This is a genomic window from Paenibacillus taihuensis (assembly GCF_003386535.1).
Classification (GTDB): Bacteria; Bacillota; Bacilli; order Paenibacillales; family Paenibacillaceae; genus Paenibacillus_Z; species Paenibacillus_Z taihuensis.
This window is the reverse complement of sequence record NZ_QTTN01000032.1, coordinates 1-83,570: the sequence shown is the minus strand read 5'-3', so window position 1 is coordinate 83,570 and position 83,570 is coordinate 1. Positions and strand designations below refer to the sequence as shown.

Sequence of the window (83,570 nt, the reverse complement as noted above, 5' to 3'; positions counted from 1 at the left end):
GTTGCGTATCCGGTATTAGCATTCGTTTCCGAATGTTATCCCGGTCTTACAGGCAGGTTGCCTACGTGTTACTCACCCGTCCGCCGCTAACCTTACCCGAAGGTAAGATCCGCTCGACTTGCATGTATTAGGCACGCCGCCAGCGTTCGTCCTGAGCCAGGATCAAACTCTCCATAAAGGCGAAATGGCGGAGCCATTTGCGCCAAATGAATTCGCTTGTTAGCTCATTCAAAAAACTAGCTTAATTGTATGACCTTTTGACAGGTCGCTCATTGTTCAGTTTTCAAGGAACAAAATGTTTCTTTATTTCTCGTCCCAGTCTCGCGACCGGAATAAGAATATATCATATTTCGAAACTTAATTGCAAGCTTTATTTTTGGGCTTGTTTTCGTTTCGTCCACCGTGTTTCGTGTACGTCTCAGCGGCGGAATAACAGAATAGCACGGGCATCAACAGGAAGTCCAGCGTTAAAATATTCCAGCTGTTTCTCACCTATTATCAAACAGAAATAGCCTGTATATACACAGGCTACTCAGCTCACTACTATATCCTCAATGTATGCTGTTCTCCTTCACCAATTGGGAACTCCCTCTCTCCCAGCCTCACTCGCACAACTGGTCCTGACGAATTCCTCACTGATACCAAACCATCCTTAATCTCGATATCAATCAAATTGTTAAACACCGCAATACCAGAAGCCCTCACCCACTTTAGATCTTCTGGCAGCCCTGGAGCGAGTTCCACAACGCCCTGCTCAGCAAGTGGTCTAACGCCTAGCAAGCCTGTAACAACATTCCCAATAACAGAGTAGGACACTTCGGGATACTCCTTACGCTCCATCTGTTGATCAGATAGCTGCAACAGAACACGATAAGCTTCTTCCTTCTCACCTACCACATAGTACACATCTGGCAGATGCGACATTTCTTCTACATTCGAAACACCGTTCCGTATAATATCATCTACCGCCATGCGCCTTTTCGCTTCAGATGCAATAAGACCGAAGTACACAGGCATATATTGTGCCGATAAATAATAGTCCGTATGATAACTTCCATCCTGCAAAATCGCCGCGCTGAAGCGCCCCTTCTTCTCGCTCCACCACTCCTCGTCATACAACCGTTGCAATCTTGCCGCCAAGACCGCATACCGTTCAGTTTTATCACGCTCTCCTCGATGCCGAGCAATTTCACTATAAGCTGCATATGCCCCATATTGTGCAGCGACGAGATCGCCGCCCACCTTCGGCGTGAGCGAATCCTCTACGTACGAGGCAATCCCCCGTCTCCCCTCGCCTCTCACGTGATCGGGTATGCCATCCCCGTCACGGTCCCAGCGCAGGACATACTCATTTAAGCTCTTCTCATAGAAGTAAAGCAGCCTCTCATCGGTCAAATAATCCGAATCCCCGCTCCACAGATACATCCGATAGCAACAGGCGATGACATCGAAGTTCGCCGGCAGGTTGTACCAGAAGTCACCGTCACTCGTGTAATCATCCGGGCAAGGCAAGTTATCTTTGGTTATTTCCCAGTACGTGCACCAATCCTTCGACTCACTGATATTCTCTGCGAACTTCAGCAGCATGTTCTTCGTATGCGAGCCAAGACCAAGCGCAGCCGCGCCGGTGCTCATATGGGCAACATCTCGCATGCAGAACGCTTCGCGTCCCGGGAGCGCCGCTTCGTACCAAGGACCAACCGGATCACTGTCCGAGGCATAAGCGAGTGCTTGCTCTCGTGCCCAGACAACCGCTTCCTCCAGTCGCTTATCCGATGATTGCAACGTAAATGGACTCGTTATTTTCGACATGTATATGTCATGCCTCCCTATCGCGCACTAATTAATCAACCTTTCACAGACCCTAACGTAATACCGCCGATAAAATATTTTTGCAGGAACGGATACACGCACAGGATAGGCACTGTCACGACAATCGTCGTAGCTGCACGCAGCGTAAGCGGCGATAAGTCTTGGAATTTGCGCATCAAGAGCTGCTGATCCCGAATTTGCTGGGTCGCCTCCACTTCAAGCAGCAGTCGCCGCAAATACACCTGCAACGTATCGAACTTGCCGTTGAAATTGTACAGAATGACGTCAAACCAAGAATTCCAGTGACCAACTGCTGCATAGATGGATACCGCCGCGAAGACCGGCATGGCGACAGGGATAACGATACGCCAGTAAATGCGAAGCTCTCCAGCGCCGTCAATTCGAGCAGATTCGAACAACGCTTCTGGCAGGTCGGAAATATACGAAGCCATAAGCAGCATGAAATAGGCGTTGAAGAGACCCGGAATCCAGTACACTTGGAACGTATTCGTCAGATGCAGCTGGTTCATCAAGATGTACGTCGGAATAAGTCCGCCGCTGAAGTACATCGTCATGAAGAACAGAATCCGCATAAATTTGCGCCCAGAGAACGTACGAATACTGATGATGTAGGATAACAAGCCGGTCATGAACAAACAGGTGCATGTGCCGACGATAACGCGAAGCACGGACCAACTGAGCCCCTTAAGCAGCTTCTTGTTCTCAAACAGCATGCCGTATGCGGAAAACGAAAGCTTTCTCGGGAAGAAGTAGATGCCGCCGCGGGCTGCATCCTTGCCATCATTGAATGATAACGCGAGCAGGTTAATGAACGGATAGATGACGACGAAGCCAAGCAGAACTAACACGATAATAATCGCAATGTCAGCTAGCCGGCTTGCGAGCGAAGATTGCATCGATGAGCTAGTCTCCACCATGCCCACCTCCTTATTTTAGAAAATAGACGATTGCATATAGCGTTTGGACAACCGGTTTGCGAGAATGACGAGCACGAGTCCCATCACGCTTTTCATAAGGCCGACTGCTGTTCCGTAAGAGTAATTGCCTAATTGAACACCGAAGCGGTACACATACGTATCGATGACTTCATAGTGATCCTGCGTGAGCGGATTACCGATCAACAACTGCTGCTCGAAGCCAGCATTCAAGATGCCGCCGATCGCAAGGATAAGCAGAAGTACAGCCGTCGAACGGATACCTGGCAGCGTAATATGGCGGATCAGTCCGAACCGTCCCAGTCCGTCAACTTTTCCGGCCTCATACAGCTCCTTATCGATACCAGCAATAGCGGATAAATAGATGATGGCCGAGAAGCCCATGTCCTTCCAGACGTTGCTCGTAACGAGAATGCCCCAGAAGTAATTCCCGTTCATCAGAAATTCAATCGGCTCGTGAATCAGCCCTAACTTCATCAATATATCGTTTAGAACCCCGTCGCTTCCCAGCAGGGTGATGAGGATATTAGCTACGACTACCCAGGAAATAAAATAAGGAATGTACGACAGCGATTGAATGGTCCTCTTGAAAACACGCCCGCGAAGCTCATTAAGCAGCAGCGCCAGCACGATCGGAGCAGGAAATCCGATCACTAGATTCAAGCCGCTAATAACCAGCGTGTTGCGGATGATCTGCAAGCAGTCCGGTTCGTTGAAGAAACGAACGAAATTATCGAATCCGATCCAATGCGAGAACATGGAATGCCCGGGAACATAGTTCTGAAAAGAAATAAACAGACCGTACATCGGATAGTACGAGAAAGTGAGCACCCATGCGATCATCGGGATGCAGAGCAGCCAAATTTGCCGCTCGCGCCGCACTCTTCTCCATAGCTCAGCCATATGCCTTCCTCCAATTCCACTTCGTTCAGACAAGAGAAAGGGGGATTCGTTCATGTGAGGAACGTCCCCCATTTGCCGCTCGCCCTGCTTGTTTCTACTTCGCTAGATTGTTCTTGTATTCTTGCGTACGGAACGCTTCGATGTCTTTCAGACCCAATTTCTCCGCCTTGTCGCGCATATCATTGAAGGCATCAACTGCGCCTTGCTCTGTCTTACTCATTACGGCTTTCGCGAAGCCAGTCTTGATCAAATCTTCGATCTGTTGATTCACGATTGTCAGTGGATTGTCAGCCGAGAACACGATACGTCTCGCAGTATTGTCATAGATCGTATCTTTGAGATTCTTGTTCATAAGCGCTTTCCACTTGTCCTCGTCATTGAAGTTCTGATCGTACCAAGCGGTACTCTTATTGTCGTCACTCATAATACCTTGCGGGTGATCCAGCCAAATCTGATTGCCGCCTGTAATTTCATCAACTTTGTCGTATTCGAAAGTACCTGCGAACAACTTCTGCTTCTGCGCGTCATTGAAGGACCATTTGCCGCCGCCTTCATAATTCCACACGGATTCCGGCAGGTTCGGGATGCCCCAGCCAAGCAGGCGCGTACCGATCGGCGTCATCTCGAAATCCAGGAATTTGATTACATCCTCCGCATGCTTCTCTTTATCCGTAATGACCGTATAGTTCCAGCCAGTTGTGTCTTTAGGCGACAAGTAAGCCGCTTCAGCACCTGGTGCTTTCAGGCTGATTTGGACATAGCGATTATTGTCTGTCCATCCCTGCATTGTCGTCTTCCAGACTTCATGTCCAGCGTTCCAGGATTGCCACCATGGACCAATATGTCCGATGATTTGCTCGTTCGAGAACTTCAGCTTCCAATCGTCATACTTGTTCAAGAAGCTGTCCGGATCCATCAGCCCTTCGCGGTAAAAGCGATTATAGTACTTGACGGCTTCAAGTCCTTCCGAAGTATTCAGCCAATGTGTCAGATTATGGTCCGCATCTTCCTTGTAGCCATCCTTCAAGCCCCAGATGCCGAGCACATTGTTGATGCTGATCTGATCGTTCCAGGAAATCGCGTACGTCTTCTCGCCTGTTGAGCTCTTCGGATGCGCCGCCACCATCTGCTTCAGGACATTGTAGTAATCTTCCGGTGTCTCAATTGTCGGCGAGCCCATCTCCTGGTACCAGTCGTAGCGAATATGAGCGCTAAAATCCGGAATAGGCAGCAAGCCCCAACCGCGCGGCAGCCCCCACAGCTTCCCATCTTTATCTAAATATGAGTTGTACTTGTCACCAAGCTCTTTCTTAATATTGGGACCATACTTGTCAACAAGCGGCGCCAAATCAATCAGCTTCCCTTGCGACTTCCACTTGTCGAGCGTATCGCTGTCCATCGCCGAGATGACGCCTGGATAATCGCTGGATGCGAGCATCAGGTTCATTTTTTCTTTGCCGTCGACATCGTACTGGGTCTTCTTCACATCCACATTGAACTTGTCCAATATGTAATCATGAATGGCTTTGAGCTTGGTTGCGACTTTGTCCGGATTATCTTTGTCTGCGGAATAATAGTCGAGGGTGATCGTATTGTCAGGAATAGTCCACCCGAACTCGTTGACCTTCGGTGTGGAGGTCGAATCGGACGACTGCTGGTTGTTCGATGTGGATTGTGATTCCGAATTATTGCTGCTGCCACTATTGCCGCTATTCGCGCTGTTACCGCTGCTTCCGTTGTTGCCGTTCTCTCCTGAGCAGCCTGCGAGCAGACCGCCCGTTAGCAGCACCGAGCCTAGCACGAGTGCAGTACGTTTTTTTAGCTTCATCAAAAGACTCATCCCCTTTTTCGCTAAATGATGCGTTCATGATTGCGCTTACAAGATTTATTTTAGGGGACGATGGTCGGGATGAGGATGTAGAAATCTTCACGTTGTTGTGGTTTTCATCACTAAGCGCACTTAACTACACTTAGCCGCAACTTACACGAGCAGCTTCTTATATTCGCTTGGCGTGACCCCGACAGTCTTCTTGAACAGCTTCGTGAAATGCGGATAATCCGGGTAACCGACACGCTCTCCGATTTCGTATGTTTTCATCTCTCGATTCCGCTCAAGAAGCGCCTTTGCTTCATCCATTCGATACTCGATCAAGTAAGTAATGAACGACTTTCCGGTCTCCTGCTTGAACAGGTTATAGAAATGCGTCACAGACATGCCTAACTGGTTAAGCAATTCATCGAGCTTCAGATTCGGATCAGCATATCGCGATTCAATAACCTGTACCGCCTCGCGAATAGCAGGATGCTTGCCCCAATTGCGGCTGCTCCGCACCTGCTGAATCGCATGTAGAAGCATGGAACGGAACAGCTCACACAACTCCTCAAGGCGCTCACTCCATTGCAGTTCAAAAGCAACCGAGGCTCCCCGGAGCTCAGCTTGCCTCTGCAGCGCAGCTGCCAAATCCAGCAGAATGCTCCGCTTCTGTTCCTCCTGCAATTCGCTGCCCGTTATCTTGCGCTGGACACGCGCCGCCTCTGCCAATACGGATGCTTCGTCCGTCTTCCAGATCATCTCGAATAAGGCTTCAGCATCGTAGAAAAATTCGCAGCTGAGACTGCTTCGCGTCTGCATGCTTTCAATCCGCTCCAAATGCTTGGCGTAGAGCTTCAGCATGAGCTCCTTCACCGCGGACACTCGCATCGGCTTCAAGATATAATCGGCAACGCCGCATCTAATGGCTTCTTGAGCATAGTCAAACTCACCATAGCCGGATAAAATCACAATCTCCGTCGGCTCCCCGCTTTCATGGATATGTCGGATCAGCTCAAGCCCGCCCATCACCGGCATGCTGATGTCTGTAATAATGACATGCGGCCGTTCTCTGGCTGCAAGCCCCAGCGCTTCTTGCCCGTCTGAAGCATCGCCAACGATGACAAAATCCGGATGGGTCTCGCTAATGATTTTGCGCAAGCTCAGCTTAATCATCTGTTCATCATCAACCAGCAAGATTCGGTAACTCATGCGAAACATGCGCCTCCTTCGACGATAGAATGGGAAGTTTGATCAGGATGGATGTCCCCTGCTCGCTTGTTGCTGTAATTCGCAAGCCGTATGGAGCGCCGAACAGCATACGAAGCCTTGAATGAACGTTATAGAGTCCAATGGATTGCACGCCTTGCTCGACTTCGCTGCCGGCTTTCAGCTGATCTGTGCCCTCGCCTTCAAACAGGTGATTGTAGCGCTCCATCGTCTCCGGCGGCATTCCTTTGCCTGCATCTGTAATGATCAGCTCATAGCAGGATTCATCGTCAGCAGCGATCCGGCCTGCAATTCGGACGGCTTCCGGGCGCAATTTCTGCTTCTCATACCCGTGCTTGAAGCAGTTCTCTACAATCGGCTGCAGCGTGGAACGAACCGCCGGGACAGACGCAGCCAAACGGCGGTCGAGCTCGACCTCGTAATTGAAGCTCGGATAACGCTCCGCTTGTATGGACAGGTAAGCTTCAATATGCCGAATCTCATCGGCTAGGAAAACGGTGCCGTTCGGATTTTGAACATTGTAGCGGAACATATCGCCTAGCGAAACGATCATATTGCTAATCTTGTCGTTGCCTTCGAGTATCGCATTCGAGTTGATGAACTCGAGCGTATTGTATAAGAAATGCGGATTAATCTGCGCTTGCATCGCATGGAGCAGCGACTCCTTCTGCCTGACCTCGAGCTCCTTCTCCCGCAGCTCCGACACGTGTACGATTTCGATCAGACGCTTGATCTCTTCCACCATTTTGTTGAAGCCGCGGAACAGGCTGCCGATTTCTTGACTGCTCGCATGCGGAGCTTTGACGGAGAAATCGCCCATCTCGGCGCTCTTCATCAGCCGCAGCAATGTGAGAAGCGACTTGGTCATGGAGTAGACGACTCCGCTTGCGGCGAGCATCGATAAGAGGAACAGCAGAACGAGCACGACGATGGAGATTCGACTGATCGTGACAATCGACTTGTTCAGCTCCGAGAGCAGAACTTCTGAGATGAGCGTTAAGTCGGTCCGATCCGAGCGAATAAATACGATAAGCTTCTTGCCCTGTTCGGATTGTACGGTGAACGCTCCGCTCTGCTTCGTGCCCATCTGCTTCAAGTATTCAGCAGGTACTGTCGCCGGCTTAGAGCCACTGTCCGGGTGGTAGATGACCTGGTTCGCCGAATCCGCAACCCATACAAAGCCTGTCCGACCGAGCTGTACGCCATGAATAATGCTGACCATCTGATCGCGCTTCATATCGACGATAAGCATTCCCTGCTTCATGTGGCTTTGCGGAGGCGTAAACTTCATCGCCATGGAGACAACTTCGTTGCTGGGCGAAGCTTCGAGGCCCATAATGCGGAATTTACCGGTGCCCTTCAATCGGCTGAGATAAGACTTGTACCGCTCTTCAGCCATCATGAAGCTAGAGCTGGAAGTCGCTTTGTTCCGATCTGAAATCAGAGAGATCCCATAAATATCTTGCCGGTTCAGGACGATCTTCGCGAACAGCTCCTTCTCGATCCGATGGGACAGCTCGAATCGCTCAATTGGATCATCGCTCTGATTTTTGAGAAAAGCCGCCGTTAGATCACTGGCCAGCATCGGCAGCATGGTCCGCTGCACTTCCGTAAAGTATGTCTCCAAGTGCGTGTTCACTTGATTCACCATTTGGATGCTGGAGTCGATCGCATTGCGTTCGATGACATTATACGTTTTCTCATACCAGATCCACCCGATAACGGGAAGCGGAATATATAAGAAAATCATCATGATTAACAGTTTCTTCTGGAGTGAAATTTGCTGCAGCAGCCTCATGTCTCAGCCTCCGAACCGATAGGGATATAACGAAATGGATTCGTCTCGAATATACCCGATCACGAATGAAAGCGCTACACTTTTGTTGCAAATAGAAAGGCTGCCCGAGATAATCTCGGACAGCCTTCTGACGGTGATCGATCGATTAGAGTTGCTTCAAGTTCACAAAACACACCTTCGTGGAACACTTGCTTACTGCCTCGCTTCCGGTTTTTAATCGAGAAGCTACGCAGTACATGTGACCTGCTCTGCGACACGTCGCCTCGCTTCCAAAGTAGTTAGGTGATTAACTAAAACCCTCTTGTAGCTCTTGCACCATAAGGTTCAATGGAACCACACCTCTCTTTGCACCGTCGAATATATCATGTACAGAAAACGGACTTCTTATTCAAGGGTTTTAAGATTTCGTAAAGACGGGAACCAAATCATCCAAAGTCCCGCCACGATAATCGTGCCTACGCCGCCGATAAACGCCGCAGGAACAGGACCAACTAAACCTGCTAATGTCCCTGACTCAAACTCGCCAAGCTGATTAGACGTGCCGATAAAGAGCGAGTTCACTGCATTTACGCGCCCTCGCATCTCGTCTGGCGTCTGAAGCTGTACAAGCGAAGAGCGAATGACGACGCTGATGACATCCGATGCGCCGATCATGAGCAGTGCGAACAGCGATAAGACGATATTGGTTGACACGGCGAACAGCATGGTCGCAAGGCCGAATATCGCGAGCGCGCCGAACAGAATCGGACCGAGTGCTTTCCTCAGCGGATAATACACGAGAACAACGGACATGATGAGTGCTCCGACCGCAGGCGCCGTACGCATAAGCCCCAGCCCAACAGCGCCGGTACGCAAAATATCCTCGGCAAAGATCGGCAACAGCGCCGTAGCTCCGCCGAGCAGTACAGCAAACAAGTCAAGTGATATGGTGCCCAAAATAATCGGGTGACGTCTCACGAAGACAAGCCCTGAGAATAGCGACTGAAGTGAAACCGGCTCGGACGTTCTCACGACGCGTTCCATCTTAATGAGAACGGTCAGAATCGCGCCAATGAACAGTGCCGCTGCCGAAGTGGCATATACGTAGACAGGACCTATCGCGACGAGAACACCGCCAAGCGTAGGTCCTAAAATTTGCGACGTTTGACCGGCTGATGTCGTCCACGCAATCGCCTTCTGCATGAGCTCTTTCGGCACAAGCATCGGCAATAGCGCGGACGAAGCTGGTCCTTCGAAAGCTCGGCATGCGCCAAGTATCGTCGCCGCAGCGAGTATTTCCTCGCGCCCAAGCCAGCCTGCAATGTTGCCGACCAGCAGCAACGCCGCGATGGCGCTCTGGATCAGCTGGGAGAGGAAGACGATAATGCGGCGGTCAAACCGGTCCGCGACATGGCCGACGACAAGCGTCAGGAGCAGCATCGGCAAGAATTGCGCAAGACCGACAAGACCGAGGCTGTAGGCATCATGCGTCAGATCGTACATCTGCCAGCCGATCGCGACGGATAGCATTTGAAAAGAGGTGGATGAGAACGCGCGTCCAATCCAGAATTTTGTAAAAGAGCTTTGTTTCAATGAAGCTTCCAATGAAAGTCACTTCCTATCTTGTAAAAACAATTCCACCGCATGAATGAGCGGTTCGATGCTATCCCACCGATCCATGCAATGGTGCAAAATCATATCCAGGTCATTGGCTCGCTGCTCGGGACTCATCGATCGAACAAGCAGATTTTGCAGCCAATTCGTTAAGTTTCGAAGATGGTGGCGGTAGCAGTAAAACCGCAGCACATCCGTATTAATGTGTATCGCGTGCCTGAGCTCCTGCTCATAAGCGGACAAGTAGGTGCCAAACTCTTCACCGATGTATCCCATCAAATCAAACTCGATCGGTGCGATCAGGACCGATTCCCAATCGATAAGATTTAACTCCCCTGTTTCGCCAAGAATCAGGTTCCCGCCCCACATATCACCGTGGCAGAGCACCATCGCTCTGCTGTCTTGAAGCGCCTCTGCACGCAATTGCTGCATGAGATCGAGCATCTCGCGTAGCTGTTCGCGCCTCGGCAGCAATGCAGCTTGCAGCGATTGCACGATGGGGTCGTCACGGTGTCCCCGGCTTGCGAGCAGCTCGAGGCAAATCTCCAGTGTCGGAATAAATGAGATGTCAAAGGATTCCGTCGGCAGAGCTATGATATCGTCAAGCGATGGTGTCGGCGGCTTGATTCGATGCAGTCGTGCAGTCAGTCTTGCAATGCTGCTCACCGTTTCTAACGCGATTGGGTAGGCGTCAGCGAGTGTTGCACCGGCAATATAATGGAACAGCACTATCGTACAATTGCATAGTGTCACAGTGAAGTCACCGCTCGCTGTACGGATCGGCCAAGTAAGCTGCTGAAAAGCTCCGCTATGGTACAGCCGCGAAGTCAGCGGCAAATAATAGTCGAGCTTCTGAGCGCCCCGCCGCTGATGGTCATTATTAAGATCAAAAAGCTTGACATAATAGCGGTCCCCGCCATCACAGTGCAGCAAGTAGGAGTACGCGGAATCCCCGAGCGGGATAAACTGCAGTTCGATCGCCCTTATGCGAAACGCCTCATTGAGCTTATCCAGAACTGCTTTTTCATCCATATCGAACTTGCTTTTCATTCCGGCTCATATCCCCCCAACAAAAAATCCGCGTTAGCCGCGGATTTGTAAAAATCTAAGAAAGTATAAGTTTTTGATATACTTTGCTTAGATTTCTCCGTAAAACGTAAGCTTTTACCGGAAGAACGGCGACAGTCGTTTTCACTTGGAGCCGTTTACAACTGAACTTGCATCGTCCCTAACCCGCGGAATAGCATGTTCGGACGCCAGTTTGGCTTCGAGTCCAAGAAGCGCATCTCCGGGAACCGCGTCATCAAAACGGATAACGCGATCTCGCCTTCCATACGCGCGAGCGGCGCACCTAAGCAGAAATGGGCTCCTGTTGCAAAGGCAATATGGCGATTCGGCGTCCGGTCAATGAGAAACCGATCCGGATCCGCAAACTGAGCCGGGTCGCGATTGGCCGCGCCTAGCATAACGGTGACGAATTGCCCACGCTTGATCGTCTGACCACCAATCGTATAATCAGCGGATGCAAGACGCGAAGTCTGCTGAACGGGACCTTCATATCGCAGCCCTTCCTCAACCGCAGATGCTGTGAGTGACGGTTGGCTGAGCAGACGCGCATGCTGCTCCGGATGATCGAGCAGCGCCAACATCGTGTTGCTGATCAAGTTCACCGTCGTCTCATGACCGGCCACGAGAAGCAGCACGCATGTCGCGATGAGCTCCTGCTCCGTCAAGGCATCGGCTTGCTCCTTCGGGTGAAGCAGATCACTGATCATATCTTCTTTGGGCGCTTTCTTACGCTGAGCGATCAGCTCACGGAAGTAGACGGTTATTTCTTCAGCGGCACCAATCGCTTGACCAGCGAAATCCGGCGTCTGCTCGCCGCCTTCCAATATCCTTGCGAACGTGTGCGACCAGCCCTTGAACAGCTCGCGATCCTCCGGCGGTACGCCAAGCATCTCTGCGATAACGATGACCGGCAGCGGGAACGCGAATGCCGATATCAAATCGGCTTCTTTCCCTTCTGCCATCTGTTCGGCAAGATGCTCCGCGACGCTGCGGATATTGAGCCGGAGCCGTTCCATTGCACGAGGCGTAAAGGCTGGACTCACAAGACCTCTCAACCGAGTATGAACGGGCGCATCGCGGAACAGCATCCAATTGTCGAGCAGGTCGTTCACCGGCTTCCACTCGTTCACTACTTGCTGCGGCGGCTCGGCATACAGCTCCGGCATCGCATTCCGGTGTTCGCGGACAAAGACCGGATCTTTCAACAGCCGGTTCACATCTTCATATCTGGAAATGACCCAGAAGCCACTCTCTTCGACATAGCGCACTGGCTCATGCTCGAGCAAGTAGGAATAGAACGGATACGGATTGCTATGCACCGACTCCGAATAGCGACGGAACCAAGCCGGAATGTTAGTCTTCTCGGTTGATGACGATTGCGGATTTGAATGCGTGGACAAGGGGATCACACCTTTTCGTTTGATCGTTCCAACACTACTTCTTCGTCCAAACGCCATTTCCTTCCAATCAGACTTGTACTAGCTGCTGAGTACGTTCATCGTTAATCTTCGATAAGCTCAATATCCATACTGTACAGCAGTGAGATGGCTTCCGGCAGCGTGAACTTGGCTTTACGAATCCGATTATTACTCGGATCGATTGCATAATTCGTCGCATGCGACAGGTTTGCGCCCGTCAGGTTCGTCTCGCTAAATAAGCTCTCGGCGAAATTCGTGCGTGCTAAATTCGACTCCTGCAAATCCGCTTCACGGAAGTCCACGTCACGAGCCGTGCAAGCTGTGAGCTGACTCTTCGGCATTGAAAGTCCGATGAATGTAGAATGGTTCAGCACACATTCGTCGAAGCGCAGCGTGCCAGGCACGACAATACGCGACCACGATGCCTCGGTCCAATCGACGCCAACCAGCTTACAGTGCTTGAACGATGCTTGTGAGAACGAGCTGTCCAGCAGCTTGATCATGCTGAGATCACAGTGTTCAAACGTGCAATCCGAGAACTTGCACTCATCAAACGCCGTCTCGCTGAAATCGCACTTCGTAAAGGTACAATCGTAGAATTTCACGCTGACGAGCTCTTCCTTCGAGAACACCATATCCGCAAAATGATCACCGTAGTATTCTTGTTCCTTGAACATCTGAAATTTGCCTCCTCCTCTCGCGCAAACATGTATACATCAACCTTTTCACTATACCACTGATTCGCAGCTTCCTCACCTTTTCCCGCTCCAGAAAATAAAAGAACGACGACCCGTAGGCCGCCGTCTTCACCTTATTTGCGCTCGCGAAGCGCGCTGTTTCGATAACCGTAAATGAAGTAAATAACGAGACCAATCGTAAGCCAAATACCGAAGCTCGCCCATGTGAAAGCTTTCAGCTGCAGCATGAGGTACAGGCACGACGCCGCGCCGAGAATCGGTGTGAACGGAACGAACGGCACTTTGAAGCCGCGTTTCAAATCTGGCTGAGTCCGACGCAAGACGACGATGCCGATCGAAACGACGAAGAACGCGAACAGCGTTCCTATGTTCGTCAATTCCGCAAGCCTGTGCAGCGGCACGAGACCGGCGAATGTACCTGCAAGCAGTGCAGTCAACCAGCTGCCGATAACCGGCGTTTGGCGCTTCGGATTCACAACCGATAGCACTCGAGGCAGCAAGCCGTCACGGCTCATCGCATAGAACAGTCGCGTCTGTCCGAAGAGCAGCACGAGCAGCACCGTAGTGATGCCTGTTATCGCACCGACCGAGATAAATCCTGCGACCCAGTCCTGATGGATATATTCAAGCGCGAATGCAACAGGGTTGCTGACATTCAGCTGATCATACGGAACAATACCGGTTAGGATGAGCGATACGATGATATACAGTGACGTACAGATCGCGAGCGACCAGATAATCCCGATCGGCATCGCGCGCTGAGGATCCCGAACTTCTTCCGCAGCTGTTGATACCGCGTCGAAACCGATATAAGCGAAGAAGATCGTCGCTGCTCCAGCTGTTACGCCATGGAAGCCGTACGGCATGAACGGCGTCCAGTTCTCGGGCTTCACGTACCATACGCCAACGCCGATGAATAGAAGTACGCAGGTCACTTTAATAATCACCATCAGCATATTCATGCGTGCTGATTCTTTGACGCCGCGCGTCAGGACGAGCGTAATTAAGAAAATAATGACCATCGCCGGCAAGTCGATGATCGTCCCATTATCCATGTTCAGTGCGCTTGATAATGCTTTTGGGAGATGCACGCCGAAGCCGTCCAGCAGTCCTTGAAAATACCCTGACCATCCGCTGGCGACCGCCGAGCTCGCTAATCCATATTCGAGGATAAGCGCCCAGCCGAGCATCCATGCGATAAATTCGCCAAACGCCGCATAGCTGTACGTATACGCGCTGCCCGAGACAGGTACGCTCGAAGCGAACTCCGCATAGCACAGTGCCGTAAATACGCAAGCTAGTCCAGCGAGGACGAAGGAGATGACAAGCGCAGGTCCTGCATAGGTTGCGGCTGCCACCCCAGTGAGTACGAAAATTCCGGTTCCAATAATTGCGCCTACTCCAAGCATGGTGAGATCAAATGAGCCAAGCGCTTTTTTCAAGCCGCTGCCGCTCCCAGGCTCTGCTGCCAATAAGGAGGAAATGGATTTTTTCCGAAAAAGATTCATGATGCGTTCCACCTTTAATTCTGTTATAGCGATTCTGCAAAAAAACACAGAAATATTAGTTTACTATAAAGCTTTGCATTGGTAAAGAATTTTGCGGACTTTCAAGCTATTATGCAGCATCCATTCTGCCTTCATCCCACCCTGCAAAAAAAGAGCAAAGGCCGCGTCAGCCCTTGCTCTTCAGTACGTGAAACTATTCAGTTGCCTGGTCCAAATCGCATTCTTCGAGCTTCAACAGCTTCGATTTGTACTTCCACTTGTAGCCGAGCCAAATCACGAGGAACAGTGGAATCCCCACATAAGAAGCGAGCACGAACATCCAGTCAATCTGTCCGTCGGAGTACGCGCTAATGCTCTGCCCGATAATAACGACCATGCACATCACGCCTGCGAGAATCGGTCCGAACGGGAACCATAGCGAACGGTAAGGCAAGTCTTCGATGCTGCGGCCTTGCGCCACATAGGCTTTGCGGAACCGGTAATGGCTGATCGCAATACCAAGCCAAGCGATGAAGCCCGACATACCGGATGCGTTCAGCAGCCAAATGTACACTTGACCGTCGCCGAAGAAGGATGCCAGGAAAGCTAGCATGCCGATTGCGGCTGTTGCGAGCAGCGCATAGACGGGAATGCCGCGCTTATTCAGCTTCGCGAATACGCGAGGAGCTTTGCCTTCCTTCGCGAGCACCCACAGCATCCGTGTCGATGCATACATACCCGAGTTGCCTGCGGATAGAACCGAGCTTAAGATGACTGCATTCATTACGGAAGCTGCAACGCTAAGTCCCGCTTTCTCGAAAATAATCGTGAACGGACTTGCCGCGACACTACCGTCTGCGAGTGTGTCCGTCGTGAACGGAATGAGCAAGCCGACGACGAAGATTGCCAGGATGTAGAACAGCAGAATGCGCCAGAACACGCTGCGGATGGCGCGCGGAACGCTCTCGCGCGGATTCTCGGATTCCCCTGCCGCGATACCGACGAGCTCTGTTCCTTGGAACGAGAATCCGGCCGCCATACAGACGCCAAGCACCGCGAGCCAACCGCCGGATATTGGCGCATCGCCAGCCGTAAAGTTGCTGAAGCCGACCGCATCGCCCTTCCAAATGCCCACAATCATGAGCAAGCCGATAGCGATGAAGACAACGACTGTTACAATCTTGATCATTGCGAACCAGTACTCGGATTCTCCGTACCCTTTTACCGATAATAGATTTAGTCCGACCATTAAAGCCAGGAAGAGAGCACTCCATATGAATGACGGGCTGTCCGGCAGCCAGAATTTGATGATCAACGTTGCGGCAGACAGCTCTGCGGCGATCGTAATCGCCCAGTTATACCAATAGTTCCACCCGAGCGCGAAGCCGAAGGATGGATCTACGAATCTCGTTGCATACGTGCTGAATGTTCCGGATACCGGCATATAAGTAGCCATTTCGCCCAAGCTTGTGACGAGGAAATAGACCATGATGCCAATAACCAGATAAGCTAGCAAAGCTCCGCCCGGTCCAGCCGAGTGAATCGCTCCTCCGCTTGCCAGGAACAGCCCTGTCCCAATCGATCCGCCGAGGGAAATCATCGTCATATGGCGTGATTTCAAACCTCTGCGCAGTTTGTTCTCTTTTACTTTCTCTTTCACTTTCGGTACGCTCCCTATACTGATTTCCGAGAAAATAAACACAAAAAAGCCGCCTTCTTCAAACACAAGAAAGGCAGCTTTAACTCCCTCAATCATCCTGTTCCAAGATAGCTCAACATGCTCTCCCTGGGAAGGACAGCATGACAGTTCCGCTCCTTTCGGAAACGGCCCCAGCAAGCGCGGCCAGTATGGCGCGCAGCTTCGGCGACGTTGCCTTTTCACCCGGAATCAACAGTCTATACTGGACTTCCCCCGGACGTACTCTTCAACATCGCGACCTCTACCTCATTGCATGAATCATGAGGCATTTGTATTTAATTTTCATAACAGTTTTCAATAATAAAGAGGCTGTTCGAAAAAAGCAATGGTTATCAATTCCATATGAAACGCGAGAGTCTACTCTATATCTCCGCCACGGTATGCTTTCTCGTGGTACTTCGTGATGTATTTGAAGAGCGACTTGCCGTCGTCATCCGGCTTGAACGAAGGGTCTAATGGCAAGTACATCGCATAGTACGTCTCAGATACCCAGATGTACGGATGCACGTAGCCTGTCAGCTGAAACCCTACCTTTTGCCAAAATTTGATGCGCTCCGCATTCTCTTCCGTGTCATCCGCTTCAGTCTCGATAATGACTGCGCGGCAGGACTCCGAAGTCGCTGCCCACTCGCTGATTGCTTCGACACAATGCCGGCCAATGCCGCGTCCTCTCTGATTCGCACGAACTGCGATATAATCGAGCACGAGTACGTTTGATGGACGGTCCGTTGAGGTCAGCGCCATCGCGATCACATCGCCCGCTTCCGTCCACGTATGCAGCTCGCTAAGCTTACGCTGGAACATGCGCCTTAGGACGCCGTTACTCTTGCCTCGATGTTCGGGGAACGCTTCCCTGTACACCGGTTCCACCTTGCGCCACAAGCTCTCATCCCACTTCGATGTAACTTGATAGTCCATCGTCATGTTACAGATAGGCGCAGAGCTTCTGGACGAATTGCTCCAAATACTGCTGATCCAGCTCATCGAACCGATTCAGCTCAGGGCTGTCGATGTCCAGCACGCCGAGAAGCTCGCCGTCTTTGATAATTGGAATGACGATCTCCGATTGCGATGCAGCGTCACAAGCGATATGGCCGGGGAACTCATGAACGTTCTCTACGCGAACCGTCTCTCTCGTATTGGCTGCTTTGCCGCAAACGCCGCGCGCGAAAGGAATACGGACGCATGCCGGAAGTCCTTGGAATGGCCCGAGCACCAGCTCTTCGCTGCGGTTAATATAGAAGCCTACCCAGTTAATGCGATCTAGAAATTGATTCAGCAGTGCGGATGCGTTGGAGAGGTTCGCGATTTGATCCGCTTCGCCTTCCAGCAGCGCGCCGAGCTGGTTAATGAGTAACTCGTAGTTTTGTTCCCGTGTTCCTGAATACGCCTCGGTATGAAACATGATGTGTGCTCCTTTGCTTTTTGCTTTTTGCTTTTTGCTTTTTGCTTTTTGCTTTTTGCTTTTTGCTTTTTGCTTTAGCAATGCTTGAAATAATCAGACAGTCCCTATATTGTATATCAGCTGGAGGTGTCGTTCAATTCATCCTGCTGAAACGGATCCGCGACCTCATGTCCGTTCAGATCCAGAACGAGCTGGCCTTGTCCATCTCCGAATACCCAATAGAGCTTCTGATTGATTTCAAAAAGATGAAGATTCCAGCTGCTCCCAACGGTAGAGAGATCGAACCCGCGTTGTTCAACCAAGTCAACAATCTGCTCGTAAGTGACTGGCAGAGGAATGGCCTTCTTCGTTCCGTCTTCTCTGAAAATAATTGCGAATTGCTGCCCCGCTTCATCAGCCGCAACAACAATGAACGGACTGTGGAAGTACGGCATCGCCGCCACTTCTTTCAGCTTCATCGCTGCGAGCTTCTCTTTGTAGTGGTCAACGATATATAGCCGATCACCCGTAACTGACTCTTGCTCGGTAATGTTATGCGACTTCGCATTGCAGCCCAATAGCAGCCCTGCCATGAGGATGAAAATAAATACAGTAATTGGCTTTCTCACATCTACCGCCCCCGTGTGTCTAACAAATGATGAAGGTTCTTGAGTTCCTTGACGTTGGCAGGTGTGGAAAGGTTGCCGCTGCCTGATTTGAATACATATTCATCTATATATAATCCCATCCGATCGCAAGTTCAACCAACTCTTCCTCGCCGATACGAATATTTTGCTGGCGAGTGATGTGCCCGCCCTGTGCCAGATAGAATGTCAATGACGGGTTGTCCGCGAGTACCCACAGCATCATCGACGAGCAGCCGATTTGCCGTAAGAAATCGGTGACATTGCGAAATAGCTCTCGACCAACACCTCTACGTTGATAGTGCTGAAGTAAATAGATTGCGTACAGCTCTCCGTCGAAGTCATTGTCAGATTCGCGGCAGCGTCCGCCACTTGCCAAACCGACAATGCGTCCATCCTCCGCTTCTGCTATGAAGACGCAATCGGACTCTGTCATATGCTCGAACGTCCATTGCCAGTTTCGCAGCCGTTGTTCCACGGATAGACGATCCAGATAGTCATCGGCTATGATACCGCGATAAGTCGTCTGCCAGCTCTGAACGTGAACATCGGCAATTTGCTCTGCGTCAGCTGGTGTCGCTTTTCGAATCAGCATCCGTCCCCCCACCTTCCTTTTCAGGGATACTTCCACAAAGCATTTCCAAATCCCTCCAAACACCTCCATCCATCACTACCAGTTTCCACCGTAAAATAATGAAAGACTGCCAGTCTCAACGGACCAACAGCCTCTAGTGATGTTTCAGTTCTTTTTTCCCGTTAAGCTAAGCTCGAACATGTCGATAATCTCCAAGAAATGCTCAGCTTCGCGATAAACGTGGTCAGCCAGCAGCGGATGAATGATGCTCTTGATCCGGCATGCCTCGATGAGATCACGAGCGGTTTTCTTGAAATCACGGAGGGCGACGACGGACACGCGGTTCTGATCCAAAAACTGATCCAGCATCGGAAGCGTCTGCGATTGCGGCCGCATCGAGTCGAGATCGACGGCTTGATAGAGCAGTTGATCGAAGTCGTGGCTGAATTCATTCGCCTGGTCAACGAGCTTGCGTTCGGAAGGATCCAGCAGATGGCTAATAAACTTCGCATGATCGGCCATGATTCGGAGGAAGAACACATTTTCGTTAATGATCGCATCCGGCAGCGGATCGAGCCTTCCCGCATTCAGCTCCGCCAGACGGTTCCGAAAATAATTCGCCTCTCTGCTCGTATGATCGACTAGCAGCGGAAAGTTGTTTGCGCCGGGCAGCTGGCAGGTGAGAATGAGCTGAAGGATCATTCGCTTGAACACCCAGATGTGCGAGACGGCGTTGTGAACCTCCTCGTTGAACTTCCGGATGACATTCGGATCTGTGCCAGCTGTGAATTGATTCGCCCTATTCTCGATATTTTCGAAGATGGAGTAGAATTGATTCGCCTCGTTGATTAGAGTCGTATCCTCACAACGGAAGCCAAGTCTGAGAAACAAAGAATGCTCCTTCATGATCCGTGACCAGAACCGTATCTCCTCCAAAGAACGAGCGACAAATGCATCTGGCAACTCGAATTCCTCCCCCTACCGCGTACTAGTAACCCTATATCGTATGGGAGGACGGCTTGGATATATGACATGCAGAGGAAGTCTCCGCAAAGGGAGAATTTCAATTTATTTCCATAAACTCCGAAACTCTTCCTCATAAGCTGCGTAATAAAAGCAATGCTTGTGAGGTACCACACTAATGATGAACGGAGATACCAACGATGCCGAATGAATTAAGCACGCAGCTGCTCGAAGCCAAGGAGCGGATGCAACGGTTGAACAAAGCGGAACGCAGACGCGAAGAGCTTCTGCGACGCGTTAACAATCAGGAGCGAATTATTGTCCAGTTAGAGCTGCAGCTGGAGAAGGAACAGGCGGATGTCGATAAGCTGACCAAAATGTCCCTCGCGAACTTATTTCATACGATCCTTCGCAGCAAAGAGGAGCAGCTTGAGCTCGAACGCCAGCAAGCGCTGGCTGCAGCATTGAAGCTTCAGGAAGAGAAGCAGCGGCTTGTTAGCACACAAGAAAACCTGCGTCAGCTCGGAGATGAGCTTGCTCAATACACAGGTGCTGAGCGGGAATACCATCGGTTGATGGCAGTCAAGGAGTCAGCGCTTCGCGGCGCGACTGAACATGGGAGCAAGCTGATTGCGATGGATGATGAAATCGCAGACCAGACGCTGCAGCTTAAGGAGATTCAAGAAGCGCTGACTGCCGGGAACCGCGTCGTCTCCGCGCTAGAAGACGCATCTACAAGTCTGGAGAAAGCCGAAAATTGGGGCAACTGGGACACTTGGGGCGGCGGCGGTCTGATCAGTACATCCATCAAGCACGAGCACGTCGATCATGCGAAGAGTCATATCCAGAATGCGAATCATCTGCTGCACGCCTTCCGCGATGAGCTGGATGACCTGAATCAAACGATTAATATTCAAATTGATATCAGCGGCACGTTGAAGATGGCCGACTACTGGTTCGACGGTCTGATTACGGATTGGATCGTTCAAGGCCGGATCAAAAACTCCCAGCAGCAAACACTTGATGCACTGAATGATATCCGATCTGTCGTTCGAGACCTTCAGAGCAAGCAAGCTTCTGGTCAAGCCTCTCTCTCCGCTCTGCAAACGAAGCGGCAGGCTTGGATTGAGATGACGAACCTAGAATAGGTGAGTGAAATGAAGAGAAGAGAAGGCATATGCTACGGGCATATGCCTTCTTCAATCCGGCGTTCCATCCGTATGCCAACTACAATTTCACCGCTCGCACTCTGCTTACCGAACAGATCTACTGGAAGAAATCCGTGTTTGCGATAAAACAATAGTCCTCTCGTATTGCTACTTTCACAAATTAACTTCATTACTGTTACTCCATACTTCGCCCTAACCAACGAAATCATCGTTTCCAACAGAAAGGCTGCTGCTCCTCTTCCACGAAATGCTGGTGCGACAATGACATTGCCTAAGTAACAGCTGTCAGCCTCGATCTGGTAAAGGTTTGCGGAAGCAACAACTTCATTCTCATATATAATGCACGTTGGCTGGGCTCGCGTCGCCACCTTGTCTCGGAGTTGATCTGGCGTAAGCGGAAATGAAGCGGATGGAAAGAAATACCGTAGCTCCTCTGGATTTTGCGGAAACGTACAAATGGTGTCCAGATCCGATTCTTCAAGCGGACGGCTTGCGTACATGGCGATCTCTCCCCTTCAGTTTACTTCTTATTCCACGTATCCTTCAGCGGCACGATCCGATTGAACACAAGCCGCTCAGCATTGCTGTGCTTCGAGTCGCTACAGAAGTAGCCGTGACGGAACAGCTGGAACTTATGCTCCGAGCTCACCCGGAGAATGTAAGGCTCAATCATTGCGCCTTCAACAACCGTGAGCGACTCCGGATTCAGTCGATCAGTCCAATCTTCACCCTCTTCTGGCGGCGCATCGGAATGAAGCAGCTTCTCATACAAGCGGACATCGGCTTGAACCGCGTGCTCCGCGGACGCCCAATGAATCGTCCCCTTCACCTTCCGCTCATTGAACCCCGTTCCGCTCTTCGTACGAGGATCGTATGTGCAGTGAAGCTCCACGATTTCTCCAGTCTCCCCGTCTTTGATCACATCCTCGCATCGGATGAAATACGCTCCCTTTAGCCGCACTTCCTCACCAGGGCGAAGACGATGGAAGCCTGCTGGCGGCAGCTCCATGAAATCATCTTGCTCGATGTAGATCGTTCGCGAGAATGGCACTTCCCGATGGCCAAGCCCTGGATCCTCGCTATTGTTCTCGATCAGCAGCAGCTCCGTTTGGTTTTCAGGGTAGTTGGTGATGACCACCTTTAACGGGCGAAGCACGCCCATTACACTGACCGTCGTCCCTTTCAGCTCTTGGCGAAGACAATGATCGAGCAGCGAAATATCTACGGTGCTCTGCGATCGGATACTGCCTATCTCTGTAATGAAACGGCGTATACTCTCTGGCGTGAAGCCGCGGCGACGAAATCCGCGAAGCGTCGGGAGCCTTGGATCGTCCCACCCATCCACGTGACCGCCGAGGGCGAGCTGACGCAGGAATCTTTTGCTCGTAACAACGCCTGTCAAGCTCAACCGTCCGAACTCCCGTTGACGGGGAGGAGACACGATTGCAAGTTCTCGCAGCACCCAATCATACAGCGGGCGATGGTCCTTGAACTCAATCGAACAGAGTGAATACGTGATGCCTTCGATCGCATCTTGAATCGGATGGGCGTAATCATACATCGGATAGATGCACCACGCATCCCCCGTCCGGTAATGCTCCGCATGAATGATGCGGTACAGCACGGGATCGCGCATATTCATGTTAGGCGAGCTCATATCGATCTTCGCTCGGAGAACCTTCGTACCGGAACCATACTTGCCAGCTTTCATCTCGGCAAAAAGCTTCAGATTCTCCTCCACCGTCCGCCCCCGATATGGACTGTTTCGGCCAGGCTCCGTAAGTGTTCCACGGTACTCCGTCATCTCGCTGGGCGACAGGTCGCAAACGAAGGCATTTCCACCTTCAATCAGCTTCACGGCGTAACGGTAAATCTCCTCCGAATAATCCGAGCCATAGTATATATGCGGCCCTGGATCGTAACCAAGCCACTTGATGTCCTCGATGATCGCATTCACATAAGCAATATCTTCTTTGAGCGGATTCGTATCGTCGAACCGCAGATGGAACTTGCCGCCGAGGCTCGCAGCAACCGTGTAATTGGTATGAATCGCATATGCGCTGCCAATATGCAAATATCCGTTCGGTTCCGGCGGGAATCGCGTGCACATCTCCCGGCCAAACGGCTCCGATGCAATCTCATCCTCAATCAGCTTCAGCATAAAATTATCGTTATTCATATTCGGCTCCTCCTAATGAGCTTTATGGTGTGGCTTCAATTGACGAACGCGTACATAACCGCAATAAAAAAAAACTTCACCTCCAAGACTTGTTAGTCTTGGGGACGAAGTTATTCGCGGTGCCACCCCAGCTTCATTAATATGTCGCCATATTAATCTCTTCGAGTACGTCATTCCCTTCGCAGACAACGGTTATACTCTAGCTCTGTAACGGGAGCTCCCGTCATGACATCACCGAAAGCTCGGATCCGGCACGCTGCTCAGAGGCTTGGTTCGCGGAACATCTCCCCTGCTCCTTCTCAGCACCCGGAGCTCTCTGTATGGGGACCTACTCCCTACTCTTCTCATCATCGCGTTTTGCAAAATATTTCAAACATCATAACAGATCATTCCCCACATTGTAAATGGGCTATTCATACGGCTCGAGCTGATAGTCTTCCACAAGCTCGACTGAATCCCGTTTGCTCGCGTAGCGGATGATCTGTTTCTTCACATTCGGGAACAGCATAATCGATTCAAGCTCATCCAAACGAATCCATCGGACCCCTACCTGCATCGGGTCTGGTTGGTCCGGCAATCGCGGCTGTGATCCATCCTTCAACGTACAATCAAACACGATAATAAGCGCATGCGGCGTTGTCGCCGAGTCATACGTCCCCGATTGCTTGTGAGGCGCAAATTCATAGACAAAAGCTACACGGCCGACATTTACCTCAGCCGCAGCTTCCTCCATCATCTCTCGAGCGAGTGAATCCGTAATCGTCTCTCCAGGCTCAGCTCCACCGCCTGGTAAATTGTAATGAAACTCCCCATTCTCGCTGTACTCTATGAGAAGTACGCTATCGTTCTCTATAATGAGTGCTGTTGGTCTGACACGGATATGATAAGTCACCTGGTTCTCCCCTTTTTGTGAGACATATGGAAATATATCATATTCCTCTTCATTCCGCTCGATTATCTTGACTACATCAACGCAAACAACCGCCGGACTCCATCTGTCCGGCGGCTGAAACAATGACGACCTGCTAGCTTGTAAACAAGCGTGAGTTCGGTACGACTTGTTTGGTTTGCGATGCGCTCGACCATGACAGCTGCGCATGCGCATTGCCGCAAGGCTCGATGAATTCCATCTTGATGTCATATTTGACCCCAGCCGACAACGTAATGGTTGCCCTGAGCTCGCCGTTCATCGCAACTCAGTTGTTAACGAGCTATACACTAGTTGAATCTGTACACAGTTCCCGAAATTGAGGGTAATCGACATAAAAAAAGAGAGCACCAGGGCTCTCTTCGGATCATTTATCTATGGCAAGCGATACCATGCAAAAGGTTTACCGTAACGATATGTATCGCTGATCTCGTCCAGCTGCTTAATAACATCTCCCGTGATTTGCACGGAGACGCTGTTCAAATTATCCTCCAACTGGGTCGTGCTTGTCGCCCCGACGATGACAGTGGCTACAGTCTGGCGGCTCATGAGCCATGCCAGAGATAGTACACTTGCAGTACAACCGCACGATTCTGCGATGCTGCTCACTTCTTGCCCGAGCTTGATTCTGCCTTCGTCCAGGAATCGGGAGAAACTCGGATCCGTCACGACGCGTGAGCCTTGCGGTGCATTGACGTTCAAGCTGTACTTGCCGCTCAAGATGCCTCCCGCAAGCGGAAAATAGGGAATGATGCCAACCCCTTGATCGATACACAATGGTGCAAGCTCCTGCTCCGGCGTCCGATCCGCGAGCGAGTAGCTGACCTGCGTGGCCACGTACCGCGGGAAACCCTTCGCCTCACTAATCGCGAGTGATTTCATCAGCTCCCAAGCAAAATAGTTGGAAGCCCCAATGTAACGTATTTTGCCGCTACTAACCATATCATCGAGAAATCGAAGCGTTTCTTCCAGCGGCGTGCTTGGATCGAATGTGTGGATTTGATATAGGTCTACATAATCGGTTTGCAGCCTCTTCAGACTGTCTTCCAACTCCTGCTGAAGGTGATACCTCGAAGAACCGCTCTCGTTCGGCCCGCTTCCGCGAGGAAGACCGCCTTTCGTTGCGAGCACCACCTTGCTGCGCTTGCCTTGAAGCGCCTCACCGATAATGCGCTCCGACTCCGTACCTGCGTAAATATTGGCTGTATCAATAAAGTTAATTCCGTGATCGATTGCGAAGTCGATGATTCGGATGGACGTGTCACGGTCGGCCCTCTTGCCGAACGCGTTCGTGCCGAGACCAAGCTCGGATACGCGAAGTCCGCTGTTTCCTAGACGTCGATAGTTCATAGTTGGATTTTCCTCCTGCAAGCTGTAGTTATATGCATATTACCTTATTCCGGTAACGGAGCGCCACTGAAAAAAGCCATCGCATATGATGGCCAACTTCTGCTTCATTACTATCGTGATAGTAACAATTCATGGCTGTCTCCCTCTAACTTCTTAGCTTTGCAAGTGAGGCCAGTTCTGATTGACTTCGATTCCAATCCGCAAGCACTTTCCATTCCTCATTAACTTTGATCATCGTCAGTACACCGTTCACTTTTACTTCTTTCGAATCTCCCTCATCATTGGTTAAAACCAAAGTCGTATCATACTCTAGTAATTTATTTGATTTATCTTGAATTGCTTTCTTGGAATTCGGTAAAATATGAAGGTTTTCTGTGCTGATATTCGATTTCTCGGCTAGAGCAATTTGAAGCGGTAACTCCATGTTAGTTTGCACCGTCTCTTGAATTCGAGTGAAATCATCCATTATATATGGCTTCAGTTCAATCAACTTTACCATTGTACCTTCGGGTAACTTAATTTGATGGTAATCCGTCACGACATATTGGTGTTTCACATACTCGGCTGCAACATGAGACGCGTCTTTATAATCTGTTTTACATCCAACTAGTGCTCCGCATAGGGTCAACATGACGGTAATCGAGCTAAAATGTTTTAGAGTCATCGAACCACCTCCATTTACCTCTCAAAATTTACATATGATGCATATACATCGAAGAGGTGCTAAGTTGCGATTCCCCCAAACCCATTCGAAGGATTTACGCCGTCTGAGTAATAGTGAACTCCTTTTCCTCTTTCGTTAGCGTATTCAATCTCTCTTCTTGTGCTGCTGCCTATGTAACCATTCACATCTATCACGAATATTTCATCAGACAGATCTATTTTGCTAAAATGAAGTTTCCCAAGTAATTCAGCTTGTTCCGCAGTTATTTCAAATCCCTCACTCTGTTCGAAGAAAGCAAGGCTGATAACGATATTTCCTTGAAGCGTGAGAAATGCATTTGCCTGTTCAAACTGATCTTTAAACTTTGTAGAGCCGCACAGCGTTATAATTTTCATAATCATTTCCTTTCACAATTTCCTCGATAATGACGGATATCGCCATCGTGATGCCCTTGCATGCGATGTTCTACATTCCATTCCGTTTCACCATGCCGCACGAGATAGATATTCGTTACTACTGTCACAGATTTCCCCCCAGTTCTTCTTATCTTCGATGAAGAAGTGAACGATCCTGCCCACTTTAAGCAAAACCACCCAAAAATTAGAAAAGAGCAGCCGATCTCAAAGACCAGCTGCCAGTAAACTCAAAAAACAAACCGTAAAACCATAATCGAAATAATCCCAACCACGACAGTCCCTAATAAGCTGCGCGCGATGATCGCCGTCAGAAATGTTGGCAATGATGCAATCAACTCGAGGTTATTCCTTAGTGGCGAGATCGCACCGTCTTTCATGAACAGCTCCTGACCTACCAAAGCTGCCATGACCGCAATGGGCACATAATTCAACCAGCGCATGCCCCAATCAGGAAGCTGCAAGCGGCTTAGTACGATAAGAGGAAGCACCCGAGGGATGAATGTAACTATGCACGATCCGATTATGATGAGTAGAATATCCCATCTTACTTCCATTTTTCCACCACCATTCCGACTGTCGCGGCAAAGACTGTAGCTACAATGACACCTATACTTGCCGATGATACCAACGTAACTCCCACCACAATGGCAACCGCGCTAATCGCGACAATCATATCAATGACGATCTTCGATCTGCTCACCATCAATAGAACGAGAAGTCCGATGAACATCGCTGGCAATGCAAAATCGAGACCAAACTTCTCCGGATTCGTAATCCATTTTCCGAAGAATGCGCCAGCGATGTTGGCTGCAATCCAGTTCAGGTAAGCGGTCGTGTTGAGACCATGCATCCATTTCTCGCTAATAAATGGCCTCGTTGCTGTCTGATTAATCGCGACTCCGAAGGTTTCGTCGGTGAGCAAAGCGCCAACTAGCATGTTCTTAAGCGGTGTCAGATGGCGGAAATACGGGGACAGTGCCGCTCAGCAGGAGGTGGCGCAAGTTAACGAACAAGATCGTGAAAATAATAGCTGCTGCTGAACCCTGTGCTGCAACCATTCCAGCAATAATAAACTGAGCTGATCCCGCATAGATCAGTACACTCATGAGGATGATTTCGGTGATGCTTAGTCCGGAGGTCTTCTCTACCACGCCAGCAGCAAAACCAATACTCAAGTAGCCCAGCAAGGTAGGAATGCAATCTCGTATCCCTTGTATGAAATCCCCCGTGCTTACAGCCCTTTCTCTCTTTATATGAGCATTCTCTTGCATCGCGTAATCCCTCTCCATCGTTCGCTTGTTCTCTGAATTCAGGTTTTGTTTATTATAATACACGTTTGTATGATATACCACACGAAATTTGGCACAAAAAAACTGACGTCTGAATGACGTCAGTTCAAAATACTATGGACCATCTTCAAGAATTCTTCTTTTGAAATGCCGCTGTTAGCATCATCCCAAGTTGAGACCAAGATATCCGTATGGCTATCGTACCAGATTGCCTTATTTGAAAATTCCAGGTTAGGTCCAATATAGATAACCTCTTGCTTGTTCACGACTATTTTTTGAGATTCCGTATTCTTCGGAATGTTCATGTCCACCTTCTGACCATTCATCCTCGTGGCCAAAATGGTAATTAACTTCAGTTGTGTATCATCGATATAGCTGATCATCGCGGAATTTGCTTCATTCCAAGTGATCGGTTCCGTAAAAAGAACAGATCCATCGGCGCTCATTTTCGACTTCGCAGATAAGTGCTGTACCAGCTTCTGGTACTCTGTTTGATCAACAGCTATGCTCTTCGGGACTAATGACCCATTTAAGAATATATACCCGTTCGGAAGATATGCAGGTTTTATCTTTGGCACTGGTTTTAGATATTCGTTCATAACCTGAAAGAAGGCATCGCTCAGACTAGCATCGCTCGATTGAATACCATAATCATAACCATACTCGAATCCTAGCAATATTTGACCGCAAACCTTCTCAGAGCCTTTCACATAAAATGCAGCTCCTTGGTTCGCCCCCGCCCTTATCGACTTCCTTGCTTCCTTACGATACTTATCCAGCAGGTTCCCGCACTTGCTTATGGATGGCAACTGATTATTCGAGGTTTGGACGATGACACGCCCCTTCTGATCACTTAATTGCAAGTATTCATTCGCTGCAATGGACTAAGAATTTTGTTATCATACACCTGCTCCGCACTCGACTCGTAAACCTCACGATGAAATAACCAGCTGAACTTCATCTGCAGTTTTCTGCGACGCAGAAGATTCAAGCAGTGACGGTAGGCAATTGCAAAGAGCCATGCGCTGAAGCTCACATTTTGCTGATACTGCCCTATGGATTCGTAGGCTTTTATAAGAATGTCCTGGACTGCGTCCTCCGTCTCTTGCGCTTGGTTAATCATTCTTAAGCAATACCGATAGAGAGGCGGAGTAAAGTGCTCCACAATTGCTTCATAACTCGCTGTTTGCCCGGCTTGGACCTGTTTGATCCGCTCTTCAAGATCCGTGGTGACCGCCTCCTTTCTCTGTCTTATACTCTTATAACACATGAGGAAACCGATTCGGGACAATTCGCTGTAAAATAACGCCAAAATACAGAAAAAAGACAGCCAGTCACGTGACCGCTGCCTTTGGTGATACGATATATCACTCGAAATACAATTTGAATGTTACTTCATCAGACAATACAGCACGATTGCTAGTTGAACATACAGTAAATTCTTCTTAAACGAATACCCGACAAAATAGTCAGAAGAAATGGCGTCTCCACTTACTTCTTCCCCCCTGAAGAAAGGAGGACACGGATTGAGAATCGCATTGCTCTTCGTCATCTTCATTCTTTCTAACGTGATTTGATACTTACTGATGTACTCGTCAGATTGCAAGTCCATCGGCAAAGAGTCGGTTAATATCACATCACTGTGGACGAGTATATCCTCAAGTTCTGTATGAAACTTGTAATTAGCGGAACTAGCGCCGAGTTGATAGCCTTGTGCGCAGACATGATTAAATTGAAGATTCATAACAGACGCAACATTTGCCCACGATCGACAGATATTCCCTGGTGGACCGACGAACGTATACGCAAGCTCTCTGAAGTTCTCCCTTTGCCTGCTAATTGTATAGAGGTCAGACAAAATTTCACACGGATGATTCTCAGATGTCATCGCATTTATTACTGGCATTACGGATTGAGCTGCTAATTCTTGAATTATTGAATAAGATGAATGCCTTACAATAATCCCATCCACCCAGTTGTTCAGGTAATTCATCAAATCACGCAGCGCTTCTCTTTTATCCAACGTTTCAGGAGGAAACAATATGCATTCTCCGCCTAATTCCTTAATGCCCTTCTCGAACGTAACTCTTGTTCGAATGCTTGTCTCGGGAAAGAACAAGACGAAGGTCTTACCTGCCAAAAGAGTCGAGCTTCCCTCATTATTCAATCTCAGACTGTCAGCCAATACGAATATGTCGTTTATCTGTTTAGCGGATATTTGATCGACATCTAATAGATTCATCAGCATACTCCTATTCTAAAAGCTGAACTTGATTGTCATTTTGCACCTCTACTATTCTACTAACTGACTAACTATCAAAAAACGACTCGATACAAAACCGCTGCCTGTTTCAACTTGATGAGTCCGATCTCGACCGATGTTTCGATATACCCAATAATCTGATCAAAGGTGAACACGTTAAGCTTCTCGGAGAAAACTTCCGCAGCATTATACTCCATATCCGCCAACACTTGAGGAACCAACCCTTCGACATCACTTGCTTTTACCTCTTCCAGGTCCAGGATATCAGGTCGACAGAACAAAGAGCTTCTCAGATCATCCCGTTTTCCGTAATACTCCAACAGTTGTCCATTCAGTACCCGGAAGTCATTATGGGATATGTTGTAAAGCTCTTTGTCGGCCTCCATTCGATTGCGCATCCACGACAAATTGAACCCTTTTAACCAAATGTCATCAGCGACTAAATGGGTGAAATATCCCATTATGTAATGACTCGCAGCATACGCATTATATTTGTACAAGAAGCCTTGATAATCGACGCTCCGCGAGAAATCGTATACGTCACCTTTGAAGAAGTGGGACTCGTTCTTCGTGTACACGGCGTCTGGAGCAATACCTCCCAGGAGAAAAAGTGTCCGATCCTCTATCGAGAGCGCTTCAGCAATTCGACTCGCAATAATCGCGTGCATGATTCTTGAACCCACCGAGCATCACCTCGCTCTATTTTATAAAGGCCTATACTCCCCACTGAACTCATACTTGTATTGATTATCAATCCGAATATAGCCCAGAATACACGTTCCTCGATCTCTGTAGAACACGCAGGAGTAATTCTCGTTATCCCTGTTACCCTCTGCCACCAAAATCTCATTCTCGCTGACTTCCAGCACGATTCCAATATGGTCATGGGAGTGCTCGGACAGCAGTTTCTAATAGATGACGATGTCACCGCGCTCAGGTACGAATCCATTCTGTTGGTCATAGTGGAAGAAGCCCGTCTCCGCTAGCTGCGACCACTCTAGCCAAGCACCTACACCGGCCAGTCTATGACAGCCATTCGGATACCGGATCGGCAGAAGAAACCCAGCCTGCCTGCAGCAATGATACACAAACGCGGCACACCAGCTATTTTTCAGCACCTTATGGATATTGGCATCAGGCCAGTAGCGGCATATCTCTCGATAGCGTTCATCCCCAGGAGCTCCGATAATTTCTTGCCTCGCCAGACTCTCAGCGATATCTGCAAGTCTCAGGCGTTTATCCTCCAGAAGCGGAACTATTGGTTCCTGTTCATCAATAGCAAACTCCGACAAACTCGCATCGCAGGTATTCAGCTCGCTCAGAACATGGCTTAAACGACCAGCATCCATTCGAGCATGTCCGGGACCTAGAGGTCGAAGATACTTTTGCAGAAGAATGGCGTCCTTCACAATCTCCTCATACGGACCGTGTGTTCGACTCAAATCTTCTTGATAAAATATCGCGCGAAGAATCGTCGTTTGCTCCTCTTCAGAGAACAAACCCGCATCCCGAATGAGAACCCGAGCTGCCTCGGCACTATTCGGTCCTGGGAATTCATTGATGAAAGTTCGACATCGATAGCAATCGTGCAGCAGCCCCGCGATGGCGGCAAGCTCTCGATCATGACCTCTCTTCACAGCGAGCATAGATGCAAATGAAGATACTCCAAATAAGTAAACTGCAGCCTTTTGCCGCCCCGCCATGCTGTCGATGGACAATAGCATTTCGTCAACGAGTATGGTTATACTATCAAGTCGTTTATTCGGCTTCGTATCACGAACCCAAGAGATACCCTGTGTAGTCACTTGTAATTACCTCCTATGGAAGTCAAGGTCAACTTCTCAATAGATATTCGCTTCCGATCAGAGCTATCCTTCATTTTCCAACAGCAAATCGGATATCATAACTGTTTTTGACAAAAGAATGAGCTCGTTTAGACCAAGAATAACTCCCGGACCCTTACTATAATAGAGTTATTATCCAAACCATAAAGGAGTGGCAAACATTGATGAGAGCTGTTATTGACAATAAAAGGATACCTCCTCTTGCAGGCATCTGCACGTACGAAGAGGCATGCAAGCCCGGATTCACCGTCGATCAGAGCGTCGACCTGCTGAAACGGTTTAACTATATTTCCAAAGGACTCAACCAAATGCTGGCCGCGCATCTCGCCCGCGTGCCCGAGTGGGAGGTCAAATGCGCCTTCGGTTATCATCTATGGCTCGATGCCGAACATAGTGCCTCCATCCGCAAACGGGTGTCCGAGATGCGCGAACCGCCCCTCGGTCTCGACCAAGTGCCAGATGAGAAGCTCCGCATCTGGCTCGATGAAGCGATACGCGGCGACGATACGATCGAGCTGCTAGTCGGATTTTATCGCGTCATTCGCGCGGAGATCGTCAACGCGCTTAACCGTTATCTCGATGAGATGAATCGGATTGCCGAGCACCCTACTTACCGCCTGCTGCGCGGCATGCTGCAGGATCAAGAGGAAATGCTGGCATGGGGCGAGCAAGCGCTGGCCGCACTGGTCGATTCGCCTGAGAAGGAGCAGCATGCGGAGCAGTGGGCACAGCATCTGCAAGCCTATCTTCATGAAACCGGGGGCATCTTCGGAGATGACACGCCAGAGCCGAGCACGCCCACGCCGCGATCCGACGGGCAGAAGTACGAGATGGACGCTGCGCCGAGAAGAGATGAACGTTTTATTGACCCCTACAATACATCCGCGAGAATCGATACGTATTTCTGGGACGAGAACGCCTCCCCTGAAGAACGCGCGTATTCGCTCATCTATAAGCGGTTTCGGGAGATGGACGTGCCGGAATGGATGGGGCCTATTTTATACAAAATCGAAGGTAAGCCGTGGGAGTTCTACACCGATCTGAGCCGACAGCTGTGGGATGAAACGCGGCATGCGATGCTCGGGGAAATCGGCCTCTATTACGGAGGCGTTCCGTTCTATAAATATCCGATTCCGATGGGAGCTTCCATGATTCTGAATACGGATCTGAGCCCTACCGAGGCGCATCTGATTCTGTGGCGGATCGAGCAGAGCCTGATGCCGAAACAGACTGGCAAGCAGAAGGAATGGGAAATCGCCAAGGATACGGGCAATCCGATCGCCATGCTGATCCAGGATTATGATTGGGCGGATGAAGTACTGCATGCTCAGATCGGACGCAAGTGGCTCGTTCCGGATTACGGCAGCTTGACGGCGACGACGGAAGTCGCGGATCAAGCCATGAGAGTATGGTCGGAAGCGGCACATAAGACGGAGACTTGGTCGGAGCAGACCGAATGGTGGCCGCTGCTGATGGAGGAACTCCGGGAGAAAAATGGACGCACATAACAAAGCAAAAATAGACCAATGGATATTTCACTAAAATATCCGTTGGTCATTTTTCCTTCCCATCCGAAAGAGGGATGAACATGCGGATTGTCAAACTTAATAAGGAGCAGCTCGGTCTACGTTTCGACTGCTAGCCTACCGTGATGTCATTACTTACCCGGGAGTGAAATCGCATGATTAAGCTGCTGCTCGTTGAAGACGAGTCCGTAACTAGAAAAGGTCTGATGAAGCACATCAAATGGCATGAGCTCGGGGTCGATGTTGTTGAAGAAGCCAAGGACGGTGTTGATGGACTCGATGCAGCCCGTCGCATTCTTCCCGATATTGTCATATCAGATATCAGAATGCCGGGAATGAACGGTATCGAATTCACTTCCTGCATCAGAGAACAGTTTCCAGCCTGTCAAATCATTTATTTGAGCGGCCACTCCGACAAAGAATACCTGAAAGCCGCTATTCGCCTTAATGCCGTCAGCTATGTCGAAAAACCGATTAATATCGAGGAGCTGCAAGAGGTGATTGCGAAGGCCGTACAGCTTTGTTTAGAGAATCATAAATTCAATCATATCAACTTGGCGCTTTCGGAGAGCATTCCGTTCATTCGTCAGAATATCGTGAACGGGCTGATTCACAACCCGATCGATTGCGCCGAACTACACCGGAATTTACACCTTGCCGGCATCGCGTTTGACCAATGCGACTCCTACACGGTTTCGATCATCGTCCCTGCCTATGACGATGCCGTGACAAACGAAGACAAACAAAGCTGTTCCAACAGGATCATCGAGTTTCTTGATCAAGCTTCAAACGGCTTTACGCATTTGGCAGTCACGAAAGAATCCTTCCATATTCTAATCCTATCCGCACATAAACCGGCCTATAAACAAGATTTTGCTGCGATGTACCATCTTCTATCAGCGCATGTTAAAGAACATCAATTGAGATGCTCGGAAATATCCTGGGTCGTCGGCAGCACTTCGTCCGAATTGTCGGGAATACGCTCTTCTTATGAAATGGCAAATGGCTTTCTTAAACATCTCTTTTATTACGACTTCGGGAATATGTTCTACGCCAATAACAAGCCGGCTGCCGTTTACGCGCTCAATGAAGAAATCTTGACTTCCTATGCCAGGCTTCTGCAGGAGCTTCACAAAGACAGCATCATTCAATTCACGGAACATCTATATCATATGATAAAAACAAAGACCGGAACGCCGGTCGACGAAGTCAAAAACCTCTTCTATCGCATGATGCGCATGCTCATCCAGCAAGGCGAGAAGCACGGTCTCCAGCTAAGCTCGTCTAACCATCGTCAAGAGGAGTATGATTGGGCGATGATGTCGAAGATCGGCACGCTTAAGCAGCTCAAAGATTACTACTTGAAAAAGGTTTCCTATATCATTGACGGCATCGACAATATCCATTCCAACAGCAGAGCGGTTCTCGACGCAAAAAAGTATATACGAAGCCATTATCGCGACAAAGAGATTTCCGTGAATATGCTGGCCGATCACGTTCACCTGACACCTACCTACCTGTCATCTCTATTTAAGAAAGAAACGGGCAAAACGATTAGCGAATATATTACGGAGGTCAGAATAGAGCGATCCGCAGACTTATTGATGGAGCCGCAGGCCAAGCTTTACGAGGTCGCGGATCTGTCAGGCTATAACGATGCCAATTACTTCGCGAAGACGTTCAAGAAAATTACAGGCATGACACCTACTGAATTTAGGAGAAAACATAAATCGTGAGACAAACGCTGCGGACGATAACCGGGTTATTTTCGAACATGCATATTCGAGGAAAGCTCCTGATCTCCTATTTCATCCTCATCTTTCTGCCGCTTGCGCTCATGACTTCCATTACGTACACAAACGTATCGCGGGATTACGAGAAACAAATCCTTCACTCCGCCGATCAGTCATTCGACCAGGCCTACACATTCTTGACCTACAAGGTGAACACGCTGATCAAGGCGTCCGACGTCATCTATTTCAACGCCGATGTTCAAACGATGCTGACAAGGGACAAGCAAGTGTTCGCAGATGATTACGTGCAACAGAACATAGACAGACAAGAATTGGAATACTTCTTAAACAGCTTTCAGAACACGGAAGATGTCTATCGGGCAAGCTTGTATGTTCCCGGTTGGCTTATGTATGCCGGCCAAAACTTCAACTTTATGAATATGGACGCCTTTTCCAAAACGGAGAACTATCGAGCGCTGCTGGCTTCCAAGGATAAGGTCAGTTGGCTTACCGAGCATACCATCACGAACAACAATAGCAATCTCGATCCAGTACCGGTGATTTCGCTGCTTAGGAAAATCCGAAACAGCGAACAGACCTCGGAAATTATCGGGATCATCGAGCTGAACATTTTACAAGACGTTATCGACGGAATCATCCAGAAAGCAAATATAACGAATGACGGCGTCGTCTATATCCAAAATTCGAATGGCGCTATCGCAAGCTGCTCCAACCTGCAAAATTTCCATCGCATCAACCCGAATCTAGCGCTCATCAAGGACCAAGACGACGGACTGTCATGGAATAATGCGAAAATCGGCAGCAGCGATTATGTCATCAAAAAAAGAACGATCGAGAATACGGATTGGACGATGGTTACGGCGATTCCATTGACGGAGATTTTTACGCAAAGCACCCGAATCCGAGATCTCATGCTCGTATTGATGCTGGTTTGCGGCCTTCTATCTTATGGATTGGCCTATCTCATTACAGGCGCAACGGTCAAACGCATTTTACTGCTCAAGAAAAAAATGCGCTTGGTTCAGGAAGGCGTTCTCAACGTGGAGGTTCATTCAACCAGTCGCGACGAGATCGGCGAGTTGACCGACAGCTTTAACCATATGATCAAACGAATCGGAATTCTCGTCGATGAACAGTATCAGAACGGTAAGGAAATAAAAAATCTGGAGCTCAAGGCGCTTCAGGCACAGATCAACCCACACTTTCTGTATAACACGCTTGAATTGATCAACTGGAAAGCAATTGACAATGAGGTGCCCGAAATCGCTGTGATCTCGCAGTCGCTCGCCAAGTTCTACAAGCTGAGCCTGAACAAGGGCAAGGATATCGTGAGCATCATCGATGAAATCAATCATATTCGCGCCTATGTACAAATTCAGAATCTGCGCTTCGACAATAAGATCAAGCTGGAAGTTCGTATCGCCCCCGTGCTGCATAACTGCAATATCCTGAAGTTAATCCTCCAGCCCCTTGTTGAAAATTCGATTATCCACGGCATACTCGAAGCCAGGGACAGAGACGAAGGCATCATTACCATCACAGGATTTCAGGAAAAGAACGATATTATCTTGGCTGTCGAAGACGATGGCGTAGGCATGCTCCCCGAACAAGCCGAAGGGCTGCTCGCTAATGGGAACGCCAATGATGAAGTCCAAGGATATGGCGTCAGAAACATCAATCACCGGATCAAGCTCTGCTATGGTCAGGAATACGGCCTTACCTACCGTTCATCGCCGGGAAAAGGAACCATGGTCGAAATTCGAATACCAAATCGTTGAAAAAAAGAAGGTTCAGGCAGGATGATGCAATCCTACCTGAACCTTCTGTTTGTTTGAATTAACCCGACTTGTTGGCTGCGATGAACGCGTCTAGCTGCTTCTGCATTTCGGCCATGATCTTCTCCGAGCCTGCCGCTTTAATTTTGGAAACGAGCGTTTTCAGACCCTCTTCCGGATTCTTCACGTATCCGTAGTTGAGCGGGAATGAATATTGCTGCACCACATTGGTTACAGCTGCCATTTCGTTCTTTACAGGCTCGAAATCAGGCGTGAAGAGCGCATACGGGTTCTCTTTGGCCCGATCCGCCAGTGCTTTCCGCACGTCGCCAATGTTCGGCGGAGAATCGACAACCTCATATCGGAGCTCTGGCGCTTTAAAGCCCCAGGAGCAATAGCCATCCGGCGCGAAGCCATCCAAATCAAGCGCTCTCAACTTATTGTCTGCCGTAATTTCATAATGCTTGCCCTCGATACCGTAAGTAAGGAGATTGTTATAGCTTCTATCCGTGCGCAATAGTTCAAGGAACATCAATGCGCGTTCCGGATTTTTGGACGAAGCCGGTACTGCCATTCCATCCTGCATCGCTTGCGTCTTATACGTGTACTTGCTGTTCAGATAGAATTGGACATCCCAATCCGGATGTTCCATGTATGCGCCGCTCCAGGAATCTTGATTGTGCAGGATGGACGCGGACTTCTCTTCCTTGAACATTTTATCGTCTTTGTTGGAGAGGATCGATTTCGACCAGTAGCCCTTGTCCCCCCATTCTTTCATTTTCTTGAAGTAATCCAGGATGCCATCCGACTCATACAAGTTGAAGATTTTGGCAGATGGATCATCCATATTCACATAGAAAGGAGTAAACTGGCTCGACAGAATGTTGTAGTAACCTTTAGAGGAAGCATAATAGGTCTCGAGACCGCCGGATGAACTGATCTGGCCGCTTGGATCGAGCTGCGGATCGTTCTTCACGACCGCATCCATATATTTGCCGTAATCATCGATGTTGTTAATCGCTGTCAGTCCGTATTTCTTCATCAAGTCGCCTCTGACGATATATCCCATATCGCCATACTGATAGAACTCTGCAGGCATTGCGTAGAGGTGACCGTCCACTTCCGTCTGCGTGTAGAAATCCGGGGTGATCTGCGCAAGGCTCTTCGGCGCATATTTCTTGGCCAGGTCTTCAATCGCCATAAACGCGCCTTTACGAGCATTGGAATAGAAGTTCGTCCATGTCGAAGCGTAAATCAGATCAATCGGTTCTCCGGAAGCAAGAAGCAGTGGATATTGCGTGCCATAATCGGCCCATCCTACCCAGTTCACCGTTAAGGTAGCGTTCAGATCTTTCTCCAGCTTCTTGTTCACTTCGGCAAGCACCATATCGTAATCCTTGGCAGGTGAGCCGATCAGGTACATGTTCAGGTTAACATGCTTGGAAAGATCAATATCCGATTTCGCCGCAGTATTATCGGCAGCAGCATTATCTGTCGTACCCTTCGTATTGCCGCCGTTACTTGAATCCGCCTTTGAATTTCCGGAGTTATTGCCGCCGCAGCCTGTAAGCGCAATCGCCATACTGAGCACCACCGGCAAAAACAGCGTAAGCATGTTTGATCTTCTCATTCGCATCCCCCTTGAAATTGTCGTTTATTCGATAAACCGGATGATCCGATATTATCCTTTGATCGCTCCAACCGTCAGACCCTTGACGAAATATTTCTGTACAGACGGATAGACCAGAATGATCGGTCCCGTCGCAATAACCGCCATGGCCAGCTTCAACGACAAGGTAGGCACAGAAATTGCGACTACGCTAGCCATCTTGGATATTCTGGAGATGGCTTCGGCTGATTGCAGCGTTGAAAACAACAGATATTGCAGCGGGTACTTGTCCGGATCCGTAATATAGAGCATTGCATTGTACCAGTCATTCCAGTAATCCAAGGCATAGAACAGGCCTATGGTTGCAAGCCCTGGCTTCGTAAGCGGCAGTATCAGCTTCATGAAGATAGCGAAGTCTCCTGCTCCATCGATTTTGGCTGATTCGCTGATCGAATCAGGGATCGAACTAATGAAGGTTCGCATCACGATGAGATAGAACACGTTGATAAGAAGCGGTAGAATCAACGAAAGCATATCGTTCTTCAATTGCAGGTATTTGACGAAGAAGATATAGGTCGATAGAATACCTCCGTTGAACAACGTCGTAAAGTAGAAGAAGAATGCAAGCTTATTCCGATACTTGAAATCCTTGCGATTCATCACGTAGGCCGTCATTGAAGTAACGAATAACCCGATGGCCGTGCCGATTACCGTAATAAAGATGGATACTCCGTAGGCTCTTATGATCGATTCCGGGAACTTGAACAATATGCGATAAGCTTCAAATGAGAATTTGCTTGGTATGATGCCGTAACCATGCAGCGCTATTGCCTTCTCGTCAGTGAACGATCCGGATATGAGGATCTCAAACGGCAGCAGGCAAAGAATAGCCGCGACGGTAACGACGGTATAGCTGATCACGTTGAATAATAGATTCACGCCTTCCGTCTTCGGGAGCCTTCCTTTTCGTTCGATAGCAAGCTTGTTCTCCATATATCTCCTCTCCTGATGAAAACGTAATCGAGCCAGCTCTTAGAACAACGCGTTGTCCGGTCTGGTCTTTCGAATGGCGCCATTCACCACCATAATGATGACGAAGCAGAGTACGGATTGATAGAAGGTCGCCGCAGCCGGCATTGCGATATCGCCGCTCGTAAGAAGCGATCGGAAAACAAACGTATCGATGACATCGGTAGTGTCGAACAGCTGACCGTTGTTGCCGATAATCTGGTAGAACATCTGGAAGTCGCCTCGTAAAATCCGGCCTATGTTCAACAGGAACATAATGAATATCGTCGGGCTAATGGACGGAATCGTAATATAAAATACTTTCTGAAAAATATTCGCTCCATCAATCTCGGCGGCTTCAAAACATTCGGCGTCAATGCTGAGGATCGATGCGATATATATGACCGAGGTATAGCCGACCCACTTCCAGGAGTTAAAGAAACAGATGATGAATATCCATACTGTTGGTGTGCTGTACAGGTTCACGGGATCCATGTGCAAGGATTTCAGCATCGAGTTCAGTGTTCCAGTCTCATAGTTGAAGATGTTGTACACGAAGACGCCAACAATCGTCCATGAGATGAAGAAGGGAAGGAAAATGACGGATTGCGATACTTTCTTGAAATATTTGCCTCTCATCTCGTTAATGAAAATCGCGATCATGATGGCGAACAGCTGCGAGGTAGCCAGATTCAACAAGTTATACAGGATCGTATTGCGCGTTACCCGCAGCCCGGTCCCCGAATTAAAGAAGTATTTGAAGTTTTCGAATCCGTTCCAATGGCTGCCGAATACGCCGAGGTCGAATCTGTAATCCTTGAAAGCCAGGATTATTCCCGCCATCGGGATGTAGGAGATCAAGAGGATCAATAAAACTGCGGGTAAAGCCATTAAGAACAAGGTTCTATTCTTCCGAATTTCATAGAGAAAGCCGCGCTTGACCAACCGCTATCACTTCCTTCGTCTGCAAATCATTTCGTTAGAAGCAAACTCTGTCCATATACAGCTTGATAAAAGCATCCGCATTCACATGCTTGGCGGCCTTGATCACGGACTGGTCGGCGTTTCCGCGCCAGTAGAGGGCGCTTCGGTTATAGGTCTGCCCGCGGGTGAACTCGCCCTGCGTCTCCACAACGATTTCATCCTGTTGGAATTCCAGCATGCGATCGTCAAATACGGCGCAAACCGCCAGCGGATCATGCATCATGGGAAAATGTTTCGCCACCTTATACCATCGCTCGATCAATTCCGGAAAATAGGTACCCGATTGTTTATGGTTGGTTTTCAACCGGTTTACGTCTTCCTCGGTCAGCACGCATTGAACCGTAACGTCCAGCCCGACGGCCTTGATGGGGATGCCGGATTCAAACACGATTCTGGCGGCTTCCGGGTCGCATCGAATATTCCATTCGCTTAAATGGCTGTAGAAGCAGCCTCCCATCATGACGATTTCCTTCACTTTGCGTTTGAGCGCCGGCTCTTTGAGGATGGCGATCGCGATATTGGTCAAGGGGCCGATCGGCACCAAGGTAATATCCCCGTCCGATTTCATGACCGTGTCTATAATGAAATCGATGCCGTTTGTGCCGAAGCCATCCGCATTTCCATCCTTCTCTTCGGCGTATTGGCAAGGGATCTCATTCATGTCGACCTTATTAAGGATCGGACTGCCGATTCCGGCGTATACAGGGATATCTGTCCGTCCGGCCATGCTAAGCATGTTAACCGCTAATTTTGCCCGGGCTGATACATTTTTGAACACCGTCGTAATGCCAATCACATCGAGTTCCGGCGACTCCAGCGCAAAGGCGATCGCCAGCGCGTCATCGATATCGTCGCCAATATCCGTATCAATGATTACCTTCTTTCGCTCCATCTTAACCCTCCATATAAGTGGTCTTTAGTATCGCTTGGGTTTTAATCATGCCGCAATATTGAAAGGGCTTACAATTACTATTCTAGGGTTTATCCTGATCGCTTGATATATACAAAAATACGATTTCAAGTAAAAATATACGATCTTTTAAAGGTTCGGTCGTGAAGCTAAAAAAGGCCGCCAACTATTGGCAGCCGACTTATAGTATTTGATTTTTTATTGCGAATATTCGTCGTTTCTATACTCCAAAATATCGCTCGGCTGACAATCCAACGTTTTACATATCGCTTCCAACGTTGAGAAACGAACCGCTTTTGCCTTCCCATTCTTCAGAATGGAAAGATTCGCCATCGTAATAATGCTTTTATCGTTCGTTCCTTAAATCGAGGGGACAAGCTCGAGTCTGCGGGTCCCCGCCTGCAAGAATACGATGCGACTCGTTGTCGATTTTAGCTATGGAGCCGACAACGTCCGGCTTCTCGCTTAGCTTCTGAATGTCGTAAACGATCAGACTAGGATCGATCAACTTCTCGATTTCGGGCTTCGCTTCTGCCTCGCTCGAATCCGGCATCGAAAAGACGATTTTGTTATTAATCACGTCAATGCTCGTCGAATATAGATTAAGACTGCTTAACAGGCCTTGATTGAATAATTTATCCTGCGCTGCCTCCATCTCCTCGATCGAATGTGTAACGCGTACCGTCATCTATAGCTGTCCGCAAGCAGCCTCACGCCCCTTTCTGTCGGTTTGACGAGATTGATATACAGGAGCCCCTCTTTCAAATAAATGTCGCCGTTCGGAATCTGATTATCTTGAAGAAATCTGCGGACTTCGCCAGGTTCGCTCAGTGGATTCATGGTCCCGGAACCTTTCACTTCATTGACGGCTGCCCCAACCTTCTCAATCGGAAAATATAGCTCCGCGCTGCTGTTGGATGGAATGGCAACTTTGACGCCCCCTCCATTTTCTGTGCGTGACCAATGGATGGAATATTGCCTTTGAATCGTGTGAACCGAAGCCTTCGCATAGTCCAATTTATTGGAACAGAACTGCCTTAGCTCCGCTTTGTCAAAAGCGACAGCATCACGGTGCGGTGCGAGACCTGCAACAACTCTGTAGAACCAAGCGCTTACGCTGCCAAACATAGGAAGGTTGTGAGACTCCAGTTCATCCCAGCGCTCCCACAACGTAGTCGCTCCTTGTTCAATCATGAACCTATAGCTTGGATAATCTCTCTTGCTCAGAATAGTCAAGGCCGTATCCGTCTCCCCCCGATTGCTCAGGAGGTCAAACAAAAAGGCGGTACCGAATATCCCCGTATCCAAATGTCCAGCCAGGTCAACCTGATAATGCTGAAGCAGTCTTGCCCAAACACGTGCTTCTAACTCGACTGGAACACAGCCAAGCACGAATGGGAACACCTCTGCCCCCTGCCGGCCAATGGAATAGCATGCTTTATTGCGATCCAGAAACTCCTCATTGAAGGCGCTGATGGTCCCCTTCAGCATCTGCCGATAATGATCTCTATCTTCGGTTCTCCCCAGAACGTCAGCAATCTGGATCATCAGGCCGATCACAGCGGGTGAAAGCTGGGATACCAGGCGACCTGTCGGCTTACGCACAGGCTGGGCTTGCACCCACATCGAACTATAAAATCCAGGGAAATCCCATCCCACTTGCTCCAAACCAGCATCGTAGGTTTCACCGAGAAACATATTATTAGACGTTATCAGCCCCTGGCTGCAACTCCAACTATCGTCACTCACGATCCATTCTTGCGAACCGTCCTCGTTCTCGATTTTTAACTGAAAGAGAAAACGAGGTGAATCGTAGCGCATATGGCCTTCGATCGTCCGTTCAGTCTGGTTGTAAAATCCGTTCCCCAGCATGACTCCTATCGCATTCTCTCCGGATCGAAGGCAATCTATCATTTCGTAAGCGATGTAGTGAACCCGCTTCGAGGTTTCGTCAAAATCGGTCCAGTTGGGGGCGAGCACGTGATCTCCGACCTTGCGGCCATTACATGGCAGCTCGTCGTATCCAAGCCCGGTAATATAGGCAGTCGCTTGATGAACTGGCTTGTTCAGACTGAACTCTCTTCGGAAGAGTGGGGAAGATATCGCTTCATCTGCCAAGCTATATCCCAGCTCTCTATGATATGACGTATGACGCTTCCCATTTAATGATAGGTAGCAGAGGTCCTCCAGCTCAAGAGGGAAATCTTTTGATTTATATGGTGATTTTGTGTATTCAAAAAAACACGCAATGTGATCGCGTGCCTCTTCCGATAAAGATGATTCTGAACTTATAAACTTGGATAAGTAATTTTATATTTCTCGGAAACCTCGAAGAGCTTCTTGATTAATTCAGCAGAAGGAGGACCCTCTGGTTTTTCCATTCCTTTATGGTATGGAACACTCATTTCTTTTACGAAACGATCAAAGCCAGCCGGATAATTGGTGACTACGATTTGGGAGGTTTCAGAGATGGTTTTGGGTGCATGCGGAATCCCGCGCGGTGCAAAGACATAATCCCCTGCTTTGGCATGGATGATTTCGTCTCCGATTTGAATTTCGAGTTCGCCCTCTACTACCAGAAACGTTTCGTCTTCTGCCTCATGGATATGAAGCGGTGGTCCTGCGTCTTTTTTACCTGTAAAATGAATGATGCAAAATTCTCCGTTCGTGTCCTCGCCGCTTACTAGAATCGAAGCTAACCCATTAAGAAAGAAGTAGGTATTGTCATCATTTATGCTGCGGTGCATTGCACCTGCTATACTCTTATTGCCAACCGTCATATCAACAACTCCCTACTCATGAAAATAATAGATAATAAGATATAATATCATATTTCGCCTGCTGCAAAGCAAAAAGAGATGACACAAGTGCCATCTCTAATTGCTCTTGGATTTCTCATGAATCGAATTAATACAACCGCTGCAATGCGTCCACGGAAAATGGAAGTAGTTCATCGAAACGATTGCCTCGAACCTTCTCAGCCCAAGCAGGATCCACCAACAAGGCGCGTCCAATTGCAACGAGATCGAATTCGTTCGCCTCTAAACGGACAAGCAGCTCGTTGATATCTGACGTTCCCGCGCTCTTCCCTCTGAAAGAGCCCATGAATTCATCATCGAGACCGACGGATCCTACTGTAATCGTAGGTTTGCCTGTTAATTTCTTCACCCATCCCGCGAAATTCAAGGTAGATCCTTCGAACTCAGGTTCCCAGAACCTGCGAGTCGAGCAGTGGAATACATCTACACCCGCTTCCACGAGAGGAGCGAGTAATTGTCCGAGCAGTTCGGGGGTAGCAGCGAGTTTGGCCGTATATTCGGACGACTTCCACTGCGACAGTCGAATGATGATCGGGAAGTCAGGACCAACTGCGCGGCGGCATGCTTCGATGATTTCGACGGCAAATCGAGTACGTTCCTGCAAATCGCCACCGTATTTATCCGTGCGTTGATTCGTTTTCTCCCATAGGAATTGGTCGATCAGGTAACCATGAGCGCCGTGGAGTTCGATACCGTCGAAGCCAATCCGTTTCGCATCGGCAGCCGCTTGTGCGAAAGCTTGCACGACTTGATCAATTTCCGCCTGCGTCATCGGTTCATTGACTTGTTCACCCATGAGAGTAAGTCCTGAAGGTCCAATCGATGGCGCTTCCGGGTGAGGGAGCGAACCGTTCTTGCGAGTCATCCCAACATGCCACAGCTGCGGAACGATACGTCCTCCTGCTTCGTGTACTGCGTCAACAACGCGTTTCCAACCGGCAAGCGCTTCTTTTCCATGAAAGTTAGGTATATTGGGATTATCAGTAGCTGCTGGATGATTGATCAATGTCCCTTCCGTAATGATCAAGCCAACGCCATTCTCCGCGCGTCTACGGTAATAATCCGCTACATCCTGGCCAGGAACACCTGCCGGTGAGAATGCTCGCGTCATCGGAGCCATTACGATCCGGTTAGCCAAGCTTAGATTTCCTAATGAAAAAGGTCTGAACAACGCTTCCACGGAATGCGAGTTCGTCGCTTGATTAGTAGATTGATTGGTCATGATTGTTCCTCCACTCCATCTATTTTTTATGTAGATTTCTTATACAGCTTGCTGTTCCGACAATTGAGCGCGTCTTAATTCGATTGTTATCGAACAATAGAAATATAGCACGAGATGTGTTAATATGCAATCAATACGTTTCAACGAGGAGGAAGGATCCTGAAGGTACTCTATCACCCGGACAAAGCTGATATTCATCTCTCGTCCGTCCTCTACGCGCTCTGTGATCCCGTTCGGTTATCCATTGTTGCAGATATCAGCAGATTAGGGGAATGTAATTGTGGCGGCATCGATGCCAACGTCGTGAAATCGACATTGTCCCATCATGTTCGAACGATGCGCGAAGCAGGGGTTCTACAGGTTCGCGTGCAAGGTACCCAGCGTTTCTTGTCCATTCGATCGACTGATCTAGAAGAAAGATTCCCCGGCTTGCTCTGTTCTATACTAGATGCCTACACACGCTCAAACGAATAGGAAATTCAGGAGTTTGAGCAAAAGAAAAACCGCCAGGCAAAATGCCTTGGCGGATTGTTTATCGTTGATCTAATGCATATTCGTCGTCAGCACCTTCAAACGGTCCGACTTCCATAGTTTCGTCATGAATATCAGTTAAACACAATCGATAATGATTTCTATAGTTTAACCATTTTCAGAAATTTATATACATTCGATAATCAAGCTGGAAATACGGATGTGATGAAAATTAAGGACATCCATTAAATCTTGGCAGATCAGTTTTAACTCATTCGTGTCTTTCGCTTTTCTCACCATTTTTATATCAGCTTCGAGCTTAATACTACCTTCACGTGTATATTTCATTAGTTTGAACGGTCTAAGAGTCTTGCCCTGGGCCATGTACTCCCAACTATTAAAGAAGACATCCAAATCAAATGCACCAGATACAAGTTCCTGAAGATCACCATCAACGAACACTGTTAATCTGATCGTGTCCCCTTTCTTAATTTCAGGATATTGCTTAGGAAGAATCTTATTTAAGTTCTGGGATATTACCAATTTATTCTCCGCCCCGAATAATGAAATGTCTCCTCCTGTTATACTTCAAGACTTGTATTGTCTCTCGTTACCAATGCAAATCTACGATCTGTCAACCATAGTGGCTCTGAGAAAGAAATGACCTCATTCTCCCCACGAGGAGTGAATTCTATGGTAACCTCTACTTTTAAGTCGTGGAATTCTAAATCAGTCCCTTTAATCTGCATGAATCCAAAGTTGTTAATCTCCCAACTAAATCGGCTAACGATTTGCTGAAATGGATGATCAAAGTACAACCAACCATCTCCCGTTGGATGGAATGCAACCTCAATATCCTCCATCGCACCTGGCGCGTAAAGCTGGTCCGCCGACCATCGGCCAATTATGTTATCCACTAAAAGACCCGCCTTAATGACAGAGGGCTGATCCGTAACTTCTTCCTCTATAAAATCGTCCATTAGATCTGGATAAGCATCTGCCAACCATGCATCGGTATCTCTAGGTACTAATAATATTCCGCCTCTCGATCGGAAAGCAGCTTCACATCTCTTACATACTCGAACCCCTTCTCTTGGTTGAGTTTCATATCCAGAGAGGTATGAACCACAAAGAACTTGGTCCGTTTCAATGTCCATGTAATGAAGCTTCATGCGTTTTTCGCCTGCAAAAACTCCTGCTGTTATTAATCTATACTCTCTTGGCATTTACTCGCCTCTCAAAATCGATTTGTAAACAAAGTGAATCCACTCTTTATCACATATCATTTTACAATTAATATCACCGTGATAAACAAGCAAATTGTTCCAATAACTTGCCTGAAAGCTGAACTGGCCGCCAGAAGTAGGCAGCCTGTTATAGTTGCTTTATTGTACCTCTTGAATCTCTTTTTACTTGCCCACGCTAATGTCATGACGTGCACCTTTGCTTGCTAACCATTCGACTCACAACTCTTGAATTCTAAATCGTTCATCTAAAGGAATAATTTCGACTCTGTGCTCACTCAGATAAGCAGCCTGTACTTTGTTGTTATCATGCCCGTTAATAAAAACGGAGGTGTTTATCTGTTATGTTCGGCTGCCGCGTATCCTAGAGATGTTACGGTACTGTCAGTTTCACTGGTACTAGTAATGCTAACAGAAGCTGGTGACTTGCCCGCTTTGGCTGATACGGAAAAATAACTCATCTCAACAGGTGAGATGGGCCTTTTCTCTGACACGCCGTCTTGGTGTTCATCCGAGCAGTCTCGCCGGTATTCCCCCTCATCCAACTTCATGTCGATAAAATTGACTACTTGCTGCAGCGAGGCGATTTGTCTGACAATATTTTCCTGGTGACTCCTTAATTCCTCCACCAGCTCGGGGTATTCTGCGGGATCAGAGTCGGCGGAGACCACCAAGAACGGTATGATGATACTGTCAATTCCGTTCATTGTGCTATCGTACTCGTTTCACATGTTAAATATCTCTTCGAGATTATTCCATTCATCTCCAATCCAAATCATCTCATCTATAAACCGACTCATCGCTTTATCCTGTCGAAATTGCTCGTCAACCCACTTAAATTCTTTGTACCATGTCAACTTAATTGAGCGAACCAATTGCTCTAAACTAATTCGAGAAAAATTTCTATAACCTTCAATATAAGCTTTAGCTGTATCGATATTTAACTTATCATTGGAAAGTGCTCCTGAGAGAATGGCACGAGAGATATCAAAATCCTGATAAACAAAGTGAAGTCTATCGAAATCCAGTACATCTGCTAACTTATTTTCGTAGAACAACATATTATCTATATGCATATCCCAATGAGCCCAACCCTTGTTGCATCTATTGAATATTTCCATATCCAACTGCTCAAGAATTATCATTTGTTTCTCAATAGCTTCTAAGTACCTTTTATTCGCCACTTTTTTTGATTTAGCTAAGTTTATTGCCAACTTTTCAAACATTTTTTCCTTTGAAGGTAATTCCCATTGTAAAGTATTTAATTGTGGCATATGTTTCTTCATCCATAAATGCATTCGACCAGCAGCTTCACCAAGACTATACATCTGATTGCTGTTTAATTTCCCTGCCTCAGCAAGTCTCCCTGTGCTAACACCGGATATCATATATTCTTCTCCATAGGACGTTGAATGGATATATTCCCCTTTATAACTGTGCACGGGCTGACAAGCGATCCCATCGAGATGCATTAAATTTTGGTACTTTAGTGCTTCTCTTACCCCATCTAATCCACGCCTATATCTTATTTTGTTATATTGTTTTACAAAGAGTTCATCGTTTTCAGTTTCAAATATCCATTTTAGGTTTCCATAACCAAGATAGTTTGGCCTAACGTTACGAATCCTCCAAGAGAACTTATCCTCAATATCCTTGATTATCTCATTCTGTATTAGTTCATCGTTTCGTGCATTCAAAAATGTACACCTCACAAACAACAATTTTCTAGATGAATTCGGTCATTGAGCGAAGTTATCCTGCTCCGAATCAGAATAAAGGCAACCGACCTATCCTGGCCGGTTGCCTTCTTGTTGATAAGCACTATCGTTACCCGTTAGCTCGAGCGAGCTGGCGTACGTCGCCCATTCCCCTGTCCATCTTTGTTGTGTTATCTTTCTCCATTAGTTGAGAAAGCCGCCCTCTTCAAATCGTACGAGGTCGAGGTATAACCAATATCGGTTTCATAAATTCTTAAAAATACAAACCTTAACCAACCACCTTCGGGATTTTTATCATCAATGGTATCTGGAAATTCACTTGCATTTGTACAATCTCTCAACATTACTACTCGATAATTATTATGACGGGCTCCTACACACGTATGGAATAGACATGATTTTAAATGGAAACCAACAGTAATTAACGTATCAATGTTCCATGTTTTTAGATAATAATCGAGCATAGTTCCGTTGAATCCGTCTTTATGCGATTTTGGAATAACTGCCTCATTATCGAGTGGTCGTATAAGTGGATTAAACTGAGGGACCAAGGGTTTCCAACTATTTTCAAGATAGTCTAGTCCATGAATTTTGGTTGTTACATCATTTGGCCCTCCTACTCCATTAATAGCATTGTATAAATACACAATTCTCATGCCTGACTCCCTTGCTGTGCTTAATGCCGAGCATATCTCGCGCTCTACAACATGTTTCACAGCTGATGCTTCATCACAATCAACTAATAGAAACGCTGTTCTTTCGGGAACAATATTAATTTGCAAGTCAGGTTCAGCATTGTATTTTCTTACGAGTAACCTTAATTCCCTAGTATCTATTTCCATCTTCTAGCCACCTCTCTCATCCAAATTGCCCGCCCGTTGGTGCAGTGGAGAACTACTTGAACGGGTGAGTTAACTCGTCCCAACCTTCCTCAACACCTAGCGGTTTAAACGCACTTAATAGTTTCTGTGCCATTGAGATCGAGCCATCCCGATAAAAAACAAGTATATTGCCCATTCCATACGATCCTTCGGGAGGGATCGCCGAACATGTTGGACATGGGTCGCCTTGTACTGCCTTCCTATGTTCAACGTTCGAGAAAACGTATATCGTCATGTATCCAGGTTCAAGTTGATAAAGGTGTCGCTCAGCACCTTGCCTGCTCCAATCATACAGATTTTGGGATTCAGCCCTTTCGACATATTGAACCTCTGCTTTATTGAGAGCTGCTAATACATCGTTTAAAGTCAGCTTCTCTTTCTGCCTCTGAGGTGTCCCAATTTTAATTCCACAAGCAGATACAAAAATGACTAAAAATATGAGAACAAATAATTTCTTATTCAACATCTAACCCCCTTCCTTTTTTTAGTCATCGCGATACTATTGATTGATAAGTCATCTCCGAACCCGTTATATGGTAACCATCCTTATCATGCGTAATAACCTTAATGTAATTGCTGTTTGCATCAATAATCCATACCGTGTCTTTATCAATTTGAACAGTTGAAATTTCCTGGGGCATAGGTTGAATGGGTATACCTTGAACCATCACATCGTTATTGTTAAGAGGAACCACAACTTTATTTACAGCCCATATCGTTAGCACTGTAATCCAAATCATGATAATTAGTGCAAAATAATTTTTCGGCAACATCAAACGAACCCCTCCTCATTATCCCAAAAATTGGTATCCACCATTAGACGTTCCAAAGGTCATAAAGTTTCACTTCCTTAAAAAACAATTCCCACTCCCCCCCGTTACTTCAATAAAAAAAGCAGACCGCCGTTGCGATCTGCTGAGTCTACCTCTACCTACAATTACTATTTCTTTAACTCTGGCTCGGACTCGGCTTCGGTGACACAATATAGATTTCACGGATTTGCGTGTTTCCTTTTGTGTCAACATAGATCTTATATTCGCCTACTTCATACGTGCCTTTTGCGTTATTCTCGATAGAGAACGTTTTTTTGATTTCCTTAAATGAACCGTCGGAATACTTTTCCTTAACCGTGATAGTCAAGTTATTTCGATTACCTTTGAGTTTTTCTACGAAAGCCGTCGGCGTCGCGCCGATAACAGTGGCGGGAGGCGCAAGTAACGCCAGTAACTCTGCCTTAACGCTGCCTTCTGCCAAAATAGTGACAAAGTTGTGAGCCATAGCGATATCGGCAGCTGATCCAGACGCGAGAGCCTTTGAAACCGCGGCCCTTGCCGATGCTTCAAGCTTTTCATTGTATCCGCCATCGCTTAGCAGAAATAAATCCGTAAATATCTCTGAATTCTTCAATTGTCCGCTTGCAACTTCGAATGTGCCTCTGGAGCCGTCGGATTCATCCGGGCCGTCGGATTCATTGAGCATGATCGCTACTCCGATTCTTCCGTTCGCGAGCTCAGATGCAGGATTACGATAAAGCGTATTAAACGGAATCTTCAAATCGTAAATCGTCGTTTTCGTCTCTTCATCTCGCGTAACCTTTGCCACGATATCCGTAATCGGAGCAGTCGGCGCATTGCCGCCTGAAGGACGAGTCCAAGCCCATTTGATCACTTCGTTATCGTTATTGAGCGCGAATCCCAATTCATTCCGCGTCGTGCTGTCGGTTACCGGCTTACGCAAATCAACGCCTAACTGCAAATTATCCTCTCTCCATATATTCCCGCCCGTCTGGCTGTTAAAGTGCACGTCGTCCTTAACGACAATGTACGCGTATAAATTGTCGTCGTCCCATGCGAAACGCGATGCTGCACTGAGATCTTGCGGACTATCCCACGTTCCCGCTGTTACATAATCTTTGGTGTCCATAATGAATGCAGGAGTCGAGGCGCTCATGGCCGGATTTCCCGCGCCGGCGGCGCTTGCCTTCTCAGCGTAAGCCGCATCTAATTTTACCGTATAGGTGTATTCGTGCCCGTCTTCTAGCGCCAGCTTGAACGTGATCAGACCTGCAACATATGGCGGTAAGTCTACGGTTACGGATTCGCCTGCCGCAAGCGCGCCAAATGGGACCGGAACGAATTCTTCGGCATAAGCAGCCGGGGAAACGATCCTCAACGTTCCAGGCGCGGAAACTTTCCCGCTGACATTGTACTTGAAGTTGAATTGTTGCTGATCTCCGTTTTGGATGAAGTTAAACACGAACGGTTCCGCCAATAAATCCGAGCCGTAAATGCCATACGGGTTGCCTGCTGGCGTGCTGTTTCTCAAACCGGATGCGTAGTAATTGTTACTAAGCTCTATCGACGTGCCTCCGTCTCGCAGCATGGCATACACATTATTATTCTGACCATCCTTTGACGGCTGGAAGTAAGAAGAATATACTTTCGCTCTTCCGCCGTGGACGTCAATACCCGGATTGTTGCCGGGCAGCTGAGTAAAGTTTGCTTGCTGGAAGCGAACGATACCGTTATTGACCACCGCGCCTGCAAGGCTAGGGCTTCCCCATAATGCGCTGTTGTATAGAACAAGTTCAGCGTTCGGGTGAATTTTATCGGTATTAGGTGTATCGCCCATCCTTACATACGCTCTCTCCGGCTCCGTCGCAATGTTCGTATTAACCAATTCCGAGTTGATCGCGATGATTTTGGTGTGTTCGTCCGCGTCTTCCACGTACAAGGAATACGCGCATCCGTCCGAGCCGTGACCGATCATCGTCAATTTGCCAGGGTACGCATATTCGCCGTTCCCCAAGTCTCTCTTCAGGAAGTGTACACCGTAAACCGAACCGTAAACGAAGTTGTTGAAAATCGTCTCATCTTCCACGTCGGAAAATTTGAGCGCGCTGAGGTATCTTTGCACGAATCCGTACACATCGCCGGAAGGCGCCGTATAGCCTTGACCAGCTGGAAGTCTCAAAGCGTAATGCGGATTGAGCTGCATATTTCTGATGAATCCGCCTTCCGAGCCTCCTCCGACCCAGATGCCCGCTCTTAAGAGAGTGCCTCCTAAATAATCGACATAGTGACCGTCGGTTCGATAGGAAGACAGGTCTATGCCTTTATCCCCGATCGGGATCGTTAAGTTGATAGCATATACGCCTGCGCCTTGTCCTTGTACCAAGAAAGGCGTTTTAATCGTTTGGTCAGGATCGTTAAGATTGACGCTGGTGATATTCGCTTGTGTAATGCTAAGTCCTCTGAGTCCTGCGTTAGTCTGAAGCCGAATAAGAGAAGCTCCGTTCTCTCCCTGATCTCCACCGGTGTAAGTCGTGAATATCGCCGTGCCGCCGCCTTGCGTATGGTGCTGTACGTCCCATGTTCCTCTGACTTCTACGCCTTCGGGAACGTTTACGGGATGATCCAGCCGATATCTTCCGCCTGGTAGATAGACCGTGCCGCCTCCGTGATGAACTTTAATATAGTCAAGAGCATCCTGCAGTTTTGCGGATATGTCCACGGTCGGCGCGTTGGCTGTTAAGGAGCGCGGAAGGTCTAGTCTAAGCACTGCGTTCGATGCTGGTCTCGGGTGTACGTCAATATCTGTTTTTATGTCTTTCGGAATAAGTTCAAACAGATAATCGACGTCGTTAACGATTTGAACCTTAGTGTTATTGCCGTCAGCTTTAACGTCAATCTTAAGGCCGTCGATGTGATCGGCAAGATTGGCGCTCTCGATGTTAAGGTTATAACCGGAGTTCACCGATTTGAGCGATCCGAAGATTGCTCCGAGATGCGCATGTTTGGACGCCTGTTTGAAGTTGCTCTGACTGAACAAGGCGTTGCCTTGATTAAGGAAGTTCAGGGCATAACCGTCGCCATATTCGTCGAACGAACTATCCTCGAAGGAGATCACGCCGCCTCTGGCGTCACTTACAATCGGACCCTTGAATGCAACCCCATTGAATTGGACGGAAGTGTCGAAACGCTCGTTGAAGTAAGCTGAGGTGTCGCCTCCGAATTCCGAATTCGAGATCAGCAGCCCGAAACCGTTAACGCTGTCTATAAAGAGGCCTGTTTGACAGTCTTCTGTCGTTACTCCGTAGAACTGCGCGTTCGGAGATTCGTTGCCGCCCGGTTCTCTTCCGATCCACATCCCTGTCTTATACCCTGAAACGCGCAGACCGGATATATATTCCCAGTCCGAGCGGTGCATCATAAATCCGGTAGCGTTCGCTCTTGTATAGGCTTTCGCATCCGAAAGATTCGGTGCTCCTACAAGTCCTGAATTCGACCAGTATTTCGGATCGATGTCGACGTTCTCGATACGCCCGATGTCTGTACAGGTGTGAATGACGATGCCCTTGTAGAGAGCTGTTATATGGCTGTTCAGAACATAGTGCATTTCGCTCGGAAGGGAAATGAATCCTCCCCAAGAGTTGACGAGATTCACGTTATCCAGCGTCACGCTGTTTCCGGTTCTTTGATAGAACGTCCACGGATACGGAATGCCATGAATCGTCTCCGTTTCCCCTGTCTTCTGACCGTCCTCGCCTCTCACTTCTACTACGGTTTCAGCATTAAGATCCTGTTCGGGGTACCAGACGGAAAGGTTCGTTACGCCTGTTCCTTGCTCCATGTCGATAAATCGATCGGACACGTTGGCTACCTTTTTCCCGCCTGTTTGATTTTCACGCTCGTCGGAATCCACGTACGTGTCATAATTGGCGGTACCCTTGCCGGCGTATACAGCGAGTATGGTTCCATCGATTTTACCATCGTAACGATCAGCATCCGGGTTATCCCACTCGCCGCGGAGCTGTACGCCCGCTCGCAATTTCAAAACTTGCTTATATTCATAGGTTGTATTGCCGTTCGCGCTTTGAACGCTAACCGTGCCGGTCGTTTCCGTACGGAACGCATAAGTTCCCGCCGGAATATAGACTACGCCGCCGCCGTCATTATAAGCCGCGTCGATCGCCGCTTGGAAAGCCTCTCTGTTATCGACATTCGCTAAATGTTCCGTTGCTGCCATCGCTTCTGTTTTCGCGCCGAAAGCCAGAACGTTATAGTCCGATATCGCCCAATCTTTCGCGTCGTGTTCCTGTGCGATTGCCGTTCTCATGTAGTTGGCATAATCGTATCTGTCCGGAACCGTCAACTCGAACGACTTCGTCTCGGTTACGGGAGCCGCTGCCAGGCCTCTTCTAACCGTCGCCGTGAGCGTTACGGTACCACCGCTGTCCGGACGGTTCGTCGGGACTATGCCTGCAGCGCTTATGAGAGTAGCGTTGGACGTCGTCCACGTAATATCCGTCATATTCTCGCCCATCGACGGAAGAACGAGATTCGTCGTCACATTTGCCTGAGAAGCATTCACGCCTTTGATAGAATCCCATGTCAGTTTGTTGACCATATGACTTACTGCATCCGCATCGGTCCCAGTGCCCGTTCCGCGAACGACGATCGTAAAGGTTTTAACGACCGGTGCTGCAGTCCCTTTGCTTATTGTCGCGGTGAGTGTTACCGTTTCATTGTTTTCTTGACGTGCTACTGCGCCGTTATTGCTGCTAATTACTGTGTTATTGGTAGATGTCCATACAATGTTTGTTCTCGCCGAACCCGCCGTTGCAAGTGTCAAATCCGTTTCAACCAGATCTTGTCTCGTATTTGCACCCTTGATCGCATCCCAATTGAGCGCGTCCGAAGCCAGTTGTACCGCTTCTGCGTCCGTTGGCGGAATTTCGGTTATTCGGATGCTCTGGATAATTGCTCCCGCCGTAGCGAAACGGAGGTGCGCGCCTTGATTTTGCGCGCCTATCGCAAAATTAGCTCCGTTAAGCACAACCTTTGAGGTTACCCAAGCGCTTCCGCTTCCAGTCGCCGGAATGCTAGCCGCTCTATAAGCATCAAATCCGGAGAAACTGCCAGGATAGATGGTGTTATAGTGCACAGAAATACCGCCGGCTGCGCTAGGTCTCCAGTATGTGACCGCTAGTTCGACCTTGTTTACCGGCTTAAGCCGATCGTCGTCTACAATAACGTACATAAAGTCGCCAACTTTCACGGCGCTTACAGCGTTTTGAGTTACTTTTTCCACGGCTACGCTGTCTCCGTCGAGGCTAATGCCTATGCCATTGCCTTGAAGCTTGTTGCCCGATTGAACAAATGAGCCGGAATCGTTGAAGTCAATGAACACTCCGGCAAGCTCGTTAGCCGTGCTGGCTACTGTCAAAGCAAAAGGTACCTGAACAGGCGTTGCGCTGCCTTTGCTTACTGTCGCCGTAAGGGTTACGGCTTTGTCTGCGTCAGGGTCGCGTGTGACGTTACCCGTTGCGGTATCTATGATACCTGCCGGATCAGCCGACCATGCGATAACCGTATTATTAGTCCCCGATGTCGGAAGTGTTAACGCCGTTCTTACGCCGGATTGATTCGCATTCGCATTCTTGATCGTGTCCCATGTTAGATGAGCAGCTGCGTCCGTTACGGCTTGGTTGTCGTCAATATGCTCCACTTTAACTCTAGTATGCGTTCCTGCGAATGGATACTGCGTACTTTGAGCCGTGCGTGCGAACGTATAGTAGGTGTCGCCTGTTGGTTTAACAAATGTCGCAGAATATACGCCTGCATTGAGCGTACCTGTCATCCAATCGCCTTCAGCCGGAGTGCTGCCAGATGTGTTGATAGCGAACTGCACAGCCTGACCGTTAGCCGGCGCTGACGACGATAACGTAACGTTGTTAGCTGTCTCCACGTATGCGGGAATCGGTTTCGGCGAATCCATGGTGCTCTGGAAGCGCGGGTTCTTGATATAGATGTCGCCTTGGGGCACAGTCGGCCATTGCATTTGCAATCTTCCCGCGTCAACCGTGTCCAGATTGACGGGATTGAACCCATTCGAAGAATTTGCCGCCGATAATTGCGCATATACCGTAAACCATCCGTTAACAGGCCCGTTTCTCATTTCGCCTACGTTAAGGTTAAGACGAGAATTGGTATCCAGATTGTTGCCGCCAGCCGCTATGGCAATCCAGTTATTCCCGTTAAAATTCAAAAGGTCCGCATGAGTCACATACATATCGAACACAAAATACTGATTCGCGTAACCTAACAAATCCTGATTGCCGCTGCTATTAATAAAGCGGGCATCCCAGATCCGTTCAGCGCCTGCGCCGATTCTTCCAGCGCCCAACTTAAACGCGATATTTCCATCCGGCGCAACCGCAGTCGCTCCCTCATTTGTATTCGGGAAATAAGTCGCAGCCCGAGCGTTGACCGCAGCCGGCACAGCTTTCACCGTCACCGTAATCGCTTTCGAAGCGCTTGCGGCACCTTTGGTTATTGTCGCCGTGAGCACTACGGTTTTGTCTACTCCTCTATTAAATAAACGATCTACGCTTCCGGTGTTGCTTATTGCCGCATTGTCCGAAGACCATGCTACGTTCGTTGTTCCTATTGCAGCCGAGAGACTGAGTGGGGATTTCACATCGCTATCCAGCGTATTACTGCCTTTAATCGAATCCCATGTCAGCGACGCCGCCGCTGCATCTACCAATGCTTGATCGTCAATGGACGTTACGGTAGTTCTTGTCGATGCGCCGATGAAGTTGTAACTGCTGTCTGCTTTCGTGCGCGCGAATACGTAGTAGGTGCTTGCTGAAGGTAATGTGGCAAATTGATACGTATAAACGCTACCGTTGATAATTCCATCCACCCAACCGGATGCGGGAGCGTTACCGTCTTCGCTTATTGCAAATTCCACGGCTTGCCCGCTAGCCGGTGCGTTCGCAGTTACTGTTCGTGTTGCTGCGTCAAGTGCGGGAACCGATGTCGGTGAAAGCGGAACGCCTAACGTACTTTTCTGGAAACGCGGATTTTTAATGAAAACGGGGGTGCTAGGGACGCTAGTATTCCATTGCAGATGCATGGCCAGTCTGGTTACTTGGTCTAGCCAGGCGTCATTGAAATTCCCGGCTACGGCACTTGTCGACGATAACTTCGTATAGACCGTCGCCCATGTGCCCACCGCTGCATTTGTGATCCCGCTTAAATTAAGTTGAAGGCGGGAATCGGTATTAAACTTGTCCCCAGCGGGGTTACTGTCGCTTACGATGACGAGCCAATTGTTCCCTTGCATATTTTTAAAGCTCGCACTCGGAATGTACATCTCGAATACGAAGTATCCGTCTCTATAAGCTGATAAATCCTTTAGAGGCGATACGCTCGGCGTGAATAGGTTATCCCAAGGACCACCGCCCTTAGAGGTTCCGGTGTTTAAACTCCACGCTGCCTGTCCGTCCGGCGCATTGGTTGCTGTCGCCGTATTCCCATCAACACCTGCATTTACGGTCAAAAGCTGTACGGCATCTCCCCATGCCGCGCTGACTGACTTAGGTGGAGAAAACAATGAAAGCAGCATCGCTGTCACAAGCAAATAAGCTAATAACCTTCGTTTTATCATCCTAAAATTTCCTCCATATCTCATGCATTTTAGGTGTGGCTTGAGAACACTTTTCTTCTTTTACCCGCTACCGCATCACCTCTGCAATTCCAAATTTTCAATCCTGTAAAAGCGCACTCGTCAACAATCGACATTTTGTTAGCGCTTTCACTTTAAAACCTAAAAAAGGCATTTTACTACTTTGTTAACTCTGTAATCATTTTCCGGAATAATGCGTTTAACTATTGCGGTCTAGTCTTATCATACGAGTGTTGAAATCGAGTTTCTATGAGGCAATCTTCTCCTTACGAGGGCATTATTGTCCTGATGGAAACAGACAGCTACTAAAACACACGAAAAAGAAACTGAGAGAACATATACGTTCTCTCAGTTTCTTTTTCATTCTCTCAGTAATTTTCAATTACAAATAACCAAACCTCTCCGGCGAGAACGCCTTCTTGCACTCGACCGTCTGCTTCTCATCTAGACAATCTGCGACGAATCTCGCAGTTGCCGGGCTGAGCAGAATACCATTCCGGTAATGTCCGGCAGCCATTATCACACGGTCGGACGAGCTAAGCGGACCGAGCAGCGGGAAGCCATCCTGCGTGGAAGGGCGCAAGCCTGCCCAGCGATGGAACGGATCGCGATGCTCTAATTCTGGAAATAGCCGCCTGTTCCACTTCCGCAGCCGCTCGATGCCTTTGTCCGTCACCGAAGTATCGAAGCCCGCGACATCTTCGGATGCGCCGCAGACCAGTGTTCCGTTCTCCTTGGCAACTAAATATCCCTGACTGCTGAAGACCATGTGCCGCACCGGCAGTGCATCCGCTTCATATGCGCAAATCTGTCCACGAATCGGATACACCGGAATACGGATGCCAAATGTCTCCTCCAGCTCTTTCGCCCAAGCACCTGAGCACACAACCAGTCGGTCGCCGCTGAATATTCGTCCATCCGCTGCACGCACTCGAATTTCGGACTGCCATTCTGTCACGGCAAGCTGCTCCAGCTGCTCTATAATTTCCACACCCATAAGGCGGCAGCCTTGCTCCAGTGCCTTCACATAGTGCGGCGCATATAGATGGCTCTCTTCTGGTGTATACAGCGCCGCTCGTACATTCGAGGCCAAATTCGGCTCTAACCGCTGGAGCTCTCCGCCTTCAACGATGCGTGACGAAGCTCCGTGCCGGCACTGCCAGAGCTGTCTCCCTTCAAATGCAAGCAAATCCGCATCATGAAATACCGCGTAGAGACTGCCCGAATTCGTATATTCGAACGAATGTCCCGAAGCGAGCTTAACGGCAGCCTGCCACTCGGGATAGAGCTGCAAGCTCTCCAGACCTAACTGGAAAAAGGCATCTGGTCCTTCAACGTTCTCGGAATAAGGCGCAAGCATACCTGCAGCCGCGCCGGAGGCTTGCCCGCCGCAACGGCTAGTTTCCATTACCGTCACCTCGTGCCCTCTCTTTCGCAGTTCGAACGCGCAGGATAATCCGATAACCCCTCCACCCATCACGATCACTTGCTCTTTCATCCGATACTTACTCTCCCTTGCCTTCGAAGTTCTATCGCCTGCTCGTTCAGTTCAACTTGAATGCTTCGTAACCGCTGCTCGCCGATGCATACTTTTTCTTCTCCATTCGCCCCGACAGATAAGCAAGTCGCCCGGCTTCAATCGCTAGTCTCATCGCCCCCGCCATCCAGACAGGATCCTTCGCTTTGGCCACAGGCGTATTCATCAGCACAGCAGAAACGCCTAGCTCCATCGCCTGCGCAGCATCGCTGACTGTACCAAGACCTGCGTCGACGATAATGGGAACGCTAGCCTCCTCCACGATTAGACCAAGATGGTACGGATTTAGAATACCAAGTCCCGTTCCGATTGGAGCTGCACCGGGCATGACCGCAGCCGCTCCTGCTTCCTCAAGTCTTTTGCACATAATCGGGTCGTCAGTGATATAAGGGAGCACCGTGAAGCCTTCCTTCACCAATATTTCCGTTGCCTTGAGCGTCTCAATGGGGTCCGGCAAAAGCGTGCGCTCATTGGCGCTAATCTCCACCTTAATCCAATCGCTTAATCCCGAAGCACGAGCAAGTCGTGCGATTCGCACTGCTTCATCAGCTGTCCTCGCACCAGACGTATTGGGCAGATAAGTATAAGCTTCATCCTGCACATGCTGCAGAATCGAGTCGTCCCGGGCCGATTCGAGATTAATCCGCCGAATAGCGAAGGTAAGCACCTGTGCGCCGGATGCTTTGATCGCTTCCTTCTGCACGTGCGGATTCGGGAACAATCCCGTCCCGATGAAGAAGCGCGAGCTTAATTCTTGATTGCCAATTCGAAACAGATCCCTCATTAACCTCAGCCCCCTCCTACAAAATGAACCAGCTCAATCTGCATATGAGGATGCACCAAAGCCGATCCCCACTGCTCAGCCGTCAGCACAATGCCTCCCGCTTCGACGACTAGCGGCTTCCCCGTCAATCCGTAATGCGCGACGACATCCGCTATGGTCTGAACGTCGAGCAGCTCGCATTCCTTCCCGTTAATGACCAGCTTCATTGCGGGTAACCTCCTCCTTGTCCTTGCAGCCAAGCTTGGCGAGGAACGCCCTGCATGTGCCGCTCACATCGTCGCTGCCTACGATTTCACTCACCGCACAAATACGAGCTGCGCCGGCTGCGATAACTTCGTCCACATTGCTGAGCTTGATGCCCCCAATCGCGACAAAAGGAATGCGGATTTCCGCAGCTACCTCGCTCACATACGAGACGCTTACCGGATCGACGACATCTGCCTTCGTCGCTGTACGAAAGACTGGCCCAACTCCGATGTAATCTGCACCTTGCGCTTCCGCCAAACGTGCTTCCTCAATCGCATGGGTTGAGATTCCGATGATTTTATCGCCCACCAGCTTGCGCGCTTCTTCCAAAGGGAGGTCGTTCTGGCCCAAATGAATGCCGTCCGCATCTGCCTCCAGCGCAATATCAATATGGTCATTGACGATAAAAGTAACACCATGCTTACGCGTCAGCTCCCGCAGCGCCTGCGCTTTGCGGAGCAGCTCTTCCTTGCCGCTTGCTTTATCCCGCAGCTGAATGATATCTGCACCGCCGATAATCGCTTCCTCCATAACCTCGATCAAGTCGCGGTTCGGATGAAACTGCTCAGCTGTAATGGCATATAGTCGAAAATCTTTCATTTTCAGAAGCCTCCTTTTTCTTTACGCACCGATATATCTCGCATATAACGTTTTGGCACGAACAACATCGTCAGTTCCCTGCACGAACACGCGCCCGTCAGGGAAGAGCACGAGTCGCTCGCCTTCCGGCAGTTCAGCGCGCACCAAGTATGCGTTCGACGTCAACTTCACAACCGCAGGCGCGAGCCGCTCGCCCCAAACCGTCAGATCAAGTGGTCCACTTCCAGTGAGCTGCACCGTCTCCCGTCCGCATAAGGATACCGCCAGCTCTGGCTGAGCTGGATCAAGTGCCGGGTACTGCTTCAACTGGCAGCACGGGCAGGACGCTGCCGGCTCTCCAAGCTTCATCTCATAATGGCGGTTATGCCATAGGTCGAAAGTTACGAGACTATTTCTTCGCTTATCTCCAGCGCCGACCAAGTACTTGAGCGCTTCCACCGCTTGATAGGAAGCAACGATATCGATGACAGGCGCAATAACGCCGATCGTATCGCATGTCTGCCCGCTTCCATCGGCGGTTTGAATGTAGCAGCGCAGACAGGGCGTCTCCCCCGGAACAAGCATTGCGCTCATACCATCCGCACTGACGGCGCCCCCATAGGCAAACGGGATACCTTTCCGAAAACATGCATCGTTAAGTAGAAAGCGAGTTTGGAAATTGTCCGTCCCATCCAGCACCAGATCGGTGCCATCCAGGAGCTCGTCGATATTCTGAACCGTTGCATCTGCAACAATCGCTTCGAGCCGAACGGAAGAATTAATACGAGCCAGCTTCTTCTCTGCCGCAATCGCCTTCGGATATCCCTGCTTTACGTCATCTTCGTCATACAACATCTGGCGCTGCAGGTTACTCAGCTCGACATAGTCGCGGTCAACAAGCCGCACGAATCCAACGCCTGCCCTCACCATATGGTTAGCCAGCACCGTGCCAAGCGCGCCCATACCAACGATACATACAGCACTTTGGCCCAGCTTTCGCTGCCCTGATTCACCGATTGGCGCAAACAACGTTTGCCTTGAATAACGAACGTCCATCAGCAGTACCCCCTTCTTGAAACGCAAACTGGAAACGCAAAAAAACCATTCGAGAATATACGAATGGTTACGAATACAGATTCGATACGTTCTCTACGCCAGCATTACCTGGTTCAGATTAACGGTCCGGGAAATACGTTCCCCATCTCAGCCGGACTTCATCCAGCACCCGTACATAGGTATGCAATTAGTATAACTATAGTCGAAGTGCCATTTTTTCTCAATAAGAGATTTGCGTTTGAATTTTCCGAAAATTCAATTGAATAAACGCCGCTCTAGTCATATAATAACAGTATTTGAAGAGGGAATGCGTAACTGGCGAGAGCGTAGATCACTACGGGGGAGCGCATTCGACAAACTAGCCGTTCGCCTGGGCAAAGCATTTGGTTATTCATAACCAGATGCTTTTCTATTTTCTAAGGAGAGTGCCAGAATGTTGACAGCTAAAAATGTAGCCGTACTCGTGTATGACCAAGTGGATGCGCTGGACGTAACCGGACCATTCGACGTGTTCGCAGTAGCGAGCAATTGGGGGCAGGACTTCCGCGTTTACACCGTCGCCTTGGAGTCTACCGCCCCTATCCGGACAATTAGCGGCTTAACGATCGTGCCAGACTTCACCGTATCAGACTGTCCAGATCCGTACATCCTGATTGTTCCGGGAGGCTGGGGATCGCGCAAGGAAATGCATAATCAGACGTTGACGGATTGGATCAACACAGCTTCACGGCGAGCAGCTTTTACGCTGTCTGTTTGTACGGGGGCACTTCTGCTCGCCAAGGCGGGGCTTCTCGAGGGAATGCGCGCGACAACGAACCGGCGGGCTATGGATTTGCTCCTAGAGGCAGCGCCTGCTAGTGCCACGTTGGTCGAAAACGTCCGTTACGTAGACAACGGCCGTCTCATTACATCGGCAGGTGTGACAGCGGGTATCGACGCGGCATTGCATCTCGTCGCGAAGCTTCACGGTGAGGAACGCGCGCTAGAGACTGCCTCTCGGCTTGAGCATGACTGGCGGCGTGAGCCTTCCGAAATGCTCGCGATCCGCAGAGCGACAGATGTAGACGTCTACGGCATCCGCTCCCTTCTGATCGGCGCCGCACATTGGATCCATGCAACGCACGGATTCTGGCAGTGGAAGGAACAGTATTTTGAACGAGTCGATATCGAGGCGTTTGTGCGAGAACATGAAGTGTTCGTCGCCCTACTTCGAGATGAGATTGTAGGCTGCTTCTCCGTTCAATGGGAAGACAAGGAGATTTGGGGAGAACTATATCACGAAGACGCGGGATACGTGCATCGATTATGCACGGCGCGAAGCCGTACGGGTGAGGGAATCGGCAACGAGCTCATCCGTTACGCGGAAAACTATATTTGTGCTCAAGGAAAAAGCTGGATTCGGCTTGACTGCATGGCCGACAACCCAAGTCTGAATGCCTATTACGTCAACTCCGGCTTCACCCACTGTGGCCGCTTTGACGTGAATGTCTGGAGCGTTAACTTATATGAGCGAGAAATTGGAAAGACACCGGCGCGTTAGCGTCGGTGTCTTTCTCTTGTATCTACAACTTTTCCTTCGTAAACGTAAGCACACTCAGCTGCTCGTCCACTTTATATCCATCGCATTTTGACAATTGGACATCAATAAAGTCCTGATTCCTTTCATGAATCCGTATAGCCCTGCACACAAACTGCGACTTCGCCTTATCTTTGGGGTACCATGCATCACGCGAATGATCAACGTTCCACATGATTTTCTTCCCATTTGAGCTGACGTCATGAATGACCGGTCCGCTATCCATCCCCGGTTCAATGATCATCAAGTTGTCTCCATTCCCCTCGCTAAACCGACTCACCATAGCTTCCATTCGCTTCAGATCAGCCTTATCGAAATTCAGAATATAGGCGTTATTTTCAGATGATTTCTGCGAGTCTGGCTTCGTTACAAGAACGGTGATGACACCGATCAGCGCGACAATAATCAAGGTCTGCAGGACAACGACGGTTCTATTCAAAATCATATCGCATCACCACACGGCGCTTGGTCGGATGGCTTACTTCACGAAAACCAGCTGCCACAAACGCATTGCGATTGCCGACATGAAGCTCGCCCCACGTAATCACTTTATCGGGAGTCGTAATCATCGGATATCCCTCCACCGCTCGTGCCCCGCTCTCTTTGGCAAAATCAACAGCTGCGCGCGCTAGCTCATACGTGATCCCGCGACCGCGATAACCCGTACGAATAATGAAGCAAGTAATCGCCCAAATACCTTCGTCACTCTTATCATCTTCACGGCCAATCCAAAGGGATTTGCTTGTTAATATATTGTTGTACGCAGTACGTGCCTCAACCGCGCACCACCCGACCGGTTCGTTATCGAGGTAAGCGATAAGGCCGCTCGTTGTATCGGATTCCGGATGATCACAGTCGGTCTGCGTGCGGAATAAGTAAGCCCGTTCATCGTCGTCTACTTGATTCCACTGCGAATTCGGAATCTTGAACCGCTGGCAGTAGCAGCGCACGCCGTGACACTTGGCAGGGCCGAGTACAGCCATCAAGTCTTCCCATGACGCTTCGTTTGCCGGCACGATTGAAATCGTTTGTTTCTTGGTCAAATTCCCCACCTCCACAGATTGCATACAACCACATTTCGACATCAGGCAGACAAATCCTTTAACTGGTAATTTCCCCTTTTATGATCGCTAACGGACTTAAAACCAGACTGACATGACGAATTCATATACAGGCGCCGAGATACAAAAACATGCATGTTAAATGAGGAGGTCCATTGTGAAGAAAAAAATTGCCTATATGTTAATTGGTGCAATGTGCGCCATCATTATGTCATATGGATTCGTTGCTTACGCAGATCAGAATTCGTCCACGACAACAGAGGACAACAAGACGACTACAGCAAGCGATACATACGTTGTCCCTACCAAGGCAGAGGCCGCCGCATTGGCTGCTGCAACTACGACAACTACGACAGCATCCGTTCAACCGAAAGCTACCGCGAATGCAGCTCCAATCACGCTCGATAAGGTGAAGAAGTTGGAGATGAAAATCGCCGGTACTAACATCAGCATCAAGATCGAACTCAAACATGAGGATGCCAAGACCGAATCTACGGTGGAAATCAATCGCGGCAAGAAGCAAGAAAAGCAGCTGACAGGCACTGAAGCGGCACAATTCATCCAGCAGCTTCTGGCTGCCCTTAATTTGCAGGCAAACATGAATAAACAACAGGTCGCGGACGTGTTGTTCAATCATTTTGAAGTTGAGCCCGCGAAAGTAGAGCTGAAGCTTGAAATCAAAACGGTCAATCAACCAACCGAGATAAAAGTTGTACATGAGAAAGATGATGAAGATGGCGACAAAGATGAGGACAAAGATAAAGACAAAGATAGAGATGACGATGGTGACAAAGCTAAATTAGCGAGTCTTCCGGTTGTGAAGTCCACTTCAGATGTTGCGCAGAAACAAGCTGCGAAAACCGCACAGCTTACGAAACAAGCAGAGAAAAAAGCGCTAATCGCGAAGAAGAAGGCGCTTCAAGAAGCTTGGAAGAAAGCGCACAAAGAGCAGCAAGCCACGAAAAAGCAGCAACAGAAGCTAGAACGCGGCGACAGAGACGGTGATCATCATGATGGTAATAATCAAGGTGACGAAGATGATGATCATGACGACGATCACGGCGACCACGAAGGTCATGGTCATGAAGGACACGATGACAGAGACTAATAGCTTGGTATAAAGCAGAAAAGCCCCTGTGAAGGGGCTTTTCTTATTGCGGCTGCACAGAGGCTAACCTCTATAATGGATTTATCCACTCTGATCTCCTAAATTTTATGGAAATCTTGAGACTATATTGGATTTATCCACTCATTAATCGCTAATTGAGCCGATATTGCCTATTTCGAGGAGAAATGATGGGATTATTCCACTAAAGCCAGCCATTTCAGCTTAAATGGCTATTTTACGTTGGATTTATCCATTATAGACAGCGAGATCCTAGAGGTCACAACGACCTTGACCTAGAATAAGACCTAGAGCAAGAGCATTACTCCCCTACTCCACCAACTCCAGCGCATTCAACAGCCCTTGCATATAACCAACCGCATGCGCGCGTGCGCGGTGTCCCCAAGGCGTATCATTGATGACGGCTGGCACATGGTCGTCCATCAAGAAGCCAGTGAATCCGGAGCGTTTAAGCTCCAGCAGCACTTCCGCGGGATGATAGTTACCCTCGCCCAGGAAGCACTCTTGAAACTTCGGCATCGTTCCCTGCACATCGCGGAAATGCACATAACAGATTTTGTTCCGCGGGCCAAAATATCGGATCATCTCCATCACATTCGCCGCACCCATGACCATCTCTGAGCAGCAGCCGAGGCACAGATTCAGTCCCCACGCATCGCTGCTGGCAATCGCTTCCGCCCGTTTGAAATTGTCGACCTGATAGAAAATTCTAGCCGTACCGTCCAGCATCGCGACCGGCGGATCATCAGGATGCAGCGCAAGCCGCACCCCACTCTCTTCTGCTACGGGAAGCACGGCTTTCAAGAAATAAGTATAGTTGTCCCACATAACCGACTCGTCAGCGATCCGCACTTCTCGGTTTGCAGGATACTTCACTTGGTTGATGCCGTTAGCTGCAACTGCAAGATCGAAGGCCGTACACAACGCACCGCCCCTTCCCGGCTCGGAAGAAGTCCGCCATACAAAGTTCGGCATGAAGTGATGCCCCAGAACCGGAATGCCTGCACGCCCCATGTGCCGGATAATAGTGCAATAGTTCTCAATTTGCTCGTCCCTGCCGGGCAACCCGAGCATGATCTTGTCATAGAATCGAATCGGAACATTCTCTATGGATTCCAGGAACAATCCATTCTCATCGCAAGTCTTCTTGATCGCTAGCAAATCCTCGTACGTCCAGCAATGCTCGCCTGAAATTTTCGGGGTGTTCAGTTGGACACTCGTTACACCTAACTGTTTCGCATACGTCATCGTTTCATGAGTCAGCTCTTGCATTTGACCTAAGGCAATTCGCATGTTCTGCTTCACTCCTAATCACCGTCCAAGTCCGAATTTGGAAACCAGATTTATCGTGTTTGCAGCTACCACCCTTGTACAATAAATGATCTATCGATCTATACATATATCAAAATCGAGCTCATATGCTCGAATTATTCAGCTACCGCACGATCCGCATCATCTCTACAACCGGCCGGCTGTCGCCTGGCAGAATCATCTCCGCTGCTTGCATTTGGGACGAGCCGTCTCCATCTAGAAAGATCCCATCGACGAGGTCCAAGTTACCCAGCTGCTCCAGAATCGCCGCTCGAAAATCCGCCAGCGTCCCTTTCGTGCTGCTCACGATGAGATAGAGTTTTCCTTGCCGGTCATAGACCGCAGCGCTGCGCAGATGGGCGTCGTCCATTAACGGCGCGTTCTCGCGAATCGCTTGCTCCTGCCACATCGCATCTTGCCCAAGGCTCATGCTGATGCCGCCCTGCGCCCAGAAGCGGAGCGGATCCTTCACCTTCAGCTCCGCTGACTTGCTCACGATCTGGACAGACAGCTGATTGCTCGCACCGTCCCAGACAAGCGTACCGCGCGCGTATTTCGTATTCTCGTCTCCCGTTCCATACTGCCCCTTCGCCCCGCCGACCGGCTGACCATTTACGATGCCCATGCTGAGCAGGCTCATATCGTAGAAGAACCCGCCATTGACGCCGTAATAATCGGATAAAGCGAGATTTTGCCGGACCACTTCAAGTGAGATGTTCGAAGGCTCCGTTTGCAGCACATGCAGCTTGAAGCCGTTCGCAGCTTCCTCCTCCAAATATTGATACTCATGCGCCGGGAAGCGGATCACATGATGACTTTCATGGCTATTGAGCATTTTCAGCATGAACACCAGCAAGATCGCAAACACAAGCAGAATCACGCTGACGATGGCTGCGACGCGTACTATACTAACCCGTTCCGACACTTCAATTCCCCTCTACTGAAACATGGATACTCTAGTTATTTTTATTCCTTCTTTAGAAAATCATTTAATTTCTTAATGTCGTCAGTTACATATTCAATTTCATGATTCCTATGTTTCATCAGAACATACAGTGGTGCGTGTGCTACGGTAATTCTCTTATCCGGTATTCCGAGACCTGGAACTCCGAAACTATAGCCGCTTATTTTATTATTCGGGTCTTCCAATCCATCGATCTTACCATTAGTCGCTGGATTCTCATAGACCAATAGTGTAGATATTGGGATTCGTGCTTATACTGCTAATTTCATTATAGTCTTTATATGAAAATAACGGTCCTTAAAGCAGCGTTAATGCTTGATACTTTTCAGTATTACTCCCCCTTAACTCTAGAACCCGTTGTCTCTTACAGCTTCACTCCCTTATACCTTCCAATGACTGGAAAGTTTCGTTCGACTGCCAAAAAGGGAAGCCGAGCACCATGCCCGGCTTCCCTCCCTCATGCCTTTAAGGATGGAACGACTTCCAGAACTCCCCGTTCGTATCAATAATGCTCCGAATCTGTGCAAAAGGAATCGTGAACGTCACGAATCCCGCAGCATACGGCGCAATATCATACGGATTGAAGTAGAGATGCAGCGCATTCTCGGTGACGAAGAACGGCTGATCAGGGCTGATGCCTTTGTACGTGTCGGGGAATACGTACGAGTATTGCGGGTCTTCTTTGATCTGCCGGCCGACGATGTCGCTCAGCACCTTCACATAATCGCTATCCGGCTTGAACAAGTCTTTCAGCGTGAACATACGGCCCGACACCAGATTGAGAATCGCATAGACTTGCGTCGGCATTCCATGCGCGGCGCCGAATGGGTAATTGTAGCCGGTAAGCTCGAGCTCCAACAGCTGGTGCTTGAAGAACTTGACGTCGAAATCGCCGTTGTACGAATAATCGAGCTTCTGATTCGGAGGAATCGGCTTCACCTGTGACATCTCTTTCAGCTTCGCATTGACTCTCCGCATCGCAGCTTGATCGGCCATCCCTTCGACTTGCGGATAGTAGACGAGATAGTCCGGATTCGGATTGTACTTCTCCTCTTTGACAGCATAAGGCGGCGCAAGCGGAATGACGACATTTTGCGCCCAAATGATTCGTCCGGGGCGGTTGCGGTACGAGAGACGCTGATCGACAAACGCTTTGATAATCCCGCCCTCTTCGACTGTCAGCGAGCCTCGTCCTTGAACGCGCGGATAACCCTGAGCAGGCTTGCCCGTGCGGTCGATCAAATACGTCTGCTTCGTATCGGACACGGAAGCGAGACCGTTCTGATAATCCGATACATCGTTGAATATGAAATCGGTCAGCCGCTTCCCGTTCCAATCTGCAATGGCATAGATCGAACCGACGAAAGGCTGCTCTTTATCAATGGCATTGCCGAGCGCAAACCGTTCCTCGCCCAAGCTGCGCACATCGTTATACTTCGGTTCGACGGTGTATTCGCCCTTCTTATTGATGACGCCGTATTCGGAGTGGAAATCCGCGGACGTATTTACGACGGCTCGCCCCCGCTCGAATGGCATAGCTGCATAGTAGGTTGGCTGGATGACGATTTTGCCGCGGTCGTCGATATAGCCATACTTGCCGGAAACATCCCGCTGGAACGAGAGCATTCCGTCCCCATAAGGACCGACATAGGCGAACGGATATGTGGCGAGTCGCCTGCCGCTTGTATTGATCAACGCGTATTCATTTTCCTTGATCTTCACAACGGCACGCCCGTTCGTGAAATCCGTCGCATCCTCATACTGCGCAGGGATCACTTCATTGCCATCAGCATCGAGGTATCCATACAAGCTTTGCGAGGAGCCGTCAGGCATTTCTTTCGAGATATAGAAGAGCGATCGTCCTCCACGCATATCGGCTATGTATGGATAAGCGCGCTTCGTGAGCACCTGCCCGCTCTCGTTGATCATATGAAATCCTTGCTTGTCGATTACAGCCGCGCGCCGCTCCGAGAATGGGTAGATGGAATCATAGATTGGCTGCACAACATAGCGATTGGTAGAGTTGATAAGCCCCGCTTTGCCTCTCTCCGATACGATTGCGAGACCGTTCTTCTGAAAATCATTCGCATCGTCAAAACGTGCAGGAATCTCCATTCTGCCGCTGCCGTCGATATACCCCCATTTGGTACCGCCGACAAGCTTAAGCGACGCTGGATACAGACCAACCGCCCGCGACATGCTCGCCCGATACTGCGCATCTGCAAGATACTCCCAGTAGAGCGGCGCGCCTGGATACCGTCGCGTCAACTCCCCGTAATAGCGGGCAATGTTCGGATAGTATTCGGCATATGCATCCTGCGCTTCTACGAACTCATTGCCGTTCCACTTTACGACTTCAACGCGGTAAGCCTCCCCTGATTCATGGGACCACAGCGCAATACAGAGCGTATCATCGGCATTATTCCTGCTCGTTACAGGTGCCGGCTCCAAGTAGCTGTAGTGCATCTCAGCAGGTGCAATATCGATTAGCCCATCATCGGTCCACTCGTAGACGGATAGCTTCGAATACGTTTGGCTAACCTGCCAGCCGATGACCAGATTGTTCGAGCCCGTGCGCGTTATCGGCATCGCAGTCATGAGCGTCACGCCGTAGCCCGGCGCAGCTAGGCCGGAGACCCGCTCCCATACGCCGTCCTGATAGCGGAGCGCCAGCAGATGAAGTCCGCCGTTCAATCGGTAGACCATCACCGTTTCGGGGATGTGATCTTCATTCATATCAACTGCGCAAATCGCAGCTCGCGGTATCGTGCTTTCAATAAACTCCAGCTCAGCGCCATACGGCAAATAAGCGCTGGCAAACTGGAAAAGCTGCTCGTTATACGGGGTCATTAGGCAGCATCCTCCCTTTGTCTTAGGCATGCTTCGCCTTAATCGTATGCAGGTACGAGTCAACTTAGTAACATTTTTGAGAATTGGTCGCATGCAACATAGTTGGCTTGTCTAAACGATATTGACCCCGTTAAACTGTCATTACCTAAAGAAACACTGTTTCTCTAGACCCACACGAAAATCGTTTTATATAATAAGGACTCACAAGTGAAAACTAATGGGTCGGGGGAAACAGCGAATTGAATACCGAAACAAACAACAAACAAGCCGAGATCGGCGCATGGATCAGCATCGGTGTTTATATCGTGCTCTCCTTGCTCAAGATCGGGTCAGGCTGGTGGGGAAAATCAGAGGCGCTTATGGCGGACGGCCTGAACAATACATCGGATATTTTCGCATCGCTTGCGGTGCTGATTGGGCTGCGGATCTCGAATAAACCAGCGGATGCCGACCACCAATACGGCCACTCGCGTGCCGAGACGATTGCTTCGATGGTCGCGTCATTCGTTATGTTCGGGGCTGGTATCGAAGTGCTTCGGAGCGCTTTTGCCAAAATCGTTCGGAAAGACATTGTCGCTCCAGATCTGTTCGCAGCATGGGTTGCTGTATTCTCGGCTGTCGCGATGTACGCAGTCTACCGCTTCAATCGTTCACTGGCGCAGCGGACACAGAGCCATGCGCTGAAAGCAGCCGCGCTCGACAATCGCTCCGATGCCATCGTCAGCTTGGGCACATTCGTCGGCGTTATCGGCGCAATCTATGGTCTGCCGTGGCTGGATGCAGCGACCGCAATCCTCGTTGGCTTGCTAATCTGGAAGACGGCGTGGGACATCTTCCGCGAAGCGACGCATATGCTGACCGACGGCTTCGATGAGCATGAGCTTGAGAAGTATAAGGAAACCGTGCTTGCGCTGGACGGTGTCGAAGGGGTTCGTGACATTAAGGGGCGCGTGCACGGCAATCAAATCTTCGTGGATGTCGTCATTGAAGTGGATCATGAGATGAATGTGCTGGAGAGCCATGAAATTACGGAGCATGTGGAGATCGAGCTGCTTGAGAAGCATCAGGTCATGCAGGTACATGTGCATATCGAGCCTTATATACAGAACCAAAGACTAAGCAAAGCTTAGTCTTTCGTCGTTTTATGGAGCAAATTATGATTTCGCAGGAAATTATGAATTATGAATTCACTTCGATAACGGTGTTGTCTTGCGTGAACTCTTCTATGAATGTGCCGAAATTGTAAGTCGGCGCGTAGCCCAGCTCTTGCTTCTCGCGCGTTAATTCCGCAGGATGAATCGATTCCGGCATGTGAAAATTATATTTCTCAATGATCGCCGCAGCGCCGGGATAGAGCTTCTCCCATGTTTCGAGCCGCTTCCCTTGTTCGTAGGCTGCAACATCCGCTTCCGTGAAGCGGTCCTCGCGAACGATATGGTACGCGCCGAATGATTGCTCGCAAGTTGTCGCCTTCACGACGGCTTGAATGACATCGCGGCGATCGACTCCGCCATGCAGCAGCCGCTCGCCGTAATGCGCGCGCGATCGGAACGGTGTAAAGTCGGCCGGGCGGGGCATGATCACTTCAATGCCGTGCTTGCGATTGTAAAATTCGCATAGCTGCTCGCCGAGCTTCTTCGTGTACGCGTAGAAGTCGTCCCCGAAGAAGGACATGCTGGACAGCCAGACGACGCGGCGAACGTTCTGCCGCACGGCCGTTTGGAACATCTCGAAAGTGCCGGTGACATTAAGGTCGTAGAACGCTTTTTCGGAGAAGGCGCCCATATGGATGCCATGGTAAGCTGGCGTATGGACGATAATATCTACGCCTTGCGCAGCCTCATCAAGTGCGTGCGCCTCTCTCACATCTGCTGGAAACCATGCGCGCGTCGACGATGTAGAGCTTGGTGGTGCGATATCGGACAGCCGTATGTCATGCTCTGGTGGCAGTGCTTGGAGTACCCCTGTGCCGACATTGCCACTTGCTCCTGTAATCAGAATCTTCATATGTACGCCTCCTACATAGCTCGAGATTGATGTTAAGTGAAATTCAGCATGAAATTCAGCTTCATCGTCCACGAGGTTCCTTCCATCCCGCAGCGTTCAAATTCAAAGCGTTCGTACAATTGAACAGCACTGGTGTTGACCGGGTCTACGCTGAGTGAAAGCGAAGGAAATCCGCCCGCTCGCGCATGTTCGATAATAGCTTGCATAAGCGCGATGCCGATGCCTTGTCCACGATGATCAGGCGAGATCGCAATGCCAAGCTCCGGCGTGCCGGCATCTACGAAACCGTAGCCCTTATTTGCCTCGTCAAACAATCGATACCAAACTGCTCCGACAAGCCTCCCATCCACTTCGGCAACGAGAGCAGCATCTCCTGCTCTGCCCCAGCCTTCGTGATACTTGCGAAGTGACGGTTCATTCAGCAGCTCATCCCTCGGCGGCTTGTTCTCCAATATATGAATCGCTTCGTAATGCATATTCATTAGAAAATCCAGCTCCGACGGCTTCATCGGTCTAATATGCAGCATAGTTGCGCTCACCTCAATGTTATGTAAAGTGTGACACTCCCATATTACCAAAATTCGTATGAGGCTACCGAAACAAAAAAGCTGAGAGAGCTGATTTCGCTTTCTCAGCTCCGAGCGTTGCGATTTTCCGGCGGCTCCTGATTACGACAGTACGCCGGAGCTGCCCAGCGCTGCAACGAGTTACCGTGCCAGTTGATTTCCGTTGGCGGTTCAGCCGTCGTTGCTGCGGAGTTGTCACTTATAGATACTTTCTTGTTCACTCTCGATCTCTCAGCTGATTGTTTTTACGCAACATGTGAACCCCCTTAAGTCATGTTCAGGTGACCCTGACATCTGCAATGTAGCATGCGATCCTTAAGTTTCGAAATAGACTTTTCCTGTAGGTTCGTGCGTAAAAGCTCAGGTTTGGCTGTATTTATGGTTAAAAGAGACATTTATGCGGCTATGAGCACCTGTTATTAGGCATGGATCGGAAAGGTTAGAGGCAGCACGGAGGGAACTGAGAAGGTGTATGTATTCTTTCGATCATCCGTGTCGAAAATCCTGCTTCGTTTACTTCGAACGCGTGTTCAGGCTTTACTACGTGGAGATATGATGGTCGAAAGGAAATGATCTTGTGCTGCTCGCAATTGCATTATTCATTCTTGCCGGACTTGCCGAGATCGGCGGCGGGTACTTGATCTGGCAGTGGCTGCGCGAATCCAAGCCATGGTCCTTCGGTCTAGCGGGAAGCCTTATCCTTGTCTTCTACGGCGCCGTGCCAACGTGGCAAAGCTTCCCTTCGTTCGGCCGTGTCTATGCAGCCTATGGCGGCGTGTTCATCGTGCTTGCCGTGCTGTGGGGCTGGCTCGTTGACAAGAAATCGCCCGATTTCTACGACTGGCTCGGCGCTGCGATCTGTATCATCGGCGTGTCCATTATCCTGTGGGCGCCTAGAGCATGATAACAAATAACCCGGCAGCTCGCGAGGAGCTTACCGGGTTTATTTGTTGATTAACTTATCAGGTTCAGATACGGCAGATCAGAGAAGTTAGAGAAATTAGGTCCAGTACCAGAAGAAGAGCAGCAGCATTGTGAAGCGCACGACTTCATATGAAGTATCGACAGCTACGACCGTCCAGCTCTTGAACTGCCATACTTTCTTGCCGACTGTGAACGGAAGCGTGAAGCCGGCTGTCAGCAGCATCGTGAACCAGAAGGCATTGGCGAAGCTATCGCCATCATAGCCCAAGGCTTGTCCGCCAGCGCGCCACAGCTCCAGGCATACCGCATAAGCAATCGAAGTAACGAACGACACGATGATGTAAATAACGAAAGATTGGATGATACCGGCCTTCGATGGTTTCGGCGTCTCCGTTCGGTTCGCTGTGTTGCCGTACATGTCGCGCTGATACGGCTTCTTCCAAATAACCGCCATCCACAGGAATCCCAGCACCAAAGATAAAATACCCGATACAACAACTGCTCCGTAATTAATGGAATCGAACATGTAAAGAACCCCTTTTCGGCGAAAATAATGATTTGTTAATATGAAACCTTTTGGTTTCGTTTTGTATTATATAAAACCATTTGGTTTCCTGTCAAGAGGTATAAAAAAGCCCACCGCCTTGAGCGGCTGCTCGAAGCAATGGGCTGTTTGTGATAATTGCAGGGTATGAAAAAGGTATTACACGAATGGCTGAATTAACGCGGCCATCTCTTGTTTGTTGGCAGCAGCTGCGGGAACGGCGTGTGCGGCTCCATCTGGTACCAGTACGCTACGGACGAGATGTCGTCCGAACGCTCGAACAGCTGCGCATGATCATGGCCGATCTGTTGGATCGTCACGCGAAGATCGCTCTCGAACCGAATTGGATCGAGCACATGCCAGCGGTACATGCCGTGCATCGGCACATTATGGCCGTACCATGCGTCAATCTCGGTCGTTTCTTTGTAAAACTTGTAGCCGAGGTATGGAGTCGAATACGATTCCGGCTCATTCGACTTCGAATTCGCGAAGCACCAAGCGCCGCCCACGTAATCCTCTGTACCCGTTCCGCAGATAGTCGGCCACTCTTCATCGCCGTCCATGAAGAACTTGATCTCGCCCTCGCCCCACCAATTGCGCTCGAGTGCAGCCCACGCAAGGTATGTACCGATATATTGCCCTGCGCCTTTCACTTCATCCAGGATCGTGTAATCTTGGCCGATTTCGGTTACATGCTCTCGGCGCCATTGGGCATGGAAGTACGCTGCGTTCTCCGGCAGCTCATCCACCAAGGAGTAGTTGAACGTATAGAAGAATCCACCAATTTCGACGGCGTGCTGGTTCTCGATCGTAATCTTCGCCGATTTGCGGAAAGGCATCGGAATGTAACAGTTCATGCCGCCAGTCGGCGCAACCGTGATCGGCAGCGAGCTTACGTTCGTGCGCACGCCGAACCCGTTGCAGAAGAAATCGCCAAGCGGCACTTCGACGGACGGCGTTTCCTCGTCGTCCCAGAACATGCGCAGGACGAGATCACGCAGTACATATTGCTGTGGGTGGCCTTTGCCTGTTTGGTCCGTAACCGTAATCCAGAAGTGCTGGATAATACCCGCACCTTGAATCTCCGCAAGCGTTGTCACTTCGCCTTGCTTCAGCGTGATGCAAGGTCTTCCTTTGCGGGCCACGCCGAGATTGCTTGCGTCTTTGCCGCCCTGCCCTTTCTCACCGTTCGGATTTTCTGCTGAAATGGAGCGTGTGCGTGCATTTGTGACTAGCGGAGCGGAAGCGAGTCCGAGTCCAAGACCGTTATTTTGCAGCATCCTCTTTCACCTCATGTATCATATATTGTGTTAAGATGAACTCATTATATAATGGATTACATGGAATTCCGTTAGCAGTTGTTGTGCAATTTGTTATCAAATATTGCTGAGGTAGGTGTCTCCGAGTATGAGCCTGCAGATGGAAATAATATCGCCTTACATACGAGTAGCTATCGACAGTGTCGTGGACGAATCATGGGCGGTCACTGAGCGCGTCATTTGGGATTATGAACTCCTATATTTGATGGAGGGACAGCTGCTTGTGATGGTGGAGGATCGGGTATATCATGGGACAGCCGGAGACTTCTTCTTCTTCAAGCCAGGAGAGCGGCACTCCATTCAGAATATTGGCGGGACGCGTGTACGGCAGCCGCATGTGCATTTCGATCTGTACACGGATGCGCTGAGTGCACAGATTGGTGTCTCGTTCAAGCCGCTAGAAGCGATGACTTCGAAGGAACGGAGTTGGATGAGGGCGAATGAGCTGGCTGAGGCTCCTTATGATGTGCCGAGTTATTTTCGCCCGAGCGATGGGCTTCCGATCACGCAGGCGTTGTTCGGGCTCATACGCGAATTCGAGACGAAGCCGCCGTTCTATGAGCTGCGGATGAAGTCTGCCTTGCTCGCCATCTTGGCGCAAATCATGCGGGAGCAGTATTGGGGCAGCAAAACGAGCAGCGACGGACATATGGAGCTGCTGGCCGATGTGCGCAGCTATATCGAGAATCATGCGAACCGCAGCGTGAAGCTGGACGAGCTGGCTGAGCGGTTCCACTTGAGCAAGTTCTATCTCATCGGCTTGTTCAAAACGATGTTCCATATGACGCCCATCCAGTACCATCAGCACATCCGGATCGAGAAAGCGAAAACGATGATCCAATTTACGCACCACTCGCTTCAGGACATCGCCGACCAGTTGGGCTATGCGAATATCCATGCGTTTAGCCGGGCTTTCAAGACGAGCGCGGGATGCTGCCCGTCGGAGTTTCGACGGGCTCGATAGCGGGGACGGTGCGGATGGCACGGGCTGCTAGCGCGGAGAGTTCGGCCGGCGGGTGGGCGCGAGGCACTTGGCGCGGTGGGCCCGCTGGGCGATAGATGGCGGGCCGATAGCCGCGGGGCGCTTGGCCATTGGTGAGCGGCGGGAGAATGTGAGAGACGGATTTTCCGGCTCTCAGCCTAAGCAGGCTGCCGATTCGGGCGAGTTTTTGCTGTGAGAGACGGTTTTCCCGACTCTCACTGCGAACTTGCCGCTGTTTTCGGGCTGAGAGTCGGGTTTTCCGACTCTCAGGCTAGGCAAACCGCCGATTCGGGCGAGTTTTGCTGTGAGAGACGGATTTCCCGACTCTCACTGCGAACTTGCCGCTGTTTTCGGGCTGAGAGTCGGGTTTTCCGACTCTCAGAACAGCCTGCTTAGCTGCTATTCCAGCTACCAACCTCACACGACGCATACCTCTAACTAGCTAATCCTTCCACTACCCAATTAATCCTACTTAACATGATACTCAAACAAATCACTTTTACTTCCCCAGACCCTACTTCTGCTCCTGCTCACCATCCTCCCGCCCACTTGCTAATCCTTCAACCACTCCATCCCCTGCTACCGCCGACACTACAAATTACTTTCACCTCCGCTCCCCACCATTCCCAGCATGTATCCAACCACACCTCCAATCGCCGTAATATTATGAAAACAAACACTCATATTTTCATAGATTCAAGGAGGAATGGATATGGCAGATTGCAACGCCCAAGCAACTGGCAACTGCTCGGAAGCCGAAGGCTCCGAAACGAGCCGTAGGCCTATACGCGCACGCCGAAGGCGAAATCACGCTCGCGCTCGGTGACCACTCCCACGCGGAAGGGCAACTAACGACGGCAAGCGCCATGAACGCGCATGCCGAAGGAGAGCTCACCCAGGCGACGGGCCTCGACTCCCACGCCGAGGGGCTTCAAACCATCTCCAGCGGCGAAGGTTCGCACGCCGAAGGCGAGTCCAACACCGCGAGCGGTCGGGCTTCGCACGCCGAGGGCAATCTCACCGCCGCGAGCGGCATCGCTGCCCATGCGGAAGGTCGGCGCACGCAAGCGACCGGCGATCTCTCGCATGCCGAGGGCAACCAATCGATCGCCAGCGGCCAGTCCGTTCACGCCGAAGGCGCGATTACGACAGCGAGCGGCTTCTCGTCGCATGCCCAAGGCGTTAATACAATCGCAGATGGTGCGTTCTCGCATGCGGAGGGTCTCAACACCTCGACCAATATGCTCGATGGCGTGCACATCATGGGCCAGTTCGGTGTTGCCAATGCACAGCCGTATTCGTGGTATCTGGCCAATGGCACAGATGCCCAAACACCTGGACTTGCTGCCGAGATACTTAGCACCGGCGATATCAAGATCGACGGCGCTGTCAGCAGCCCCGCCGCCGACTACGCAGAGATGTTCGAGACATTCGATGGCAATCCAATCGAACCCGGCTATTTCCTCGGATTAGTCGAAGATAAAGTCCGCGTCGCAACGGCAGCAGATCCCTACATTGTGGGTATATCGAGCGGCAAACCTGCTTTTCTCTCCGGCAACGCCGAGCTGAACTGGACACAAAAATTCTCACCGACGAATGGGGGCGAACGCTCTATCAGGATGTTACCGTACCCGCCTATCTTGATCAGAACGGACAAGCAATTATACCCGAGCATACAGCGCGACAGCCGCAGCTGAATCCGGATTGGGACCCAAAGCAGCCATATGTCCCACGCCTTAACCGACCGGAATGGGTGGCGGTCGGCATGGTCGGCAAGCTGCTCGTTCGAGACGATGGCACCTGTCAACCCGGTTCACTATGCAAACCGAGCGACAATGGCCATGCTACAGCAGCAACAACCGGCAGCGGATGCTATGTTCTGAAGCGGACAGGTCCAAACCAAGTGCTAGTCCTATTCGGCAACACATTCAAGACGATATAAAAAAAGAAAGCCGCGAGCACAAGCTCGCGGCTTTCCCAATTCCCTACACTAAACATCCACGCTTGCCGCCGACGGCGCAATCGCCTTGCGCTTCATATTACTCAGCGCAACGCCAGCCAAGATCAGCACCCCGCCGGCGATCTGCGCAGGCTTGATTGAATCTCCGAGCACGAAGTAGCTGACAATGATCGCGATAAACGGCGGAATGTTCATGAACATCGCGCTCACCGACGCGCCGACAACCGAGATCCCTTTGTTCCACCAGAAACCGGTCACGCCTTGACCAATAATCGCCACTGTGATGAGCAGCAGCCAAGTCATCAGATGATGGCTAGCGTGCAGATGCCCGTCGATACCTTCGTAAGCAACAGCCGGCGCCATCAGGATCGTCCCAATAACGGTGGCGTAAATCGTCACTTCATACGAAGTCATCGCAACCGTCAGCTTGCGGATGAACAACAAGCTCACGGACATCCCGAGCATGGCAAGGAGCAAGTAAATATCGCCTTTGGAGATTCCAAGCTCCTTGCCGCCAAACAATACGATACAGATGACGCCGATTAACGCAACAAGAGCGCCGGAAAGCTTCGTCACAGTAATCTCTTCCTTCAAGAAGATCCGCGACAGCAGCGTCGTCGCAATCGGCGAAAGCGCGATAATAAGCGCCGCGTTCCCAGCAGTCGAATGCTGCAGGCCCGTGAAATAGAACAGCTGGTTAATCAGCGTACCCGATATGCCTGCCAGCAGCAGCAGCCCCCACTCCCGCTTGTTCGGCCATCTCATCGAGCGATTGACAGCCGCAATAGACAGAAGAAACAGCGACATGACGACGAGCCTTGCAAACGATAGAAAGATTGGCGAGAAATCGCGCAGCATATACGCGCTTGCCACATAATTGCAGCCCCATAAGAACGAGACAGCCCACAATTTCAAATAAACGGATCGATCCGGCATTTCAATAAATCTCCTTCTACTACCTTCTTATAGCTTCTTATAACTTCTATTACCTGCTATTCACTTCATTACTTCGGATGCACGGACTGTCCTAGCGCCTGCGACCGCTTATTCGAACGCAAGTACGACATGACTGTCGCCAGCGCCATCAGTGCCGCCATGAACCAGAAGACAGCATGCAAGCCGGTAATAAACCCGCCAAGCGACGACTTATCGCCGTTCATACCTACTTGCGTCCCCGAGAAAATCGCCAGCATCGCTTCATGCGGAATGCTGTGCGTCACGATCGGCATGGAGAACGCGATGCTGAGCATCATGCCCATGTTCGTTGTTAGGGAGCGGATACCCGACGCTTCGCCGCGGTATTTTGCACCGGCCGCATTCATAATGCTGCTCGAGTTCGGCGAGTTGAACAACCCTGAACCGATACTAATAATGGTCATGTAAACAGCCAAATGCCAGAACGGCGTGGACAATCCGGTATCGAGAGCCAGACCAGCGAGGCCAAAAATGCTCAAGAGCAAGCCGAGCGTAGCCGGCATCGTCTCCCCATACTTATCGCCAAGGCTTCCGGCAAGCGGCGAAACGACGAGCATGCCTGCCGCAAGCGGAATCGTCATAATACCCGCGACAAGCGCATCCTTCTCAAGCGCGCCTTGGAAATAGAAAATCAACATGAACATCACGGCCATCCGGGCAATTGCGTTCAACGTTGCAGACACGATGCCGAACGAGAAGATTCGGTTCGTGAACAGCGGCAGATGCAAGAGCGCATTCGGATGCTTCCGTTCACAGATCAGGAATACCGGGAACAGCACAACAAAGGCTGCGCCGGAAATCCAGACCACCGACGAAGTCCAGCTCTGAATCGGTCCCCAAGTCAGTGCAATCAAGAGACCGGTAATCGAGATGACATAAGTAATAACGCCGCCGCGATCAAGCCCGCCTGTCTTCGGTGCAGCAATTTTGTCGTCTTTGACGCCCATGACCATGATGCCCCATACGACGCCGATCACGCCGAACGGTACGTTGAACCAGAAGGTCCACTCCCAGCCGAACGCCGTCGTCAGCCAGCCGCCGAGCACAGGTCCGATAATTTGACCGACTGCCACGACCATGATATTAACGCCCAGCGCCTTGCCGAGCTCTTCTCTTGGGAATGCATCCGCGACAATCGCCGTGCTGTTCGCCATGACCATCGCGCCGCCAATTCCTTGCAAGATCCGCAATATAATTAACAACGGTGCGTCATCGGCGAAGCCTGACGCCAGCGAGATAACCGTAAACAACAACATCCCTGCAATATAGATTCGTTTACGTCCGAACCGGTCAGCCAGAGAGCCGGCCATGAGTACCATAACCGTCTGGGCAACCATGTAGGACAACATGACCCACATCGCTTGGAGCAGCGAGGCATGAAGCCCTTTAAGCAAATCCGGCAATGCAATAATAAGTGTGCTGAAGTTTAGTGCGGAAAGTAAGGAGCCAAGGCTCGTTACGGACAAAATCCACCATTTGCGCGACTGATTCATACGTTTTCTCCTTCTTCCTGTTCCTGCATACTCACGCTCTAGCGGTGCTTCAATCGATTCGCCCGTTCAAGCCGGTTGCTGAAGCCCTGCTTAAGCGTCTGAAGATTCTCTAGCTTCTCATCGATATGCGAAATAATTCCCTGCAGCCGCAGTGCCGCCTCGTCCAGCAGTCGATCCTTCTCATCTTCCGATGTCTCATCGCCGTAATACGACGCTCGGATGCGGTCAAGCTCTTCCTCCGCCTGCATGATTTCGCGAATCTCGACGAGCGAAGCGCCAAGCACCTGCTTCAGCCGCAAAATATGCTCAATTCGCTGCAGCATCGCCTCGTCGAACAAGCGGTGTCGCCCCTCGGACCGAGTCACGGCAGGCAGTAAGCCGATCTCTTCATAGTAATGGAGCGTTCTTGCTGTAATGCCAAGCCGCAATGTCACTTCTTCCATCGTATACTTTCGGCTTTCGCTGCTGCTCATCTGTCACTCGCTCTCCTTTCCACTAGTCATATTCTTTATCATAACAAAAATTACTCACGTTAACGTAAGTTTTTTCACTATTTCTTTACCAGTTTCACGAACTTCCTGCATAGTGTAATAATGGATGAGGCTTTTGACTCGATACGTAGGAGATGAGAAGCATGAACACGGGGAAAGCTGTCCGGTTACTGTTACTCGGTTTCGTTATTGCTGTCGTCGCCATCGGCCTATTGCCATTCCTGATTGTGTACAGCTGGAGCGACTTGTATGGGCTGTCCGATATGGACCCTGCTTCAACGCCGGTTGCTTTCCTTCAGAAAATGCTCAAGTGAAGTGAATCGAAGTAAATGAGCAGCACATGAGAAAAGGCACTCCGCCGATGGACAATGTCATTAAGTTAAGGTGTTGAACCAAATATCTATGCAAAGGAGCAGGTTATCGAAAGATAGCCTGCTCCTTTTTTGCGTGAAAAAGAGTAAAAGAACTTGACAAGCAGTTGAAAATGTGTGGCGAAGCCCCTTGAAAAAACGAGGAGGTTTCGCCCATGAATACGTACGCGAATTCACTAAAACAAAAGCTGACATCCCTTATTCAAGAAATGTCAGCCGCACCAGCACTGTATGTCAAAAACCCCGAAAAAGACTTTACGCGAAAGAAAAAGTTACCCTTTGAAACGGTTATGCAGCTCCTGATCTCAATGGG

74 protein-coding genes, 1 rRNA gene, 4 pseudogenes, 3 riboswitches and 1 other annotated feature are annotated in these 83,570 nt (G+C 49.5%); of the genes and pseudogenes, 12 read left to right on the top strand and 67 right to left on the bottom strand.

The genetic code is table 11. The annotated features are described in order from the left end of the window. From A8990_RS22515 to A8990_RS22430, 18 genes are all read right to left on the bottom strand, one after another. Nucleotides 1-178 (bottom strand): 16S ribosomal RNA (locus A8990_RS22515); the annotation flags it as partial. 365 nt (nucleotides 179-543) lie between these two features. Then, the gene (locus tag A8990_RS22510; protein WP_116191299.1) at nucleotides 544-1,812 is read right to left on the bottom strand and encodes a glucosidase family protein; all 1,269 of its coding nucleotides are present in this window, start codon (nucleotides 1,810-1,812) and stop codon (nucleotides 544-546) included. A 35-nt stretch (nucleotides 1,813-1,847) separates the two neighbouring features. Further along, nucleotides 1,848-2,750, bottom strand: coding sequence for a carbohydrate ABC transporter permease (locus A8990_RS22505; RefSeq protein WP_116191298.1), 903 nt, complete (start codon nucleotides 2,748-2,750; stop codon nucleotides 1,848-1,850). 15 nt (nucleotides 2,751-2,765) lie between these two features. Then, nucleotides 2,766-3,671: an ABC transporter permease gene (locus tag A8990_RS22500; protein WP_116191297.1), complete on the bottom strand. Its 906-nt coding sequence runs from the start codon at nucleotides 3,669-3,671 to the stop codon at nucleotides 2,766-2,768. A gap of 94 nt (nucleotides 3,672-3,765) precedes the next feature. Beyond that, nucleotides 3,766-5,499 (bottom strand): type 2 periplasmic-binding domain-containing protein, encoded by a 1,734-nt coding sequence (locus A8990_RS22495; protein WP_116191296.1) that lies wholly within the window; start codon nucleotides 5,497-5,499, stop codon nucleotides 3,766-3,768. Nucleotides 5,500-5,652: 153 nt separating this feature from the next. Then, nucleotides 5,653-6,693 carry a response regulator gene (locus tag A8990_RS22490; protein ID WP_181909729.1) on the bottom strand — a complete coding sequence of 347 codons (1,041 nt, stop codon included), beginning with the start codon at nucleotides 6,691-6,693 and terminating at the stop codon, nucleotides 5,653-5,655. Then, nucleotides 6,668-8,509 (bottom strand): cache domain-containing sensor histidine kinase, encoded by a 1,842-nt coding sequence (locus A8990_RS22485; RefSeq protein ID WP_116191294.1) that lies wholly within the window; start codon nucleotides 8,507-8,509, stop codon nucleotides 6,668-6,670. The genes A8990_RS22490 and A8990_RS22485 overlap by 26 nt, the downstream gene beginning before the upstream one ends. Nucleotides 8,510-8,893: 384 nt before the next feature. After that, nucleotides 8,894-10,093 (bottom strand): MFS transporter, encoded by a 1,200-nt coding sequence (locus A8990_RS22480; protein ID WP_116191293.1) that lies wholly within the window; start codon nucleotides 10,091-10,093, stop codon nucleotides 8,894-8,896. A gap of 6 nt (nucleotides 10,094-10,099) precedes the next feature. Next, nucleotides 10,100-11,152: a phosphotransferase gene (locus A8990_RS22475; RefSeq protein WP_116191292.1), complete on the bottom strand. Its 1,053-nt coding sequence runs from the start codon at nucleotides 11,150-11,152 to the stop codon at nucleotides 10,100-10,102. A gap of 155 nt (nucleotides 11,153-11,307) precedes the next feature. After that, the gene (locus tag A8990_RS22470; protein ID WP_181909728.1) at nucleotides 11,308-12,570 is read right to left on the bottom strand and encodes a cytochrome P450; all 1,263 of its coding nucleotides are present in this window, start codon (nucleotides 12,568-12,570) and stop codon (nucleotides 11,308-11,310) included. Between the two features lie 101 nt (nucleotides 12,571-12,671). After that, the gene (locus A8990_RS22465; protein ID WP_116191290.1) at nucleotides 12,672-13,265 is read right to left on the bottom strand and encodes a pentapeptide repeat-containing protein; all 594 of its coding nucleotides are present in this window, start codon (nucleotides 13,263-13,265) and stop codon (nucleotides 12,672-12,674) included. 134 nt (nucleotides 13,266-13,399) lie between these two features. Next, nucleotides 13,400-14,794, bottom strand: coding sequence for a branched-chain amino acid transporter BcaP (bcaP, locus tag A8990_RS22460; RefSeq protein WP_116191289.1), 1,395 nt, complete (start codon nucleotides 14,792-14,794; stop codon nucleotides 13,400-13,402). Nucleotides 14,795-14,987: 193 nt separating this feature from the next. Further along, on the bottom strand, nucleotides 14,988-16,379 hold the full coding sequence (locus A8990_RS22455; RefSeq protein ID WP_181909730.1) for an amino acid permease: 1,392 nt from the start codon (nucleotides 16,377-16,379) through the stop codon (nucleotides 14,988-14,990). A gap of 154 nt (nucleotides 16,380-16,533) precedes the next feature. Next, nucleotides 16,534-16,724, bottom strand: a riboswitch (Lysine riboswitch). A gap of 105 nt (nucleotides 16,725-16,829) precedes the next feature. After that, nucleotides 16,830-17,390, bottom strand: coding sequence for a GNAT family N-acetyltransferase (locus A8990_RS22450; protein ID WP_181909727.1), 561 nt, complete (start codon nucleotides 17,388-17,390; stop codon nucleotides 16,830-16,832). Between the two features lie 7 nt (nucleotides 17,391-17,397). Next, nucleotides 17,398-17,877, bottom strand: coding sequence for a GAF domain-containing protein (locus tag A8990_RS22445; RefSeq protein ID WP_116191287.1), 480 nt, complete (start codon nucleotides 17,875-17,877; stop codon nucleotides 17,398-17,400). A 116-nt stretch (nucleotides 17,878-17,993) separates the two neighbouring features. Continuing rightward, on the bottom strand, nucleotides 17,994-18,485 hold the full coding sequence (locus tag A8990_RS22440) for a hypothetical protein (RefSeq protein WP_116191286.1): 492 nt from the start codon (nucleotides 18,483-18,485) through the stop codon (nucleotides 17,994-17,996). Between the two features lie 103 nt (nucleotides 18,486-18,588). Further along, complete coding sequence (locus A8990_RS22435; RefSeq protein ID WP_181909726.1) at nucleotides 18,589-19,095, bottom strand: GNAT family N-acetyltransferase; 507 nt, start codon at nucleotides 19,093-19,095, stop codon at nucleotides 18,589-18,591. Between the two features lie 144 nt (nucleotides 19,096-19,239). After that, on the bottom strand, nucleotides 19,240-20,037 hold the full coding sequence (locus A8990_RS22430; protein WP_116191284.1) for a DUF2935 domain-containing protein: 798 nt from the start codon (nucleotides 20,035-20,037) through the stop codon (nucleotides 19,240-19,242). 200 nt (nucleotides 20,038-20,237) lie between these two features. On the opposite strand from A8990_RS22430, the gene A8990_RS22425 reads away from it, so the two are divergent. Continuing rightward, complete coding sequence (locus A8990_RS22425; RefSeq protein WP_116191283.1) at nucleotides 20,238-21,185, top strand: hypothetical protein; 948 nt, start codon at nucleotides 20,238-20,240, stop codon at nucleotides 21,183-21,185. A 32-nt stretch (nucleotides 21,186-21,217) separates the two neighbouring features. Here A8990_RS22425 and A8990_RS22420 read toward each other — a convergent pair whose 3' ends face one another. From A8990_RS22420 to A8990_RS22355, 15 genes and pseudogenes are all read right to left on the bottom strand, one after another. Further along, the gene (locus A8990_RS22420; RefSeq protein ID WP_116191282.1) at nucleotides 21,218-21,706 is read right to left on the bottom strand and encodes a GNAT family N-acetyltransferase; all 489 of its coding nucleotides are present in this window, start codon (nucleotides 21,704-21,706) and stop codon (nucleotides 21,218-21,220) included. A gap of 20 nt (nucleotides 21,707-21,726) precedes the next feature. Continuing rightward, on the bottom strand, nucleotides 21,727-23,385 hold the full coding sequence (locus A8990_RS22415; protein WP_116191281.1) for a glutamine--tRNA ligase/YqeY domain fusion protein: 1,659 nt from the start codon (nucleotides 23,383-23,385) through the stop codon (nucleotides 21,727-21,729). Nucleotides 23,386-23,482: 97 nt separating this feature from the next. Continuing rightward, nucleotides 23,483-23,745: a binding site (T-box leader), on the bottom strand. A gap of 49 nt (nucleotides 23,746-23,794) precedes the next feature. Then, complete coding sequence (locus A8990_RS22410) at nucleotides 23,795-24,277, bottom strand: NUDIX domain-containing protein (protein ID WP_181909725.1); 483 nt, start codon at nucleotides 24,275-24,277, stop codon at nucleotides 23,795-23,797. Between the two features lie 133 nt (nucleotides 24,278-24,410). Then, on the bottom strand, nucleotides 24,411-24,575 hold the full coding sequence (locus A8990_RS31685; RefSeq protein ID WP_181909724.1) for a hypothetical protein: 165 nt from the start codon (nucleotides 24,573-24,575) through the stop codon (nucleotides 24,411-24,413). 113 nt (nucleotides 24,576-24,688) lie between these two features. Further along, nucleotides 24,689-25,663, bottom strand: coding sequence for an aldo/keto reductase (locus tag A8990_RS22405; protein WP_116191280.1), 975 nt, complete (start codon nucleotides 25,661-25,663; stop codon nucleotides 24,689-24,691). 145 nt (nucleotides 25,664-25,808) lie between these two features. Further along, nucleotides 25,809-26,327 carry a hypothetical protein gene (locus tag A8990_RS22400; protein ID WP_116191279.1) on the bottom strand — a complete coding sequence of 173 codons (519 nt, stop codon included), beginning with the start codon at nucleotides 26,325-26,327 and terminating at the stop codon, nucleotides 25,809-25,811. 59 nt (nucleotides 26,328-26,386) lie between these two features. After that, nucleotides 26,387-26,722, bottom strand: a complete 336-nt coding sequence (locus A8990_RS22395) for a hypothetical protein (protein WP_116191302.1) — start codon at nucleotides 26,720-26,722, stop codon at nucleotides 26,387-26,389. A 2-nt stretch (nucleotides 26,723-26,724) separates the two neighbouring features. After that, on the bottom strand, nucleotides 26,725-26,823 hold the full coding sequence (locus tag A8990_RS32265; RefSeq protein ID WP_245996154.1) for a histidine phosphatase family protein: 99 nt from the start codon (nucleotides 26,821-26,823) through the stop codon (nucleotides 26,725-26,727). A 147-nt stretch (nucleotides 26,824-26,970) separates the two neighbouring features. After that, nucleotides 26,971-27,297 carry an AzlD domain-containing protein gene (locus A8990_RS22385; RefSeq protein ID WP_116191278.1) on the bottom strand — a complete coding sequence of 109 codons (327 nt, stop codon included), beginning with the start codon at nucleotides 27,295-27,297 and terminating at the stop codon, nucleotides 26,971-26,973. Next, nucleotides 27,288-28,014, bottom strand: a pseudogene (locus A8990_RS22380) (AzlC family ABC transporter permease). Before A8990_RS22380 ends, A8990_RS22385 begins: the two are co-directional and overlap by 10 nt. Nucleotides 28,015-28,133: 119 nt before the next feature. Continuing rightward, complete coding sequence (locus A8990_RS22375; RefSeq protein ID WP_116191277.1) at nucleotides 28,134-28,895, bottom strand: DUF4367 domain-containing protein; 762 nt, start codon at nucleotides 28,893-28,895, stop codon at nucleotides 28,134-28,136. Beyond that, on the bottom strand, nucleotides 28,886-29,302 hold the full coding sequence (locus A8990_RS32820) for an RNA polymerase sigma factor (protein ID WP_425463924.1): 417 nt from the start codon (nucleotides 29,300-29,302) through the stop codon (nucleotides 28,886-28,888). The genes A8990_RS22375 and A8990_RS32820 overlap by 10 nt, the downstream gene beginning before the upstream one ends. Nucleotides 29,303-29,422: 120 nt before the next feature. Further along, nucleotides 29,423-30,274, bottom strand: a complete 852-nt coding sequence (locus A8990_RS22365) for an ornithine carbamoyltransferase (protein WP_116191275.1) — start codon at nucleotides 30,272-30,274, stop codon at nucleotides 29,423-29,425. Between the two features lie 74 nt (nucleotides 30,275-30,348). After that, on the bottom strand, nucleotides 30,349-30,978 hold the full coding sequence (locus tag A8990_RS22360; RefSeq protein ID WP_116191274.1) for a zinc dependent phospholipase C family protein: 630 nt from the start codon (nucleotides 30,976-30,978) through the stop codon (nucleotides 30,349-30,351). Between the two features lie 225 nt (nucleotides 30,979-31,203). Further along, a complete protein-coding gene (locus A8990_RS22355) occupies nucleotides 31,204-32,100 on the bottom strand; it encodes an HD domain-containing protein (protein WP_245996152.1) in 897 nt (298 codons plus the stop codon). 203 nt (nucleotides 32,101-32,303) lie between these two features. Between A8990_RS22355 and A8990_RS22350 the strand changes: the two genes are divergently transcribed. The 3 genes from A8990_RS22350 to A8990_RS22340 all read left to right on the top strand — a co-directional run bounded on the left by A8990_RS22350 (nucleotide 32,304) and on the right by A8990_RS22340 (nucleotide 37,197). Beyond that, nucleotides 32,304-33,647, top strand: coding sequence for a hypothetical protein (locus A8990_RS22350; RefSeq protein ID WP_116191273.1), 1,344 nt, complete (start codon nucleotides 32,304-32,306; stop codon nucleotides 33,645-33,647). 173 nt (nucleotides 33,648-33,820) lie between these two features. Continuing rightward, a complete protein-coding gene (locus A8990_RS22345) occupies nucleotides 33,821-35,401 on the top strand; it encodes a response regulator (protein WP_116191272.1) in 1,581 nt (526 codons plus the stop codon). After that, the gene (locus A8990_RS22340; RefSeq protein ID WP_116191271.1) at nucleotides 35,398-37,197 is read left to right on the top strand and encodes a cache domain-containing sensor histidine kinase; all 1,800 of its coding nucleotides are present in this window, start codon (nucleotides 35,398-35,400) and stop codon (nucleotides 37,195-37,197) included. Before A8990_RS22345 ends, A8990_RS22340 begins: the two co-directional genes overlap by 4 nt. 58 nt (nucleotides 37,198-37,255) lie before the next feature. Here the strand turns inward: A8990_RS22340 and A8990_RS22335 are convergent, their stop codons facing one another. From A8990_RS22335 to A8990_RS22225, 22 genes and pseudogenes are all read right to left on the bottom strand, one after another. Beyond that, nucleotides 37,256-38,824, bottom strand: coding sequence for an ABC transporter substrate-binding protein (locus A8990_RS22335; protein ID WP_181909722.1), 1,569 nt, complete (start codon nucleotides 38,822-38,824; stop codon nucleotides 37,256-37,258). A 51-nt stretch (nucleotides 38,825-38,875) separates the two neighbouring features. Further along, nucleotides 38,876-39,796 (bottom strand): carbohydrate ABC transporter permease, encoded by a 921-nt coding sequence (locus A8990_RS22330; RefSeq protein WP_116191269.1) that lies wholly within the window; start codon nucleotides 39,794-39,796, stop codon nucleotides 38,876-38,878. Between the two features lie 39 nt (nucleotides 39,797-39,835). Next, the gene (locus A8990_RS22325) at nucleotides 39,836-40,756 is read right to left on the bottom strand and encodes an ABC transporter permease (protein WP_245996151.1); all 921 of its coding nucleotides are present in this window, start codon (nucleotides 40,754-40,756) and stop codon (nucleotides 39,836-39,838) included. A gap of 34 nt (nucleotides 40,757-40,790) precedes the next feature. Continuing rightward, the gene (locus tag A8990_RS22320; RefSeq protein ID WP_116191268.1) at nucleotides 40,791-41,687 is read right to left on the bottom strand and encodes a nucleoside hydrolase; all 897 of its coding nucleotides are present in this window, start codon (nucleotides 41,685-41,687) and stop codon (nucleotides 40,791-40,793) included. A gap of 216 nt (nucleotides 41,688-41,903) precedes the next feature. Next, nucleotides 41,904-42,044, bottom strand: a pseudogene (locus tag A8990_RS22315) (helix-turn-helix domain-containing protein); the annotation flags it as partial. A 7-nt stretch (nucleotides 42,045-42,051) separates the two neighbouring features. Then, complete coding sequence (locus A8990_RS22310; protein ID WP_116191266.1) at nucleotides 42,052-42,393, bottom strand: hypothetical protein; 342 nt, start codon at nucleotides 42,391-42,393, stop codon at nucleotides 42,052-42,054. Beyond that, entirely contained in the window at nucleotides 42,390-43,823 is a 1,434-nt protein-coding gene (locus tag A8990_RS22305; RefSeq protein ID WP_181909721.1) for an alpha-L-rhamnosidase N-terminal domain-containing protein, read from the bottom strand. Before A8990_RS22305 ends, A8990_RS22310 begins: the two co-directional genes overlap by 4 nt. Nucleotides 43,824-43,993: 170 nt before the next feature. Further along, nucleotides 43,994-44,485 carry a quercetin 2,3-dioxygenase gene (locus tag A8990_RS22300; protein WP_116191264.1) on the bottom strand — a complete coding sequence of 164 codons (492 nt, stop codon included), beginning with the start codon at nucleotides 44,483-44,485 and terminating at the stop codon, nucleotides 43,994-43,996. A 127-nt stretch (nucleotides 44,486-44,612) separates the two neighbouring features. Further along, nucleotides 44,613-45,746, bottom strand: coding sequence for an NADH:flavin oxidoreductase (locus A8990_RS22295; protein WP_116191263.1), 1,134 nt, complete (start codon nucleotides 45,744-45,746; stop codon nucleotides 44,613-44,615). Nucleotides 45,747-46,403: 657 nt separating this feature from the next. Beyond that, a complete protein-coding gene (locus A8990_RS22285; RefSeq protein ID WP_116191261.1) occupies nucleotides 46,404-46,760 on the bottom strand; it encodes a hypothetical protein in 357 nt (118 codons plus the stop codon). A gap of 38 nt (nucleotides 46,761-46,798) precedes the next feature. Continuing rightward, on the bottom strand, nucleotides 46,799-47,443 hold the full coding sequence (locus tag A8990_RS22280; RefSeq protein ID WP_116191260.1) for a hypothetical protein: 645 nt from the start codon (nucleotides 47,441-47,443) through the stop codon (nucleotides 46,799-46,801). A gap of 428 nt (nucleotides 47,444-47,871) precedes the next feature. Then, nucleotides 47,872-48,141 (bottom strand): annotated as a pseudogene (locus A8990_RS22275) (MerR family transcriptional regulator); the annotation flags it as partial. A gap of 45 nt (nucleotides 48,142-48,186) precedes the next feature. Next, entirely contained in the window at nucleotides 48,187-49,158 is a 972-nt protein-coding gene (locus A8990_RS22270) for a phosphotransferase enzyme family protein (RefSeq protein ID WP_181909720.1), read from the bottom strand. A 191-nt stretch (nucleotides 49,159-49,349) separates the two neighbouring features. Then, the gene (locus A8990_RS22265) at nucleotides 49,350-50,021 is read right to left on the bottom strand and encodes an isochorismatase family protein (RefSeq protein WP_116191258.1); all 672 of its coding nucleotides are present in this window, start codon (nucleotides 50,019-50,021) and stop codon (nucleotides 49,350-49,352) included. Nucleotides 50,022-50,073: 52 nt separating this feature from the next. Further along, nucleotides 50,074-50,526, bottom strand: a complete 453-nt coding sequence (locus A8990_RS22260; protein WP_116191257.1) for a hypothetical protein — start codon at nucleotides 50,524-50,526, stop codon at nucleotides 50,074-50,076. A 22-nt stretch (nucleotides 50,527-50,548) separates the two neighbouring features. After that, nucleotides 50,549-50,833, bottom strand: coding sequence for a hypothetical protein (locus A8990_RS22255; RefSeq protein ID WP_116191256.1), 285 nt, complete (start codon nucleotides 50,831-50,833; stop codon nucleotides 50,549-50,551). Between the two features lie 175 nt (nucleotides 50,834-51,008). Next, on the bottom strand, nucleotides 51,009-58,517 hold the full coding sequence (locus A8990_RS31680; protein WP_181909719.1) for an immunoglobulin-like domain-containing protein: 7,509 nt from the start codon (nucleotides 58,515-58,517) through the stop codon (nucleotides 51,009-51,011). Nucleotides 58,518-58,917: 400 nt separating this feature from the next. Then, nucleotides 58,918-60,033, bottom strand: coding sequence for a glycine oxidase ThiO (thiO, locus tag A8990_RS22245; RefSeq protein WP_116191255.1), 1,116 nt, complete (start codon nucleotides 60,031-60,033; stop codon nucleotides 58,918-58,920). Between the two features lie 46 nt (nucleotides 60,034-60,079). Further along, nucleotides 60,080-60,856 (bottom strand): thiazole synthase, encoded by a 777-nt coding sequence (locus tag A8990_RS22240; protein WP_116191254.1) that lies wholly within the window; start codon nucleotides 60,854-60,856, stop codon nucleotides 60,080-60,082. 5 nt (nucleotides 60,857-60,861) lie between these two features. Beyond that, the gene (thiS, locus tag A8990_RS22235; RefSeq protein ID WP_116191253.1) at nucleotides 60,862-61,062 is read right to left on the bottom strand and encodes a sulfur carrier protein ThiS; all 201 of its coding nucleotides are present in this window, start codon (nucleotides 61,060-61,062) and stop codon (nucleotides 60,862-60,864) included. Next, a complete protein-coding gene (thiE, locus tag A8990_RS22230) occupies nucleotides 61,046-61,702 on the bottom strand; it encodes a thiamine phosphate synthase (RefSeq protein ID WP_116191252.1) in 657 nt (218 codons plus the stop codon). Before thiE ends, thiS begins: the two co-directional genes overlap by 17 nt. A gap of 21 nt (nucleotides 61,703-61,723) precedes the next feature. Next, nucleotides 61,724-62,737 carry a ThiF family adenylyltransferase gene (locus tag A8990_RS22225; protein ID WP_116191251.1) on the bottom strand — a complete coding sequence of 338 codons (1,014 nt, stop codon included), beginning with the start codon at nucleotides 62,735-62,737 and terminating at the stop codon, nucleotides 61,724-61,726. 73 nt (nucleotides 62,738-62,810) lie between these two features. Next, a riboswitch (TPP riboswitch) is annotated at nucleotides 62,811-62,920 on the bottom strand. A 118-nt stretch (nucleotides 62,921-63,038) separates the two neighbouring features. After that, nucleotides 63,039-63,120, top strand: a riboswitch (ZMP/ZTP riboswitch). Nucleotides 63,121-63,170: 50 nt separating this feature from the next. Here A8990_RS22225 and A8990_RS22220 point away from each other — a divergent pair. Next, entirely contained in the window at nucleotides 63,171-64,277 is a 1,107-nt protein-coding gene (locus A8990_RS22220; RefSeq protein WP_116191250.1) for a GNAT family N-acetyltransferase, read from the top strand. Between the two features lie 22 nt (nucleotides 64,278-64,299). On the opposite strand, the gene A8990_RS22215 is transcribed toward A8990_RS22220, so the two are convergent. Continuing rightward, nucleotides 64,300-64,758: a DUF4362 domain-containing protein gene (locus tag A8990_RS22215; RefSeq protein WP_116191249.1), complete on the bottom strand. Its 459-nt coding sequence runs from the start codon at nucleotides 64,756-64,758 to the stop codon at nucleotides 64,300-64,302. Continuing rightward, the gene (locus A8990_RS22210; RefSeq protein ID WP_220376838.1) at nucleotides 64,745-65,356 is read right to left on the bottom strand and encodes a GNAT family N-acetyltransferase; all 612 of its coding nucleotides are present in this window, start codon (nucleotides 65,354-65,356) and stop codon (nucleotides 64,745-64,747) included. Before A8990_RS22210 ends, A8990_RS22215 begins: the two co-directional genes overlap by 14 nt. A gap of 175 nt (nucleotides 65,357-65,531) precedes the next feature. Between A8990_RS22210 and A8990_RS22205 the strand changes: the two genes are divergently transcribed. Further along, entirely contained in the window at nucleotides 65,532-66,482 is a 951-nt protein-coding gene (locus A8990_RS22205) for a YusW family protein (protein ID WP_181909718.1), read from the top strand. A gap of 327 nt (nucleotides 66,483-66,809) precedes the next feature. Here A8990_RS22205 and A8990_RS22200 read toward each other — a convergent pair whose 3' ends face one another. The 3 genes from A8990_RS22200 to A8990_RS22185 all read right to left on the bottom strand — a co-directional run bounded on the left by A8990_RS22200 (nucleotide 66,810) and on the right by A8990_RS22185 (nucleotide 71,625). After that, nucleotides 66,810-67,793: a mannonate dehydratase gene (locus A8990_RS22200; RefSeq protein ID WP_181909717.1), complete on the bottom strand. Its 984-nt coding sequence runs from the start codon at nucleotides 67,791-67,793 to the stop codon at nucleotides 66,810-66,812. Nucleotides 67,794-67,935: 142 nt separating this feature from the next. Next, nucleotides 67,936-68,736 (bottom strand): phosphodiester glycosidase family protein, encoded by an 801-nt coding sequence (locus A8990_RS22195; RefSeq protein ID WP_116191246.1) that lies wholly within the window; start codon nucleotides 68,734-68,736, stop codon nucleotides 67,936-67,938. Between the two features lie 504 nt (nucleotides 68,737-69,240). Continuing rightward, nucleotides 69,241-71,625, bottom strand: a complete 2,385-nt coding sequence (locus A8990_RS22185; protein ID WP_116191244.1) for a WG repeat-containing protein — start codon at nucleotides 71,623-71,625, stop codon at nucleotides 69,241-69,243. Nucleotides 71,626-71,864: 239 nt separating this feature from the next. Here A8990_RS22185 and A8990_RS22180 point away from each other — a divergent pair, with 239 nt between their 5' ends. Then, nucleotides 71,865-72,755 carry a cation diffusion facilitator family transporter gene (locus tag A8990_RS22180; RefSeq protein ID WP_116191243.1) on the top strand — a complete coding sequence of 297 codons (891 nt, stop codon included), beginning with the start codon at nucleotides 71,865-71,867 and terminating at the stop codon, nucleotides 72,753-72,755. 49 nt (nucleotides 72,756-72,804) lie between these two features. Here the strand turns inward: A8990_RS22180 and A8990_RS22175 are convergent, their stop codons facing one another. Together A8990_RS22175 and A8990_RS22170 are read right to left on the bottom strand one after the other, a co-directional pair. After that, a complete protein-coding gene (locus A8990_RS22175) occupies nucleotides 72,805-73,632 on the bottom strand; it encodes an NAD-dependent epimerase/dehydratase family protein (protein WP_116191242.1) in 828 nt (275 codons plus the stop codon). 32 nt (nucleotides 73,633-73,664) lie between these two features. Continuing rightward, entirely contained in the window at nucleotides 73,665-74,159 is a 495-nt protein-coding gene (locus A8990_RS22170; RefSeq protein WP_116191241.1) for a GNAT family N-acetyltransferase, read from the bottom strand. 616 nt (nucleotides 74,160-74,775) lie between these two features. Between A8990_RS22170 and A8990_RS22165 the strand changes: the two genes are divergently transcribed. Further along, on the top strand, nucleotides 74,776-75,102 hold the full coding sequence (locus A8990_RS22165; RefSeq protein ID WP_116191240.1) for a YnfA family protein: 327 nt from the start codon (nucleotides 74,776-74,778) through the stop codon (nucleotides 75,100-75,102). A gap of 96 nt (nucleotides 75,103-75,198) precedes the next feature. Here A8990_RS22165 and A8990_RS22160 read toward each other — a convergent pair whose 3' ends face one another. Continuing rightward, entirely contained in the window at nucleotides 75,199-75,648 is a 450-nt protein-coding gene (locus tag A8990_RS22160; protein WP_116191239.1) for a DUF1761 domain-containing protein, read from the bottom strand. A gap of 194 nt (nucleotides 75,649-75,842) precedes the next feature. Then, nucleotides 75,843-76,946: a glycoside hydrolase family 172 protein gene (locus A8990_RS22155; RefSeq protein WP_116191238.1), complete on the bottom strand. Its 1,104-nt coding sequence runs from the start codon at nucleotides 76,944-76,946 to the stop codon at nucleotides 75,843-75,845. Nucleotides 76,947-77,073: 127 nt separating this feature from the next. Here A8990_RS22155 and A8990_RS22150 point away from each other — a divergent pair, with 127 nt between their 5' ends. The 3 genes and pseudogenes from A8990_RS22150 to A8990_RS22145 all read left to right on the top strand — a co-directional run bounded on the left by A8990_RS22150 (nucleotide 77,074) and on the right by A8990_RS22145 (nucleotide 79,909). Continuing rightward, the gene (locus A8990_RS22150) at nucleotides 77,074-77,949 is read left to right on the top strand and encodes an AraC family transcriptional regulator (protein ID WP_116191237.1); all 876 of its coding nucleotides are present in this window, start codon (nucleotides 77,074-77,076) and stop codon (nucleotides 77,947-77,949) included. Nucleotides 77,950-78,016: 67 nt separating this feature from the next. Further along, nucleotides 78,017-78,163 carry a hypothetical protein gene (locus A8990_RS31675; protein ID WP_181909716.1) on the top strand — a complete coding sequence of 49 codons (147 nt, stop codon included), beginning with the start codon at nucleotides 78,017-78,019 and terminating at the stop codon, nucleotides 78,161-78,163. A gap of 670 nt (nucleotides 78,164-78,833) precedes the next feature. Further along, nucleotides 78,834-79,909: pseudogene (locus A8990_RS22145) on the top strand (peptidase G2 autoproteolytic cleavage domain-containing protein). A 48-nt stretch (nucleotides 79,910-79,957) separates the two neighbouring features. Here the strand turns inward: A8990_RS22145 and A8990_RS22135 are convergent. The 3 genes from A8990_RS22135 to A8990_RS22125 all read right to left on the bottom strand — a co-directional run bounded on the left by A8990_RS22135 (nucleotide 79,958) and on the right by A8990_RS22125 (nucleotide 82,868). Continuing rightward, nucleotides 79,958-80,863, bottom strand: a complete 906-nt coding sequence (locus tag A8990_RS22135) for a DMT family transporter (RefSeq protein ID WP_116191234.1) — start codon at nucleotides 80,861-80,863, stop codon at nucleotides 79,958-79,960. 68 nt (nucleotides 80,864-80,931) lie between these two features. Next, complete coding sequence (locus A8990_RS22130; RefSeq protein WP_116191233.1) at nucleotides 80,932-82,395, bottom strand: MFS transporter; 1,464 nt, start codon at nucleotides 82,393-82,395, stop codon at nucleotides 80,932-80,934. 38 nt (nucleotides 82,396-82,433) lie between these two features. Further along, nucleotides 82,434-82,868: a MerR family transcriptional regulator gene (locus A8990_RS22125; protein WP_116191232.1), complete on the bottom strand. Its 435-nt coding sequence runs from the start codon at nucleotides 82,866-82,868 to the stop codon at nucleotides 82,434-82,436. A gap of 161 nt (nucleotides 82,869-83,029) precedes the next feature. On the opposite strand from A8990_RS22125, the gene A8990_RS31665 reads away from it, so the two are divergent. Beyond that, nucleotides 83,030-83,200 (top strand): hypothetical protein, encoded by a 171-nt coding sequence (locus A8990_RS31665; RefSeq protein ID WP_181909714.1) that lies wholly within the window; start codon nucleotides 83,030-83,032, stop codon nucleotides 83,198-83,200. Nucleotides 83,201-83,570 lie beyond the last annotated feature (370 nt).

Bases quoted from the DNA above. Each gene is read 5' to 3' on its own strand.
- A8990_RS22450 (WP_181909727.1), bottom strand. From the start codon at position 17,390: ATGGACTATCAAGTTACATCGAAGTGGGATGAGAGCTTGTGGCGCAAG.
- A8990_RS22385 (WP_116191278.1), bottom strand. From the start codon at position 27,297: ATGGAAGTAAGATGGGATATTCTACTCATCATAATCGGATCGTGCATA.
- A8990_RS22320 (WP_116191268.1), bottom strand. From the start codon at position 41,687: ATGGAGCGAAAGAAGGTAATCATTGATACGGATATTGGCGACGATATC.
- thiS (WP_116191253.1), bottom strand. From the start codon at position 61,062: ATGAAGCTGGTCATTAACGGGAAGGAATGCGAGCTGCTCGACGTTCAG.
- A8990_RS22135 (WP_116191234.1), bottom strand. From the start codon at position 80,863: ATGCCGGATCGATCCGTTTATTTGAAATTGTGGGCTGTCTCGTTCTTA.
- A8990_RS22465 (WP_116191290.1), bottom strand. From the start codon at position 13,265: ATGTTCAAGGAACAAGAATACTACGGTGATCATTTTGCGGATATGGTG.
- A8990_RS22490 (WP_181909729.1), bottom strand. From the start codon at position 6,693: ATGAGTTACCGAATCTTGCTGGTTGATGATGAACAGATGATTAAGCTG.
- A8990_RS22445 (WP_116191287.1), bottom strand. From the start codon at position 17,877: ATGTTTCATACCGAGGCGTATTCAGGAACACGGGAACAAAACTACGAG.
- A8990_RS22200 (WP_181909717.1), bottom strand. From the start codon at position 67,793: ATGCGAATTGCCTTAGGTCAAATGCAAGAGCTGACTCATGAAACGATG.
- bcaP (WP_116191289.1), bottom strand. From the start codon at position 14,794: ATGAATCTTTTTCGGAAAAAATCCATTTCCTCCTTATTGGCAGCAGAG.
- A8990_RS22400 (WP_116191279.1), bottom strand. From the start codon at position 26,327: ATGACTCTAAAACATTTTAGCTCGATTACCGTCATGTTGACCCTATGC.
- A8990_RS22260 (WP_116191257.1), bottom strand. From the start codon at position 50,526: ATGTTGAATAAGAAATTATTTGTTCTCATATTTTTAGTCATTTTTGTA.
- A8990_RS22265 (WP_116191258.1), bottom strand. From the start codon at position 50,021: ATGGAAATAGATACTAGGGAATTAAGGTTACTCGTAAGAAAATACAAT.
- A8990_RS31685 (WP_181909724.1), bottom strand. From the start codon at position 24,575: ATGAACGGCGAGCTCAGGGCAACCATTACGTTGTCGGCTGGGGTCAAA.
- A8990_RS22300 (WP_116191264.1), bottom strand. From the start codon at position 44,485: ATGACGGTTGGCAATAAGAGTATAGCAGGTGCAATGCACCGCAGCATA.
- A8990_RS22335 (WP_181909722.1), bottom strand. From the start codon at position 38,824: ATGAGAAGATCAAACATGCTTACGCTGTTTTTGCCGGTGGTGCTCAGT.
- A8990_RS22505 (WP_116191298.1), bottom strand. From the start codon at position 2,750: ATGGTGGAGACTAGCTCATCGATGCAATCTTCGCTCGCAAGCCGGCTA.
- thiO (WP_116191255.1), bottom strand. From the start codon at position 60,033: ATGAAAGAGCAAGTGATCGTGATGGGTGGAGGGGTTATCGGATTATCC.
- A8990_RS22455 (WP_181909730.1), bottom strand. From the start codon at position 16,379: ATGACGATGATTTCCCTCGGCGGATCGATTGGGACAGGGCTGTTCCTG.
- A8990_RS22405 (WP_116191280.1), bottom strand. From the start codon at position 25,663: ATGAACTATCGACGTCTAGGAAACAGCGGACTTCGCGTATCCGAGCTT.
- A8990_RS31665 (WP_181909714.1), top strand. From the start codon at position 83,030: ATGAACACGGGGAAAGCTGTCCGGTTACTGTTACTCGGTTTCGTTATT.
- A8990_RS22185 (WP_116191244.1), bottom strand. From the start codon at position 71,625: ATGACCCCGTATAACGAGCAGCTTTTCCAGTTTGCCAGCGCTTATTTG.
- A8990_RS22350 (WP_116191273.1), top strand. From the start codon at position 32,304: ATGAGAGCTGTTATTGACAATAAAAGGATACCTCCTCTTGCAGGCATC.
- A8990_RS22365 (WP_116191275.1), bottom strand. From the start codon at position 30,274: ATGAATCTATTAGATGTCGATCAAATATCCGCTAAACAGATAAACGAC.
- A8990_RS22280 (WP_116191260.1), bottom strand. From the start codon at position 47,443: ATGCCAAGAGAGTATAGATTAATAACAGCAGGAGTTTTTGCAGGCGAA.
- A8990_RS22310 (WP_116191266.1), bottom strand. From the start codon at position 42,393: ATGACGGTACGCGTTACACATTCGATCGAGGAGATGGAGGCAGCGCAG.
- thiE (WP_116191252.1), bottom strand. From the start codon at position 61,702: ATGAAAGATTTTCGACTATATGCCATTACAGCTGAGCAGTTTCATCCG.
- A8990_RS22485 (WP_116191294.1), bottom strand. From the start codon at position 8,509: ATGAGGCTGCTGCAGCAAATTTCACTCCAGAAGAAACTGTTAATCATG.
- A8990_RS22130 (WP_116191233.1), bottom strand. From the start codon at position 82,395: ATGAATCAGTCGCGCAAATGGTGGATTTTGTCCGTAACGAGCCTTGGC.
- A8990_RS22220 (WP_116191250.1), top strand. From the start codon at position 63,171: ATGTTGACAGCTAAAAATGTAGCCGTACTCGTGTATGACCAAGTGGAT.
- A8990_RS22170 (WP_116191241.1), bottom strand. From the start codon at position 74,159: ATGCTGCATATTAGACCGATGAAGCCGTCGGAGCTGGATTTTCTAATG.
- A8990_RS22395 (WP_116191302.1), bottom strand. From the start codon at position 26,722: ATGAAAATTATAACGCTGTGCGGCTCTACAAAGTTTAAAGATCAGTTT.
- A8990_RS22330 (WP_116191269.1), bottom strand. From the start codon at position 39,796: ATGGAGAACAAGCTTGCTATCGAACGAAAAGGAAGGCTCCCGAAGACG.
- A8990_RS22500 (WP_116191297.1), bottom strand. From the start codon at position 3,671: ATGGCTGAGCTATGGAGAAGAGTGCGGCGCGAGCGGCAAATTTGGCTG.
- A8990_RS22295 (WP_116191263.1), bottom strand. From the start codon at position 45,746: ATGACCAATCAATCTACTAATCAAGCGACGAACTCGCATTCCGTGGAA.
- A8990_RS22215 (WP_116191249.1), bottom strand. From the start codon at position 64,758: ATGATTTTGAATAGAACCGTCGTTGTCCTGCAGACCTTGATTATTGTC.
- A8990_RS22495 (WP_116191296.1), bottom strand. From the start codon at position 5,499: ATGAAGCTAAAAAAACGTACTGCACTCGTGCTAGGCTCGGTGCTGCTA.
- A8990_RS22510 (WP_116191299.1), bottom strand. From the start codon at position 1,812: ATGTCGAAAATAACGAGTCCATTTACGTTGCAATCATCGGATAAGCGA.
- A8990_RS22150 (WP_116191237.1), top strand. From the start codon at position 77,074: ATGAGCCTGCAGATGGAAATAATATCGCCTTACATACGAGTAGCTATC.
- A8990_RS22420 (WP_116191282.1), bottom strand. From the start codon at position 21,706: ATGTACGCAAGCCGTCCGCTTGAAGAATCGGATCTGGACACCATTTGT.
- A8990_RS22415 (WP_116191281.1), bottom strand. From the start codon at position 23,385: ATGAATAACGATAATTTTATGCTGAAGCTGATTGAGGATGAGATTGCA.
- A8990_RS31680 (WP_181909719.1), bottom strand. From the start codon at position 58,517: ATGATAAAACGAAGGTTATTAGCTTATTTGCTTGTGACAGCGATGCTG.
- A8990_RS32820 (WP_425463924.1), bottom strand. From the start codon at position 29,302: ATGTGTTATAAGAGTATAAGACAGAGAAAGGAGGCGGTCACCACGGAT.
- A8990_RS22345 (WP_116191272.1), top strand. From the start codon at position 33,821: ATGATTAAGCTGCTGCTCGTTGAAGACGAGTCCGTAACTAGAAAAGGT.
- A8990_RS22175 (WP_116191242.1), bottom strand. From the start codon at position 73,632: ATGAAGATTCTGATTACAGGAGCAAGTGGCAATGTCGGCACAGGGGTA.
- A8990_RS22155 (WP_116191238.1), bottom strand. From the start codon at position 76,946: ATGCTGCAAAATAACGGTCTTGGACTCGGACTCGCTTCCGCTCCGCTA.
- A8990_RS22240 (WP_116191254.1), bottom strand. From the start codon at position 60,856: ATGAGGGATCTGTTTCGAATTGGCAATCAAGAATTAAGCTCGCGCTTC.
- A8990_RS22125 (WP_116191232.1), bottom strand. From the start codon at position 82,868: ATGAGCAGCAGCGAAAGCCGAAAGTATACGATGGAAGAAGTGACATTG.
- A8990_RS22425 (WP_116191283.1), top strand. From the start codon at position 20,238: ATGCCGAATGAATTAAGCACGCAGCTGCTCGAAGCCAAGGAGCGGATG.
- A8990_RS22160 (WP_116191239.1), bottom strand. From the start codon at position 75,648: ATGTTCGATTCCATTAATTACGGAGCAGTTGTTGTATCGGGTATTTTA.
- A8990_RS22435 (WP_181909726.1), bottom strand. From the start codon at position 19,095: ATGCTGATTCGAAAAGCGACACCAGCTGACGCAGAGCAAATTGCCGAT.
- A8990_RS22225 (WP_116191251.1), bottom strand. From the start codon at position 62,737: ATGGACGTTCGTTATTCAAGGCAAACGTTGTTTGCGCCAATCGGTGAA.
- A8990_RS22255 (WP_116191256.1), bottom strand. From the start codon at position 50,833: ATGTTGCCGAAAAATTATTTTGCACTAATTATCATGATTTGGATTACA.
- A8990_RS22475 (WP_116191292.1), bottom strand. From the start codon at position 11,152: ATGAAAAGCAAGTTCGATATGGATGAAAAAGCAGTTCTGGATAAGCTC.